Here is a 115343-nt window from a genome sequence, read left to right as displayed (position 1 = left end):
GTTCTTCGGTAAGTCCTCACCAAAAATCGCCGTCAGCGCCAGCAGTGCCGCGACTCGGCTTTCACCTTCTGGGCTGCGTTGCACCGTTTCAGCGATCAGATCTTTCAGCGGATCGCTAATTTCAATCGGTTTTCCTTGCTCATCCACGCCGCCCACATAGCGCATCCATCCCGCCACGCCGAGCGCCAGCGCATCAAAACGGCTGCCGCGTGCCAGATGCCAGCGGATCGAGTCCAGCATCCGCTGTGGCAGTTTTTGCGAACCGTCCATCGCAATCTGCCAGGTGCGGTGCTTTAACGCACGGTTACGATAGCGATCGAGCAGCGCATCCGCATAGGCGGCGAGATCGACACCCTGTGTACGCAGCGTCGGAGCCTGTTCACGCAGCATCAGATGATGTGCCACCGCGACCAGGTCGCTATCCTGCATGCACTCGCTGATATGCTGGTAGCCAGCCAGGTAGCCCAGATACGCCAGAAACGAGTGGCTGCCGTTCAGCATACGCAGCTTCATTTCCTCAAACGGCAGGACATCCTGTACCAGCTCCGCGCCGGCTTTTTCCCATGCAGGACGGCCGTTGACGAAGTTATCTTCAACCACCCATTGGAAGAATGGTTCACAGGCGATCCCCGCGGGATCGCCTACGCCCAGCAGTCCCTGAATTGTCTCCAACGTTTCCTCGGTGATAGCCGGAACAATCCTGTCCACCATCGTGGACGGAAAGGTGACGTGCTGTTCAATCCAGCGCGCCAGTTCGATATCCTGCAGCTCGGCCAGTTGCACGATCACGTTGCGCGTGACGTGCCCGTTTTCCGGCATATTGTCGCAGGACATCACGCTGAATGCCGGTAGCTGGCGTTCCCGTCTGCGTTTGATCGCAGCCAGAATCACACCGGGCAGGGAGCGTGGTTCTGCGGGTAACCCCAGATCGTGGCAAATCAGCGGATGTTCACTATTTAACTGCCCCGTCGCCGGATGGTGGCAATAGCCTTTCTCCGTGACGGTAATCGATACGATGGCGATATCCGGCGCGCTTAGCGCTTCCAGCACCGCCTCGATGCCTTCGACTTCCGCATGCAGCGCGCTGGTCGCTACGCCGATGACCCGGCTATTCCAGCCGCTGTCCGCCATTTCGGAAACCGACCACAGTAAATCCTGCTGGCGAATGGCTTCAATCTGCTGCTCGCCGCCAATCAGGTTGATTTCGCAATAGCCCCAGTCGCTACCGTGATCCGCCGCCAGCTTATCGGCACAGACCGCCTGATGCGCCCGGTGAAATGCGCCAAAGCCAATATGCGCAATACGTGTTTTTAGCTGGCTGCGGTTGTAACGCGGCACCACAACCTGCGATTTAAGAGTGGAAAATTCACTGATACTCATCGTTATCCCTGATAGGTGATTCAAAAAATACGTCAACTGCTGGAAACCTGAGAGGAACGGGGATAATGGGTAGATCGTAAAGACGCTGTGAATACATCCCTGTACGCTCGGATTGCGCCATCCATGGCGCAAACGCTTTACTCTTCTATCCCATTACCCCCGTTTTCGCTCCGCAAACAGGAGCGCTGTGGTGTTCTGTTATACCGCGTCGTCTAATGCATCCAAGTCACGGTCTTTCACTTCCGGCATACAGATAGCCGCGAATAAACCAATCACTGAGTAAGCAATCATCATCACGACAATCGGCCACCAGGAACCGGTCATGTTGCAGAAAATACCTGCTAACACCGGACCAAAACCAACGGCAACCAGACCACCCGTTTCTTTGGCAATCGCCATTTGCGTAAAGCGGCTGCGTCCACCGAATATTTCCGCCATCGTGATATTTTCCAGCGCAAATAATCCCAGTACCGCGAAGTTATGAATAATGATAATGCTGACGACAATTACGTTAACGCTATTCTCTTTATCAACGATAAGAGAGAGCATTGGGTAGGCTAACAATATCGCCGAGATATTCAGAATAATATACGGTACGCGGCGACCAATTTTATCCGAGAGCCATCCTAATAATGGAATGGTGATAAAACCAATAATGGAGCTGATCATCAATGCATCGGTCGGAATAGATTTATTGAACAACAGCGTTTGAACTAAATATCCCGCGAGGAAAGTCTGAATTAATCCTGAATTTCCTGCCTGTCCGAAACGTAATCCTGTCGCCAGCCAAAACGCCTTGCTTTTGAACATGGACAGTACTGATTTTTGCTCGCTTTGCTCAACCACCAGAGCAGGTGACGGCTCTTCAGTATCAGAGACATCATTACTCACTTTTTCAAAAACCGGGCTTTCTTTCAGGTTCATACGCAGCCAGATCGCGAAGATCATCACGACTACGCTGGCCAGGAACGGTACACGCCAGCCCCACGCTAGTAACTCTTCTCTCGAGAGGGCAAAAAACATGACGGCCCAGATAGCCGTGGCGCTGAGCGTGCCGCAGTTGGTGCCCATTGCAACCAGTGAGGAAATAATCCCGCGTTTTCCTTTCGGCGCGTATTCAGCCAGCATGGTACCGGCACCGGAAATCTCGGCACCCGCCCCTAACCCCTGCACGATACGCAAGGTCACCAGCAAGATGGGCGCGAAAATACCAATCTGTGCGTAGGTTGGTAGCACGCCAATTAACGTGGTACAGATCCCCATCATGGTAATGGTGATAAAGAGCACTTTCTTTCTACCGATGGAGTCCCCCATCCGGCCGAAAATAAAGGCACCGACGATACGTGCGACATAACCTGCGCCGTAGGTTCCCATTGCCAGAATCAGCGCCATCGCCGCCGATTGTTCAGGGAAGAATATTTCATGGAAGACCAATGCCGCACCGAGCGAATACAGTTGGAAATCCATAAATTCTAATGCGGTGCCCAGCCAGCCGGACACCGCCGCCTTGACTAAATCAGAGGTACTTCTTACAGGCTTATCTTGTCCAGATGCGATCTGCGTATTCATATATATACTCTCGACGATTTGTAATTATGGTAGAGCACAGTAAGTAAAATTACCGTTCATCATGGTGTCGCAATCCACTCCAGCCCGTTATTGATGGTCTGGAGTGATTAAGAGAGAAATAATTACTTCAAAGGAATCATTATATTATTCTGTAGTCGATATAGTTTTTCCTTTTATATATCCCTTGTTGTTAATAACGTGTCATTCATCATTAAACGTCAGCAGGACTTTACAGCAGCGTTTTTGATCTTTTTCAAAGACCTCAATCGCCTGTACCACCTGCTGATAATCAAACCGATGGGTAATCAGTTTGGCCGGATCGATACGTTTCGCTTTCAGCCACTCAATTACGATAGGGAATTTGTTGGCATTCAAGCGCGATGAGAAAATGGAGATCTCTTTGCTGGTGATTCCCTGTTGGCTGACCTGACAAGGTTCGCTGGAAAAGCCCATGATGGCGATACGTGCCGCAGGAGAAGCAATCGTAATCGCTTCCTGCAAAATAGACGGATGGCAGGCAGCATCAACAATCAGCGTAGGCTTGATATTCAGCGCGTCCAGCTCATCTTTTAATGACAGCGAGGCGTTGTTGATAACCCTGTCCGCTCCGCTACGTAATGCCATATCCAGACGTTCAGGAATGCGATCGACGACGATGACTTCCTTCACGTTGAACACGCCTTTCAGTACCTGAACCGAGGTCAACCCCATCGGTCCCGCACCATAAATCAGGGCGACATCCTGCTCTGTCGGCTTCACCTGTGCGGTCACGTTGGCGGAAATCGTGAAGGGCTCGACCATCACGGCGAACTCATCAGGGATCTCATCCGGGATGATGTGCGCGTTCTTCGCCGGTACGGCAGCGTACTCGCTGAACCCGCCGTCGCGATGCACACCCAGCACCACCAGCGAAGTACAGACGTTCGGCTTGCCGATTGAGCAAGGGTAGCAGTGGCCGCAGCTCACTACCGGGTCGACCGAGACGCGTTCGCCCAGACGGGATGCCTCCACGCCCTCACCGACCGCCTCAATCACGCCGAAGAATTCATGCCCGATCACGCGCGGATATTTAGCAAAAGGGTTATGCCCGCGATAGATGTGGCTGTCCGAGCCACAGATGCCTGCCAGCTTTACCTTCACCCGAACTTCACCTGCCGCTGGCTGCGGAATAGGACGTTCTTCAATCACCAGCGAATTCGGCTGCTGTATCACAATGCTTTTCATATTTTGGCCTCTGATTACCTATTCCACTCTTACCAGTTCCACAACGTGCCGTCTTCCAGACGGGCAACCGGCAGATAAGCGGGGTCATAGGGGTATTTGGCCGCCAGCTTTTCATCAAACTCAATGCCTAACCCCGGTTTTTCGCCTGGGTGCATGTAGCCGTTATCGAACGTCCAGTTATGTGGGAACACTTCCAGCATTTGCTCCGAATAACCCATGTATTCCTGTACGCCGAAGTTTGGTACCCAGAGGTCAAAGTGCAGCGCCGCCGCCATGCAGATAGGCGACAGATCCGACGGCCCGTGTGAACCGGTGCGCACCTGATAGAGCGAGGCAAAGTCGGCGATGCGACGCATGCCAGTGATCCCGCCCGCATGGGTAATCGTGGTACGGATGTAGTCGATGAGCTGTTCTTCGATCAGCTGTTTGCAATCCCAGATGCTGTTAAAGACTTCACCCACCGCAATCGGCGTAACCGTGTGCTGGCGGATTAAACGGAAGCACTCCTGGTTTTCCGCAGGCGTTGGATCTTCCATCCAGAACAGACGATAGTCTTCAATGCTTTTACCAAAGCGCGCCGCTTCAATCGGCGTCAGGCGGTGGTGCATGTCGTGCAGCATGTGCTCGTTGAAGCCAAACTTGTCGCGCACCGCTTCAAACAGCTTCGGCGTGAAATCGAGGTATTTTTCCGTCGACCACAGTTGCTCTTCTGGCAAGTTGCCTTTCGTCGCCGGCTCATACGCCAGCCCTTTGCCTTTCGCCATACCGTAGGTGGTTTTCATACCCGGCACGCCGCACTGTACGCGAATCGCCTTGAAACCCTCATCGCGATGCTTGGCGTAATCGTCCAGCACTTCATCAATCGAGTGGCCCGTGGTGTGGCAATACACCATCACGCCCGTGCGTGATGCGCCGCCCAGCAGTTGGTAGAGCGGCATGTTGGCAGCTTTGGCCTTGATGTCCCACAGCGCGGTGTCGACTGCCGAAATCGCGGACATCGTCACCGGGCCACGACGCCAGTACGCGCCTTTATAGAAATACTGCCAAATATCTTCGATCTGGTGCGCATCGCGGCCAATCAGCTGCGGACACACATGATCTTTGAGGTAAGAGGCGACCGGCAACTCACGCCCGTTGAGCGTCGCATCGCCGAGGCCGGTTAATCCGCTATCTGTCGTAATTTTCAGGGTGACAAAGTTTCGCCCCGGGCAGGTGACAAACACTTCAGCGCTGACAATCTTCACGTTACTTATCCTTCTGTGCATGTAGCCATTCGTTTATGCTGACTACCATACAAGTATATTAATCGAGATAATTTGAATCACCTCACATTTATTCACATTTGCAACATTTATCTAAAAGCCATGAAGATCGGGAAGAGAAACCGAGGTGCATCGAGGGGATAAAACGTAAGGAAATAAGAGGCAGGCGGCGGCTTACGCGGTCAATGCATCAGGAATTGGACGCACGCGGAACATGTTCTCCGTTGCGGTACATGCGCTGGCTATCTGCACCTCCCAAACAAGGGAAAGCCCCTACCGGACGGACTCGCTGTTGTAGTCTTGCAGGAAATCCAGAAACAGCCGCACCATGGGAATGTTCGTGCTGCGCTTTAGATAGCTAATGGCGAAAGTCCTTTTCAGTTGCTCTTCCAGCGGAATAACCGCGACGTCGTAAGCGGTCAGGCTTTTCGCGACAGACGAACAGAGAAAGACCACGCCGGACAGGTTAATCACCAGATCCATAATGATGTCCATGTTGCTGCATTCGCGAAAATAGCTTGGGTTGATGCCCTGTTGAGTGAAGGATTTGGAAACCGCGGCATGCTCCCCCGTCCCTTTCTGCGGCACGATCAGCTTTTCTTTGACCATCTGCGGCAAGCTGAGCGTCTTGCTGTCGGCAAGCGGGTGCGATCTTGCCATCACCGCAACAATGTCATCGATCTGACAAATGGTGTGATGAAACAGCGGATCGTTCAGGTACTCATCAAAAGGTGTCGAGAAAGACAGGTGGATTTCACCATTGCGCACCCTTTCCAGTAAATCGGTGCTGACGCCGTCAATAAAAGAGATATCGATATTGGGATAGGCTTTCTGAAACAGGTTAAACATATTGTAGTGAGCCAGACGATTAAAAATCGGGATCACGCCAACCAGCAGCGCGCCATCCGTGCTTTCCTCATAGCTGCTGACGAACTGCTCCAGCTCATAATGTTCTTTAATCATCCCCTGAATTTTGTCAGCAAAGATCTTCCCGAAGGGCGTCAGAGAAAACTGCCGGGTGGTTCGGTTAATCAGTTTTCTTTCCGTTTCAAGTTCCAGCCGCGCGATCTCCTGCGACAAGAAAGCCTGAGAGATATTCAGCGCCTTCGCCGCTTTAGTGAAACTCCCGACCCGGATGAGTTCCTGATAATAAATCACACGCTTTATACTGAACATTGTTTTATATTACGCATCAACTGTCTCGTTTATAACCACCCATAATAACAATTATAGGGGCCTGTAAATAATCAAATGTGATTAGATGCACATTTAATTCATGAGAAATAGCGTTAATGGTAGATATAGTCAACTTATTATCAAGGAGGAAATAATTCATTAACTTAAGACAGCCCACTCCATATTATTAAAGATTTTTTAATATTGTTTTTACAAACACAACATCGTTCTTCACAAACCTCTCTGATTTACATGCTTCTAACAAAGGACTGAAAGTATGCACTATCCGAAAACAGCCAAAATAGTATTAGCCTCACTGACGATGATGAGTTCCACCGCAATCAACGCGGCACAAAACCAACATGAAATCACCGTAAAGCAGGAAACCACCTCGGTGAAATTAATCTCTGACGTCGTTTATTCTCAGGTATCGATGCGCGGCTACCCTAACGTCGCATTAAAAATGGATATCCTTCAGCCTGAATCTAAAACCGCGCTTCCGGTCGTATTATTCATTACCGGCGGCGGCTTCATTAACGCCAATAAAGATAATTATCTGCAACAGCGCCTTAGCATTGCCGAAGCGGGCTATGTGGTTGCCAGCATGGAATACCGCGTCGCGCCTACCGTGCTTTTCCCCTCGCCGCTAGAGGATGTAAAGTCCGCCATTCGCTATCTGCGCGCTAATGCGAAAAAATTTGGTATCGACGGCCAACATGCCGCAGTTTTCGGTTCATCGGCAGGAGGCTATCTGGCGGCGTTTTCCGGAGTAACAAATGGCTCAAAAGCCTACGATAAAGGCGATCACCTCGACCAAAGCAGTGATGTCCAGGCTGTCATTGATTTCTATGGCTTATCCGACCTAACGCTCGTCGGTGAAGGCTTCCCAGACGATGTCGTTCAGAAACACGCATCACCTTCCGCAACAGAAGCTATCTGGGTTAACGGCACCGCAGTATTTAATGAAGGGGGCGCAATTACTCGCTATCCCGATAAAGCCGCAGCGGCCAACCCGATTAACTTTATCAGCGGCACCACACCTCCGTTCCTGATTATGCACGGCACAAACGATACCTCGGTTTCTCCACGCCAGACCGAGAGACTGCATCAGGCTCTGACGGCGAGAAATATCGAATCCACCTACTACAGCGTCAAAGGTGCCGAGCACGGCGGGCCGCATTGGCTGCAACCGGAAATCATGCAGATTACCGTCCGCTTTCTTGATAAGCACCTAAAACCTTAATACCCGTTTACGGTTTTTAGTATATCCCTCTATTATTTTGTTAAACAAACGTTAGTGCTAAATATGCACTAACGTTTTTTATTTGTTACGGAAAAAGTCATTATCCACTCCCCCCCATTTTATTACTCACATAAAAAATAGATAATCTGATACACATCAATTATTCGTTTTTATCACAGAAATAAAAACAGCAATTTGCATCCATATAATAGAAACACAATTTCTTAAACGAACGAGAAAAATAACAATGCATTTATAACAAATCGACATTTGTTATATACGGATATACAAAAAAATAAACGTGACCAACCGCACACTTACCCTTTAATTCCCATGTTCCAATAAAACCACAATAACAACGTGGCCTACTTATTATTTTCATCGTAATAATGAAGCATCATTCCCTATTAGCGCCACACTGCGAAATATTAACGCTATTGCTGGATTACTACTATCTGGCGTTCGCGCGGCTATCACCCCAATGTGAAGATTTATAATATGGAAGAATTATCTCGCCGTCGTTTTATTGCCTATATGGGAGGTACGATTGCTATTAGTGGGCATATCGGTCTCGCACAAGCGCAAAATGAACCCGAAAAAATGCAGGGTAAATTAGCGGTTAAATATGGCTTATTGCATAACGAAATGCGCTGTATCGGCTGCAAAGCCTGTATCAAGGCCTGTAAAGAGACTAATAACGTACCCGATGGCGTAACCCGACTGGATATACTGCAAACCGTCGATATTCCCGCCGTCGAGAAGACGCGCGCCATTAAGCAATTTTTCCGTAAATCCTGTCAGCACTGTGAGAATCCGCCCTGCGTTGCGGTCTGCCCAACGGGAGCTTCCTTCAAAGACGCGCTCACCGGTATCGTCGACGTCAACGATAAACGCTGCGTGGGCTGCCGCTACTGCATTGCCGCGTGTCCTTACCACGTACGTTTCATCAACCCAGTCACGAAGACGGCAGACAAATGTAACTTTTGTCGGGAAACCAATCTGGCCGCCGGGAAGCAGCCCGCCTGCGTCGAAATCTGCCCCACCAAAGCCTTGGTATTTGGCGATCTCAACGATCCTGAAAGCAACATTGCCAAGATGATCGCGAGCAACGCGACCTACCGCTCCAAGGTTTATTTGGGCACTGAACCCCAGCTCTACCGTATGCCGGGGAAACGAGGAGAAATCGACAATGCATAATGCCTTCACGTTCGACACGCTGGTATGGGATTGGCCCATCGCCATTTATCTTCTTCTGGTCGGCATTTCGGCGGGCATGGTGTCGCTCTCGATGCTCCTCAGACACTACGTTCCCAGTGAATATCGCGGCAGTAATCGCGTCATCAAAGCCACGGCCATCGTGGCACCGCTCGCCGTGATCCTCGGGCTGGTGATTCTGATTTTTCATCTGACTCGACCGCTAGCCTTCTGGTATTTGATGATTTTTTACAACCCGACCTCCATCATGTCCCTTGGCGTGATGCTCTTTCAGGTGTATTTCGTCGTGATGCTGTTATGGATCATCACGCTTTATCACGACGGATGGCTGACGCAGCTTGAGACCGTCTGGCACCGGCCCGCGCTGGCTGCGCGAGCGCGTAAGTTAACGGCGATGATCGTCAAAAAGTCCACGGTGATTGAAAACCTGCTGCTGGTGCTGGCGATCCTGCTCGGCTGCTATACCGGCTTCCTGCTGTCCGCGCTGAAATCGTTCCCGTTACTGAATAACCCCGTTCTGCCCGTCCTGTTTCTGGTATCCGGCACCACCTCCGGCATTGCTGTCATGCTGCTGGCCAGTGCATGGGGGCGCAATACGTCGGGGCATTCACACTCCCTGCATTTCATCCACCGTGTGGAAACGCCAGTGGTGTACGCCGAACTGTTCCTGCTGTTCGCGTTCTTTATCGGGCTGCTGCTTGGCGGCGGGCAAAAGGTTGTCGCTGCGCAGACCGCGCTGTCGGGTTTCTGGGGGGGTGTATTCTGGATTGGCATTATTGGCATCGGCATTGTGATCCCATTCATTGCCAATCAGGTGCGCAAGCCTTCCACGCATTCCGGCAAAGGCCAGCTGATTACATTAGCCACCATGAGCCTGTTCGGCGTGTTCCTGCTACGACTGTTCGTGCTTTATGCCGGACAAATGACGGTGGCCTGAATGAACACGTCATGGGTCTTATTCTGGATTGCATCGGCTACCTTTTTCATGCAATCCCTGGATACCACCATGGTGTATGTCGCCATTCCTGCCATCGCGCAGTCGCTACACCAGCCGGTGTTGCATATGGAAGCGATTGTGATCGCCTATATTGTCACGGTCGTCGCATTTACGCCGGCCAATAGCTGGCTGGCGGAACGACTAGGGGAACGGAAAACCTACCAGATCGCGATGGCCATTTTCACGCTCGGCTCGCTGCTGTGCATGACGGCAACCACACTCGGCAGCTTAAGCGTTTTCCGCTTTATTCAGGGCATCGGCGGTGCGCTCATGCTGCCCATCATCAGAACCGTGATATTGCGCACCACGCCGCAGAAGTTGAAATTACGCTTCCTGAATCGGGTGACCTTATTGGGATTACTCGGCACCCTGATCGGCCCCGTTTTCGGCAATATTCTGGTTAGTTTTCTCTCATGGCAGGCTATTTTCCTCGTGAATATCCCGCTGGCTTTACTCTGCTTTTTTCTGGCAACTAAATATATTCCTGTTGCTGCCATAAAAGAGACAACCCGCACGGGTGCCTATGAAGTCGTCTTTCCCATTTTGATGTTATTTCTCGTGGCCTTCATGTTAACCACCGCTACGAAAAATATATTGCCAACGTTCGTCATGCTATTTCTGTCTTGTAGCATGTTGGGCTTGGTATTTATTTATTATCGGCAGCATCTCATTGCAGAAACGGCATTATTCCCTCGCGCCCTGTTTGGCATCAGAACCTTTTCAGTCGGCGTTATTGGCGGCATCGCGACGCGAACATTACTGGCATCGACGCCCGTCGTGCTGTCGTTAATGCTGCAAACGACGCTGGCCTGTAAACCCGCGGAAACCAGCCTGGTTCTGCTGCTCTTTTCCAGCGGCGCACTGCTGTCAAAACTGCTGTTCGAACCATTGGTCAAGCGTATTGGCTACCGTCGGCTGTTGATGCTGACAACCAGCATCACGTCGCTGTGTATCCTCGCCCTGAGCGTCGCCGTACAAGAGAAATCGATGCTGCTCATCGGCATCATCGCCCTGCTGTTAGGCGTGCTGATTTCAACCTTATATTCAGCAGCAGGCACGCTGGCCTTTAGCAACCTGAATAACAGCACGTACCACAGCGGTAATAACCTGCTGACCATTAGCCAATTACTTTCCGTCATGCTCAGTATGACGCTGACGTTTCCGATATTACGCTTTCTTTCTCAGTTTGAAATTCTCTTCAACCTTAACCCTTTCAGCCTGTTGTTTTTATTACTCGGCATTGGCTTACCCATTTGCTGCCTGATATTCAAGCCCCTCAATAACGACGACGGCTATCACTTTATTCATGGGAGATAAATTTGTGACTCACCGTATTCATTCAAAAACTACTGGAACTATTGATATGAAAATCTGCTCAGGAATCCTTCCACTCTGCCTGTTATTCGCAATGGGAACCGCGGTTGCGCAAGAAGGGAATTTTAAAGCTGGCACCTATTCCGCCGCGAGACAGGGTATCGGCGGGGACGTCACCGTTACGCTCGATATCGATGCGCAGGGGAAAGTCCTTAAATCGACGATTGATGCCCCGGAAGAAACGCCGGAAGTCGGCGGGGAAGCAGCTATAGAACTCGCAAAAACCATGACCGAAAAACAGAGCATTCAGGTTGATGGCGTGTCCGGTGCCACGATGACCAGCGGTGCGGTGAAAGAAGCAGCAGAAGACGCGTACTCACAGGCTAAAGCGAATTAATCCCGTTGGTTCTCCACGCGCAGCACGACTGCATTGTAAGAATACGAATGACATTAAGGAAAACATCATGACACGCTTCAGAAAAAGTGTACTCGCGACGCTCTGTCTCTCGATGATGAGCTGGTCTACCGCGCAGGCGGCGGACGCGGCAAAGCCGGAAATCCCGAAAAGCGCGGATATCGTTATTATAGGCGCAGGCGCGGCGGGCACGTCGGCAACGATGGCTGCCGCAGAGAAAGGGGCAAAAATCGTCTTACTGGAAAAACAACCGATTGTCGGTGGCACCGGTAACTTTGCCGAAGGCATCTTCGCCGCCAACAGCAGCCTGCAGAAACGTCAGGGGATTGTGGTCACGCCGGATATGGCCTTTAAGACCATCATGGATTACAGCCATTGGATGGCTAATCCCTTCGTGGTGCGTGCTTTCGTCAACCGTTCTGCGGACACAATTGAATGGGTGAAATCAAAAGGCATCAAGTTTGAATATATCGGCCCCGGCGGTCCTGGCGGCATGCTGACCTGGCATGTGATCGACGGCCCCGGCCACGGACGCCACCTGATCAAGACATTCCACGAGCAGTTTAAAAGCATGGATGTCACCACGCTGGTGAAAACGGCGGGTAAAGATCTGGTCGTGAAAGACGGCAAGGTGACGGGCGTTATCGCGCAAGATAGCGAGGGCAACACCATCCAGATAGACGCCAAGGCCGTCATCATCGCGACCGGCGGCTATGCCAACAATAAAGAGATGCTGCAAAAATACGCCGCTTTCCCCGATACCATCATGGTCGGTAACGTCGGTAAAGACGGCGACGGGATTAATATGGCCTGGAAAGCCGGTGCCAAACCGGACGGTCTGGGTCTGCTGCAAGCCTATCGCCCCGGCCTGCCAGACTACGCTCCGAACTCTCACCTGCTGGCCGCCGCGCGTCAGCCCTATCTGTGGGTTGACCAACATGGCCGCCGCTTTACCGATGAATCCAACGTCATCATCTGGCCACACTCCGGCAATGCGCTGTCAAAAGCGGGCGGCATCATGTACTCCATTTTTGACGAGACATCCCGTAAGCATTACGTCGAAGACGGCATTGATGTGTCGATTGGCGAATGGGTGATCGCCAATACCAAGCTGACTAAATTTGATAGCGAATTTACGAAGGAAAGTCAGAAAAATCGCGGCTTCGTTTTCAAATCCGCCACCATCGACGGGCTGGCAAAAGAGATGGGCGTTGATGCGAGCGTGCTGAAGAATACGCTGGAAGAAAACAACAAATTTGCGACGCAAAAGCGGGATGAGGTGTTTAACAAAAACATGGATTACCTGCGTCCGGTCAAAACCGGTCCGTTCTATGCGGTGAGAATGCAACCGGCAGCGCTAGGCACATTAGGCGGCGTGAAGATCGACGAGAAAATGCAGGCGATAGATAAATCCGGTGAGGTCATTCCGGGTCTGTACGTCACGGGTAATGATGCTGCTGGCATGTATGGTGACACCTATGACCTGCTGTTAGGCGGCGGCACGTTTGGCTTTGCGCTCAACTCCGGTCGTATCGCGGCAGAAAGCGCCCTCGATTATATGAAGTTCAGCAAGAAATAAGCACCAGTACTTAAGCCAGCCTGTATGCCGATGCGGGCTGGCTTTTATTTGAGAGGAATAGATTCAAACGGGATTCACTGCGAGCGGAATAGCATTCCACTCATCCAGCTTTACGAAACGTCAGGTTAAAACGGCATTCGTCGGACATCCCTTCCGGCACGTTGCCGCTTTTCAACGGCAGAATGCCGTGGAAATAGAGCCGCGATTCACCACCCCAGACCACCACATCGCCGTGTGTCAGCGGAACACGTTGCGCTTTATCACTACGCGCCATGCCGCCAAACAGGAACATCGCGCTGAGCCCCAGCGAGACGGACACGATAGGCTGGTGAAAATCCCGTTCGTTTTTATCCTGATGCAGAGACATACGCGTACCGACATCATAGCGATTGATGAGGCAGGCATCCGGTTCAAAATCAGCAAAACCCGCTTCGCTCGCCGCCTGCTTCGCCAGTCGGGAAAAAACCTCTGGCATCGCGGGCCACGCCTCTCCGCTCAGCGGATCGTGTGCGGTGTAACGATAGCCGCGTTCATCCGTCACCCAACCGAGCGGCCCGCAGTTACTCATCGCCACCGACATCACAAAACCGCCCGGCGTGACCATATTCCGCAGCGGCGCTCGCGCAGTGACAGCTTTCAGCGCCGTAAGCAGCGCCGGAGCATCGTCATAGGCGCGACCACGCAGGATGACCGCCCCCGGTGCCAGCGTTTCCGTCCAACGACGCGGCGCTTCATCGGCAAATAAATCAAAATTCACGATGACGATTCCCCTTGCAGATGTACGGTCAGCTCTTTCTCCAGCAGTTCTTTGTCCAACTGCTCTTTATCCAACAGGGCACGCTTACGCACAATGCCCCAGCGATAGCCTGACAGCGCACCGTCATGTCGGACCACGCGATGACAGGGAATCGCAACCGCCAGCCGGTTTGCCGCACAGGCCCCCGCGACCGCGCGTACGGCGGCCGACGATCCAATGCGCTCAGCGACGTCACGATAGCTCAGCGTTTCTCCAGCCGGAATCGCCCGTAGCGCCTGCCAGACTCGCTGTTGGAATGCCGTACCGCGAATATCCAGCGGCAGCGTGAACCCGATAGTCGGATCGTCGACAAACCCGACAACCTGCGCCATGCGTTGTTCAAACGCCGCATCGCCACCGATCAGCTGTGCGTTAGCAAACATCTCCTGAAGCGCATTGAGCAGAGATTCAGGATCGTCTCCCAGCAGGATCGCACAGATCCCTTTCTCGCTTTCTGCCACCAGCACCTCACCGAGTGAGCAGCGGCCAACGCCAAAGTGGATCGTCATCCCTTTTCCTTTGTTCTGAAACGCCGTCGGCGTCATCCCTAAATGCGCACCCGCTTCGGCATAAAAGCGCCCGCTGGCCTCATAGCCCGCCGCCGTAATCGCGTCAGTCACCGTGCCGCTATCTGACAACTGTTCACGTAGCTGCCGATGGCGATGGGCGCTGGCATACTGCTTTGGCGTCAGACCGGTTATGGTTTTGAACACGCGATGAAAATGGAACGCGCTTATCCCCACGGCCTGAGCCAGCACCGCCAGCGTCGGTTGATGCTCAGACTGCTCAATCATCCGGCACGCGCGGGCAATCTGCTGCGCCTGCTGTTCCTGCCGCGAAAGTGTTCCCTGACGACAGCGTTTACACGGACGGAAACCCGCCGCCTGCGCCTCGTCGGCCGTCGCAAAGAACACCACATTTTCACGTCGGGGCTGACGTGATGCACAGGAGGGCGCACAGTAAACCCCCGTGGTTTTCACCGCATAGATAAAGCAGCCGTCAGCCGCTTGATTACGCGTCACCACCGCCTGCCAGCGCGAGTCGGCATCCTGAAACGGTGTATCGTTACGCATCATAGGCACCTCAACCTCATTCCAATCTCAGTCTGACTGCCAGTCTTGATATTACTGTCAGTCTTAATACTACTGCCCGTCTTGATACAACTAAAAGTCACGCCATGCGCTAACGCTAAACCAGAGCGACCTTACGCACACGTTCAACTCTTGCTTTTTCATTCGGATCGCCCCGATGTTGATATTTCCGCCGACATTACCGGTTACTTTTTGAACAAATCTGTGATGTGAATAAATGGTACACGGTGAGACTCAGCTTTTTCTCAGCAATCAGGGGGCAACATGAGCGGAAATAAAGTTCACTGGAATGGCGGTTTGCATGACGATGCGGTGCAGATTATGTCACGCGGTGGGGGAATCATCGTTTCGCCCACCAAGGTGGGTTACATCATCATGGCTTCAGATAAGGCCGGGCTGGAACGCAAATTTGATGCCAAACAGCGTAGCCGAAGCAAGCCGGGTGTCGTGCTGTGTGGATCCATCGCGCAGTTGAAAGCGCTGGCGCAGCTAAACCCAGAAATCGAACAGTTATATCAACGCCATTGGGATGCCGACGTGCTGCTGGGCTGCATTCTTCCCTGGCACGACAGCGCATTAGTGCGTATCCCCAAAGACGGCTCGAAAGCGCTGATGATGGACGATCGCAAAACCAGCTGTTTCGTGATTAAGTTCGGTAAACCGAGCGAAATCCTCACGCAGGAGCTGTGGGAAAAGTACGGTAAATTAACCTTTGCCAGCTCGGCTAACCCGTCTGGCAAAGGCAATCGGGGCGAGGTGGAGGGGATCGGTGAACGGATCAGTGCCTTTGCCGATCTGATTATCGAAGCCGACGATTACGTGAAATCTATCCAGCCGAATAAATCCCATGACACACGCTACGAGCAAGGCGTGATGGTGTCGATGGTGGATACAGACGGTCAACTGATACCGGAACAGAAAGGGAGACGGAGCGTATATCCGTGCCCGGCGCTGATACGCAAGGGGTTGGATGTGGACAAGGTGATGTCGCTACTGTCTGATACCTTCACCACCTGGGACTATCGCCACGGCGAGTATTATTAACGCGTAACAGCGGCATAACCTGCCGCTGAAATATCCCTTCCCACATGGCACGCTATGCGGCAATCTCCTATGCTCGTTTTCTGTCCTTGCGTTCTCATCACGGAAGCCGTTTATGCCATCCCACTCGCCGTCGGATTTCACGCAGCTCGCCAAAACCCATCTCAGCGCCATCAATACACGCTGGGCTAGCCTGATTGAACAGATTGGCGACTGTCGCCATCAGACCACGCCGCATAGGGAACCCTATGAGGCACTGATGCGTGCGGTTGCCTATCAGCAGCTAACGACGCGTGCTGGGGATGCGATGGTCGCGAAGCTCCTGCGGGTACATGGCGATGTCTTTCCCACCCCGGAACAAATACTGGCCTGCTCCACCGACACGCTGCGGCAGTGCGGTTTTTCCGCCCGCAAAGCGGATACACTGCATGGCATCGCCCAAGGTGCGCTGACTGGTCTGGTGCCCAGCCTCGAACAGGCCGCAGAGAGGGATGATGACACGCTCATTCAGCAGTTGACGTCGCTCAAGGGGATCGGGCGCTGGACGGTCGAAATGTTTTTGATTTATTCGCTGGAACGCACCGATATCATGCCGCTCGACGATCTCGGTATTCGGCAGGGGTTACGCTATGTTTATGATTTGCAGGACATGCCGAAACCGCGCGAGTTACAGGCACTCAGCCTGCACTGTCAGCCTTATCGCACGGTGGCATCCTGGTATTTATGGCGAGCGCTTGAGCTACCGGCATATCAGAGCTTTAAGCTGACACACCGGTAACGCGCAGCATTACCGCAGGTGGATTAGCGCAGACGAGAGCTGGTCGATACCTGCTGAACGTGACGACGGCGGTTCACTATGCGCTCCCGCAGCGTATCGTAGGCCCAGTTATACACCACGGTGTACGGCAGGAAGAACAGGAAGAAGCCAATTTCCAACATTAGCGCCTGCCACAGCGTGACGTTCAGCATCCACGCCGCCAGCGGCAAACCAATCAGGATAAAACCGCCTTCAAACCCCAGCGCGTGAGCGATACGAACCGGCAGACGACGCTTAACGCGATCCGCTGGCCACAGGCGATCGAATATCGTGTTGTAGATCATATTCCAGATCATCGCGACGCTGGCCAGCATGATAGTCAGCGCCCCCATATCGAAAACGGACTTATTCATCAACCAGGCTGCCGTTGGTGCACAGATCATCGTAGCAATCAGCTCAAAGCCCACCGCATGGTACACACGCTCACGTAAGGTTTTACTGGTTTTGTTCTGCATAGCACATTCACTTTTATTTATTGCGAGTTACTGGTCAATTTTCGCCATGACCATGGATGGCATCGTATTACGCCCTTATTTTCATCGCATAAGGTGGTAGAGTACAGTTAGATTCCATCGATAAAAACGATATACTCGTCATACTTCAAGTTGCATGTGCGTTGGCAATACTCGGCTCATCACTGAGCCTCGCCCTGAAGGGCCGCCGCAAGCGGCGTTCAAATCGGCTAAGACGATTTGTCCTCGCTCACCCCAGTCACTTACTGAAGTAAGCTCCTGGGGATTCACTGCGTCGCCGCCTTCCTGAAACTCGAATTATTTAGGGTATAGATAGAAATGCGATATTCACCGGAATCCCTGTTGGCTTTTGTGACCGCCGTTGATGCGGGCTCATTTTCCGCCGCCGCACGGCGCTTGCATAAAAGCCAGTCCACCATCAGCGCGGCCATCGCCAATCTGGAAGCCGATCTGGGGCTGACGCTGTTTGATCGATCCGGTCACCAGCCGGTGCTCACACTGGCGGGCAGAAAAGTGCTTTCCCACGTACAGGCGATTTTATCTGCCAGCGAAGATCTGGATGGGCTGGCGATCCGTCTGGCCGACCATATCGAACCCCGTCTGACGTTTGTGCTGTCCGATATCTGGCAAGCGCCTCACTACGAACTCGTGCTTCAGCGTTTCGCCCAGCATTTTCCTGATATTGAGTTTGAATGCCTGATTGCGGAAGGTGATGACGTGATCGATCTGCTGCAAATGAACCGCGCGCATGTCGGGCTATTGCGCGCCCAGACGGATTACCCGCCCGATATTGCCGCCGCGCGTTTGCAGATTAAGACCGACATGGCCATCTTCGTGTCGGCAGCGCACCCGCTCGCAACGGAAAAAACCGTGACGCGCAGCCAACTGGCGACCGTCCGCCAGCTCTATCTCAATACCTATAAACGCAGCGATCGACTACAACCGGAAGGGATCGTCTGGTCTGCGCCGTCCTACCTGATGCTACTGGAAATGGCGCAGCAGGGGCACGGCTGGAGCATTCTGCCACGCTGGCTGGTGGCGCAATACGACCAGCAGAAACTGGTGGAGCTGCCTGTCGCAGGCTGGCCGCAGTGGATTGACGTGGACGTTGTCTGGTCCAAGCCCCATCCGCCTGGCCCAGCAGGACTGTGGATGATCGACAATCTCCTTGCCCAACAAGAGACTACACAGCCATAACTCCGTCACGGCATTGGTAAAATCACATCCGTCATCACCTCTGCCACCGCACCGTGACTTTAGTGATCGGCCTGTTTTTTCATGAAACGATAAAAAGCCAATAACGGTTTATTTATATCGCCAACGAATAACATTAAGGATTAAATGGTTATTGTTTTTAATTTCACCATTTACTTTACTTAATTAAGACAATTAAAAGAGGAATATTTTCACGTTAAATCGCGTGCCCTTTCCCGTGGCGTCCGCACACAGGAAACCTATGCTGTGCCACCGTTCCACACGTCTGCTACGGGGAAAAAATAACGCGCACATCATTATTATTGTGATGTACCAAAGTAGTACTTCCCGACAAAAAACCATACTATTATGGTGATTACTACTTTTGTATTCGAGACATCCCTGTAGTGCTGCAGTAATACGCCTTAATAATAAGATGCTGAATCCTATAAGGTGAAAATTTACTAATTGATGCAATTGCAAGTGAGAAAAAAATGTCGAATAAACCCTTCTATTACCAAGATCCGTTTCCACTCAGTAAAGATGACACCGAATATCGCCTGTTGAGCAGCGACTTTGTCTCTGTCGCACAATTTGAAGGTCAGGACATCCTGAAGATCGAGCCAGCCGCGTTGACCCTTCTGGCTCAGCAAGCCTTCCACGATGCTTCTTTCATGCTCCGCCCCGCTCACCAGCAGCAAGTTGCCGATATTCTTAGCGACCCGGAAGCCAGCGAAAACGATAAATACGTTGCCCTGCAATTCCTGCGCAACTCAGAAATTTCCGCCAAGGGCATTCTGCCGACCTGTCAGGATACCGGTACGGCGATCATCGTCGGTAAAAAAGGCCAGAACGTCTGGACTGGTGGTAATGATGCCGAAGCGCTGTCTAAGGGCGTGTACAACACGTTTGTTGAAGACAACCTGCGTTACTCACAGAACGCCGCGCTGGATATGTATAAAGAGGTTAACACTGGCACCAACCTGCCCGCGCAGATTGACCTCTACAGTACCGAAGGCGAAGACTATAAATTCCTGTTCGTCACCAAAGGCGGCGGTTCTGCCAACAAGACTTATCTGTATCAGGAAACCAAAGCGCTGCTGACGCCGGGTAAACTGAAAAGTTTCCTGATTGAGAAAATGCGCTCGCTGGGCACCGCAGCCTGCCCGCCGTACCATATCGCGTTTGTCATTGGCGGCACCTCGGCAGAAACCACGCTGAAAACCGTTAAGCTGGCGTCAACCAAGTACTACGACGAACTGCCGACCGAAGGCAACGAGCACGGTCAGGCGTTTCGTGATGTCGCGCTGGAACAGGAAATTCTGGAAGCCGCGCGCGATCTGGGTCTGGGTGCACAGTTTGGCGGGAAATATTTTGCGCACGACGTGCGGATTATCCGCCTGCCGCGCCACGGTGCCTCTTGCCCAGTCGGTATGGGCGTGTCCTGTTCCGCTGACCGTAACATCAAAGGCAAGATCAACCGTAAAGGTGTCTGGCTGGAGCAGTTAGAGCAGAATCCGGGCAAATACATTCCTGAACATCTGCGTGAAACGGGCGAAGGCGATGCGGTTAAAATCGATCTGAACCGTCCGATGGCCGAGATCCTGAAAACGCTGTCGCAGTATCCGGTATCCACCCGTCTTTCCCTGACTGGCACCATCATCGTGGGTCGTGACATTGCTCACGCCAAGCTGAAAGAGCGTCTGGATAACGGCGAAGGCCTGCCGCAGTACATCAAAGATCACCCGATTTACTACGCGGGCCCGGCGAAAACGCCAGAAGGCTACCCGTCCGGTTCGTTAGGCCCAACCACCGCTGGCCGTATGGATTCCTACGTCGATTTACTGCAAGCCAACGGTGGCAGCATGATCATGCTGGCAAAAGGCAACCGCAGCCAGCAGGTGACCGACGCATGCCATAAACACGGCGGCTTCTACCTCGGCAGCATCGGCGGCCCGGCCGCGATTCTGGCGCAGAACAGCATCAAGAGCCTGACCTGCGTGGAATACCCGGAGCTGGGAATGGAAGCGATCTGGAAAATCGAAGTCGAAGATTTCCCAGCCTTTATTCTGGTCGATGATAAAGGCAACGACTTCTTCCAGGTGATTCAGAGCGCTAAATGCGTGAAATGCGGTTAACTCAGTTCTGTAGTCATTAGAGGTTAGGCAATATTTCGTGTGCCAACGCCCCTATTGTCGGGGCGCTTTCAGACCGTTGACAAACCTATTTGCCGAATGAAAACGGGAGTAACGGAATAGAAGAGTAAAGCGTTTGCGCCATGGACAAAAACGTCAGGAACGTTTTTGAACGTCGCTAGCGACGGCCCTGAAAGGGTGAATCTCAGGGATGAGATTCATATCTGCGCAAGCCGAGCTTACATGGACGTACTTGCAGCGTCTTTACGATCTATCCGTTACTCCCGCTCTACGGACTTTGTCAGCAACCTCAACGCCCCGATTTTCGGGGCGTTTTTTATTTGATGCCTAACCGCTTTGCCAGACGGTGCAGGTTGCCGCTGTCCATTTCCAGTTCTCTTGCGCAGGATGACCAGTTGCCCTCATGGCGCGCCAGCGTTTGTTGGATGATCCGCCGCTGATAGTCGTCCGTTGCCTCCCGCAGGCCGCCGCTGATGAAATACGCGGGTGCAGTGTCGATAGCGCTCGACGCCCCTGCGGCAGCATGAACGGACTGAGAGGGAAGTTCGAGATTGAAATGTTCAGGGCCTAACAGCACCTCGCCTGATTCCTGCCCTGCTCTCGCCAGCACGGTCGCGCGATAAATAGCGTGTTCCAGCTCGCGCACATTCCCCGGCCAGTCGTACTGTTCCAGTAGTGCGCCCGCGTCGGCCGTTAACGCCAGACGCGCCAGCCCCAATTGTACGCGGCTGCGCTCGCAGAAGAATCCCGCCAGCAGCGCCACATCCTGACTGCGCTCACGCAGCGGTGGTACAGACAGAGGGAACACGCTCAGACGGTGGAACAAGTCAGCACGGAAAGCGCCATCCAGCACCGCCTGCCGCAGATCGCGGTTGGTGGCCGCCAGCACGCGCACGTTCACTTTCAGGCTGCTGTCATCACCCACGCGCTGGAGATCGCCATACTGCAATACGCGCAGCAGCTTCGCCTGTAGCGTCAGCGACAGTTCGCCAATCTCATCCAGAAACAGCGTGCCGTTATCCGCCATTTCAAACTTGCCGGTTCGATGGTGGATTGCTCCGGTAAACGCGCCCTTCACATGACCAAACAGCTCGCTCTCCGCGACCGACTCCGGCAGCGCGGCACAGTTCAGGTACACCAGAGGATGACTTGCCCGGCTGGAACCGCGATGAATCGCCCGCGCCACCAGCTCTTTACCGACGCCGGTTTCCCCCATAATCAGCACGTTCAGGTCGGAACCTGCGACGATATCGACCTCTTTCTTCAGCCGCTGCATCGGTTCTGACAGTCCGACCATTTCCTCGACACTTTCCGCCGCCGGACTTTCAGCCCGCACTGGTGCGGGTAACTGCCGCTCAAGACGCTCCATCAGCAGCGCGTTACTCAGTGCCGCCGCCGCCATTGCCCCCACCAGCCGCAGTTCTTCATCGCTGAAATGGTCGAACTGACAGGGATCCATGCCGTCCACGGTCAGCGCCCCGATCAGGTTCTGATTGGCAAACAGCGGTAAGCCGACGCAGGCATGCACCTTAAGATCCTCCTGACTGGGAATCAGACCGTCATAGGGATCGGGAAGCTGACTGTCCGCCGGAAAGCGCACCACGTCACCCGCGCGGGCAATCGCCTCCAGACGCGGATGATCGGACAGACGAAAACGTCTCCCCAGCACGTCCGGCGCCAGACCGTCGATCGCCAACGGACGGAACAGCTGATTCTCGTAACGCAGCAGCGCCGAGGCATCACAGCGCAGCAGTTGGCGCAGGCTGTTGATTAAGCGCTGGAAGCGATCCTGATTCGATAGCCCCATTTGCAGCTCGATAGCAATGCGGGCAAGGGCGTTAATAGAGAGCGTCATAGTGTGTCCTAATGACAGAACCTGTGTCATTAAGACAATAGATAAAGCATGTCATTTTGACAACCACTATTTATTAAAACGTTATAAATCAATTAATTAAAAATTGGCACGCTTCCTGCAATCTCTACAGCATATTCCCGACTATGACTACTGAGGTTTCAGAACATGACAATTCACGTTAAGAACAATATCCACTGGGTTGGACAACGCGACTGGGAAGTCCGTGATTTTCACGGCACCGAATACAAAACGCTGCAAGGCAGTAGCTACAACAGCTACCTGATCCGCGAAGAGAAAACCGTGCTGATCGATACCGTCGATCACAAATTCAGTCGTGAGTTTGTGCAGAATCTGATGGCGGAAGTGGATCTGAACACGATTGACTACATAGTGATCAACCACGCCGAAGAGGATCACGCCGGGGCGCTGACAGAACTGATGGCGCGTATTCCCAACACGCCGATTTACTGTACCCACAACGCGATCGATTCCATTACCGGACACCACCATCACCCAGAGTGGAATTTCCACACAGTCAAAACTGGCGACACGCTGGATATCGGCAACGGCAAACAGCTGATCTTTATCGAAACGCCAATGCTGCACTGGCCGGACAGTATGATGACCTACATGACCGAAGATGCCGTGCTGTTTAGTAACGATGCGTTCGGCCAGCACTATTGCGATGAGCACCTGTTTAATGACGAAGTCGATCAGACCGAACTGTTCGAGCAGTGCCAACGCTATTTCGCCAATATTCTGACGCCGTTCAGCCGCTTAGTCACCGCAAAGATCCACGAAGTGCTGGGCTTCAACCTGCCGCTGTCGATGGTTGCGACCTCACATGGCGTGGTATGGCGTGACGATCCTGCCCAGATCATCCACCTGTATCTGAAGTGGGCGGACAGCTATCAGGAAGATCGCATCACGCTGTTTTACGACACCATGTCCAATAACACTCGCATGATGGCCGACGCCATTGCGCAAGGCATCAACGATGTCGATCCCGGCGTAGCGGTAAAAATTTATAACGTCGCCCGTCACGACAAGAACGAAATCCTGACGCAGGTGTTCCGCTCGAAAGGCGTGCTAGTCGGTTCATCCACCATGAATAACGTGATGATGCCGAAGGTCGCCGCCATGCTGGAAGAGATCACCGGCCTGCGTTTCCAAAACAAGAAAGCCTCGGCGTTCGGCAGCTACGGCTGGAACGGCGGTGCGGTAGACCGCGTTCAAACCCGCCTGATGGATGCCGGTTTTGAAACCACGCTAGCGCTGAAAACCAAATGGCGTCCCGATGGTTCCGCGCTGGAAATTTGTCGTGAACACGGTCGTGAAATCGCCCGTCAGTGGGCATTACATCCGCTGGATGACACGCCAGCCCGTCGCGTCATCTCGCCCGTAAAACAGACCGCCGCGGCACCGCAAGCCACCACCGCCCCGCAGAATGTGAGCGCCCCAGCCGAGAGCGCCTGCGGATGCAATGAAGTCGCAGCACCACAGTCAACCGCACAGCCAGCGGTACAGTCAGAAAACGGTTGTATGGTGTGCAGCGTCTGCCAGTGGATCTACGATCCTGCACTCGGCGAACCGATGCAGGATGTCACCCCTGGCACCATGTGGTCGGACGTACCAGACAGCTTCCTCTGCCCGGAATGTGGGCTGGGCAAAGACGTTTTCAATCCGATTCGCTAAGGAGAGGATGATGAAAGACATCGTGATTATTGGCGCGGGCTTTGCCGCCCGCCAGCTCATCCGACAGCTGCGCAAGCTGGATGCGCACTGCCCTATCCGCCTGATTACTGCCGACAGCGGCGATGAGTACAACAAGCCGGATCTAAGCCATGTGATGAGCCTGCAACAGCACGCCGACGATCTGACCAAGATGTCGGCAACCGCGTTTGCTGAAGAGAACCGCATTGCGCTGCTGGCCAATACGCGCGTCACCGCCATTGACCGCCAGGCGCAACAGGTCATCTGCGGCACGGATCGTTATGATTACCATAAGCTGGTGTTCGCAACGGGTGCCAGCGCAATGGTGCCGCCGCTTCCGGGACGCGAACATATGCTGACGCTCAATAGTCAGCAGGAATATCGCACCCACGAAAATCGGCTCTGGCAGGCTGAACGCGTACTGGTGCTCGGTGCTGGACTCATTGGTACTGAGCTGGCGATGGATTTGGGTCGCGCCGGAAAACGGGTCACGCTGGTTGACTGCGCCAGCAGCATTCTGCCCGCGCTGATGCCGCCCGAAGTCAGCGCGCGCCTACAATTTACGCTGACGCAGCAGGGTGTTTCACTGCTGTTGAACACGACCCTGCAACAGCTGGAGAAAACCGAAACCGGCATACAGGCCACATTTACCGATGGTCGTTCTGTCGAGGTGGACGAAGTCCTCTCCGCTATCGGTTTGCAGGCCAACACGCAGTTGGCGAAAACAGCGGGGTTAACGGTGCAGAAAGGTATTCAGACCAATGCGCAGTTGCAGACCACGGATCCACTGATTTATGCGTTGGGCGACTGCGCGGAGATTGGCGGTAAGCTCCTGCCCTTCCTGCAGCCGATTCAGCTCAGCGCGATTACACTGGCGAAAAACCTGCTGGGCACCAACGAGATGCTAACGCTGCCGCCGATGCTGGTAAAAATCAAGACGCCGCTGTTTCCCTTACAGATGGCAGGCGATACCACCGGCGGTGATTTACACTGGCAGCAGGAATGGAACGAACAGGGGATGGTAGCAAAAGCGCTGGATAGTCAACAGGTGCTACGCGCCTTTGTGGTCGGCGGGGAGCGGATGAAAGAGGCATTTCCGCTGCTGCGACAGCTTTCCACGGTGAGTTAAACCATGGCCTGAGACAGCAAAATAAATAATGTATTTAAAATACATATTTTCTGGTCAGCCTGCATGCGGATTAATAGAATACGGCTATCGCTTTTAGAATTTACAGACCGAGGTAAAGATGCAAGATCTCATTTGTTATAAGAAGATGCCACAGTGGAACAGCCAGACGCTGCCTGCCGCATTTCAGGAAAAGCACAACACGCAGGAAGGCACCTGGGCAAAATTGACCGTGTTGAAAGGGGAAATGACCTTCTCCATGCTGACCGAAGACGGCGATACGCTGGAGACATTCCAGTTCTCCGAACAGAACCAGCCGCCGTTTGTTGAGCCACAGGCGTGGCACCGCATCGTCTCGTTTTCTGACAATCTCGAATGTCAGCTCAGCTTTTTCTGCTCGGCAGAAGATTTCTACCATAAAAAATACGGTCTGACGCGTACCCATTCCGAAGTGATCAACGCGGTGCAGCACATCAAGCCGGGCAAAACGCTGGACTTAGGCTGCGGCGGCGGGCGCAACTCGCTGTATCTGAACCTGCGCGGGTTTGATGTCACGGCATGTGATAAGCATGAGCAAAGTATTGATTCGCTGAATAACATCATCAAGAGCGAAGCGCTGGACAACATCCGGGCGGGCGTTTACAACATCAATCTGGCGGAAATCAAAGAGCAGTACGACTTTATCCTGTCGACCGTCGTGCTGATGTTCCTCGAACGCGATCGCATTCCGCACATCATCAGCAATATGCAGGACAGCACCGTTAACGGCGGCTATAACCTGATTATCGCCGCGATGTCGACGGAAGATTGCCCGTGCCCAATGCCTTTCTCGTTCACCTTTAAAGAAAACGAGCTAAAGGACTATTACGCCGATTGGGAGATCCTCAAATACAACGAGGATATGGGTGAGCTACACAAAACCGATGCGCAGGGTAACCGCATCAAGCTGCGCTTCGCCACGCTGCTGGCAAGAAAGCCGTAAGCACCGATTAGCCGTAACCCCATAAAATACAAAAGGGCCGATTACTCGGCCCTTTTTACTTCTCTATACGCTGCGTGAATCAGCTGGCTTTGCGCGCTGCCGTGATGCGATAAGCCACCAGATCTTCAATCGTCAGTACCGGCATATCGTGCTGTTTGGCAAACGTGATCACTTCCGGCGCGTGCGCCATTGAACCATCATCGTTCGTCAGTTCACACAGAACACCAGACGGCTTCAGACCCGCCAGCGTCATCAGGTCAACCGTCGCTTCAGTGTGACCACCGCGCGTTAACACGCCACCCGGTTGGGCGCGCAGCGGGAATACGTGACCAGGGCGATTCAGATCGCTCGGCTTGGCGTTATCCGCAATCGCGGCACGAATAGTGGTCAGGCGGTCAGCAGCAGAAACGCCCGTCGTCACACCCTCGGCGGCTTCGATCGTCACCGTGAATGCCGTTTGGTAATGGCTGGAGTTCTTCTCCACCATCATCGGCAATTCCAGCTGCTGGCGACGCTCTTCCGTCAGGCACAGGCACACGATGCCACTGCCGTGACGAATCGTCAGCGCCATTTGTTCAACGGTCATATTTTCAGCGGAAAAGATCATGTCACCTTCGTTTTCACGATCTTCATCATCCAACACCAGCACGCCGCGGCCATGACGCAATGCATCAAGTGCGCGTTCTACGCGTTCGGTAGGATTGCCAAATTCAGAAAGTAATGTCTGATTCATGGTAAAAAACCTCAATGTTATTATGGATTACCAGAATCAGGGCGAGCTTGAGGAGTAACCACTACTACTGGTTGCATAGTAATAGTTAACAAAAATAACGCGAGCGGGCATATAGCCCGACAGATACCGTTACTCTCTCCCATCCGGACTTTAACCGTCGGCCCCGGAATTACACCGGATCTGCTGACCCCACGCTGCGAAACCGATAATTAATATCGAAGAAAACAGCGAGAGCGCTCGCGGGCTTCCAGTATGTGTACTGGTTTACCGCCGGTGGGGAATTACACCCCGCCCTGAGAATAAGCAGGTTTACTATAACGCTAATACCTCGATAGGGCAATTGATCCGCCACAGGAAATAGGGCAAAACGTATGCTGGATTACAGTAAAATTATTCTGAATTACAGTAAAACCATGCTGAATATGTGCAAAGCCGATGTCAGATTTTATTTATACCCATTACACTTGCTATAGTAACAACTTACATAACCTAATCAGGAAAGCGACATGATTGACCCAAAGAAGATTGAGCAAATCGCCCGTCAAGTGCATGAATCTATGCCAAAAGGTATCCGGGAATTGGGTGATGATGTGGAGAAAAAGATTCGTCAGGTCTTGCAGGCACAGCTGACCCGATTGGATTTGGTGAACCGTGAAGAGTTCGATATTCAGACGCAGGTTCTGCTCCGCACGCGCGAGAAGATTGCCCGTCTGGAACAGCGTATGACCGAGCTGGAAGCGAAACTGTCTACGGAAGAAAAGCCTGCCGCAGCGCCGGAAAACGACCAGTCATCACAATAACTCGTCTCATCACAACAACGCGTCATCATCGCGATGCAGCGCCCTAATCAGGGCGTTGCTCAATTCCCTACCCCGCCTATCCGAAGTGCAGATTTTACACCACTGAATTCAGAATCAACGACTCAGTGGGAAATCAGTTCAACCTGCTTACGCGGCAGGAACAGCCACAGCACGGCCAGCATGATTAACGCATACAGCGATTTCCAGCCGATCATCAGCAACAGCGCACAGCAGAGCAGGCCACCGATTGCCGCCATCACGCGCGCGCGCCCTTTTAGCAGACGCCACCCTGCCAGCATACACAGCAGATAAATCAGCACAAAGATGCCGTTCGCGTACACAATCAGCATATCCAGCGGCAGCCTGAGCCAGTAAATCAACAGGCAACACACCAGACAGCAGGCCACCACAACCGACAGCGCATTCACCGGTGCCTGCCCTGCAGACAGCTTCGCTAATGCGCTTCCTTTCGATGCCTGCGACCAGACTAAACGGGCGAAGCCCTGCGTGTAGATATTCACGCTGGCAAAGCAGGCCAGATACCCGACAAAGCAGGCAATCCACAGCGCGTGTTCGCCAAACAGCTGCACGACGATACCCGGTAGTGAGGCGGTTGCGGCAATCCCTTCACCGTAGGCCTTAAAATGCAGCACGGCCACCGTACATCCCCAATACACCGCACCAGCGACCAACATGCCGATCAGTAAAGCGCGTGGGAAATCGCGCTCCGGTGCCCGAAATTCTGTCGCCATATGGGCAAAAGCCTCAAGACCCACAAAGCACCAGAACATCACAGCCAGCGCGCCGAAGGTGTTAGGCCATGACAGTTCACTCACCGACGGCCAGGGAATATGCGCAGGCGTGATATCGCCCTGCCACCAGATTGCAGCAACCAACCCCACCACCAGCATTGCAATGACGATCTGAATGTTGGCGCTGGATCCTGCACTGCGCAGGCCAAGCAGCCAGATACCGCCCAGCGTCAGCAACTGTACGCAGAGCAGCCCCAGATCGCTCCAGCCAAACGCCGCCTGCCAGAATCCGGCGGCAATCTGCAAGGCAGCAGGCAGACCTAGCGGAATAACGGACAGGAATAGCCAGCCGGTCACCCGAGCCATACGCGGCCCAAAAGCAAGGTTAACAAAGTGCGCGGCCCCGCCCGCATTAGGAAAATGTTGCCCCAGCGCGGCAAAACCAATGGCGATAGGAAAAACAAGCAGAATCAAGATCGGCCACGCCCATAGGCTGTCTTGCTGTGCCAGCTGTGCGACCAGCGCGGGAACCGCAAACACCCCAGTCCCCAGCAGAGAAGTAGAAAGCAGCCCTACGCCCTGAATCAGCCCAAGCTCTTGTTTTAATCCTTTTGCTTCACTCACTACGTTTCACCTTTTGTTACTTTTTACACCACGCCGCTGTCGGATCGAAGCATAAAAAAAGCCTCCACTAACGGAGGCTTCTCTCACCCACTGCATTCGCAAACGTTATATCAGGCGTTGGCTTTCAGCACATCGCGAATGCGGGCTTTGTAGGATTCAACTTTCTGCGGCGTCATCATACGACGTTCGTCATCCTGCACCACACCGCCAACATCGTCAGCAATGCGCTGTGCAGACTGTAACATCAGTTTAAAGTTTTGGCTGGCATCGCCATAAGACGGCACCATCATGAAAATGGACACGCCGGGCGTCGAGAACTCGGACATGGCATCGACATTAAACGAACCGGGTTTAACCATATTGGCCAGACTGAACAACACCGGGCCTGCGCCAGCGGGGTTCACATGGCGATGGAAAATGTTCATTTCACCAAACTGGAAGCCGGCCTGAAGCAGGCTTTGCAGCAGCAGTTCACCGCCAATGACACCGCCCTGATGCGCCACAACGTGTAACACCAGAACCGCTTCTTTTGCCGCAGCGGGTTCAACTGGCTCAACCGGTTGCTGAGGCTGTGCAGGCGCGGGCTGAACTTTTTCATGCAGCGAATGTGCAACAGGCTGCTGTGGAGCCGATGCTGGTGCATCATACGCAAACGACTCACGCGGAGCGTTAATGCTCGGTTCAGAAGTCGGGATTTCTCTAGGGACGACAACCTGCGGGTTAGTCTCGCCACGTACCTGCGCACGCGGAGAATCTACCGGCGTAGCTTCATCCAGCAGAGGATCGTAAGAAGACACGGGAGACAGATGCTCAAACGGCGATTTCGCCTCTGAACGAACATCTTCGCGTGCACTGTTGTTATTAAGTGAAGGATTATTAAATGGAGGATTATCAAATGACGCGTTATCAAATGACGCGTTATCAAATGATGAGTTATCAAGTGAAGCGCTGCCAAATGAAGGCTCGCTCTGCTGCGGGCGGGCACCCTTCACGCGGACTTCGCCCACGCCTTCATCCAGATCGTCAAGCGGCGTTTCATCACGCGCTTTCTTTACACGTTTAGCTGGGCGGTCACGAAAAAGGGACGAGCGCTCTTTACGGCTAGTCCACAAGCCGTGCAGTAAAAGCGCTATTATAGCGATCGCGCCAACAACGATTAATATCAGACGCAAGTCCTGCATCATTGCTATCCCAATTGTTCCAACAAAACATTGCCACCACGGCAAATACCTATACTACTAACTCTATTTGCCTGAGTACACAAGTGCAAGCCTGCACGGTACTTTATGACAATAAAGATAGATACAACGCACTTTTTTGCTGTTTTTTCATCCAAATGCGGGCTAGTCAGCATAAGACCATCCCGATATGATGCCTCAACAAACAAATGACTGAGTCTATCGGCACTATGTCTTCAGAAAAACCATCATCTTCCGAAAAATCGCCTTACGGCAACACCACTGGCCAGGTTCGCAGCGGCATACACTATTTTCTTGCCGGATGGCGTCTGATCTCACTGCCGGGCATCCGACGTTTCGTTATTCTGCCCTTGCTGATGAACATCGTACTGATGGGCGGGGCTTTCTGGTGGCTTTTCACCCAGTTGAATGACTGGATTCCGCAGATCATGAGCCATATTCCGAGCTGGCTGCAATGGCTCAGCTACCTCATTTGGCCACTTGCTGTGCTCTCCATTTTGCTGGTATTCAGCTACCTATTTAGCACGATCGCCAATTTTATCGCCGCACCATTTAACGGCTTGTTGGCAGAGCAGTTGGAAGCAAAACTCACCGGCCAAACGCTGCCGGACAGCGGCATACTCGGCATCGCCAAAGACGTCCCACGCATCATGAAGCGTGAAGTCCAAAAGCTGGCGTATTACCTGCCACGCGCCATTGTGCTATTGCTGCTCTATTTCATCCCCGGCATTGGACAAACTGTCGCTCCGGTACTGTGGTTCCTGTTCAGCGCGTGGATGCTGGCGATTCAATACTGCGATTATCCTTTTGATAACCACAAAGTGGGCTTTGCCACGATGCGTCAGGCATTACGTCGCCATAAAGTCGCCAATATGCAGTTTGGTGCCTTGGTCAGCCTGTTTACGCTGGTGCCTTTTTTGAATCTGGTCATCATGCCCGTTGCGGTATGCGGTGCAACGCAGCTGTGGGTGGATCGTTATCGCGACCTATCAGCCACCCTGCCGAAAAAAGCGCCATAAAAAGACCGCAAGCACTGGCTGATAACGGCCAGTGCTTTCTATTGTAATGAAAAGATATTTCTTAAGAACATAACGATATAGCAATTCTTTACTTCACTGAAAAGTGTGAACGAGTATTCTCTCTACGTTCGCAAAAATTTCATACAGTTATAAGGACAGGCTATGAGCAAGATCTACGAAGACAATTCTTTCACAATCGGCCATACGCCGCTGGTTCGCCTGAACCGTATCGGCAACGGACGCATTCTGGCTAAAGTGGAATCCCGCAACCCCAGCTTCAGCGTAAAATGCCGTATCGGCTCCAACCTGATTTGGGATGCAGAAAAACGCGGCGTTCTCAAACCAGGTGTTGAGCTGGTTGAACCTACCAGCGGAAACACAGGGATTGCCCTGGCCTATGTCGCCGCAGCTCGCGGTTACAAACTCACGCTCACTATGCCGGAAACTATGAGCATCGAGCGCCGCAAGCTGCTGAAAGCGCTGGGTGCTAATCTGGTGCTAACCGAAGGCGCGAAAGGCATGAAAGGTGCTATCGCCAAGGCAGAAGAAATCGTTGCCAGCGATCCACAGCGTTATCTGCTGCTACAGCAGTTCAGCAACCCTGCTAACCCAGAAATTCACGAGAAAACCACCGGCCCTGAAATCTGGGAAGATACCGATGGTCAGGTTGATGTCTTTATCTCTGGCGTCGGTACTGGCGGTACGCTGACCGGTGTCAGCCGCTATATCAAGAACACCAAAGGCAAAGCCATCATCAGCGTGGCAGTCGAACCTACCGATTCACCGGTGATCACTCAGGCGCTGGCAGGCGAAGAGCTGAAGCCAGGTCCGCACAAGATTCAGGGCATCGGCGCAGGTTTCATTCCGGGTAACCTGGATCTGAAACTAATTGACCGCGTAGAGAAAGTGACGAACGAAGAAGCGATCAGCACCGCGCGCCGTTTGATGGAGGAAGAAGGCATTCTGGCTGGTATTTCTTCCGGTGCAGCCGTTGCCGCAGCGCTGAACTTGCTCAAAGAAAAAGAATTTGAAGATAAAACTATCGTCGTTATTCTGCCTTCTTCTGGCGAACGCTACCTCAGCACAGCACTCTTTGCCGACCTGTTCACCGAACAGGAACTGCAACAATAACCCCCCGGTCACACTCGAACAACAAGTGACCAATGTGTTAAAAAAGCACCTATTTAGGTGCTTTTTTGTGGCACAGTTCAAACTTTCCACCACATGTGGATTGCTTTTCTACATCAGGTTTAGTATTTAACCGAACAATTATTTTGATGCGTGAAATTAATATCCGACAAATACCACGCCCCGTCACATGCTTTTCCCCTGCGCACGATAGCCCACATCGCCGTTTTGCGACTGAGGTTAAGATAATGGGTAGCGGAAGCTGCGGTGTTTGATGGTATTTTATTCAGGAAATACGTTTGACGGTTTTCTTGTCGCATCGTGGCCCGCCCCTGTAACATAAATCAGGAGCTAACCAAACAGGCTAAAGTTCAGTGAATCAACTAGACTTTAGTTCCACAACATTAATCTAATCCATAAGTTGGGGAAAAAAGCATGTTCCAGCAAGAAGTGACTATCACCGCACCGAATGGCCTGCACACTCGTCCTGCTGCTCAGTTCGTCAAAGAAGCCAAAGGCTTCACCTCAGAAATCACCGTGACGTCCAACGGCAAGAGCGCTAGCGCCAAGAGCCTGTTCAAATTACAAACACTCGGCTTAACACAAGGAACTGTGGTTACTATCGCTGCGGAAGGCGAAGACGAACAAAAAGCGGTTGAACACCTGGTCAAGCTGATGGCTGAGCTCGAGTAAACAACGAGTTTTTTAGTGAACACCAGAATCGAGTAAGGTAGGGTTATGATTTCAGGCATATTAGTATCACCGGGTATTGCTTTTGGTAAGGCACTGTTACTGAAAGAAGATGAAATTCTCATCAACCGGAAAAAAATCTCTGCGGATCAGGTAGAGCAGGAAATTGAACGTTTTCTGACTGGCCGTTCCAAAGCATCCGTACAATTGGAAGCGATCAAGAAGAAAGCGGGCGAGACGCTGGGCGCAGAGAAAGAAGCCATCTTCGAAGGCCACATCATGTTGCTGGAAGATGAAGAGTTCGAGCAGGAAATCATAGCCCTGATTAAAGATGAGCATGCTTCCGCCGACGCTGCTGCATTTTCCGTCATCGAAAACCAGGCTAAAGCACTGGAAGAGCTTGATGATGAATATCTGAAAGAACGCGCTGCGGACATGCGTGATATCGGGAAGCGTTTGTTACGCAACATTCTCAATATGACCATCGTCGATCTAGGCGATATTCAGGATGAAGTCATTCTGGTTGCTACGGACCTGACACCGTCAGAAACCGCGCAGTTGAATCTGGACAAAGTGCTGGGCTTCATCACTGACCTCGGTGGCCGCACGTCTCACACGTCCATTATGGCCCGTTCGCTGGAGCTGCCTGCGATCGTCGGCACGACCAATGTGACCCAGCAGGTTAAAAACGGCGACTATCTGATTCTGGATGCCGTAAACAACCAGATCTATCAGAATCCGACCGCGGATAAAATTGAAGAATTAAAAGCCGTTCAGCAGCAATACCACGCTGAAAAGTATGAGCTGGCCAAGCTGAAAGATCTGCCAGCCATCACGCTGGACGGTCATCAGGTTGAAGTCTGTGCCAACATCGGTACCGTGCGTGATGTCGCGGGTGCTGAGCGTAATGGCGCAGAAGGTGTCGGCCTGTATCGTACCGAATTCCTGTTCATGGATCGTGACTCGCTGCCTACCGAAGAAGAGCAGTTCCAGGCGTATAAGGCAGTTGCCGAAGCCGTTGGCGCTCAGGCCGTTATCGTCCGTACCATGGATATCGGTGGCGACAAAGATCTGCCCTACATGAACCTGCCGAAGGAAGAGAACCCGTTCCTTGGCTGGCGTGCTATCCGTATCTGTCTGGATCGTAAAGAAATCCTGCACGCTCAGCTGCGTGCCATTCTGCGCGCATCAAAATTTGGCAAGCTGCGTATCATGTTCCCGATGATTATTTCCGTGGAAGAAGTGCGTGAGCTGAAAGCCGAGCTGGAGATGCTGAAAGCACAGCTGAGAGAAGAAGGTAAAGCCTTCGACGAAAGCATTGAAGTCGGCGTGATGGTGGAAACACCTGCCGCCGCTGCTATCGCGCCACATTTAGCCAAAGAAGTCGACTTCTTTAGTATTGGGACAAATGACTTAACCCAGTATACTCTGGCAGTTGATCGCGGTAATGAGCTGATTTCTCATCTCTATAACCCGATGTCCCCTGCCGTCCTGACCCTGATCAAACAGGTCATCGACGCATCCCATGCCGAAGGCAAGTGGACAGGGATGTGTGGTGAGCTCGCCGGTGACGAACGTGCTACACTACTGTTATTGGGAATGGGTCTGGACGAATTCAGCATGAGTGCGATCTCTATCCCGAGCATCAAGAAAATCATCCGTAATGCGAATTACGAAGATGCGAAGGCGCTGGCGGAGCAAGCACTCGCTCAACCGACAGCACAAGAGTTAAGCAATCTGGTGAGCCGCTTTATTAAAGAAAAAACGCTCTGCTGATTCTGCTTTACCTAATAGGTTTCAAGGTGGCAATCAGCACCCCGACAAGCGATAGATTCGCAGTCGGGGTAGCGAAGAAAACCAATGCCACACCAACTTGAAAGATTAGGGTATACGCTGGCCCAATATTAATGCTTAGGAGAGAATCATGGGTTTGTTCGATAAATTGAAGTCTCTGGTTTCTGACGACAAAAAAGACACTGGCAGCATCGAAATCATTGCCCCGCTGTCCGGTGAAATCGTCAATATTGAAGACGTTCCTGATGTCGTATTTGCAGAGAAAATCGTCGGTGACGGTATTGCCATCAAGCCAACTGGCAACAAGATTGTCGCACCGGTAGACGGCACCATCGGTAAGATTTTTGAAACCAACCATGCGTTTTCCATCGAGTCTGACAGCGGCATTGAGCTGTTTGTGCACTTTGGTATTGATACCGTTGAATTGAAAGGCGAAGGCTTCAAGCGCATCGCCGAAGAAGGCCAGCGCGTGAAGAAAGGCGATCTCGTTATCGAGTTTGACCTGGCTCTGCTGGAAGAAAAAGCGAAGTCTACTCTGACACCAGTGGTTATTTCCAACATGGATGAAATCAAGGAATTGACCAAACTGAGTGGTACGGTTGTTGTCGGCGAAACGCCGGTTATCCGTATCAAAAAGTAAGCCGTCTTCTACGGATGGTTTACTACGTTTGCACGAGACGGCACCCGGATGGTGCCGTTTTCGTTTCAGGCTTTCCAGCGCGGCATGCACAGGCGAATCACTAACCCGCACTGCTCACCATTCTCCGCCTCAATATGCCCGCCGTGCGCCAGCACGACTTTACGAGTAATCGCCAGCCCCAGCCCATAGCCTTTGCCAGACAGCGGTGAATCAACACGAATGAAAGGATCGAAGATGCTGGAGAGCTTACTTTTCTCCACACCAGGCCCCTGATCGACGACCAGAATCGTCCACTCATGTTCAGTGCCAATGAGCGACACGGAAACCTGCTGCGTGGGAGCAGAAAAACGTAGCGCGTTGCGCATCACATTATCGACGGCCCTGCGCATTAGCTCCGCGTTGCCTTTAATCGTGTAGTCTTCGTCCTCATCCGCCGCCAGCAGGATTTCAACGCCGGTGACCTGCGCTTCGTAGCGCGCATCGTTGACCACAGCCGTCACCAGCCCCAGCAAATCGAAATAGGCTTCCTCAATGCCGGAATGCTCCGTGCGCGATAGCGTCAACAGTTCGCCAATCATCTTATCCATCAGCAAAGCTTCACGCTCAATACGCTGCAAGGAACTCTCTATATTGTCGGGGTTCTGTCTTATCAACCCGATAGCGAGCTGCAAACGCGCCAGCGGGGAGCGTAGTTCATGCGAGACATCATGGAGCAGTTGTTCACGCGCGCTGGCCAGACTGTCCAGTCGTTCGACCATCGAATCGAAATCCCGCGCGACATCGCTGATTTCATCATGACGTTTATGCATCACTGGCAGCAGACGCACGTTCAGATCGCCCTGCGCAACCTGATCAAAGCCCGCACGAATCTGACTTAGCGGACGTGCCAGGCTCCATGCCAGTACCGAGCTGAACAACAGGCCACCCAACCCCGCAATGATGACAAACGGCACGGGCACGTTGAGAAATTCGACTGGCCTAGGGGGACGAAATTCGCTGCGCAGCAGCTCAGCATCATAACGAATCTGATACCACTTTCCGGCTGGGCCGCTGACCTGCTTGATAATATGCGTGGCACGCGGCATGCCACGTTTATCCGGCGCAAAAGCCTCATCGAGCAACGCGTTCTGCGAGCCGGAAACCAACTCCTGATCGGACAGCGGCAGCGGCGATTCCGTGACGGAAATGTATTGCTGCTCTTGCTGCGGCAGCAGCGACATCACATCGTTCAGTTCACCCAAGCCACCATGTTGCAGCGCCGCAGCCACCATCTCCGTTTGCAGTGTCGCAATGCGCGACACCACGATTTCTTCCAGCGGCTTATGTCGCTCGCCGTAAAAAGAAAAAGCCAGCCACAGCAGCTGAGACATGACGAGGAACGTCAGCCAGAACCCGAGCAGTATCTTCCAGAAAAGTCGTCCACGAATCATCATCAGCGAATCCGGTATCCCACGCTGCGCACGGTTTCAATCGTCATGGCGTTGCCCGGCAAGGCGCCGAGCTTCTGACGAATATTGCTGATGTGCACGTCCACGCTGCGGTCATAGGCTTCACGGCGACGCCCCAGGCATTTTTCGGACAGCTCATCTTTTGACACCACCCGTTCAGGGGAACGTAACAGCAGCTCCAGCAAATTAAACTCAGACGCCGTCAGATCAAACGGCTTCCCCCGCCATTCGCTAATGCGCGTGGCGGGGTTCAACACCAGATCGCCGCTGGCAGCCAGGCTCTCGTCGCGCTTTGTGCTCGGCTGATCGTCATAGCGGCGCAGTACCGCCCGCAGTCTTGCCACCAGCTCACGCGGATAACACGGTTTAGGCATATAGTCATCCGCGCCCATTTCCAGACCGATAACTCTGTCGATGTTGTCGCCTCTCGCGGTCAGCATAATAACGGGCAACTGCTGGGTTTTTCTGATCTGGCGCAGCACGTCAATCCCGCTCATATCCGGCAGCATCACATCCAGAATCATCGCGGTGTAATCCCCCGATATCGCGCCATCGACGCCCTCTTTGCCCGTCAGCACCCGCGAGGTTGAAAACCCTTCCGCATTCAGATACTCACAGAGCATGTCGCCCAGCTCTACGTCGTCATCGACCAGTAAAATATTCATATCCTGTCCTCATTAATCGGGTATACCCTACGTATTCGAGTTGCGGGAAGGAAACGCACATGCAGCTTGAAGTATGATGGGTATAGATGATGTATTCTCAGGCCTGGCGTGAATATTCGCAGCCAGATTTACTTAATCCTTACCATTTCTTTCAGCAAAGATTACCGCTACCTTTACGGACTCGGGGTAAATTACTCACCTACGTTATTTATTTCCGTTCAGATGCATGAATTAAGGACGACTCCCCCTGATGCAATCACGATTTTTTACACGACGCCGTACGACGATCGCGCTTGGCCTTATCGCTGCTGCTGTCGTTCTTCATCTGTTTTTCAACAAGCCATCACACGAGCCCAATGCGCTTACTGCCACCGCCGAAATTGCGGATCTCGAACAGACGGTACTCGCTGACGGCAAAATTGAGGCACAAAAGCAGGTCAGCGTCGGTGCACAGGCCTCGGGGCAAATCAAAGCGCTGCACGTCGAACTTGGCGATAAGGTGAAAAAGGGGCAATTGATCGCCGAGATTGATGACCTCACCCAGCAGGACACGCTAAAAAACGGTGAGGCCGCGTTAAAAAACATTCAGGCACAGCGAGCAGCCAAACTGGCGGAATTGCGTAATAACGAATTAAGCTGGCAGCGTCAGCAAATGCTGATGAAACGCGGCGTTGGCGCACAGGCTGATTACGATAGTGCGAAAGCGACGTTGGATGCCACCCGAGCCAATATTGACGCGCTGGACGCCCAAATCATTCAGGCACAGATTACCGTCAACACCGCCAAGGTTAATCTGGGATACACCCAAATTCGTTCACCGATGGACGGTACCGTGGTGGCCATTCCGGTTGAAGCTGGGCAAACGGTCAACGCGATTCAGACGACGCCGACCATCGCCAAAGTCGCCAATCTGGACACCATGACCATCAAGGTGAAAATCTCAGAAGCCGACGTCGTCAAGGTGAAAACCGGCATGCCCGTGTGGTTCAGTATTCTGGGCGAACCGAATAACCGTTACGAAGCCACGCTGAGCTCGATTGAGCCAGCGCCAGACTCCATCAACACGGACTCGACCACAACCTCATCCAGTTCAAGTAGCAGTTCCAGTTCATCATCCAGCACCGCGATCTATTACAACGGTCTGTTCGATGTGAAAAACCCTGACGGCGTCTTGCGCATTTCCATGACGGCACAGGTATATATTCTGCTGTCTTCAGTGAAAAACGCCATTGTCGTTCCAGCAACGGCGTTAACCTCGCGCGATGGCATGTGGTACGTGCAGGTGGTGAATGCGAACAAGAAGGTTGAATCGCGTCTGGTGACGCTTGGCCTCAATGATAACGTGCGCACCCAGATTCGTTCGGGGCTCAGCGTGGGGGAACAGGTCGTTGTCAGCCCATCGTCCAGCGATGTCGCGTCTACGCATCCTGGCCCACCGATGGGGATGTAACGTATGTCCACATCCTTACTGAAGCTGACCGGTATTACCCGCCGCTTTTCCAACGGCGAACAGGAGGTCACCGTCCTCAAGGACATCAATCTAACCATCAATCAGGGAGAAATGGTGGCGATTGTCGGGGCGTCCGGATCGGGAAAATCCACGCTGATGAATATTCTCGGCTGTCTGGATAAACCGTCCGCTGGTGATTATCAGGTGGCAGGACGCGCTGTTGGCGAACTGGATAACGACCAGCTAGCAGAGCTGCGCCGCGAGCATTTCGGCTTTATTTTCCAGCGCTATCATTTACTCGGCGATCTAACAGCGCTGGGGAATGTTGAAGTTCCGGCCATTTATGCCGGAAAAAGTCGGCTGGCACGCCGTCAACGGGCGGCAGAGCTGCTCACTCGGCTAGGGCTGGAAAATCGTCTCCACTATCGGCCCAGCCAGCTTTCCGGTGGCCAGCAGCAGCGTGTGAGTATCGCGCGGGCGCTGATGAACGGCGGCGGTATTATTCTGGCGGATGAACCCACCGGTGCGCTCGACACCCACAGCGGCAACGAGGTTCTGAGCATACTTCGCGATCTGCACAGGCAGGGTAATACCGTTGTGATCGTCACCCACGATATGACGATTGCCGAACACGCTCATCGCATTATCGAACTGCGCGATGGCGAAGTGATTGCCGACCGGCAAACGCGTCCCGAAGAGGCCACAGTACCGTCACAGGAAGCCGCCAGCTCTCCGGCGACGTCCGCCCTGAATCAATTCAAAGATCGCTTTATTGACGCGTTTAAAATGGCGCTGCTGGCGATGAACGCCCAACGGATGCGTACCTTTCTGACCATGCTCGGCATCATCATCGGCATTGCCTCCGTCGTCTCAGTCGTCGCACTGGGAAAAGGCTCACAGGAACAGGTACTGGCCGACATCAACTCGATGGGCACCAGCACGCTGGAAATTTTCCCCGGCAAAGACTTCGGCGACATGGATGCCAGCGCCATCCAGACCTTACGTGCCAGTGATATCCAGCCGCTGACGCAGCAGCCCTACGTGCACAGCGTCACGCCGTCTATCTCCACCAGCGTAACGATGCGCTACGGCAACATTGCCGTTTCCGCCAGCATTTCCGGGGTTGGCGAGCAGTTCTTCACCGTGCGTGGCTATACCCTGCAACGCGGCGTGCTTTTCCCTCGTAGCAGCGTCGATGAACTGAAGCAGGACGCCGTGATTGATAAAAACACGCGCGATAAGCTTTTTCCTCACGGCGAAGATCCCATTGGACAAGTGATTCTGCTGGGCTCGCTGCCCGTACGGATTATTGGCGTCGTCAGTAAGAATCAGGGCGGCTTCGGCAGCGATGAAAATCTGAACGTCTGGGTACCGTACACCACAGTGATGAAGCGTATGGTCGGACAGTCCTACCTGAAAAGCATCACGGTGCGGGTGAAAGACAATATCGATATGAACGTCGCCGAGAAAAGCATCACCGCACTGCTGACGCAGCGGCACGGCACGAAAGACTTCTTCATCATGAACACCGACAGCATCCGTCAGATGATCGAGAAAACCACCACCACGCTCACGCTGCTGGTGTCGATGATCGCGCTGATCTCGCTACTGGTGGGCGGTATCGGCGTGATGAACATCATGCTGGTTTCCGTCACAGAGCGAACCCGAGAGATCGGCGTTCGTATGGCGGTTGGCGCACGCACCAGCGATATCATGCAGCAGTTTCTGATCGAAGCCGTGCTGGTTTGCCTGTTCGGCGGCATCATCGGCGTGGGGCTGTCGCTGGCTATCGGCGTACTGTTCGCCCAGTTCAGTAGCAATTTCGCGATGATCTATTCCAGTTCCTCGATTATTGCCGCGTTCCTGTGCTCCAGCCTAATCGGCATTATCTTCGGCTTCTTCCCCGCCCGTCGTGCCGCGCGGATGGAACCGATCCACGCGCTGGAGCGGGAATAGTCGTCAGTCAAATACCCCGGTGGACAGATACCGATCGCCGCGATCGCAGGCGATTGCCACAATCACGCTGCCGGGGTTTTCCGCTGCGATCCGCAGTGCACCTGCCACCGCGCCACCGGAACTGACGCCACAGAAGATACCTTCCTGACGTGCCAGTTGGCGTAACGTATTCTCAGCGTCCACCTGCGTCATATCCAGAATGCGATCGACCAGATCGGCACGGAAAATCCCTGGCATATAGTCCGGCGTCCAGCGGCGAATTCCGGGAATGTGGCTGCCTTCCGCAGGCTGTAATCCCACCGTGCAAATCGCTGGGTTCTGCTGCTTCAGATAGCGGCTGACGCCAGAAATCGTGCCAGTCGTTCCCATGCTGGAGATAAAGTGAGTCACCTTACCCGCCGTCTGCTGCCAGATCTCTGGGCCAGTCGTAAGAAAGTGCGCCAGCGAATTGTCCGGGTTATTGAACTGATCGAGCGTTTTCCCTTCTCCCGCCAGCACCATCTGTTTTGCGCGATCCCGCGCCCCTTCCATTCCCAGCTTGCGACTAACCAACACCAGCTCTGCGCCATACGCGCGCATCGCGGTCTGACGTTCATAGCTCATGTTGTCCGGCATCAGCAGGCGCAGACGATAGCCTTTTACCGCCGCAATCATCGCCAACGCAATGCCGGTATTCCCGCTGGTCGCCTCAATGAGCCGGTCACCGGGGGCGATGTCACCGCGATTCTCCGCCTGCTGAATCATAGATAGCGCCGCCCGATCTTTTACCGATCCAGCGGGGTTATTTCCTTCCAGCTTCAGCCAGATTTCACTATTCAACCCCTGTGTCAGGCGCTGCAATTTCACCAGCGGGGTATTGCCAATACAATGCTCAAGCGTTGTCACAAGTTGAGTCCTAAAAACCTCACGCGTGCAGCGCGAGTGATAGAAAAGAGTAGAGTTAGTGTTTATTCATTTGCCGCTTCATCCGCCACTGCAAGGCGCTTTTGATGAACAGCGTCAGTATCGCCATCACGGTTAACAGCGCCGCCGCGGTAAACGCCCCCACGCTGTTATAATCCTGATGCAGCAATTCGACCTGTAGCGGCAGCGTGTAGGTTTCACCGCGAATCGAGCCTGACACCACAGACACGGCGCCAAACTCGCCAATCGCTCGGGCATTCGTCAGCACAACGCCATACAGCAGCGCCCAGCGAATATTCGGTAGCGTCACCCGATAGAACACCTGCCAGCCTGACGCACCGAGCAGCACCGCCGCTTCTTCTTCCTGACTGCCCTGACTCATCATCACCGGAACCAGCTCCCTGACCATAAACGGGCAGGTCACGAATATCGTTACCAGCACAATGCCCGGCCAGGCAAACATCAGCTGTATCCCCTGCTCATCCAGCCAGCCGCCAACCGGGCCGTTAGTGCTGTAAAAGAGCAGATACAGCAAACCCGCAACCACCGGTGAGACGGCAAAAGGAATGTCGATCAGCGTGAGCAACAGTTGCCGCCCCGGAAACTGAAAGCGCGTAACCAGCCACGCCAGCAGCGTGCCAAACACCAGATTCACCGGTACGACGATCGCAACCACCAGCAGCGTGAGGCCAATGGCATGCAGCATGTCAGGGTCGCTCAGGTTACGCCAGACGCCCCCCAGCCCGTGCGACAGCGCAGCGGCAAAAATTGACACCAGGGGGATGACCAGCATGATGAGCGATAATATCACGCCCAGCGCAATCAACGCCGCTCTCGCCCCGTTGCGTTCCTGCCGAACCGGATGAGGTTGACGCCGTGGCGTTACAGTCGGTATCTCTGCCATTACACGCTCCGGGTCCGTTGACCAAAACGGCTTTGCAGCACGTTGACGGCAAACAGGATTAATAAAGACGCGGCTAATACGACGGAGGCAATCGCACTGGCGGCAGGGAAATCGAACTCCTGCAGGCGGATAAAAATCATCAGCGAAACGACTTCCGTCTGCCAGGCAATGTTCCCTGCAATAAAGATAACTGCGCCAAACTCGCCCAGACTGCGGGCAAACGACAGCGCAGTGCCCGTTAAGAGCGCCGGAGTTAACTCCGGTAAAATGACGTAGCGAAAACACTGCCAGCGATTCGCCCCCAGCGTTTGCGCCGCTTCTTCGTATTCTGGCCCCAGATCTTCCAACACGGGCTGAACGGTGCGCACCACAAAAGGAATGCTGGTGAACGCCATCGCGACCGTAATCCCCAGCCAGGTATAGGACACCTTGATGCCGTACTCTGCCAGCCATGCGCCGTACCAGCCGGTCGTTGAAAACAGACGCGGCCAGCGTCAGCCCCGCTACGGCAGTGGGGAGCGCAAAGGGTAAATCCATCAGCCCATCCAGCAGAGCCCTGCCGGGAAAGCGATAACGCGTCAGAATCCACGCCATTAACAGGCCGAATCCTGCATTAAATACCGTTGCCAGCCCCGCCGCCAACAGCGTTACTTTGTAGGCAGCCACCACCTGCGGATTAGCGATCACCGCCCAGTACTGCGCCAGACTCATTTCTGAGAGCTGCATGACCAGCGCGCTTAAGGGCAGCAGCAGAATCAGACAGACGAACAGCAGGCTGCTGCCCAGACTCAGCGCGAATCCCGGCAGCACCCGTTTACCTGAACCAGAAAAAAAATTACCCGCCCCCAAAGACATTACTGACGACCAGCCGCCAGCAATTTATCCAGTTCACCACCGGTGTCGAAATGAGTTTTCATCACCTGCGGCCACGTCCCAAACTGATCTTCCACCCGAAATAAGGTGGTTTCCGGGAAGCGGGATTTCAGCGTTTGCGTCAATTCAGGATTATTCACACGGTAGTAAAAATCAGTGATGATTTTCTGCGCTTCCGGGCTATACAGATAATTCAGATAGGCTTTTGCCGCCTGTTCAGTGCCGTTCTTCTCGACATTCTTATCGATCCACGCCACAGGGAATTCCGCCAGCACATTGACCTTCGGGACGATCACCTCGTAGTTCTCGGCGCCATACTGGTTACGGATATTATTCACCTCGGATTCAAAGCTGATCAGCACATCGCCCAACTGGCGTTCCGCAAACGTGGTGGTTGCGCCACGGCCGCCGGTATCAAAGACTTCGACGTTCGCCAGAAAACGCGTGATCCACGCGCGCGTTTTGGCCTCGTCGCCACCGTTGGCTTTACTGGTCGCACCCCAGGCCGCAAGGTAGGTGTAACGGGCATTGCCGGAGGTTTTCGGATTCGGGAAAATCAGCTTAACGTCATCACGCACCAGATCGTTCCAGTCGTGAATCCCTTTAGGATTGCCTTTGCGAACCAAGAAGGCCATGGTGGAGTAAAATGGGGAGCTGTTATTCGGTAAACGCGCCTGCCAATCAGCCGGAATCAGCTGACCGCGATCGTGCAGGATCTGGACGTCCGTCACCTGATTATAGGTCACGACATCGGCCTTTAGGCCTTGCAGAATAGCCAACGCCTGCTTAGATGAACCAGCATGCGATTGTTTGATCGTCAGCGGATCGTTAGGATGCTGCGACAGCCACTGTTTTTCAAAGCCGGGATTGAGCGCAACAAAGAGCTCACGCGACACATCATAGGAGCTGTTCAGCAGCTCGGTAGCGGAGACAGCACTCTGCCCGCCCAGCAGCAATGACAGCGCCAGAGAACCTTTCACCAGCCAGCCTTTCACCTGTACTTGATTCATCTTATGTCCTGCCAGAGTTAGAGCCTATTCGGTAGGCCTTGTTATAGGGGCCGTTTCATAGCCGTTTTTGTATATACCCTAAATAATTCGAGTTGCGTGACAAAACGTTAGCGTTTTGAACAACGCTCTGCGTTGACCCTTTATGGCAAGGCCCATTTATGGCCTTGTAACGCGGCAACCGAGCGAATCCCCAGGAGCTTACTCAGGTAAGTGACTGGGGTGAGTAAGGGCAGCCAACGCACAAGCAGCTTGAAGTATGACGGGTACAGCGTAAATCAGTGTAAGGGGAAGTGGCGGCTAACATATAACCTTTATATATAACATTTCGGGCTTTTTAAGCGCTAAAGGACATAACCCCGAAACGAGCGAGACGAGAAGAAAAAGCATGCTGAAAAACCAAAGGCGCGGTCAGATTCCAAGGCAGGGAAGTGGAAAAATTGAAAGCGGAGAGGGAGAGAATGAATGCCTGCACAGGTGCAGGCATCAGGAAAATGCGTCAGATCTTACAGCGACAAAAGCTGATCCAGAGAAGGCGCAAAGAAGTAGCTGCCGCTGACGGCACGCGTAAAGCGCAGCATATCGTCACGTTTACCGTCACGATCGCCGAACATGCTCAGCAACTGCTGCTCAATGTTATGCAAACGTGCGCAGTAAGCGACAAAGTAGAGCCCGTTTTTCCCGCTCGCGGTGCCGTAAGGCAGGCTCTGACGCAGAATTTTCAGCCCCTTGCCGTCTTCCTTTAAATCTACGCGGCTAAGATGCGACGTTACAGGGCGTTCATCGGAAGACAGCTCTTCGTTGTCCTGCTTGGTACGCCCGATCATCTGTTCCTGCTGTTCCACGCTAAAACGCTGCAGCTGCTTCAGATTGTGTTCCCAACGCTGGGTAAATACATAGCTGCCGCCTGCATCCGGCTGGCCTTCAGGGATAATCGCCACGGCATGACGGGCATCGCCCTGCGGGTTTTCCGTGCCGTCGACAAAGCCGCTTAAATCGCGATCTTCCACCCAACGGAAGCCGTGCGTTTCTTCTTCGATACGAATCGCGCCACCAAATGCGGTCAGCGCCGCCTGTGCCAGCGTAAAGTTGACATCATGGCGCAGCGATTGAATGTGGATCAACACATCACGCTGTGTAGCAGGAGCAAGCCCGTTGCCCAACGGCGTAAACGGCTTCAGCTCCGCCGCGCCGTGGTTGCAGTCCAGATCGCGCCAGACATCGCTGCCAAACGCCAGCACCGCGCCCAATCCCGCATCGGGATACTGCTGTTGTAACTCTTGTAACGTCTGACAGAATTTTTTGCATCCCTGCCGGATAGCATCAAACTCTCCCTGAATCATCGCTTCCATAAAAATGGCAAAACGGCGGTGTTCCAATAAAATACCGCTTTGAATTGGTGTCATTTCTGCTTCCTCAAGCGTCAGTTTTTTCTTTGTTGTTATGGCTTTTACTACTGTGGTTATGGCTTATTACTGCGGTCATAAAAGATTGCGGCTGCCACAGCACATGCCAGACAGAGCAGCTATCATACCGGAAGCCGCCTGGCTTTTACCTTGCGTAAAGACAAATTAGTCCTTTACGAGACACTCCTTCATAAAGTAGATGTGTTACGCCCCTGCGCGTGCCACACAATTTTGCTCACTTTCCAGGTTTTCAGGATATCGTCGGGCGGCATCAAGCCTTCCGGGCCGCTCCACTCGCCGGAATAGACGTAGCTGATATGCGTACTCTGCGGTGCGGCACATTCCACGCTCTGCGCATCATCACCTTGCCCCAACTGGCAGGATTCAAACGCTTTGCTGTAGGTATTGCTAAAAACATCACCAATTTTCACGCCGCCTGCGCTACCAATCGCTGGATCCATGACCTCAACTTTGCGTACGCTGCCCTTCGGCTGGCCGCTGATGATCATCTTCACGTCTTTGCCATCCAGCGCCTGATAAAATGCGACCAATTGACCATTGGACGTGCCCATTCCGCTACGCAGTTGATAACTGCCATCCAGCGCGCTCTGTAGCGCCCCTTCGGACAATGGCGTACCGGCATTGATTCCACCGACACCCGCATCGGTCACTTCCAGCGAGCTACCGAACCAGTTAAACGGCGACAGGCTGGACCAGGAGAAATTGGAAAGCGTGCTGCATCCGGTCAGCAACAGCGGTAAACCCAGCACCAGCGATAAACCCAGCGGGCGAAAATTCATGGCATGTACTCCTCAAGATTGAACGGCTTTCGTCATCAGCCACCCTAGTAAGATGGGGATTGGAGTCTGCAAGCGACGAAAAGTGCCGTAAAGACGGGATAATCCTGCGGAAGATTATAGGGGGCATGGGACGAGAAACCTACCAGAACCGCAGACCTCCCGAGAGCCGGAAGGCCTGCGAACAACATCAACTACGCTGTGAGGCAAAATCCGTTAAGTCATAACGGTGCGTGAACAGATCGTCCAGCTCCGTCTGGTGCGTAATCGCCACCACGGTACACGCTGGCAATGCCAGCTTGACCAGTGCCAGAAGCTGTCTGGCTGCATCGTGATCCAGATTGCTCGTCGCTTCATCCAGATAGAGCGTGTCGGGTTTAGCAATCAGCGCACGGGCAAAGGCAACACGCTGCCGCTCCCCGCCGGAGAATACGCGATCCCAGTTTAGCTGCTCATCCAGACGATCGCGCCACGCGCCCAGCCCAACGCTATCAAGCGTCTGACGCAGCATCTCGCTGTCAGCCAGTGCGGGGTGCGGATAGCAGAGGATCTCTGCCAGCGTACCCTGCCCCAGATAGCTTTGCTGCGGTAACAGCAGGCTGCGACCTTCCAGCGACTGCCAGCGGCCATCGTAATACGGCCACAGGCCGCTTAACGTACGCAGCAGCGTGGATTTCCCCAGCCCGCTGCGGCCAGAAAACTTACTCCAGCTACCCACTTCACAGCTCAGATCCACCTTTTGCAGCAGCGGAGAACCCTGCGGCGTGGTGAAAGAAAGCTGATCCAGTTGCAGACGTTCACCGACCGGAACCACTTCATCTTCAGACTGATGGCGTTTGATTTCCTGTTTGAACTGGCTCAGACGTTCCATGCTCGCGGAAAGCTCCATGAATTCCCGATACATACGAATAAACCAGCTCAACGCACCATGCACCTGAGCAAACGCTCCGCGGATTTGCATCAACCCGCCTAGCGTTACCGTTTTACTGAGAAAGGCCGGTAATGCAGCAAAAATAGGGACGATCAAGCTAACACGCATGTAACCCGTGGTGAAAAGACCCAGATTACGTTCCGCATTCATTGAACGCCACCAGTTAGAGACAATCGCAGAAAATTGACGCTTAAGATGGCTTTTTTCCTGCTGTTCGCCACCATATAGCGCAATTTGCTCCGCGTTATCATGCTTACGCAGCAAAGACGCACGGAAATTCGCTTCAGCACGTTGCTTCTCATAGTTAATACCGTGCAGCCGTTTACCGATCAGATGCGTAATCAAGGTGCCGAACACGGTATAGATAATGACGGCCCAGACCAGGTAACCTTTGATTACCCACTCCTCACCGAACAGCGTAAAGCGCTGTACTCCCGACAGTTCCCAGAGAATGATGACGAAAGATGACAACTGGGCCGTCACAACCAAAAATGACGCCACCAGACTCACCGTCTTATCAACAAATAAGCTGATATCCTCAGCGATACGTTGATCGGGGTTATCGATTTTTCCCACTATCGACATCCGATAAAACGCCCGCTTTGCCAACCAGCTATTCACTAACTCTTCCGTCATGGCACTGCGCCAACGAATGATCAGCCAGCGAGTGAACCAGTCCTGATGCACAAATACCACGATATAAATCAGGATATAGATGCCGTACTCTTTCATGAGAGAGAGCAGCAAGCTGCTATCAAACGTCCCTAGCGCATCGTAAAACGTTTTACTCCAATCATTGAGCAATACGTTGAGATAGACGATGGTCCATCCCATACTGATGGCAGCAACAAGAAGTAACAGAGCTAATAAGCCTTGTTTTCCCCGCCAAAAAGGGCGGCAGAGATCGACAAACTGTGCCGCTATCTTTTTCACTCTTTCACCTCTTGCGGCAAGGTGATGTAAAGCACGCGGTTATCCGGGTTATACAGCTTCGCCGACATCGCCCGTACCTCTTCCAGCGTGATGCTGTCAGCCAGTTTGGATACGTTGCTCAGATAACGTGGATCGTTATAGTGGCGGTAGCTCAGAAGCAGACGACGCTCTATCGTCATGAGATCGCTCTGACGCCCTTTTTCTGCACGGATGAACTGTGCTTTCTGCTCATCGACATCCTGCTGAGTGATCTTCGTCGGCAGTTCAGCAAAGGCTTTCTCAGCCAGCGTCCACAATTCCTGCGCGCGTTCAGGCGCGCTGGAGAAGCTCACTTCCGTTTCAATACGCTGTCTTTTATCTTCCAGTTCGCTATCGAGACGCATGCGGTAAATACCTAACGCATCATCACGCAGGCTGGTTTTGAGATACTTATTCGCCAGATTACGGGCAACGCTCACCTGCACGGCAGCCTGTGGCGTCCATGCATGCGGCGTAAAGCTCCAGGTGCGGATATCAGCACGTGGTTCGATACTGATGGCCGATGTCGCTTCACGTTTACCCGGCAGAGCCAGATGTGATTTCACCTCACCAGCAGACTGACGCGGGATCGTCGCTAAATAGCGTTCAACCTGCGGCAAAATCTGTGCAGCTGGCATATCTGCCACCAGATAGTAGGTGACCGGAGCAAACACCGCTTTATGCCACTGTGACAGCAGCGCGGGCGCTGAAATTTGCTTCAGCTCTGCAATTTCAGGCTGCTGCCAGGCTGGCGCACCGAAACGCAGTTTGGCAATGTCACTGGCCCGTGTTCCTGAAACCGATTGATCGTCATTGGCTTTTTGACGCGCCAGACCCATCATGCTCTCTTTCATCACTTCAGGATCGATACCTGGAGCCACATTCAGCTCACGGTATAACGCTAACAGGTTTGCTAACTCACCCGTTGGCGCATTCCCGCTTACCGTCAGTTGATCCGCTTCCTGATTGATACCCAGCGACAGCGTTTTTTCCTTTTTCCAGTTACTGAGCGCTTCACCGCTCCATGTTGCTGGTCCGCTTTGGTTTACTAATTGGCTTGCCAGCTGTACCTGCCACGGATTGGTCGACGTCGACAAATATCCCGCGTCGCTCACTGCCGTCAGGTAGACTTTTTTACCCGCTTCTGGCGCACGCAGCCAGACCACGCGGTCACCATTGCTCAACTGCCACTGCTCTACCTTCTGAGCGGCAAAGGTCTTCACCGCCGTGCGTTTCCCCGTTTGCGTTACCGCAGGCAATTCAGGGATGACTTTCTCTTTTTCTATCTGTAACGGTGCCAGCGTCGCTGCCGCCCACTGTGCCTGTAACTTACGAATCGCATCCGGCTTCGGCAACGTGAAAGGCGTCGCACCCGGCACGCTAAACTGTGCCAACGTATCCGGTGAGGCTAACCAGCGTTGCCATTGGCGGTTCACGTCCTCTGCCGTGATCGTGTTCAAGATGTCCAGTGCATCTTTACCGCGCTGCTGGCTACCAACATAAGGGCGATCCTGCTGCCATGAGATAGTCAACAGTTGAACCCAGTCTGCAAATTCACGTTTTTCAGGCGCATCGCTCATACGCTGTGCCGCTTCACGAATGTTGGATTTGATCTCCGTGATGTCCTGCTCGTTTAACGGATAGCGTTTAAACCGCTCAATTTCTTTCAGCACAGCAGACATCGCTGCGTCATGACCACCCGGCATCACATTCGCGAAGAAGCCCAGCGCTGCCGTTGTTTTACCGATATCCGATTTACGCACCACCAGACTACTGGCGTCTTGCGGCAGCTCCGCTTGCTGACGACGAACCTGACGTCCTACCGCAGACATCGTGATTTGCGTCAGCACGCGGTGATAGTAGTCAGACTGACCGAATGTGTCCTTGTCATTAAAACGGTAGACAAATGACACCTGGCTGCTGCCACTTTGGCTATCCTGCAAACGGGCAACATTGAGTCTCGGTTTCAGTAACGGCTCGTAGTAATCACGGGCTGGCACAGCGACATTTGGCAGCGGTGCAAAATAGCGTTGAATTTCGCGTTCTGCATCCGCAGGCGTGATATCACCAATAATCATCAAACGCATATTCGACGGGTGATACCAGCGTTGATAGAAATCTTGCAGTACGCTGGCTGGCGTGTCGTTAATCGACGCTTCCGTGCCAATCGTCGGGCGGGAAGGATAACGAGAGTCATGGCGAATTGCCTGTACGCGCTGCTGGTTCATGCGTTCCGCTACGCCCAGCTTGCCACGCCACTCTTCCAGAATAATTTTGCGCTCATCATCGAGATCGCTTTGCAGTAGTTTCGCATGGCTCGTCATCTGGCTCAGCGCCTGCAACGTCGTGCCCAGATCGCGATTCCCTTTCGGCGGGCTCATCATGTACATGGTGCGCTCGTAGTTGGTCACGGCGTTATAACTCTGACCGCGTACCCAACCTTGTTTGTGCAGCTCGGTACTTACGCCTTGAGGAAATGCCTCGCTGGCGCGGAACACCATATGTTCCACGATATGCGCCACACCGGATTCGTTGTCCTTCTCATCAATCGAACCGACATCAACAATCAGGCGAACATCTATCCGCGACTTCTGCCCTTCCAGCGGCACGAGGGTGTAGCGAAATCCATTCGCCAGCGTCCCTTCTTTAATGACCGGCAATGGGCTTTTCACTTCTTCAGCCTGGCTCACAACACTTCCAGCTAACAGGCAAATAGCACCCGCCAGCCAGTACATTATTTTATTTTTCATCACTGACCTTTATTATTTTTCTCACTTACCATGAATACGTCACATCCAGCCAAAACTGACGACCTAATCCATAGTTAGATTCGTTCTTATTGGCTTTATTCAGGACATTGAGTACATCTACGCCCACTTTTAGATTCTGCTTACCTAATGGCTGGGTATAAGTCACACGCCAATCCAACAGCATATTGTTGCCATACTGCTCTTCTTCATAAACATCGGTAGCACCAACATATCCGGAACAACGGTCATCATCTGGACAGTTAATAGTTTCAGTTCGCGTCATCGCCTTATAGCCACCCACATAGCTTAAGCGTTGCGTCCAATCTAAACGCCAGTTAGGAATTTCAGTATTCAATTCAATAAATGCTGTCCAAGGACGGTTGAAATTATCTGCCGGTTTATCAATCGCACGGATCATTTTCCCGTTGTAGAGAATATAGCTATCGAGATCCGCTTCGGTGTCATAGTCTTTATTTGAGGAAGTACTTTTCTGAATATTCCCTCCCGCCGTCCAGCTAAATACCGCGGAATTCCATTCAATTGGAGCAACGGGTTTTACCACCAGGCTAAACGTATCGGATTCTGATTTACCGTTATTAGTGAGCTCATAGGCTTTTGTGGTTTCATTTCGCTCAGCAGAAAATTGATCTTTTGCTTCACGATGAACCCACTTCAGTGCCCAAACGGTGTCATAAATACGCTGCTGCACACCGAGATTCAATTCATCACTGTAAGGGGTATTTAATGAAGTGTATCTGTAACTAGTACTGGAAAGATTACGAGAGTAAACCCAATCACCAGGCGTATTACTGGAACCCGTTGATGCTGCACCACATGCTCCAGATGAATTCAAATGCTCAACACGGCATTCGGTATAGCCCAGCTTACGCGCTTCTCTTAACTTATAGGCCAACACATTCCCTGCATAGTAACGGTTAACTCCACCGAAAATTTCTGTGGAACGGTCCCCCCAAACATCATAGCTCGAACTAAAGCGCGGTGAGACGTTCACATTTTTCATGTAATCATCATAATCAACACGAACACCGGGAACCATCGTCACACGGGAATAGGTCAATGTATCCTGTAGATAAGCTGCATAAGTGCTTGCCGCCACTTTTACATCAGACGCTTCATATACTGTTCGTTGGCGGAAATACTGCTCGCCGTCAATACATGCAGTATCACCATTACATACCACAGTATTTTTTCTGTTCGCATTAGCATAAGCATAGGAATTGTTTTTACGCTGATAGCGAGCTTCTGAGAAATCGGTATCAACGCCGAAATCAAACTGATGTTGTACACCCCATACAGAAAAAGGATTTAGCTGCCAATCCTGTTTAAAGTTAATGCCGGATTGCTCGGTTCTTACCGTGCCATATCCTCCCTCTTGAGCTGTGGTTCCAGAGAAACTCGATACCCAGTCAATACTGTCTGTTTTAAGCCAATTATAATAATCATTGCCTCTATTCTTAATAGTATTTTCGTTCTGTTTCCATATTAACTGTGTGGCAATTTTTCCCAATTTATTCTGGTTATCCCACTTCAGGTTGGCATTATATCCCCCTCCTTCAGCAGTAAAGTCACCATATTTTGTATTGGTGCGTACATAACTTGCACTATGAGGTGAATGCATGAGTGATAAACTAAATTGATTTCGTTCATTAGCATCCCACGCGCCCCGTAACATATAGGTTTCAGATTCGCGCGACTGATCTTCCCATCTTTGAAAAATCGTATGCCAGAACGGAATGTCAGATTCCTTACGGCTGTACACAAACATCAGCGCAGCATTATCACTTAGTGGCTGACTCACATTCAGGTTATAAAAATTTTTGGTAAACTTAGGCTGCCTCTTAGCCGTAGTAGCGGCACTGAACGAGGCTTCATCTTTTTTCTCCAGATGATATTTCGTCCATGACGAACGCGTTGTACGGTAAGAGACAGAACCAGACGGCTCGGTAAACGAGGGTTTCTTAAGTTTGGCATCAATGACACCGCCAGTGAATTGGCCATACTTAGCAGACACGTTACTGTCATAAACCGACAGGCTTTCAATCAGGCTACTGTCTATCCAGAAGGATTCAGGATGACCAGATGGGAAATCATTAGCCGCATTCCCATTGGCTGTAGCCCCCACCTCACCGACATTCACACCGGGGTTCAGGCGATCGTTATTCGACATCCCATCGATCATGAAGTTGTTGTTATAGAATTTCTCACCGTGAAACGAGACAACATCCGGGGCCAGTTCTCCCGGAGTCTCACTATTGCGTGAGGTTTCAGAGAATTGCACGTTTGGATTGGTGCGCAGCAATTCAGTAATATTTCCATTAGCTGTCGGCTTTTTTGCGATTTCCTCAGCCACCAATTGTTGGCTACCGATCTCCATCGGCCCCGGCGTAATCTGCGCTTTTACCATGATCACATCGCCGCGCCCTTCATTTCCTGCGCGGCTATTCTCTGCACCCGTAGGTATGCTCTGTACATCATCCGCCGCAGGCACGCTAGCCATTGGGCGAATGATAAAAGCTTTACCGGTTTCTGTAGGCTCTGCATAAAGGTTATTACGGTTCAATAACCTGTCCAAAGCCTGTTCCACCGTGTAGTTTCCTTCCAACGCAGGAGCTTGCTTCCCTGCCACCAGTTGACTATCAACACCAAAGTTGACGCCCGTCTGCCGTGCCAACTGTGTTAATGATTTTTCCAATGACTGTGCAGGAAGGTGTATTGATTGTGCTGGCGCCGTTGCGCCAAACGCCGAGCCGCCTCCGCTTAACGCCAGCGTTAGCATCGCAGTCGGCCAAATTGTGTTACGCATCCCCAAAAAATTACGCATGAATTTACCCTGAATTATTTTATGTTTTCAGGAGAGAAGACGTTGTTCAGCAAAAATCGGGCAGAAGAAAATAAAAATAATTATCATTTATATTTAAATTAATTCTTTACCATTGATTATTAACGTTTTTTATTTTCACTAATCCAGACAATGTAGCCGAGAGACTGCCGGACGGAGATGGGAAGGGAATGTTTCAGTAGCTCGAGCGCCTGCTGACTGTCATTCAATGGCAGAACGCCGGTAAAGTGCAGACTGTCTAATTCCTGACGCTGACGCGGATCCAGATAAATGAGCCCCGGGTAATGACGGGAAAGTTCATCAACAACCTGAATAAACGGGGCATTTTCAAAAATCAATTGGTTGTGAATCCAACCCGCTTCCGTTGATGCCCTCACTGGCCGGGTAATATGGAGCCGATCGAGTCCAACCTGCTGACCAGCACCAAGGTCGAGGCGGATATCCGAGTTCTCATTTGCAGTAACACGTACTCGAGATTCGTCAACGCTCACCAGCGTATCCTCTCCTGTATCACGTACGCTATAGCGAGTACCCAGTGCCTGAGCCGCTGCCTGTGCACTGTCAATCACAAACGGTCTGCTACGCGGATCTTTGGCAACATGCGCGTAAACTTCACCACGTAGCAACGTGATTGTTCGTTTTTGTGATGTGAAGGAAATATTCACAGCCGAATTGCTGTTCAGCATCAATTCGCTGCCGTCATCCAGAACAATGCGCCGAACTTCACCAGCAACAGTGCGCTGATCGGCCAACCAATAAGCATAAGGCAGTTGGCTTAGTAACCAACCACCTGCGATGAAAATCGCCAGGGCAGCATAACGGGATGAGCGTGATTTTCGGGATGTCGCCGCTGGCGTGATGGCTGCACTTGCCCATAATTGCTGCATCTGATGATAAACCACAGAATGGCGAGCATCGATCTGGCACCACTGCTGCCACTCTTTGTGCAGTAATATCGCGTCGTCGCTATCCTGCTCGACCTCCGAGAAGCGTAGTACCCATTCAGCTGCTTGTTGCTGAATCTGCTCAAAGTCAGCGTTATGCTTCATCATGTTCCTGGAAAAAGATCCGGCTATGGAAATGCACCATCGCTTTCGCCAGATATTGCTTTACGCTACTTTCACTCACGTGCAGCGCCTCAGCAATCGCCCGATAATCGTGTCCTTCCACACGCGCCATAATAAACGCACGCTGTACCTTTTCATCTAACTCATGGGTCAGAATATGTAGCGCTGTCGCCACAAGTTGACTTATCGCAACACGATATTCCGCAGAGTGCTCTTCTTCCCCATCAACTAATACCGCTAATGCAGATAACGCATCTTGTTCCAGCTTACGCTTACGGAACTGATCGATCATGACGTGATTCGCCGTCACCATCAGATACGCCTTCGGCTGTCGGATAGCTGTGGGGTCGGCAAGCGTCAGGAGTTTTAGGAAGGTGTCATGAGTAAGATCATCTGCCTGATGAATGCAGCCCATTTTTTTACAAAGCCATCCCCGCAGCCATCCTTGGTGGGTCTGGTAAAAATCACTCCAGAAAGAAGTTAGCTGCGTCATAGTGGTTTCAACAGGCAAAAAGCAGATGAGATTAGTTTAATTGATACTCATTATCATCTAAGCCAGTGACACGATGCAACACTTTTTAGACAATTCGACTACAAGCACTTTATGGTATCTCTTCGTTCATCATCTGCCAGCTTCCATAGCAGAAGTGAACTACCCAAAGTCAGCCAATGTGCAATTTAAATTACGGTCTCTAAACATTCTATTGATTCAATAAATATCAACTCTTTAATAAAAAAACTGGAACTGTTTAGATAAACAGTTCCAGTTTCATACCGATGTTAATAAATCGCCTCTGTCCTATCGGCACGCTCAGCGATACTGATTGTTATTTAAAAAAACCATTCAATTACCGCCACAACCAAAAATCATTTTCAAAGAAACGCATCACCTCCCGCATATGTTCTTCGTATAAATAAGCCTGCATCGCAAGATCATGCTGAACTAATGCCGCTTCCCTCTGTCTTCTTGTTTTATAATCATCACCAAAATCATTAAGCTCCTTTAAGAATAAATCCCATTCATTACGAGTAATATACCCCCAGGACTTTGGCGTTTTTACTTTTAGATTCCCATATTGAAATTCCAAATCTACTATTGCCGTCCTTGTGTTTGTCGGTAACTCATTAAACTTCAAACCGACTGATTCAGCGTCAAAACGCTTTCCTACATCTCTTATTGCTTTTTGTGTGTAAATAGAGGTTAAGAAGTCAGCATCATTTTCACTCAAAGTTAATGGTGAGTTCCTTAATTTTTCAGCAGCAACATTCCCTTTAATTCTGGTATAAGGTGATAATATATCCACAAGATCTTGCGGTACACCATCACGTAGCAATTCATTTTTATCTCTTTGTCCTAAATCCACACCTCCACCGATAGTAACCCCTGAGTTTTCATCTGTTTTCCCCTTGTCATTTTTAGGAACATATCCTTTTGTTTTAAACCCTTCAGACTCTAATAAAAAATCAATATTAATACGTAACCGGTCTGAAAGAATCTGTCGGCGCGCTTTTACTCTATCACCATACATTTCTTCAACACCCGTTCTAATAACACAGTTTTTAAGAGGGTAAGCTACGCAGGTTAATAAAAAAACCCCCTTATCTTCTTCCTCTAAATAAGAACCATCACTTTGATCTACCTTTCCGTCAATCAATAATGCCACACATGAAGAACATGAACCTGCACGGCATGAATATGGCAAATCCGCTCCTGCCTTTTCTAACACATCCAATATATATTCATCATCAGGACAATCAACTGTAGTTCCAGTAGTTACATCACTTACCTTGTATATCGCCATTTTCACTCCCCTTTTTCAGAATAAATTTCATCGTGCGCAAAAACATTTTTCCCGTTTACATCCAGGTCGCCGTTTTTTTATCTCTTCAGGTTTTACTTTTTCTTCTGTTTCGTTTCCTCCATAAAAATTAACTTCCAATTTACTTTCACTTTGAAAATTTTCATCTTTTTTCATTTATTGGCCTCATTTATAAAACAAATAGCTTCACCTGCCATCATGGCTATATCAATTCACGATTCACACCGTAAATTAGAGGGTATAATGCAAGATCCTAATCATTTTTTATTTTAAAGGAGTTTAATAACCAGAATTGTCCTGTGGAATAAATAGAACCATTGAAATAATTACGATCAGTAACTCTACCATTGCGATAGGGTTCGTAAATTCCTCACCAAATGGTGAATTAATAAATTTAATCAGAATGAACCAAACATTAAACGGCACCTACACTGGCAAACACAGTCACGACAATGGGTTAGTGCATAAATAAGAAAAGGTGCACCATTAACGGCGCACCTTTTCTCAGCATTAGGAATATTCTAGAGAAGAAAAAATATTAACGGGTATCGCTTGAAGATCGGAATAAATCAATATTCCCGATCTTCAATCAACCGTTTTCCCAACGTGATGCAGTCAACGATCTCATAGTCGAGTTTTTCATACATGCCGATGACAGCATCGTTGTCTTCGCGCACCATCAGGTGAATCTTCGGACAGCCACGAGCAATGAGTTTTTTCTCCAGACGGCTAATCAACGCATTCGCAATGCCGCGCCCACGAAAATCAGGATGCACGCCCAGATAGTATGCCGATCCACGGTGACCGTCGTAACCGCCCATCACCGATCCCACGAGTTCGCCGTTCACCTCTGCGACCAGAAACAGATCGGGATCGTGATTGAGCTTACGTTCGATGTCCATTTCAGGATCGTTCCACGGGCGCAGCAAATCACAGCGTTCCCAGAGGGTGATCACGGCTTCAAAGTCATCCTGCCTGAATATGCGGATTTCCATCACAGTCGCCATTTTGCAATAAGGTAAATCGTGATTATCGCGTGATTTTTATCAGACGCAATCTCAAATTGCGCGCCGCCGTCAGGAATCACACAACAGGTGACCGGGGATCGATTTTATTGATGGTATACTGCCCGCCTTTATTATTGCGCTCCATTGCCAAAGAAACGAGATGCCCACTATGTCTGACGTCAATGCGGTAAAACATTTTTTGCTTAGCTTACAGGAAGATATCTGCCAGCAGCTTGCAGCGATCGATGGCGGAGCCGATTTCGCCAAAGATGAGTGGCAGCGTGCCGAAGGCGGCGGCGGGTGCAGTCGCGTGTTGTCTGGCGGACGCATCTTTGAACGCGCTGGCGTAAATTTTTCTCATATCATCGGTAAGTCGTTGCCGCCTTCAGCCAGCACACATCGTTCGGATCTGGCTGGCCGCAGCTTTCAGGCAATGGGCGTTTCGCTGGTGATTCATCCGCTGAGCCCTTACCTCCCCACCAGCCATGCCAATGTGCGTTTGTTCATCGCCGAGAAACCGGGAGAAGAGCCGGTTTGGTGGTTTGGCGGCGGGTTCGATCTTACGCCCTATTATGGTTTCAAAGAGGACGCGGTGCACTGGCATCAGACCGCTCACGACCTGTGCCAGCCGTTCGGTGACGATGTGTACCCGCGCTATAAAAAGTGGTGCGACGATTACTTCTTCCTGAAGCACCGTAACGAAGCGCGCGGTATCGGCGGACTCTTCTTCGACGATCTCAACGAGCCAGATTTTGCTACCAGCTTTGCCTTCATCCGTGCCGTCGGTAACGGTTTCCTCGATGGCTATCTGCCCATTGTTGAACGGCGTAAAGATCTGCCGTGGGGAGAACGCGAGCGCGAATTCCAGCTCTATCGTCGCGGCCGCTATGTGGAATTTAACCTGATTTGGGATCGCGGTACGCTGTTTGGTCTGCAAAGCGGTGGACGCACTGAGTCAATTTTGATGTCTATGCCACCGCTGGCGCGCTGGGAATACCAGCATCAGACTGAACCGGGTAGCCCGGAAGCCCTGCTGTATCAAGATTTTTTACCGGCCAAAGACTGGCTGGCAGAAAGTCACACGCAAAACAAGGAAGCATAAGTCATGCAGATTTGGGTCGATGCCGACGCCTGTCCTAACGTCATCAAAGAAGTGCTATTTCGCGCGGCGGATCGCACACAAACACAGGTCACGCTGGTTGCCAACCAGACCATCAAAGTACCGCCGTCGCGCTTTATTCGCACGCTGCGCGTCTCAGCGGGTTTTGACGTCGCCGACAATGAGATTGTGCAACGCGTTGAAGCCGGCGATCTGGTGATCACAGCGGATATTCCGCTGGCATCGGAAGTGATAGAAAAAGGCGGCATCGCGTTGAATCCGCGCGGGGAGCGCTATACGCCGGATACCATTCGGGAAAGGCTAAATATGCGGGACTTCATGGATACCATGCGCGCCAGCGGGATACAAACCGGTGGCCCCAGCGCATTAAACCAGCGGGACCGCCAGCAGTTCGCTAACGAGCTGGACAAGTGGTTGCAGCAGTCAAAAAAGCCATAATGACCTGAAAGACTCGCCATCCCGTGTTTGCTGCTTTTAGCAGGCAAAACAGGATGGCGATACTGACTTAGCGCTACTTACTTAGCGATACACTGGCAGCAGATCGAGGCTGGCAAGAATATGTATCAGCGCGGTGCTGATACCAAATAGCAGCACCAGCGCAATCATCGTATTGCCGCCCCGCACGCGGAACAGCGGACTACCGAAACGACGACGCGATGCGTAAGCCAGCAGTGCAGGCGTAATCACCGCCCATACAGCAGCGGCCAGCCCGGCAAAACCAATCGCATAAATAAAGCCGTTCGGATACAGCAGACCGCCGATGACCGGCGGCAGAAACGTCACCACTGCCGTTTTGGATCTTCCCATTCGGCTATCGTCAAACTTCAGCAAATCTGCGAGATAATCAAACAACCCCAGCGTCACGCCGAGAAACGAGCAGGCTACGGCAAAGTTGGAAAAGACGGTGAGCAGCACGTCCAGATAAGGGCTATTCAACACCCCACCCAACGCCTGAACCAACACATCGATATTACCGCCCCGCTCCGCAATCCCGATAAAGTCAGGACGGGCAATGTTTCCCATCGTGCCAATCAGCCAGATGGCATACATAACCAGCGCTAGCACGCTGCCAATAAACAAACAGCGCTTGATGATCTGCGGTTCACGGCCGTAGTGCTTCACCAGGCTGGGAACGTTGCCATGAAAGCCGAAAGACGCCAGGCAGAATGGCAGTGTCATCAGCACATACGGAAGATAGCTGGGTGCCTCTTCCACCACATTGAGTAAAACAACGGGCTTTACGTTCCACAGCAGGCTGCCAAACGTCATGAAAAAGGTCAGTACCTTTGCCGCCAGAAAAAAAGCGGTCATGCAACTCACTGCCGCGGTACTCCACCACACGGTCAACGCGACAAACAGCGCAAACAAAAAACCGCCTATGCGTGCAGAGAAATCGATCGACATCTCAGCAAGCGTGTGATGGATAATTGAACCACTCGCCGAAATGTAGGCGTACGTCAGGATATAGAGGACAAAGGCAATCGATATGCCGTTAATGACATTCCAGCGCTTACCCAGCAGATCTTTGGTCAGCGTATCGAAGCTGGAGCCGGTCGGATAATTGAGGTTCGCCTCCAGTATCATCAACCCCGAGTGATACATGCAAAACCAGGTAAACACCAGCACGGCAAATGACCAGAAAAACCAGGCACCTGACATCACCACCGGCAGGGAAAACATCCCGGCGCCAATAATCGTTCCTGCAATAATCATCGACCCGCCAAACAGCGAAGGAAGACGCTTTCCTGTACCGCTTTTTTCTACTGTATTTTCGTTCACTGCGCGTGTTGCCATAACCGATATTCGCTCGTTGGTTTTTTTATCGAGTCTGGGGAAGCCCCCTAAAGACGAGGTGGGATCATGGCATAAAACCAGAATTATTCCATTGATTCATCTTAGCCAGGCGACTATTTGGTCGATAAATTGCGATAAATAAAAAACCCAGCCAGAAATCGGCTGGGTTTGTCTGTATGACAGGAAATGGCTTACAGAGGCTGAGTTTGTGCTTCTACCACCGCCAGCGCCACCATATTCACGATCCGGCGAACCGAGGCAATCGGGGTCAGGATATGCGCTGGTTTCGAGATCCCCATCAGCACTGGGCCGACCGTCACACCTTCTGAAGACGACACACGCAGCAGGTTATAGCTGATACGCGCAGACTCCATATTCGGCATGATCAGGATGTTAGCCGAGCCTTTCAGCGGGCTGTCCGGCATTTGCTCGCGGCGGATGGCTTCTACCAGCGCGGCATCACCGTGCATCTCACCGTCGATCTCCAGTTCCGGTGCCAGCTTGTTGACCAGCGCCAGCGTTGCGCGCATCTTCTGCGCCGTCGGGGAGTCCGAGGTGCCGAAGCTGGAGTGCGACAGCAGCGCGACTTTCGGCTCGATACCGAAACGGCGTACGCTCTCTGCCGCCATCAGCGTGATTTCCGCCAGCTGTTCCGGCGTCGGATCGGCGTTGACATAAGTGTCGGCGATAAAGGTGTTGCCGCTCGGCAGCATCAGCGCGTTCATCGCGCCCGCAGCCTGCACGCCGTCGCGGTAGCCGAACACTTTCTCAACTACATCGAAATGCTCTTCATAGGTACCAATCGTGCCGCAAATCAGCGCATCCGCTTCGCCACGGTGAACCATGATGGCACCGATCAGCGTTGGGTTGCCGATCACCGCGCGCTGCGCTTTTTCCTGCGATACGCCGCGACGCTTCATCAGTTCGAAATACTCGCTCCAGTATGCTTTGAAGCGAGGATCCGATTCGTTGTTGACCACTTCGAAATCTTTACCGATGGTCAGTTGCAGTCCCAGCTTTTGCAAACGCATTTCGATGACGCTCGGACGACCAATCAGAATCGGGAACGCCAGACCCAGCGTCACCAATTCCTGCGTAGCATGCAGCACACGCGCATCTTCACCTTCCGCGAATACCACGCGCTTCGGCTGCTGACGCGCCTGTGCGAAGATCGGCTTCATAAACAGGTTGGTTTTGTAGACAAACTGGGTCAGTTTTTCGATGTAGGCATCGAAATCTTCGATCGGACGCGTCGCCACGCCGGAATCCATTGCCGCCTTCGCTACCGCTGGTGCGATCTTGATGATCAGACGCGGATCGAACGGTTTCGGAATCAGGTAATCCGGGCCAAATGACAGCTCCTGATCGCCGTAAGCAGATGCCACCACTTCACTCTGCTCCGCCAGCGCCAAATCGGCAATCGCGTGCACGCAAGCCAGTTTCATCTCTTCGTTAATCGTAGTCGCCCCCACATCCAGCGCACCACGGAAGATGAACGGGAAGCACAGTACGTTGTTCACCTGATTCGGGTAGTCAGAACGGCCGGTACAGATAATCGCATCCGGGCGCACTTCCTTCGCCAGCGGCGGCAGAATTTCTGGTTCCGGGTTTGCCAACGCCATGATCAGCGGGCGCGGTGCCATGGTTTTCACCATATCCGGCGTCAGTACGCCAGGACCGGAGCAGCCGAGGAAGATATCAGCATCAGGGATCACGTCCGCCAGCTTGCGGGCACCGTTATCCTCTACCGCATACGCCGCTTTGGTCTCTTCCATATTTTCGTCACGACCATGGAAAATCACGCCGCGCGAATCACACACCACGATGTTGTGCTTCTGGAGACCCAGCGCCACCAGCAGATTCAGACAGGCGATAGACGCTGCACCCGCACCGGACACCACCAAACGCACATCAGAGATATTTTTTTCTACTACGCGCAGGCCGTTCAGAACCGCAGCAGTACAGATAATCGCCGTGCCGTGCTGATCGTCATGGAACACAGGAATCTTCATGCGCTCACGCAGTTTCTTCTCGATGTAGAAGCACTCCGGTGCCTTGATGTCTTCCAGATTGATACCGCCGAACGTCGGCTCCAGCGCCGCGATCACGTCGATCAGCTTGTCTGGATCCAGCTCGTCGACTTCGATATCGAAAACATCAATGCCGGAGAATTTTTTGAACAGAACGCCTTTGCCTTCCATTACTGGTTTACCGGCCAGTGCGCCGATATTGCCGAGGCCCAGAACGGCCGTTCCGTTAGAGATCACGGCGACCAGATTGCCACGCGCGGTATATTTGTAGGCAGCCAGCGGATCTGCCGCAATTTCCAGACAGGGTGCGGCGACACCGGGAGAATACGCCAGCGCCAGATCGCGCTGCGTCGCCAGCGGTTTAGTCGGGGAAACCTGAATTTTTCCGGGGATCGGATACTGGTGAAAATCAAGAGCACTTTGCTTTAGCTGTTCATCCATTTTACGCACCTTTTCGGTTTTGTTGTGTCTGTAGGGTCAAGAGTACCCAGTATAGTGTTTGCCAATGGCTAAACTACCGAGAATGGCAAAAACTGAGGGGGAATGCTGGTTAATATAGTTATTTTATTTGACGGTTTTTCGTTCAAAAAATGGCATCAGGTACGCCGAATAGGCCGTTCGGAAGCCATTCAGGGGGGAATGAGGCGGAGCTAATAGGCACAGACGTCACGTGATGTAAAACACCACGCAACGGAGAAAAGTGGGTTACTGCGTCATATTCAGAATAGTACGAATATTGCCCGCACTGGTGGCGATAATATCGATGGCTCCCGTGCGTAGCGCACCGAGAATGGCTAACGCTTTGGTGTTTTCAGAGGCAATGGCAATCACGCAGGGAATTTTATGTAACTCCTCAATACTCACGCCGATGACCCGTTCGTTCATCACCGTATCGACATGCTGGCCCTGAGCATTAAAGAAATCATACCCGGCAATATCACCAATAACGCCCTGATTCAGGCTGGCATCAATAATTTCATGCGGGGTGAACCAGCCAAGTTTAACCATGTAGCTGTTCTCATTCATATCCCCAATGCCCACCAGCGCGATATCAGCCTTGCGCGCCCGATCCAGCGTTTCCTTAATCGTGCCGTTCTGCATGAACGCTTCTTTCAGCGCCCGGTTTTCGACATAAGCAGGTGAGTACAGCGTTTCACTGCTGCCCCCGAATTTCTTTGCCAGACGGCGGCTGATATGGTCGGCGTTAATGGCATCGCCGGGACGGTGTGTTCCGCCGATACCGCAGATAAAGCGACAATTGCGTTCCGTCACATTGCTCACATGGTCTGCAACCGCCGCCACATTACGACCCTGCCCCACCGCCACCACCGTATCGTCCTTCAACGACACAGCCAGATAGTTGGAAACCAACGCCGCAACCTGCCGCCGCTGTTCTTCCTCATCCTGATGATCTAACGCAATCAGGGCGCGCTTTATCGAAAAGCGCTCCAGCATCTGCTGTTCGAGACGCGTGCTGAATACCGGATGATAGCGCACGGTAATTTCAACAATGCCCTCTTCCTTCGCCCGCTTCAGCAAACGCCCGACTTTAATGCGCGAAATACCAAATTTCTTGGCGATCTCTTCCTGAGTAATTTCGTCCTGATAATAAGCGACGGCGATTTCAGTCAGAAGTTCGCTTTCCTGAGATCCTGATTGTTTTTCCATCTGGTCACATTTTCCTTACGCAAGGGGATCGGTTTATACAGACGCTGTGTCTACAGATGAAAACAGTCGCGATGAATAATTGTTGCACGCCGGGAAGAGAGGCTCAAGCCCGGCGCGATTATCCCTGACGGTGGCGCAAATGGACAAAGATAGCCGTGCCGTAAGCCAGCCGAAAAAACTGGCTCCGGCAACGGGAGGGGATTACCGTTGAATGGCATCGATCTTCAGCATTTTGGCAATCACCAGATCGAGCTCTTTCTCATCGAAAATCTTTTTCCAATCCGGTTTGATGATGTTTTCTTTACCGTATTCAATGGCGATCATACACGCATCCGAAAACGGATTAGTACTGCGGAAAGCCACCGCCAACGCGATCTGAATATGGCCATAAAGCATGGCTTTTGCAGCGGCTTCTGGCACACCAATCGTGTTAATGGTTTCATCCAGCGCTTCTTTCATCAAGGTGCCTACCATACAGGCTACGGTTTCAACCAGCGTCGGTTCCAGATAGGCTAGCTGTTTTACCGTCACCCAATGCACGTCAAGCACCGGGCCATACATCACTTTAACCACACCAGCCAATGCCGCTTTCTGCTCGTCACTGCCTGTTTCATAAGATGCTGCAACGTGTTGCGGCGCCGCCACGCCACCAAATGCATCAGCATGCTCTTCTGGCGTGAAGCGATCCAGGAATACGGAAGGATGGCACGGATGTGCAACGGCGTAATCGATATCATCACGTTTGGCGATAAGATTGGCATAGGCCGCAGCCGGGTCCAGCGTCAGCAGCACCGCATTACTTTTCATCTGTGGAACGACAAGCCCGGAGACCACCTTCAACGCAATATCCGGCACAGCCAAAATCACCACATCACTTTCAGGAATAACCTGTTCGGCAACGGACAATTCCCTGCCTGCGGCAACGACCTGCTCCTGCGCGCGTGGAGAGTTCTCGCAGTAAAACACCTGATAGTCACTTTTCTGGAAATTGGCAGAGATACGCATGCCCATTTTGCCGCCAGCGCCCAGTACGGTAATGGTTTTCAATTCAGCAGCCATGATTGTTACTCCTCGGATTTGCAATAATAAAAAGTGATTAAATAGAATGTGTTATGGGTAATGAACGGCCAGCATACGGATTTCGGGTATACAAATAGTTCAGGCTATGACGCGTCCAGGCGTCTTCCAGACGGCAGGTTTCTTCCGCATTGGCTTGCCACGGCAGCCAATGCTCAACGATCTGGTTAATGTTGCGTTCGTTCGGGCGTACGATCTGGTGAAGTACGTCGTAATCCAGCAGGCCAGTTCCCAGCAGGCAGCCGGAATAGGTAAAGCCCACCCACCCTTCCTGACGGGCAAAAGCAAAATCTTTGATATGCAGGTTAACCACGCGTGGAGCCGTCAGTTCAACCACCTCGCGCGGATACTCCAGCGCGGCCACACAGTTGCCGGGATCGAGACAAATTCCCAGTGCTGGGCTGTCGATTGCGTCAACTACGGCGAGCACGTCGCACGTTTTTACCTGTTCGTAGGTTTCCAGCCCCAATTGAATATGATGCCGTTCAAACTCAGGCAGCACCTGGCGCAGTAACGTAAGTGCCTCGTCTTGCGTCGGTTTATGTGTTGCCGTATTGAACATCGTGCGGATAAAACGAACATCCAGTGCACGGGCTATCGTGAGATAGCGCGTCAGGTGCGCCGTATCTAATCCTCGTGTCCCCAGCTCCAGTTGAATGCCGAAATCGGCAGCGTGCTGTCGTAGCGTTTCCAACTCGGTGGACGTGAGTGTTTCAACAGCAGCGTAATCACAAATCTGAAAAACGCCTGCACCAGACTCTGCCGTTTGCTCCAGCATGGCGTCCAATCCCAGTGGGTGTGGTACGCGAGAAGAGGCCCGCCAGAAGAACGCATAAGTACTTAATCCGATTGCCATGTGTATTTCCTCTCTCTTACGCCTGCGAGCCGAGCGCGAAAGCTTCATCCATAATCGCGTTAAAGGCTGCCGGATCGTGGGCAAAGCGCCCCAGAAACAGACCATCAACCGAATCGCCAAGCTGACTAAGCAACCCCGGCCCCGCACTACCGCCGTAAATGACTCGCCCCTCGCGCACGCCGGCCTGTATTGGAAAATGCTGTTTTAACGTCTGACAGACCTCGCTGATGTATGCCGTCGGGGCGGGCTCCGCACTACCAATCGCCCACTGTGGTTCGTAGGCCAGTACCAGCTCACCCGTCAACTGCTGCTTCTGCGCCAGATCCAGCGCCGCCGCCAACTGAGCCTGACAGGTGTCGATCGCCTGCTGCGTCGAACCGCGTTTCTCTTCGCCGACGCATAGCACTGGCGTTAGCCCATTACGCCAGGCCGCCGCCGTTTTCAGCGCGAAATGTTCATCCGTTTCACCAAAATAGCGGCGGCGTTCGGCATGCCCGATTTCAACATAGCGACACCCCATTTCGTGCAGCATGGTGCCGCTCACTTCCCCAGTGAAAGCTCCGTTATCCGCCCAGTGCAGATCTTGCGCACCAACATGAATGGGAGACTGGGCAAACCGTTGCACAACGGGCGCTAACGTCGGGAAAGCAGGCAGAACAAACAGCCTAACTGAGGGCAGTGACGACAACGGATGCTGTGCCACCATCGCCTGAATGTGTTGGCACCAATCGAGCGTCTGCTGGTAGCCGAAATACATTTTCAGGCTGACGCCCAGCGTCAATTTACGAGAGCTCATCATTCACTCTCCGTTTGCGTCGTCGCCTGGCGTGAAGGAGTCGACGTTGCATCGCTGTTCAACACCGTCGATATAGCAGTAAGAATCATCGCTAGCGATATCGCCCCCGCATCGGGTGTTCCCAGACTTTTTTCTGCCAGCGGGCGGGCACGACCAATTTTGGGTAACAGCTGCGCGGTATCATCAGCCGCCTGCTGGGCGCACTGCGCGGCCTGCTGCCAGGCTTCTGGCAAGCTCATTCCGGCTTCCACTCGTTGTGTGAGTGCCAGACTAAAGGGGATCAACGCATCTACCAGCGTTTTATCTCCCGGTTTCGCCTTGCCGAAATGCATCACGCTTTCTTTAGCCTGACGCACACCATCTGCCACACGGCGACCGTCAGGACGTTGTTCATCACCTAATACGGTTCCCAACGCATTCAACGCGACGCCCCAGATTGCCCCAGACGTTCCCCCAGCCCGATCGGCCCAGGCATCTGCCGCACGTTGCAATAACGTACCGGCACCCGCCTGCCGTTCCAGCATCTCTGCCGCCTTTTCCGCCGCGGCAATCACCCCGCGCTCCATGCCAATGCCGTGATCGCCATCACCGGCAATCGCATCGATACGGCCCAATTCGGTGACGTTAGCCAGCACAATGTCACGCGCTGCATTCAACGCCGCCGCAACACAATGTGCCGCCGCCTTCGATGCCGCCGTAGCGGTTGGGATCACATCGAGTTCTGCTGTGAATGTCTGCTCAGCCAGCGGTTCGGCGGGAGACACACTGCCTTTACGAAAGGCCGGTGCATCAGCAGGTGCACGCCAAAAACGCTCCAGTTCCTCATCCAGCCAGAACAGCGTGAGCGACAGACCGGCCATATCGAAGCTGGTCACGAGTTCTCCCACTTCCGGCTCGACCACCGTCAGCCCCTGCTCAACCAGCAGTTGCGAAACTCGGCGATAAACCACAAACAGCTCTTCGTATTTCACGCCGCCGAGGCCGTTGAGCACCACGCTAATCCGCTGCCCAGAGAGCGTCGCAATATCTTGTGGCACCTCTTTCAACAGTGAACTGACCAATAGCTCAGCCAGTTCATCGGCGGTTGAAATAGGAACATCGCGGATACCTGGCTCACCGTGAATCCCCATGCCTACCGCCATCATGCCTTCAGGAACGGTGAACAGCGGGTGCTCCGCCCCCGGCAACGTACAACCAGAGAAGGCCACGCCGAGTGAACGAGTACGCTGGTTGGCACGCTCGGCAACCTCAAGCACGGCGGCCAGATCGTAGCCCGCTTCCGCCGCCGCAGAGGCCGCCTTGAAGACCATCAGATCGCCCGCAACCCCACGGCGTTTGTGCGATTCGTTCAGTGGCGCACTGGAAATGTCATCGGTCACTGCCAGCAGCTCACACGGAATCCCCTCCGCATTCAGACGCGCCTTGGCCTGTCCGAAATGGAGCACATCGCCCGCATAGTTACCAAATGTCAGCAGTACGCCACCACCATTGTGTGCAGCACGAGCAACGGAGCAGATCTGCTGGGCAGATGGCGAAGCAAACAGGTTGCCCATCGCTGCGCCGTGCGCCAGCCCCTGCCCGACCAGACCAGCAAACGCCGGGTAGTGGCCGGAGCCACCCCCGACCACAATGGCGACCCCACCTTCACGACTGCGAGTGCTCCTGACCACGCCGCCAGGCACCTGACGCACTTTGTCAGCATGCGCAGCCGCAAAGCCTTCGGTCAGTTCCCGGGCAAAGGCGGAAGGTTGGTTGAACAGATACGTCATATTAATGCTCCTGTGTTACTGAGGCGGCTTTCGATACCCGATCCGAACGACTGAGCAGAACCATTAACACTGCGGAAAGCAGCATAAACCCGCCAACAATCATCATAGGCATCACGTAGGTTCCGGTTACGCCCCGCACGGCACCCGTGATGTATCCCGCTGAGAATCCAGCGACATTACCAATAGTGTTGATGAGTGCGATGGCCGCAGCCGCTGATGCTCCGGTAAGAAACTGAGTCGGTAACGTCCAAAAGTTAGGTAGCGCAGCAAAGATGGAACAGGCAGTCACGGTGATCACCGCAATTGTCGCCGTAGGGGATTCCATGAACAGCGCCAGCGGAATGCTGATCGCACCAGTTAGCGCTGGGATAGCAATGTGCCATGAACGGCAGCCACGACGCGTTGCATCACGCGACCAGAAGTACATCGCGATGGCCGCTGGCAAATAAGGAATGGCCGTAATCAATCCTTTATCCATGACATTGAACGTCGTGCCGAACTGCTGCTGGAAACCCGCGATAATCGTTGGCAGGAAGAATGCCAGCGCATAGAGACCGTAAATAAAACCAAAGTAAATCAGGCACAGTACCCACACGCGTTTGTTAAACATCACGGTCATGACGCCAGGGTGTTTGCTGTGATTTTTGGTGGCGTGTTCGCTTTCCAGCTCACTAACCAGCCAACGTTTCTCATCAGCATTAAGCCACTTGGCATCAGACGGACGATCAACCAGATAAAACCAGGTAATGAGGCCAACAATGATGGCTGGAACAGAGACACCGAGGAACATCACCCGCCAACCGGACAACCCAAACAGGCCATGTTGCTCAATCAGCCAGGCAGCCAACGGCGCGCCTAACACTACCGTCAGCGGTTGTGCCAGATAGAACAGTGACAGGATTCTGCTGCGATAGCGGGCTGGTACCCACATACTGAGGAACAAGATCGCACCGGGGAAGAACCCCGCCTCTGCTATCCCCAGCAGGAAACGTAGGATATACAACCCTTCAATACTGCTTACCCAGGTAAACAGCAACGACACGATGCCCCACGACACCATAATGCGCGACAGCCATTTGCGCGCCCCGAAGCGGTGCAGCGCCAGATTGCTGGGGACTTCCAGCAGAATATAACCAATAAAGAAAATGCCTGAAGCCAGCCCGAACTGCGCCACGGTCAGCGCAAGGTCGGCATTCATACCATTCGGCCCAGCGAACGAAATGGCCGTACGATCGAGGAAGTTAATAAAGAACATCAGGCCGACGAAAGGCACGAGACGCCAGGAGATCTTGCGAATGGCCGACTGTTCTACAGCAGATGGTGTTGTCGTGGACGGTTTTGTGGCAGATTGCCCCGCCGTTGCTGCAACCGATACTTTACTCATACAGCCCCCTTACTACCGATAGTCAATCCCTTCCATGACATCGCCTCTACGCCAGGCTGTTCCTGCATTTCATCCTCTTTCGTCATTCGATACCCGGTGTGACCTTTGTTATTTGTTGTCTTTTTTATCGTTTGCATACAGGTCTGACACATTGTTATGCCCTCTAAAGATACAGATCATTAATACACATAATGAACATATGAACGATATAATTGCTCCAATCTTTTGCCTATCTCTCTGTTTGAAAATTGTGAGCATGATCTAAATATGTATCAAAAAGGTAAAATAACGCCTTAAAAGGCGTAAAAGCGACCAAGATCACGCTTTCAATCCTCTTTTCTTCTCTGACAAAACAAAAAACAAATAATCATACATTGAACATTTGAAAGAAGCGGTATATGTTTAGCCATGAAAAGGCCGGAAATGTACGGAATCATGCGGAGAGATTCTCGTTAGTTACTGTTTATTAATGTTTTTATAAACAAACTAACGAAAGCGACATATCAGGCTCACTTTGACCCTTAGCCAGGCAGGAGATAGATATGCTCTCGATTGCAATTGGTGCAGACAGCGCCGCGATTGATTTGAAAAACACGATTACTGATTATTTACAGCAGAAGGGGCTGACGGTGACCGACTACAGCTACGATCCTACCGGGGAAAATCCAATCTACCCCGATGTTGCCTACACGCTGGCCCACGCGATTAAAGACGGTAAGCACCAGCGTGGGATCCTACTGTGCGGCACGGGGATCGGCATGTGTATCGTGGCTAACAAGGTCAATGGCATTCGTGCCGCTCAGTGCCATGACACCTATTCCGCCCAGCGGGCTAGAAAAAGTAACGATGCTCAGGTGATCGCACTGGGCGCGCGGGTTATCGGCCCCGAACTGGCAAAAGAGATTGTCGGCGCTTGGCTGGATGCCGAGTTTGAAGGCGGCGGATCAGCGCCAAAAGTTGAGAAAATCAGCTACTACGAACATCAGGAAAATCACCGGTAATCCTGTCTGACGGCCCGCAGCGCTCCCCAGACTGACTGGCCGTCAGTCTTACGTTTCGTTCAACCCATTTATACGTTCCACCGAAAGAGCCCAACCGCAGCAATCGGAAAAAGCGCATGTTATTTCACGACCTCATGGTGCAGTGTGTTGGCTCTGTTTTGCGCATGCCATTTCTCTTTTACATCAAGGAGCTCACTCATGAACCAACTCGAAGCCCTTAAACAATTTACCGCGGTGGTCGCCGATAGCGGCGATATCGACTCCATTCGCCAATTTTCACCACAAGATGCCACTACGAACCCCTCACTGATTTTGAAGGCCGCGACGCTGCCGCAGTATCAGCCGCTGTTTGATGACGCGATTGCCTATGCGCATCAGCAAGGCGGTAGCAAAGAGACTCAGCTCATCAACGCCAGCGACCGACTGGCGGTAAACATCGGTGCGGAAGTACTGAAAAGCATTCCGGGGCGCATCTCCACCGAAGTGGATGCCCGCCTCTCGTTCGATCGCGGTATGTGCGTGGCGAAAGCACGCAAGCTCATTGGGATGTATCAGGAAAAAGAGATTCCGCGCTCACGCATTCTGATTAAGCTCGCCGCCACCTGGGAAGGGATTCGCGCGGCTGAAGAGCTGGAAAAAGAAGGGATCAACTGTAACCTGACGCTGCTGTTCTCATTCGCACAGGCGCGCGCCTGTGCCGAAGCGGGCGTCTTTCTGATCTCCCCGTTTGTGGGCCGAATTTATGACTGGTATCAGGAAAGGCAGCCCACCAGCGACTATCAGGCAGAAAACGATCCCGGCGTCATCTCCGTGCGTAATATCTATGACTACTACAAACGCCACCGCTACCAAACCGTGATCATGGGTGCCAGCTTCCGCAAAGTGGAGCAGATTCTGGCGCTGGCTGGATGCGATCGCCTGACGATCTCCCCTGCGCTGCTGGAACAGTTGAAAAACAGCGATGCGCCTGTTGAACGCCAACTGACACCGTCAACCGAAGGGTTCCATCATCCCTCTCCGCTTTCTGAATCTGAATTCCGCTGGGAGCACCATCAGGATCCGATGGCCGTCGATAAACTGGCGGAAGGCATTCGTCTGTTCGCCGCCGATCAACAAAAGCTGGAAGCGCTGCTGGCAGCCAAGCTGTAATTTCAGGAGTCAAGCATGTCCTCTCGTAAAGAACTTGCCAATGCTATCCGTGCGCTGAGCATGGATGGGGTGCAGAAAGCCAAATCCGGTCACCCGGGCGCACCGATGGGCATGGCCGATATCGCCGAAGTGCTGTGGCGCGATTATCTTAACCATAATCCGGCCAACCCCAACTGGGCCAACCGTGACCGCTTCGTGCTGTCCAACGGCCACGCGTCCATGCTGATTTACAGCCTGCTGCATCTCTCCGGCTACGACCTGCCGATTGAAGAACTGAAAAACTTCCGTCAGCTGCATTCCAAAACTCCAGGCCACCCTGAATACGGCTACACCGCCGGCGTTGAAACCACCACTGGTCCGCTGGGTCAGGGTATTGCCAACGCGGTCGGGATGGCGATTGCCGAGCGCACGCTGGCCGCGCAGTTCAACCGTCCGGGCCACGAGATTGTCGACCATCACACCTACGCCTTCCTGGGCGACGGCTGCATGATGGAAGGGATTTCTCACGAAGTCTGCTCGCTGGCAGGCACCATGAAGCTCGGCAAACTGACCGCGTTTTATGATGACAACGGCATCTCCATCGACGGTCACGTTGAAGGCTGGTTTACCGACGATACCGCGGCTCGCTTTGAAGCCTACGGCTGGCACGTTGTGCGCGGCGTAGACGGTCACGACGCTGACGCTATCAAGCGCGCTATCGGTGAAGCACAACTGGTGACCGACAAGCCGTCGCTGCTGATGTGCAAAACCGTGATTGGCTTCGGCTCACCGAACAAGGCCGGTACGCATGATTCCCACGGTGCACCGCTGGGTGATGCAGAAGTGGCGGCTTCCCGCGAACAGCTGGGCTGGGCGCACGCGCCGTTTGATATCCCGGCTGATATTTATGCTGCATGGGATGCCAAACCGGCCGGTCAGCGTAAGGAAGCGGCCTGGGATGAGGCGTTTGCCGCCTACTCCAGCGCGTACCCTGAACTGGCTGCCGAGTTCAAACGCCGCACCGGCGGTGAACTACCGGCCAACTGGCAGGCTGACGCACAGAAATTTATCGACGATTTGCAGGCGAATCCGGCGAAAATCGCCAGCCGTAAAGCGTCACAGAACGCGCTGGAAGCCTACGGCAAACTGCTGCCGGAATTCCTGGGCGGCTCCGCTGACCTGGCGCCGAGCAACCTGACCATCTGGTCCGGCTCGGTATCGCTGGATAAAGACCACGCAGGCAACTACATCCACTACGGCGTGCGCGAATTCGGTATGACAGCGATTGCCAACGGGATTGCGCTGCACGGTGGTTTCGTACCGTACACGGCGACCTTCCTGATGTTTGTGGAATACGCGCGTAATGCCGTGCGTATGGCCGCGCTGATGAAAATCCGCAGCATCTACGTTTACACCCACGACTCTATCGGTCTGGGTGAAGACGGCCCGACGCACCAGCCGGTTGAACAGCTGGCCAGCCTGCGCGTCACGCCGAACATGAGCAACTGGCGTCCGGCAGATCAGGTGGAAACGGCGGTGGCGTGGAAATACGCCATTGAGCGTCAGGACGGCCCAACGTCGCTGATCCTGTCCCGTCAGAACCTGGCGCAGCAGTCACGTACGGCTGAACAGCTGGCGAACGTGGCGAAAGGCGGCTACGTGCTGAAAGACAGCGAGGGTCAACCTGAGCTGATCCTGATTGCCACTGGTTCGGAAGTTGAACTGGCTGTCGGCGCGTATGACAAACTGACTGCCGCAGGCCGCAAGGTACGCGTCGTGTCGATGCCGTCTACGGATGCGTTCGACAAGCAGGATGCAGCCTACCGTGAAGCAGTCCTGCCGAAAGCCGTATCGGCACGCGTAGCGATTGAAGCGGGTATTGCGGACTACTGGTTCAAGTACGTCGGCCTGAACGGCGCGATTGTCGGCATGACGAGCTTCGGCGAATCGGCTCCGGCTGAGCTGCTGTTCGAAGAATTCGGCTTCACCGTCGATAATGTCGTTGAAAAAGCGCAGGCGCTGCTGAAGTAAAGCGGCGATGCGGTAAAATTGATGCGATAAAACTGCAATACCGTGCGCAAAAGGATCGCAAGCAGCCACATTGTTTGTGATCAAGATCTATTAATTCATCTGACCACATTGCATCACTCCAGCGCCGCATGCTGATATTGCGGCGCAACACCATAAGTTGCACCAGCCTATTTTTATCGCGGCGTGCTACTGCTTCGGCAGGCAAGACCAAAGTAAAAATGCATTTCCTCTTTTTTAGAGGTGCATTTTTATTTTGGTCTTTTTTTTTGGCCTAATTGGCGTCAACACAGGGTAAAACTATGAATTATCAAAAAATGGATTATCAAAAACTTGGAGTCGACATCCTCGCGTTAAGCGGCGGCAAGCAGAACGTCAGCAAGCTGACCCACTGCGCCACCCGCTTACGCTTTGAGTTCAACGACAGCGATGCCGTACAGGCAGAGGCGATTGCCAAACTCCCCGGCGTCATCAGCGTGGTGGATCGAGGCGGTCAGTTTCAGGTGGTCATCGGCAACGATGTCCAGACCACCTATCGCGCGATTTTGAACGAGATTGGCGAGATGAACGGCCAGCGCACTGCCAGCAGTAAAGAACCGCAGAAAAAAGGCGGCATTTTCTCGCAAATCATCAGCGTGATTTCCACCACCTTCACGCCCGTTATCCCGGCGATTACCGGCGCAGGGATGATTAAAGCGCTGCTGGCGATCCTCAAACTGACGGGGTTAATTTCCGCCGACAGCACGACCTATCGCCTGCTGGACACCATCTCCGATGCGGCCTTCTTCTTCCTGCCCGTCCTGCTGGCTTACGGTGCCTCCATCAAGTTCGCCTGTAACCCGATTCTGGCAATGACGATTGCTGGCGCACTGTTGCATCCGAATCTGGCTCAGCTACTGGCATCAGGCGGCCCCATCAGCTTTATCGGTATTCCGGTGCGGCTGGCGGACTATGCTGGATCGGTATTGCCGATCATCCTCACCGTGTGGATCATGTCCTACATTGAGCGATTCGCTGAAAAAGTCTCACCGTCGATGATCACCTTCTTCACCAAGCCGATGATCGTGCTGCTGTTTACCGCACCGCTCGCGCTGGTAGTGATTGGGCCTTTCGGGATTTTCCTCAACGATCTGGTCGCCAGCGGTGCCGCCATCATCGACGGAAAAGCGAGCTGGCTCATTCCGATGCTGATGGGCGGTCTGCAACCGTTTTTGGTGATCACCGGCACCGCCTGGGCGATGACGCCAATTGCTACCTCGCAGCTGACTCGCAACGGTTTCGAGATGATCAACGGGCCCGGCATGCTGGCCTCCAACATTGCGCAGGGTGCTGCCACGCTGTGCGTCGCGTTTAAAACCAAGAACAAGAATCTGAAACAGCTGGCTTCTTCCGCAGGCTTCACTGCCCTGCTGGGTATCACCGAGCCTTCCCTGTACGGGGTAACGCTGAAGCTGAAGAAACCGCTGATTGCCGCTATGATCGGCGGGGGCTGTGCAGGGATCTATGCTGGGCTGGCTGGGCTGGTTCGCTACGCCTTCGTCTCACCGGGTCTGGCGGCGCTGCCCGCTTTCATTGGTGAAAACCCGATGAACATCGTCCATGCGCTGATCACCTGCGCCATTGCGATTGTCGTCACGTTTGCGCTCACCTGGATCATGGGATTCGACGATCCGGTAGATGAAACCGACACCGCACCAGCCAACAATAGCCAGCCGACACCAGTCGCAGAAACCACCAAAAAGCCGCAGGCGGCGGAAGGGCATGCTGAACCGCAAGCGATTATGAGCCCTATGTCCGGCAAGCTGGTCGCACTGAATGACATCAACGATGACGTATTCTCACAGGGATTACTGGGACAAGGCGTGGCGATTATTCCTGACAAGGGCGAAGTGGTCGCACCGGTTAGTGGCGAAATCATCACGTTCCTTGAGTCTAAACACGCTGTCGGTATCCGGACAGATAACGGTCTAGAGTTACTGATTCATGTCGGCCTTGATACGGTGAACCTCAACGGCAAGCACTTTACCGGCCATATCAAACCGGGCGACCGGGTTAGCGCGGGCGACAGGCTAATTAGCTTCGATCTGCATGAAATCACGCGTCTGGGCTACGACCCGATTACGCCCGTGGTGATCATCAACAGCGATGACTACGCCAGCGTCGTCTGTACCGCCCCACAGCCGATCGCACCACTGGATACGATCATTAAAGTGAACGCCTAATCCCCATAAAGGCATTGGGTGCCCTGCCCGATGCCTTTTCCGTCTTCCCGGATGTGAGAGAAAATATGCATTACCAACAACAAAAACACTTCCCTGCGGGCTTTCTGTGGGGAGCCTCGACTTCGGCTTACCAGGTTGAAGGGGGCTGGCAGGCCGATGGAAAAAGCCCGTCGATCATTGATAAGTGTCTGCACCCAGAAAACACCGCCGACTTCACCGTCGCCAGCGATCACTACCACCGCTTTAAAGAAGACGTGCAGCTGTTTGCTGAACTGGGATTAAAGGCCTACCGCTTCTCTATCGCCTGGACGCGTATTCTTCCCGACGGCACCGGTGCCATCAATCCGCTGGGCATCGCGTTTTACAACAGCCTGATTGATGAACTGAACGCGCACAATATTGAACCGGTCGTCACGCTCTACCATTTCGATTTGCCTTATTGTCTGGAAGCACAGGGCGGCTGGCAGAACCGCGCCACGATTGATGCCTTTGTTCACTACGCCCGCACGCTGTTTACCCATTTCGGCGACAAGGTGAAATACTGGCTGACAATTAACGAGCAGAACACCATGATTCTGCACCCCGGCGCAATTGGCCTGCCGGAAGGTGGCGTTTTGCCATCCAAAAAGGCGCTGTACCAGCAGAACCATCACATGATGCTGGCGCAGGCGCAGGTCATGGCGTTGTGCCACGAACTCGCCCCCAACGGCCTGATTGGCCCGGCGATCAATACCACCTCTATGTATCAGGCCACCAGCAAGCCGGAAGATGCCATCGCCGCGCACAACTGGGAAACGCTGCGCTGCTGGAGCTTTCTGGATGTCGCGGTGCACGGCCGCTACAACGCGCTGGCCTGGCGTTATCTGGAAGATCGCGGTCTCGCGCCAGAGACATTGCCCGGCGATGACGACATCCTACTGTCAGGCAAGCCCGACTACGTCGCGATTAACTACTACTCCACCGCCACCATTGCCGCCAGTAAAGGCGATGCATCGGATGTCAGCGCGCGTGCAGGCGATCAGCAAATCATGCTGGGCGAACCCGGCGTCTATCGCGCAGCGGAAAACCCGCACGTGGATAAAACGCCTTATGGCTGGGTGATCGATCCCATTGGCCTTCGACTCACATTGCGTAAAACCTACGAGCGCTATCATCTGCCAATCCTGATTACGGAAAACGGCATGGGTGCGCCGGATAAACTTGAGGCCGACGGTACGATCGACGATCAATATCGCATCGATTTTATTGCCCGCCACATTGAACAGATGCAGCTCGCTATCAGCGATGGCGTTGATCTTATTGGCTATTGTCCGTGGTCGGCGATCGATGTGGTCAGCACCCATCAGGGCTACGGTAAACGCTACGGGTTTATTTATGTGAACCGCGATGAATTCGATCTGAAAGATCTGCGACGCATCAAAAAGAAAAGTTTTTACTGGTATCAAGGTGTCATAGAATCAAATGGAGCGCGCTTATTTCCTCGCGTCCCGTGATACCGCCGATACCCGGAACACCGTGTTAAAACGGGGATAAGCACGACGCCGGATATTTCACGTTGCAGGAAGCCGATTTCCCGCAACGTGACAAATCAGAGGCAATCTTATCTCACTGACTTTCCTACCGAATCACTCAAGAAACGCATGATGGCTGAACCGATAAAAGCAATAAAAATACTGAACAATAGCCTGGTGTTATCTTCTGATGCAGATAACAACGAAATCATTGTTATGGGGAAAGGGATCGGTTTTAACAGCAAAACCGGCGATATTCTCGATCCGGCCAAAATTGAGAAGACCTTTATTCTCAAGGATGGCACATCGCCACGCGAATTTGCTCGTCTGATTGAGCACGTCGGGGAGGAATATGTTCACATCGTGAATAAGATTATTGATGATGCGAACCGACAGCTTCATGGTCGCCTGAGCGAACAGGTCTTTTTTACGCTGATCGATCACATCAGCTTTGCGATTGAGCGCTATCGCAAAGGCATCAGCATACAAAATCGTCTGCTTTATGAAGTAAAACGGTTTTATCCGCAGGAATTTGCGATTGCCTCGCGGGCGCTCAACGACATTAACCAGCAAATGAATCTGGAATTACCCGAAGAGGAAGCTGGCAATATCGCGTTCCATTTGGTCAACGCCCAAACCGACGTCCAGAATATGGAAAACACGCTCCAGTCGGTCAAGATGCTGAAAGATATCTTTAATATTATTCAGTACAACTTCCATATCGTGATTGATAAAGAGTCTATTAACTACTCACGCTTCCTGACGCATATGCAATTCTTTATTCAGCGTCTGTTGGAAAATAGCCTGATTCATTCAAACGATGACTTTATTTTTGAGCAGGTTACCAAAGAATATCCTGATGCCTATAAATGCAGCCGACTGATCAAAGATTATATTCATAACCTGCTCAACATCGACATTTCTAACGATGAAATGCTGTACCTGATTATTCATATCGTCCGCATCACCCCAGAGCAGGAAAGCGCGCCCAATAAGCGATAAATTGATAAGCGGTTTTCCTGCCGCTGCTGCATCCCCTCGTTCGGATGATCCCACAAGTACAACACGCATAAGCCTCCATCCCTGATAGCCCCGTCTGGACAGGATACCGCCCATGCGGGTGACACGGCGATAGCTGAAAGTTTCATCGCATTTTTAGTTACTGGGCATGTTCAATCAGTAAGGCATTGGCTACTATCATCCTCATAGGCAAATTATGGAAAATTTTTGTGGCAACGATTACAGATATCGCTCAAAAAGCCGGGGTAGCAGCCTCAACGGTTTCTCGCGTACTTAATAACGATCCCAGCCTGTCCATAACCAAAGAAAAGCGCCAACTCATCAAGAAAATCGCCCATGAGCTGGCCTATTTATCGCCGACACAACGTAAGCAGCAGAAAAAAAAGTTAGAGAACTCGCTTGTTGTCCGCTCTCATTTCAAAATGGATAATGACAATTTATTAAATCTCGCTGTCGTCCACTTTCTTACGCCCTCAGAAGAACTCAACGACCCTTATTTCACCGCAATGCGCATTGGCATTGAAAACCGCTGCCATCATTTTAATATTTCGTTACGCAATCTATTCACCACAAATTTATCCTCCAATAGCCATACGTTATCTCAGGCGCAGGCGATCATTTGCGTAGGTCACTTTAGCGATAACGATATCGCCTTAATTTATTCATTAAATAAAAACCTGATTTTTATCGACTCTGCCCCCCTCGATAAACAATGTGACGCCGTGCTTTTTGACCGAGAGGCAGCTGCACGCGAAGTATTACATTACATTGTGAATAGCGGCGCTCAGCGCCCCGCATTTATAGGGAACAATGAGAGCCGATTGCATGTCTTTCAGGAGATAACGCAAAAACACGGTATCTACGACGAGTCGCGATGCAAGGTCAGTCAGTTATTCTGTATTGAGTCCGGCTATCAGGCGATGAATGAGTTGCTGCAACAAAAAGAGTGGCCTGATGTGGTGTTTGCGGCAACAGACATTATCGCTATTGGCGTGTACCGGGCGATTCAAGAGAAAGGTATTTCCATCCCTAAGCAAATAAAAGTGATTGGGATGAATGACATCCCCACAGCACAACATCTCAATCCCAGTTTGACCACAATGCGACTCTACCCCACTGAAATGGGCGAAGCCGCCGTCGATCTGTTTTTAGAGCTGGTGGCCGGACGCTATTATAAGAAACACGTACAGATTGGTTATGAGATGGTATGGCGCGAAAGCTTCACGCTCAACGATGCCCTTTTATAATACGCCCTCTTATCTTTCCTACCCTTACAAATAAAGTGGCCACGTAAGCAAGCTACGTGGCCAGAGAACATCAATTAGCGGTTATTTTCCACAGCTGATTCCATCCCCCATTATCATGCCATTGAATACCGGATGCCCCGTTCTCTGTTGAACGGCTGTTAACATCCAAGAGCTTCCCACTGTTCCTATTCATGATTTTATAATAGCCATCGCCCGCATCCAAAATCAGCCATTGCTGGCTAAAATGGCCGGTGTTATACATTTGGAGAATTTGCGCACCATCCTCATTGGCACTGAAATTAACATCAATGTATTTTCCGCTATTCACATTCACCAGATTGAAGTAACCATTGCCAATCGCGTTAAAATAAAAACGCTGGCTGTCCCAGTTGCCGTCAGTGTATTGTTCAACCCATGCGCCGTCTTCACGCGAACCGCTCACGACATTAAGCGATTTGCCACTCTGTCTATTAGCGATCTTATAGCGGGTTCCGTTGATAAAATTGATTTGTGATTCGGCAAACGCGTCCAGCGCTCGGGTAAATTGCAATACATTGGTTGAAACTTGCGTCGTCGCGCCTAACGCGTAGCCATCCGGTAACACTTTTGCATTACCCGCAGGTTCCCAATAAAAAACCCCGATCCCTTTATTTCCCGGCACCGCTTTAACAAGATTAATCGTATCCCTAATCGTCCAGTAACTGTCTGTCGGGTTAGTTTCCAAGCCGCCGACTTCAACGACCATGACTTCCTTACCATACCGGCTCGCCATATCATTGAGGTTGCTCGCCAGTGCGCCGGTGAGCTCCCAATAGTTTTTCCCTTCCCAGTAGGGATAGAACGAAAAGCCAATCACATCGGTTTTCCCACCATGCGTGGTGAGGAAATTGTCAAAAAACCAGCGAGCGTTTGAATTATTATTCCCATGCGCCAGATGGCTGATCACCTTAGAAGAAGGGCTGACGGCTTTAACCGCATCATAGCCCGCATTCAGTAGCTGCGTTAAATTGGCAAACCGGCTTGTACTGCCTTCCGGGAGTAAAATTCCCGGGTTCATTTCGTTACCAACCTGCACCCATTCCGGCGTCACGCCTGCGGATATCAGCGCAGTCATCACCTCATGTGTATGGTTATAAACGGCCGTCGTTAATTGGCTCAGATTGTAGTTCGCCCACGCTGCTGGCTTTATTTGATGACCCGGATCCGCGAAAACATCACTGTAGTGGAAATCCACCATGACGCGCATTCCCATCGCTTTGGCGCGCTGTGCGGCATCCACCACGCGGGTTTTATCCGTATAGCCAAGCATCGTCCAGGTCGTATTATCTTTATGCCATAGCGCACTGGGGTCGGGATTAACGAAAATGCGTAACCGTACAGCGTTTATGCCGTGATCGCGCAATATCTGTAATACATCGCGCGGCGTTCCTGCATCATCGCGCCAGCTTACCCCTCGATCTTCTAATTGCTTTACCCAGCCAATATCCGCGCCATAAGCAAACGGCTGCGCCGCTTTCGCCAGATTGGCTGACATGAACCCTATAAACAGCATTAACAATACAGAGATGATTCCTGAATAATTATTCTTTTTCATTCATTTCTCCTTGAGGCGATGCTCTTAAATGGTATTTATCACGTAACGTTCGGGGACAGAATAACAACACAAGGCTATATATTTATAAAAAAAGACTATATTTATCAAAGTGAATGTCGCTTAATAGAATAAGCAGCCAACATGAATATGACAGGCTGCTCAATTAACTATCTGACTTTTGCTATTTATTCGTTGTTAATTAATCCGCTTTCCATTCTCATCAAAAAAATGCAGATGTTCACTACGGCACGTCAGCGGAATCGTTGAGTAAGGCACAATATTATTGTCACCCGACAAATGAACCTTGAAATTATTAACGCCAGAATACGCACCAAAAATATAGGTCGCATTACCCAACCTTTCAGTGACCTCACTATTGATCGACAAGCTGACGTCCCCGCCGTTCGGGTCAATACTCAGGTGTTCAGGGCGAATACCCACGGTAATTTTCTGATCGGCGTGCAATCCGTGGCTAGCAAGATTAACGGAAAGTGTATTGAGCTTATTGATCAAGATACTCACGTTACTCCCTTCAACCTGTAGCACTTCGCCGGGTAAAAAGTTCATATTCGGCGAACCGATAAAACCAGCGACAAAAAGATTCTCTGGCTTATGGTAGAGCGCCATCGGTGTCCCAACCTGTTCAATATATCCCTTGTTTAACACCACAATTTTATCCGCCAGCGTCATCGCTTCCACTTGATCGTGCGTCACATAAACCATGGTGTTACGCATTTCCTGATGAAGCCGGGCGATCTGTAAACGCATTTCCACGCGTAATTCGGCGTCGAGGTTCGATAAGGGCTCATCGAATAAGAACACTTTAGGATCGCGCACAATTGCCCGCCCAATCGCAACGCGCTGACGCTGCCCACCAGACAACTGTTTCGGTGTACGATCTAACAAGGCTTCTAGCTGGAGCGTCATCGCCGCCTTGCGCACCATTTTTTCGACTTCAGCTTTGGGGTGCCCGTTCATTCTCAACCCAAATCCCATATTTTCAGCCACCGTCATATGCGGGTACAGCGCGTAAGACTGGAACACCATCGCAATCCCCCGCTCTGCGGGATCAAAATGGTTAACTAAACGGTTATCAATATGAATTTCGCCATCCGTGATCTCTTCCAGTCCTGCGATCATTCTCAGCAACGTCGATTTACCACAGCCCGACGGGCCGACAAAGACTACAAATTCGCCTGAATTAATCTCAAGATTAATACGATGGATTGTTTCAGTCTTATCGTAACGCTTCACTATATTTTTTAATAAAATATCAGCCATGTTGAACCTCAAACTTAATTTGCCATTGCGCGCGCATTACTTCACTGCGCCCGTCATACTTGCGATAAATTGCTTTTGCATGGCGAAGAAGATAAGTAAGCTAGGAAGAGTAGAGATGACTGTTCCCACCATAATAAGCCCGAAGTCTGGAGAATAGGCAGAAGCAAAGCTGGATAACACCAGATTAATCGTCTTTAATTCATTAGACTGGAGGACAATAAGCGGCCAGAGAAAAGCATTCCATGACGTCATAAAAACAATGATAAACGCAGCAGAATAACTGGCTCGCATAATCGGTACGTAGACATAAAGAAAAATTTTCCACTCCGCGACGCTTTCCACGCGTGCAGCGTCGATCAACTCTCTCGGAAACGTTTTCGTACATTGCCTAAAGTAGAAAATAATAAATGCGCCTGCCACCGTCGGCATGACAACGGCAAAATGCGTATCCAGTAAGCCTGCCTTACCAAACATGGTGAAAAGCGGGATCATTAATGCCGCAAACGGAATCATCATCGTCGTTAATAGCGCGACATAGACACGCTCACGATTCTTACTGGAATAAATCTCAAAGGCATAGCCCGCGATAGAGCACACCACCAGCGTCGATACCGTGCTAATCAACGCAATCTTTGAGGTATTCCAAAACACTAATGCCAGATCCACCTGGCTCGTCAGATTGGTAAAGTTGACCAATAGCTGATCGCCAAACGTGAATTTACCCATGTTGATTTGGCTGGTGCTATTCGTGCTCGAGACCACCATCCAATAGAATGGGAAAAGCGAGAAAATGCTCATCAGCACAAGAAAAATATGCATCAGCATGCTGTTAATTTTACTTTTTCTCATATCATCCCTTCCGTGCTGCTTTAAACTGAATCAGCGCAAGTATTGCTGAAAAAACAACAATCACGTATGAAACCGTTGCCGCATAGCCAAAGTTCGGTACAAATTTGAATGACAGATTATAAATATAAAGCGATAACGTCAGCGTCGCATTTGCCGGACCGCCATTCGTGATATTCATGACTTCATCAAACAGCTGTAATGTGCCAATGGTTGATGTCACACTGGTAAAAAGAATAACCGGTTTCAATAAGGGTATGGTGATGAAGAAAAACTGCTTAATTGGGCTGACGCCATCAACTCGGGCGGCCTCATAAATGGATTTATCAATATTCTGCATAGCGGAAAGATAAAATATCATGTTATATCCCGTCCAACGCCATGTAATCGCAATAATGATGGTCACCTTCGCCCAGAAAGGATCGGATAACCACGGGATCGGATCGTCAATAACATGAATAAACAGCAAGAATGAGTTAATCACGCCATCCAATTCAAACATACTCTTGAAAAGAATTGAGTAGGCCACCAGAGAGGTCACACAAGGCAAAAAGATGGCAATTCTAAACCATTGGCGATATTTAAGTTGAGACGAATTCAAACAAGAAGAAATAGCCAGTGATAAGAGAATCATAATAGGAACTTGGATTACCAGAAACGTTAGCGTATTCCAAAGTGCCGTTTTGAACATAGGATCACTGAATAAACGAATGATATTTCCCAGGCCAACAAATTGTGTCACCACACCACGGCCAGACTGAAAAGAGAGCCAAAGTGATTTGAAAATAGGGTATATCGTCATTAAGGCAATTAACCCAACAGCCGTAGCGACAAAAGCCCAGCCGTTGATGTTATAAAGCCTATTCATTTTAGGTTTATACATCATTATCACACCATCGATTTCTGGAGAGAAATACTTGAGGGCTTTACGCCCTCAAGCTCACACTCGCTACTGCATAATCTGATTTTTTAATGTAGCTTCGGCGCGTTTTAAAACGTCATCAACAGAATCGCCTTTCAGTAATGCAGGTATTTCAGCAGCAATGGCGTTATCAACTTCCTGGGTATACATACCGTAGGAAACCTGTGGAATTTCAGTCACCCATTTAGAGAAATCAGCAAACACGGGCTGACCACCAAAGAACGGATCCTTTACCGCATAAGCAGGGCCGGACGTGGCGGGAAGGAAGGTCGCGAGCGCACCGCGATCAACCAAAAGGGTTTGATACATGTTGCTATCTGCCGCAAAGGTTTTCTGCAAAAATTCAATGGCCTGTTTAGTATTTTTGCCACCTTTTAAGACATACCAGCTCGATCCCCCCTGATTGGAAGCATGTACCGCTTTATCGAGGTTCAGCCGTGGGATCGGCGCGACACGCCATTTTCCTTTCTGATCTTCAGCACTTTTAATGGAGCCAATCACCCATACACCAGAAACCACACTCGCCGATTTTCCGGCATTAAAACTCCCCACGAAACTCGACCAACCAGAGATAGGACGTGCAATTTTCGCGTCATTAATCGCTTTAATCGTTTTTAATGTTTCTTTCAGTGCATTGTTTTTGGTGAGATTGAGTTGCCCTTGATTATCGAAGAACCATTCGCCACCGGACTGCATCATAATATGAGGGAGAACCACATCATTCATATCGTAGGTCAGCATATCAACACCGGTTTTCGCTTTTACCTGCTTACCGATTTCAATATATTTATCCCAGGTAATATTCACCATATCACTCTCTTTATATCCGGCAGCCTCCAGATAATCGAGTCGATAGAACATTCCTGCCACGCCGGAATCAAAAGGAACACCGTATACCTTATCCCCTACCGTCATCACTTTCGTTTTATAAGGTGCAAACTGGCTATAATCGATAGCGTCCTGTAATGGGATAAACGAATCAGGATAAGCCTGAAGATATTTCTGAGCATTATAATCTTCAATCAGCACAATATCAGGAAGCGAGTTTTTAACCCCTGAAGCCAACATGGTATTTAATTTCTGCTCAATATCTTCTTTACCTGAGTCGATCACTTTCAGACTAAAACTTGGATCGGCTTTTTTATATATCGACGATGCCTCATGCATTGCCGCGACATTGAAATTAGGATCCCAGGCCCACACGGTGACTTCAGCAGCCAGGCTCTGACTCGATAAGCCCAGCGTGAGGAATGAAACTGCAAATAGGGTAGATACTTTATTCTTGATCTTCATCAGAGCAGTCCTTCTTTACTTTTTGTAAAGAGAGAATATGAGTTACTGCATAATGAAGCAACGAGTTACACCGCTTACATTCTTTCATCCGGTGATACGGGTCACACAACAGGGAGAAAAATGACGAAATATTCGATCTAAATACAAAAAATTTAGGAAAAATTTCCCCCCATAAAGTCCATTCCAGCCCATAAAAATGATAAAAACAAAAACAAAAACCACCATAAACAATTGAAAATAAAACAAAAAATGACAGTATAAAAAGGTTAATCAGCTCATATTAACCATAATCACACCTTCACCGTGGAATTACGCAAAAATGAAAGCGTTACCACACAAAATCAAGCGGCACATGGGATATCCGTGTGCCGTAAAACATGTCTATGCCTTGGCAAACCAGCCGCGGATGATTGCGTGCTGTAGCAGCATAATGGTCTTACCGTCTTTAATCCGGCCATCGTTCATCATCGCAACGGCTTCGCTGAACGGTAGCTCCAGCACCTCGATATCTTCATCGTCCACACCGCCGCCCTCATTATCCCGCAGCGACTCATCGTATTCAGCAGCGAAGAAGTGCACGCGTTCCGTCACGCTGCCCGGCGACATGTAGGCATAGAACAGCTTTTCCACATCGCCGATCGCATAACCGGTTTCTTCGATTGCTTCGTTACGGATACATTCTTCGGGCGAATGGTCGTCCAGCAAACCCGCGCAGGTTTCCAGCAGCATGCCGCTTTCGTTGCCGTTGACGTAGGTGGGAATACGGAATTGTCGTGTCAGAATCACCGTGCCTTTCGCCCGGTTGTACAGCAGAATCGTCGCGCCATCACCACGGTCATAAACTTCACGAACCTGGCGAACCACACCGCCATTATTCCTTTTTAAATCAAAAGTATACTTGTTCAGAATATACCAGTTATCGGATAGCAGCTTCTTTTCGACGATATCAATGGGAGACGACATGCAAACACCTCGATGCTCGATGACTGAAGGGATTTTTCGGTGACAACGCTTCGTTACAATTGTTTTCATTATAACGGTGCAGATTCATCATATCCCCTTTTAGCCCCTGCATAAACGGGCAGTGCAACGTAAGCCAAACGGAAACATCTCGTTCAATAAACGCTAACCACATGATTTATATAACGTGAAATCCTCGGCAATCCGACCGCCCCTTTCATCCGGCATGCGTGCATCGTCTATACTGAATCTTCAGTAACTCACGTTCCGGGAAGTCGCTGCGTTTTCGTCGCCCTATAACCACCGTCAATTCGTCATAACGCGCTTATCGCAACCGCCTTCCATGATTCACGCGGATTCAATACCGCATCATTTCTTCAACAACATCATCGAGGTAGATAACATGAGTCATTTCATTTTCTCTTCACCTAGAAAATATGTTCAGGGTCGTGGCGTGCTGGATGAGCTAGGCGAACAGCTAAAACCGCTGGGGACGAAAGCCTTTCTGATGGCGGACAGCACGGTGTGGGACATCATCGGCCAGCGCGTCGATGCCTCACTCAAACAGGCGAGCATCGGCCATCATTACGAGCGCTTCAACGGTGAGGCTTCCAGCAACGAAATCACGCGCCTTGCCAGACTGGCGCGTGATGCGGGCACAAACATCGTCGTCGGATTAGGGGGAGGTAAAACGCTGGATACGGCAAAAGCCGTCGCCGATGAGCTAAAACACAACGTCGCTATCGTCCCGACCGTGGCCTCAACGGATGCACCGTGCAGCGCGCTGTCCGTCATCTATACCGATGACGGCGTGTTTGAATCCTACCGTTTTTACAATAAGAACCCCGATCTGGTACTAGTCGATACCGCCGTGTGTGCGCAGGCACCCGCACGTCTGTTCGCCTCCGGCATTGCCGATGGACTGGCCACGTTTGTCGAAGCACAGGCCGTTCAGCGCTCTCACGCCCTCTCCATGGTGGGCGGTAAACCTACGCTGGCGGGCATGGCCATTGCCGAAACCTGCGAAACAACGCTGCTAACCTACGGCTACAGCGCCTATAAAGCTGTGGAAAAAGGCGTGGTCACACCGGCGGTGGAATCCGTGGTTGAAGCCAACACGCTGCTTTCCGGTCTGGGCTTTGAGAACGGCGGGCTGGCGGGCGCTCACGCCATCCACAACGGCTTTACCGCGATCAAAGGCGATATCCACCACCTCACGCACGGGGAAAAAGTTGCCTACGGCACGTTAACGCATATGGTGCTGGAGCAGCGGCCTGATGAGGAAATCGCCCACTACATCCGCTTCTACCGCGCCATCAACATGCCGACCCTGCTAAAAGATCTGCATCTGGAAAATGAGCCGTTCGAGAATCTGATCAAAGTGGGTGAGCTGGCGTGCAGCGACGCCGATACGTTGAAAAATCTGGACAGCAAGTTAACGGCCGAAGATGTCGCCCACGCGATCGTTGCCGTCGACGCGTTCAGTAAAACCATCGCTTAACCGCAGCCACGTTAAAAGAGCCCGACTCCCGCAAGAGCAATCCCAATGGAGCCGGGTTCGATATATCCGATGCGCACTTCTCCCCGTCGTTGTCCTGCCAAAAGCGTTCTCTCTGCGTCACCAACCTACTCATTACTATTCACTTTCATTTGACGAGAAAATGGGCAGGATAACGACATATTCTCTCAACTCTGAGCCATCGAATGACGGAACGCCCTCGCCTCATCGCCCTATCAGATACGCTGATTCTTGCTCTTTTCGGGACGATCGTGCTGGCGTTAGGAATGGGGCTTGGGCGCTTTTTGTATACGCCGATGCTGCCTGTGATGCTGGAGGAAGGTCGCTTCACCTTCGGCCAACTGTCCTATATTGCCAGCGCGAACTACGCCGGTTATCTGTTCGGTAGCCTGTTTTTCTCTTTCAGCCGCCGCGCCTCAACCGCTCAACCGGTGTTCCTGTTGTTTAGCGCTGCCGCCGCAACCGGCGTTTTACTCTTCGCGATGGCTCTGACCACCAATACGACGCTGGTCATGATCGTTCGCTTCCTCGCCGGGATCGCCAGCGCGGCGATGATGATCTTCGGCTCTTTGACTATTTTGCACCACACAAAGCATGTGCACGTTATCGCCTCGCTCTATGCTGGGGTTGGCGTGGGGATCGTATTGGGCAATGAATACATCATCATCGGGCGGCATTACGCCCTCACTGCCGAACTATTGTGGTGGGGAGCGGCGCTGATCGCCGTACTACTTCTGCTCGCCTTAATCATTCTTTCACCGCATAAATCCACCGTCGCACAGCAGCCGACGGTCAATGCTGATGAACCGCCTCAGCTTGGCTGGCGACGGCTTGCGCTGCTGTACGGACTCGCTGGCTTCGGGTACATCATCATCGCCACTTATCTGCCGTTGATGGTGATCGCACTGGACATACCGCGTTTATCCCTGCATTTATGGTCGCTGGTTGGGCTGGCGGTGATTCCTGGCTGTTTTTTCTGGCTATGGGCAGCCAGCCGCTGGGGAACGCTACCCTGCCTGACGGCGAACCTGCTCATTCAGGGAAGCTGCGTCCTGTTGACGCTGTTCAGCCACTCTCCCGTGGCATTGATATTCAGCTGTATCGGCTTTGGTGCTACTTTTATGGGAACGACCTCGCTAGTGATGCCCTTAGCCAAGCGGCTACACGTGCCACATGGCATCAACCTGCTTGGGCTCGTGACGCTCACTTACGGCATCGGCCAGATTCTTGGCCCGTTGCTCACCAGCGCCCTAACGAATACCAACGCTGTCGCGCCAGCGATCCTGTGCAGCGCAGCAGCACTTTTCATCGCGGCAGGGCTCTGTTTTCCCTACCGTCGGCCACAATCCTAATCCCGGAGAACCCATGCCATACGTCAACATCAAAATCACCAATGAAGGCGTCACCGCTGAACAAAAACGTCAGTTGATTGAGGGCGTGACCCAGCTGCTGGTCGATGTGCTAAACAAAAACCCCAAAACCACCGTAGTGGTGATTGATGAGGTCGAAACGGACAACTGGGGAATCGGCGGCGTGCCGGTGACGGAATTGAGGAAGGCCAGCAAGTAAGAAAGCGAGTGATAAAGAATGGAAAGGTGCCACGCTATTCCGACGTAATAATCGGTGGCACCCGTTTTATATCCCCAACATCGTATCAATCAGCAGATACATATTCAGGGAAACCACCAGCACGACAATAAGCTGCCCGATGCGCTGAACCCATTTGCCGTTGACCATCGTCCCCATCAGTTCACGGTTGCCAGTGAAGGACAGCAGCGGAACCAGCGCCAGCGCAATCCCGAAGCTCAGCACCACCTGACTCAGCACCAGCACTCGCGTCGGGTCCATACCGGACAGGATTACGATAAACGACGGCAGCATCGTCACAGTGCGGCGCACCCAAAGTGGGATATGGAAGCGTACGAATCCTTGCATCACCACCTGGCCCGCCAGCGTGCCAACGACGGTAGAAGACAGGCCCGCAGCCACCAAACTCAGCCCGAAAATGACCGCGGCGGCTTTACCCAACAGCGGCTCCAGCGTGAGGTAGGCTTTATCCAGATCGGCAATATCTTGATTGCCGCTGAAATGGAACGCCGCCGCTGCCGTCGCCATCATGGCCAGATTGACGAATCCGGCGATGGTCATCGCAATCGCCACATCGACTTTCGTTGCCGAATAACGCTCGGCACGGGTATGGCTACCTTCATGCTGTGTCAGGGAGGAGTGAAGGTAAATCACATGCGGCATAATGGTCGCCCCCAACACGCCAGCGGCCAGCAGCACGGCATCGGAGGTTGGCAGGCTAGGAATCGCCATGCCTTTGGCTAACGCAGACAGCTCAGGCTGAGAGAAGACCAGTTCGACAATATACGCCGCGGCAACAAACAGCAGCAGGCCGCCGATGACCATCTCCAGCGGCTTCTGCCCGCGCTGTTGCAGCATTAAAATCAGGAAGGTTGCAATGGCGGTGAGGATCGCGCCTTCCAGCAGCGACACGCCCAAGAGCAGTTTGAAACCAATCGCCGCACCGATAAACTCGGCCAGATCGGTCGCCATCGCAATAATTTCGGCTTGCACCCAATACGCCCAAACGGCCGGACGCGGAAAGCGATCGCGGATATGTTCCGCCAGGTTCTTACCCGTTGCGATCCCCAATTTGGCAGACAGCAGTTGGATCAGCATCGCCATCAGGTTCGCCCACACCACCACCCACAGCAGCGTATAGCCATAGGCCGCGCCAGACTGGATATTAGTGGCAAAGTTACCCGGATCGATATAACCAATCGCCGCGATAAACGCCGGCCCCATCAGAGAAAGTTTGACCTTCCTTGATGTGCGGCTTGTTGACTCAATAACACGGCTACCCGGCATAGTATGACCCTTCTAACACTGGTGTTATATTACTCTCACAAAAACGATAATGATTATCAAGTGCATTTAGAGTGGTAATACCAATTCTTTTGATAGCTAATGATGATGAGTCATTCAAAACCTAAAAAACATCTTTTTTATCAAACAAACCTTAACAAAATATAAACAAAAAACCCCATGCGGAAGCACGGGGTTTGGAATGAAGATACGTTGCACATGATGGTGCGTAGAAAGCAAATAGTGCGTAAAAGCAGAAAGAATCAGTCTTGTGCTTTTGATACCGCGACCATCGCCGGACGCAGTAAGCGACCGTTCAGCGTATAGCCTTTTTGCATGACCATCATGACATGGTTCGGCTGGTGATCGGCCGAAGGTAGCATCGTCATTGCCTGATGTACTTCTGGGTTAAACGGTACGCCCACATCACCTACAACCTCGATGCCAAACTTGCGTACAGCATCCAGCAACGATTTCAGCGTCAGTTCAACACCTTCAATCATCGCGGCCAGTGATTCGTTGGATTTGTCCGCCGTATCCAGCGCACGTTCCAGGTTATCGATCACTGGCAGCATTTCGCTGGCAAATTTCTCTACCGCAAATTTGTGCGCTTTCTCAACATCCATTTCCGCACGGCGGCGAATGTTATCGGCTTCAGCACGGACGCGAAGCATATTGTCACGTTCACGCTGTTGCAGTTCGCTCAACTGGGTTTCCAGCTCGGCGATGCGCGCATCACGCGGGTCAGCTACGTCTGCCGTCTCTGGCGCGGCATCCGCTTGCTGCCCTTTTGCTGCTTCCTTTTGATCCAGGACTTGCTCGTCAGGCGTTTTCTGTTCTTTACTACTCATGAAATTCTCCGCGGTTTAGCATTAATCTCGCTAGTTGCTTATTATGGGGATCAAAATCGGGGATTCAAGGGAACCAGTCATATATTGGTTCCAGCCGCTGCCGATACACCACGCTGAGGACAAAAACAGCAATGAACACACCGCTTACAATGAACAGGCCGTTTAATTGTATTGGCATTGTCGGCCATCCGCGCCACCCAACGGCGCTAGCAACGCATGAGATGCTTTATCACTGGCTCACCGACAAAGGTTACTCGGTTCTGATCGAGCAGCAGATCGCCCGTGAGTTGAATCTAAAAGACGCACCGACCGCGAGCCTTGCCGATATCGGCCAGCAGGCGGATTTAGCGGTTGTCGTTGGCGGTGATGGCAACATGCTCGGCGCCGCGCGCGTGCTGTCGCGCTATGACATCAAGGTGATCGGTGTGAACCGTGGCAACCTCGGTTTTCTAACCGATCTCGACCCTGATCAGGCGCAGCAGCAGCTTTCTGACGTTCTCGACGGCCATTATTTGAGCGAACAGCGTTTCATGTTAGAAGCGCACGTTTGCCGCGCAAACCAGCAGGACAGCATCAGTACCGCCATTAACGAAGTGGTGCTGCACCCCGGAAAAGTCGCACACATGATTGAATTTGAAGTCTATATTGACGACAAGTTCGCCTTCTCCCAACGCTCAGACGGCCTGATTATCGCCACGCCTACCGGCTCCACCGCCTATTCCCTTTCCGCTGGCGGCCCGATTCTGACGCCGTCACTGGATGCGATTGCGCTGGTACCCATGTTCCCGCATACGCTGTCTGCACGACCGCTGGTCATCAACAGCAGCAGCACGATTCGGCTGAAATTTTCCTGCATTACCAATGACCTGGAAATCAGCTGCGACAGCCAGATTGCGCTACCAGTACAGGAAGGCGAAGAAGTCCTCATCCGCCGCAGCGAACATTACCTGAACCTGATTCACCCAAAAAATTACAGCTATTTCAATACGCTAAGCTCAAAACTCGGCTGGTCAAAAAAATTATTCTAAAATTTTACCCAGCTACTTTACTGTATATAAAACCAGTTTATACTGTATGCAATCACATGTGATTATATACAGGAGTTTATCATGCTGGCGCAACTCACTATCAGTAACTTCGCCATCGTGCGCGAATTAGAAATCGATTTTCAGTCAGGAATGAGCGTAATCACCGGGGAAACCGGTGCGGGGAAATCAATTGCGATTGATGCCCTCGGTTTATGTCTGGGAAATCGTTCTGACGCCAGCATGGTCAGACCGGGCGCTGCCCGCGCCGACATTTGCGCCCGCTTTGCGCTGGCGGATACCCCGACGGCGCGTCAGTGGCTGGAAGAAAACCAGTTAGATGACAGCAACGAATGCCTGCTACGCCGCGTTATTAGCGCTGATGGCCGCTCGCGCGGCTTTATTAACGGCACCGCCGTACCGCTGTCTCAGTTGCGTGAGCTCGGCCAGCATCTGATTCAAGTGCACGGTCAGCATGCTCATCAGTTACTGCTACGCACCGATCATCAAAAACACCTGCTGGATGCCTATGCCGATGAACCGAAGCTGCTGATTGCGATGCAGCAGGTTTGGCATCAGTGGCACCAAAGCTGCCGCGCACTGGCGCAACTGCAACAGGCGGCCATTGAGCGCGAGGCCCGCCGGGAACTGCTGCAATACCAATTAAAAGAGCTAAACGAATTCGCCCCACAGCCCGGCGAATACGAGCAAATTGACGTTGAATATAAGCGTCTGGCGAATAGCGGTCAGCTACTGACAATGAGTCAACAGGCCATGCAACTGCTGAGCGAAGACGAAGAGCAGAACATCATCAGTATGCTGCACAGCGTAAAACATCAGCTTGGCGAACTCATCAGCATGGATGACAAACTGTCTGGCGTGCTGTCCATGCTCGAAGAAGCAGGCATTCAGCTTAGCGAAGCCAGCGATGAACTGCGCCACTACAGCGAACAAATGGATCTCGACCCGATTCGCCTGTATGAACTGGAACAACGTCTATCGCGTCAGCTCGCGCTGGCACGCAAGCATCATGTTGCTCCAGAGGCGCTCCCTGCATTCCATCAGCAGCTATTGGAAGAACAGCAACAGTTGGAACAGCAGGAAAGCGACCATGACGCGCTTAGCGCTTCCGTCGGCGAATATCATCAGCAGGCGTTGCACCTTGCAGAACAGCTGCACGTGCGCCGCCAGCACCACGCCAGCGAACTGGCACAGCTCATCACCACCAATATGCGTGAGCTGGCAATGCCACACGGCCACTTCACCATTGATGTGAAATTTACGCCAGACAACCTGACAGCCACCGGTGCCGACAGTATTGAATTCCGCGTGACCACGAACCCCGGACAGCCGCATCAGACGCTGGCAAAAGTGGCCTCGGGCGGTGAGCTATCTCGTATCGCGCTGATTATTCAGGTGATCACCGCGCAGAAAATGGACACACCAGCAATGATATTCGATGAGGTCGATGTGGGTATTAGCGGGCCAACCGCCGCCATCGTCGGCAGAATGCTGCGCCAGCTTGGCGAATCTACGCAAGTGATGTGCGTGACGCACCTGCCACAGGTCGCGGGCTGCGGTCATCAGCACTTCTTCGTGAGTAAACAAACTGACGGCGCAGAAACGGAAACCCTGATGCAACCGTTGGATAAACGTGCTCGGCTACAAGAACTGGCACGTCTCTTGGGCGGCAGCGCCGTCACCAAAAATACGTTGGCAAATGCCAAAGAACTGCTGGCAGCCTAAAATCCACAACCGACAAGGGCGAGAAAGGTGCATCACGGGTAAAAAAGCTCAACTTTTTTACCTTCCTGAGGTCATACAATCGCCTTGCAGGTTTCCAAGTCCTGCAAGGTCTATTATCATCGGCAACCTATGCCCTTAAGGAATGTAATCACTATGCGCTGTAAAACGCTGACTGTCGTCGCCGCGGTGGTTGTTATGCTGACTGCCGGTTGTTCCACACTGGAAAAGGTGGTCTATCGGCCGGACATCAATCAGGGAAACTATCTGGCACCGGCTGACGTTGCGAAAATTCACACCGGCATGACCAAACAACAGGTCGCTTATACGCTGGGTACTCCTATGATGCAGGATCCGTTTGGCAGCGATACCTGGTTTTACGTCTTCCGCCAGCAACCTGGTCATGAATCGATAAAACAGCAGACATTGACGCTGACCTTCAGCGGCAGTGGCGTGTTAACCAACATCAACAACAAACCCGCGCTGGATTAATGCTTTCAATGCCGTTCGGCTGAATCAGGATGAACGATTCTGACAGCCAGAGGCGGCGCGCTAAGACGAAGCCCACAATGGGTGGAGTACTTGAAGGCAGCCAACGCATACGCGGCTTGATGTATGACGGGTATAACAGCAGGCAAATCTGAACACTTCAGGTTTGCCTGTGTTTTTTTGTAAGGGCATTTCGATAGGGACGCTCAGTAAAACGTCATGTGCCGTTTAGCGTTACCGATCAGGATTTGCTCTTAGCACGCTCTGCACGCTGACGACGTAGTTCTTTCGGATCGGCAATCAGCGGACGATAAATTTCCACACGGTCCCCCTCCTGCACCACATCGGCCAGCTTCGCCGCGCGGCTGTAAATACCGACTTTATTCACCTGTAAATCGATGTCATGGCGCAGTTCCAGCAGGCCCGATGCCACAATAGCCTGCTCAACCGTACTGCCTTCTTCCAGCTTCACCGTACGTAGATACTGGCGTTCCGGCAACGCGTAGACCACATCAACCTGCATTGCGGACACTGTAGACCTCTTTTGCTCGCTGCGTGAAAGCCTGCACCATATTTCCTGCCAGCTCCTTGAATACTTTGCCAAAAGCGAGTTCAATCAAGGCATTGGTGAATTCAAATTCCAGATGCAGTTCGACTTTACAGGCATCGGCGCTCAGCGGCGTAAAATGCCAGTCGCCACCCAACTGACGGAACGGGCCATCGACCAGCTGCATATTGATGTTCTGGTTGTGTGTCAGCGTATTACGTGTGGTAAAGGTCTTGCTGATACCGGCTTTGGAAACGTCCACTGCGGCGGTCATCTCCCCTTCTGAGGAGGAGAGCACGCGGCTCCCCGTACAGCCCGGTAAAAACGCGGAGTAGGAAGCGACATCATTCACCAGCTTGTACATCTGTTCAGCGCTGAACGGCACCAGTGCGGAACGACTTATCTTTGGCATACTATTTTCCGTGATTCATAAAACGCGCAAAATAATAGCACTGATAGCCCGACAGACAAAAATTCTGCGAAGCTTATCGCACGATATCATTAACCACGACACGGACGCACGGCGGGGATTTCATTCCCAATGACATCCAGTATAATGACGGCACTATGACAAAGAAAAAAGCATACAAACCCGGTTCCGCCACCATTGCGCAGAACAAACGCGCCCGTCACGAATACTTCATTGAGGAAGAATTTGAGGCCGGCCTTGCGCTGCAAGGATGGGAAGTCAAATCACTGCGCGCAGGCAAAGCAAACCTCAGCGACAGCTATGTCACCTTCATGAACGGTGAGGCTTACCTGTTTGGCGCAACGATCACGCCACTGAATGTGGCTTCATCACACGTTGTGTGCGATCCCATACGCACGCGCAAACTCCTGCTCAACAAGCGCGAGCTGGATTCACTGTTTGGCCGCGTCAGTCGCGATGGCTACACGGTCGTCGCACTATCCATGTATTGGAAAAATGCCTGGAGCAAAGTCAAAATCGGCGTGGCGAAAGGTAAAAAAGATCACGACAAGCGTGATGACATCAAAGAACGTGAATGGAAGTTAGACAAAGCCCGTATCATGAAGAACGCCAATCGCTAAGCCACTGGCTTAACAACGGTAAGTTCTGATATACTGGCGACAGTTTCTTGGGGGCTGATTCTGGATTCGACGGGATTTGCAAAGCCCAAGGTGCATGCCGAGGGGCGGTTTGCCTCGTAAAAAGCCGCAAAAAAATAGTCGCAAACGACGAAAACTACGCTTTAGCAGCTTAATAACCTGCTTTGAGCCCTCTCTCCCTAGCCTCCGCTCTTAGGACGGGGATCAAGAGAGGTCAAACCCAAAAGAGATCGTGTGGATGCCTTGCCTGGGGTTGAAGCACTAAATCTAATCAGGCTAGTTTGTTAGTGGCGTGTCTATTCGCAGCTGGCAAGCGAATGTAAAGATAGACTAAGCATGTAGTACCGACGGTAGAGTGGTTCCGGACGGGGGTTCAAATCCCCCCAGCTCCACCAATTTAGATTCCGGTTATTACCAGATAAGGCCGGAAACGTGAAAAAGCCGCTAACCGCAAGGTTCAGCGGCTTTTTTATGTCTGTAACAGTCCGACGATATTCGCCTGAATCCGGTGACTATTGGTATACGTTTAGGCCTACGAAAGCAGGACATACAGGCTAATCTTGAGCTGAAAGATGAATCAGACGCTGACTGGCTGCCCAAATGTGAGTCGGCGAGGTAGACACCAGAAACGACAAAAACGGCTCCAGCCAGTTTTTTACGTCACACAAACACATCAATAATTAGATGCCTCTAATCGTATAACCATTTCCCTGCTTTAGCTGACTCAATAATCATCCCGACAGTGAGCGGTTTTAACGCTTGCGATAGTGGTTTCTTTTGCCAGATAGGATACTCATATTCAAAATAATTTCTTCCCTCGAAGTTTGAATAATCAATATTAAAATGTCCAAATACATCGAGAAGAAAATCGTGAGCATCTTCCGGTAGAAACTGATAATCATCCTGTAACGTCCAGTCTTTAGTGACTTGCCTAATACCGGATTTAAACCAATGTTCCCTAATAGGGTAACGCTCCATGAGGTATTGAATAACCTCATTTTCGATATCTCTTTTGCTCATCAGAAATACGTCCATTCAATGCGGTCTTCTGGCCTAGCGATCAGGTTATACTGTCTACGAGTGTCCCTTGCTACCCATTGCATTATAGCTATCAATTGGACGTAGCCTATCCATGGAATATAACGACCAACAAAAGAGGCGATTTTATTCGTAGGAACCATCTTCAATGTCGCAAGGTTTTTTCCCATAGGCGTGAGCGGTCTTAACCCATAAGGGAAGCGTAAATCTCTTAGCAAAGCTCGTGATACTCTGGAAGCAACACTCGTTCCGGGCGTCGCTGTAGCTGCGGATAGTTTTCCTGATACCGGGAGATAAGGTTGCCCAGAGAGGATGAGCGCCGCCGCTGTAATCTCTAAACCGGTTACTGCTTGATAGTAATACGTTTGATTAAGAGCTAAATTCACATTTATACCGTGATGTTGCTGCTTTTCTGATTAAGTGCTAAATTCAGTATCAAATATCATACTTAAAAGAGGCTGATTATGTCCGTGCAACCTATCCTTGCAAATGCAGCCGTGAGTATCAGCGACTTTAAAAAGTCGCCCAATGCCGCGCTTAAAAAAGCTAACGGCAAACCTGTAGCCGTGCTAACCAATGGCCGTATCTCTGGCTATTATGTTTCCCCGGAAACATGGGAAGCGCTGGCCGATTATCAGGAAGATATCGAACTTGCCAAAATCGCCCGTTCCCGGATGAAGGGGAAACGTGTGAAGGTCGATCTGGATGAGTTATAAGCTGGAGTTTGAAGAGCACGCGCTGAAAGAATTTAAGAAGCTGGGTGCGCCCGTGCGGGAGCAGTTCACCATAAAGTTGAAAGAGGTTTTACAAAATCCCCACGTTCCCGCCAACCGACTTCATGGAATGGCTGACTGCTACAAAATCGAACTTCGTTCCGCTGGCTATCGGTTAGTGTATCAAGTACTTGAGCATGAGATCGTGGTGCTGGTTTTAGCTGTGGGCAAACGGGAACGCTCAGACGTTTATAAAACAGCGAAAGACCGACTATAAACGCGGATGTCTTAAACTCGCGGCTTCCTTGCTATGCAGCATACCTACCATCAAGGTGATGAGTAACTCGTCACCTGCTGACCAACTCATCACACATTGATCTATTGATTATTAAAAATAAAAACCTTTGGTGAAGAGGGTGAACAGCTTTGTGCAAAATCTTTTTATTTGGCGCGTAAAGAATTGAGTGAAAATTGATCTCATTTTACCTCACATACTCATCGTAACTTTTCGTAGGCTCACGTTTAGGCCTATTAATAATAGCCTTAACCCACACTTAAAGTTTAAATATCAAAATGTTATATTGAATTTTCAGATTCCCCAGCGATTCCGGTTATTACCAGATAAGGCCGGAAACGTGAAAAAGCCGCTAACCGCAAGGTTCAGCGGCTTTTTTATGTCTGTAATTTGTCCTGAGAAGTCTGAAGTGAACTAATTAAATCCGAACCTTTTAGGCACCTCAATAAGCTTTATTGTTTTTGAGGTGCCTAAAACTATGGAAACCCAGCAATGGCAAGACAAACCAAACCTCTATCCGTTAAAGAAATCGAAGCCGCCAAACCTAAGGAAACGGATTACGTTCTCTATGATGGCGATGGCCTTGAGTTACTTATAAATCCAGCGGCAGTAAAATCTGGCAGTTTCGCTACATTCGCCCTGTCGCCAAGAAATGCGCAAAGAAGAGCATTGGCCCCTACCCGTTAGTTATCCTTGCCGATTATATCTATATCGCAGAATCTGTATGAAGAACTATCAAAGAACTGAGGGAAGTTATTCACACCATCATATAGAAAAGCCTTTGAGCGTCCAATGAAGCGAGCTGATATTGATTTGCCAGATGGCCAATGTACCTATGTGCCACGACGCACATTCGCCAGCTACTTCATGATGAACGGCGGAAACATACTTGTACTTAAAGAAATTTTAGGTCATGCCGATATAAAGATGACTATGATTTATGCCCATTGTTCACCAAACTATCATGAAGATACTGTAACTAAAGATCCGCTTACTATATTAGGTATATAAAATGGCCACTCAAAAAACAAACAATGACACAGTAACTGAATTACTAGAAAATCTTTTCTCTGATGATTATTTAAATCCGCCATTTGAATTAAAAAAAGATATTGTTTATGATTTCAATGAGCGCTGTAACAAATACATTGAGATGATAAAAAAATACGCAACAAGCAACAACACAAAATTCCGCATTGATATAGCTCTGGAGCGAATAGAGGCGCTAAAAAACGATATTGAAAAATGTCTAAAACACTTTTTATCTGGTGATATAAAATCAGCTTATGAGAAATTTGAAGAATGTTTAGGGCAAGAGAAAATAAAACAACACATTCAATACATATCAATACCACTAAAATCCATATGTAATGAAAAACAGCCATTATACCGCGTAAGAAAATCAGACTCACCATTAGAAAAAAGAAACGAGATTTTTCATATTCCTTTTTCAAAACGACATCTTGTTAGCGCACAACGGTACTCCATTGCTGGTCTTCCTTGTTTATACCTTGGGACATCACTATATGTATGTTGGCAAGAAATGAATAAACCAGATTTTGACAAACTTTACATATCTTCATTTGTAACAGAAGATGAAAAATCAAGAGTTCTAAATTTCGCGCCAAGTTTACTAAATGAAATATATGAATATGACGATTCACCTACCACACTAACACAAAAGAAAGGATCGTACCTTTTACTTTGGCCATTAATTATCGCATGTAGTTTTATAAAGAAAAACGCCACATCTCACTTCACACAGGAATATATAATACCAAATTTATTAATGCAATGGATTAGCCAACGGATTCAATCTTCAATTGTTGGAATATCTTATTTTTCAACTAGAATGAAAAAAACAAAAGATTCACGACTATCTATAAATGTAGTATTTCCGCCTAAGTCGACATATAAACAAACATCAGAAAACAATTATAGTCCAAAACTATCTTCATTATTTAATTTTACTCCCCCTGTTTCTTGGCAGGTGCTGAAGACTTTAGATTATCAGATTGATGGTAGCAAAACTCAGGCACAGCTTGATGCAATGGAACATCTCAAATTCAGAGAGAAACGGTTTGGAATTATTGATATTGACGAAGATCTTGTGAAACTTTATCCCCTCACTGATTTTTACAAGTTAGAGGTTTGTCTAGACAAAATATTCGACTATGACAGAATTGATGCAACCGAATGATGATACGTAGTGACACTTTGGCGGCAGAGCATTAAAAATGCATAAAATGGACAAACACCGATAACACTAACATACTGTTTTAAATCTAAAAATTTCTTTCATTGTGGTAAAAATAGTATGCAGGGATTTCGGATGCGGGTTCAACTCCCGCCAGCCCAAATCCCCGAACCATAACAAGTAATCCTATTGATCCTTTACGCCATCAAGTCATGTAAAATACCAACAAAACACGCTGTTGATACAGGTCATGGATAGATGCACCGTCTTTATAAAAAAACGATAACTTATTTATTGTCGAAGGATTTTCTTGTTACCCTCCTCGTCTTATCCATCATGCTATCTATTTTCTGGTACATGCTTTGGGCCTCGCAGCTGTCACGTCGTACGATACTGATCGATACACTCCCTGACTTCACCATCTACCTCACCTTTGGGATCGTTCTGGGGCTTATCTTTGCTGGCCGTGCGCTCTATTCTCGAGCGGTAAAGAAGAAACTAAAGCATATGCTCGAAATGTTCCTGTATGGCTTTGTGTTGGGATTTCTTTCTATCGCGAATATTTTTGATGTGTACGTTTATCTGTTCCCCGATGACGTGATTAATTACACATCCGATTATGAGATTGTTTTTCCTGGGCCATCCACAGGGAAAAGTAGTCGTTGTGAAGCGGGTTTATGGATTAGAGATGTCCATACTGGTCAGTTGAAACAGCTATGTACCAATAGAGAAACGTTATTTAAAAAAAGAAGGCAAGGAATGGATGCGTTATGGATCACCGCGCGAGTCAATGAACTCGGCACGTATATTGTCGATTATCGGTTTACCTACAAGTAGCGCTCACCTTCAAGGTCGCCAATTCCACCGTATTATTGGCACATTTAGTAAGGTTAATAGATTAAAATGCCGGAAACTCGCTCAGGTCGGTTTTCGGTATGCAATGAACATCAGCTCCCCGCCGAAATGAAATCATCCACTGGGATGTATTTCCTGTTTACACGTTTGGACATCACCGATAGCGCAATTTTACATCACGAAAGCAAATAATAACAATTTGTTATAATTTCAAGTGTAAATTAACGTCAGTTTTTCAAACGTGAACTGGATGACAATGTGCGTTCCAATTTACGTCCAATCACTGGTGATAATACGAATACCGGAATGTTGATATTCATTTTATACGACTAAAAAGAGGTGTTACTGCTATGTTCAGAAAATTATCTCTCCTGAAGATCGTTGTCATTTTTGCTATTTCTCCCTTTGCATTTGCCAAATCAGACATACTGCGTATCGGCGTCGATTTAACGTATCCCCCTTTTCAGAGCATGGATAAAAATGGTAATCCATCGGGATTTGAAATCGAGGTAACGGATGCTATCTGTAAATCGGTAAATGCAAAGTGTGACTATATCGTGAACACGTTCGATTCCCAGATTCCCGCCCTTCTCGCCAAAAAAATAGACGTCATTGCGCCACTTGGCGTGACACGTAAGCGAAAGGAATCGATAGATTTCAGTGACTATGTTTTCCACGTTCCCACCAAGCTGGTCGCAAGGAAAAACTCCAATCTTCTTCCCCAAGCTGAACTGCTGCGCGGGAAAAATATCGCAGTACAGCAAGGCACCATTCAGGAAGCCTACGCCAATAAATATTGGCTACCCGCCGGGGTGATTGTTAAAAACTATCCCGATCAGGAAGCTATTTATGAGGATTTACAGTCAGGAAGAGTGGAAGGCGCACTGTGCCCATCGGTTGCCGTCGCGTTTGGATTTTTAAAAACCCCACAGGGTAAAGATTTTGAGCTAAAAGGCCCGGAAGTAACCGATGCGGATTTATTTAGCCTCGGTTCTGCATACGGTATACGCAAAGACGATACGGAAACAAAACAGCTCATCAATCAGGGGCTGAAAGATATCGTTCAAAAAGGCATCTATGCGAAAATACAGAAACGCTATTTTGGCGATATCGATTTAAGCGTGAAGGAATAATATCAGGCGCGGTTAGCAGATTATTTTCATGCTCAACTGTTCTCCCTGACCTATCAGAAGGCGGGGAGACTTCATAGAAATGCCCGTTTATTGCTGAACTCCGTACCAGCGTCAGCAACAGAATGTTGATAAAGAGGGCGAGCGCTATTGACCCCTTTTCTGTTATTATCGCGCGTTGGAAAATAGCGATAGGTATGTGAATATATATCGCTTCACATCACCGCTCTCAATGTCGCTTTTACAGTGAATTACACGCAGGAGAAACCATGAGCCTTCACCTCTGGCTGGCTTATACAGGCATCATCATCGCCCTGATTGCCATTCCGGGCCCATCCGCCTTGATCAGCATGTCGCACGGTTTACGCTACGGCGCTTCACGCGCGACCGCAACCGTACTCGGCGGCGTCAGCGCGGCAATGATTCTGATGTCCTGTTCAGCATTGGGGCTAGGTGCCATCCTCGCTGCGTCAACCACCGCTTTCATGGTATTAAAAATTATTGGTGCGGTTTATCTCATCTGGTTGGGCATCGCGTCATGGCGTTCTAAGGATATGAGCACTGCGGAGCAGGACGTGCAGGAAGCCTCGGCTCCGGGCTGGTTTCCACTATTCCGCAAAGGCTTTCTGGTCGGGATCAGTAATCCGAAAGATCTGCTGTTTTTCGCCGCGCTCTTCCCCAATTTTATCGATACCAGCGCCCCGCACGCCTTGCAGCTCATCATTCTCGCTGTGACCTGGGCGGTCTTCGATTTCAGCATCATGTTCATCTATGCCTGCACCGGCCGTCGTTTATCGGGCCTTTTCTCCAACCCGCGCCGCATCAAGCTGTTTAACCGCTCGACGGGCGGGATCTTTATTCTGGCAGGCACCACGTTGGCGGCGTCAACGCGTTAATTGACTGGCTCCTGCTGCCTTCAGGCTGGCAGGAGCGACACCGTTACGATGCCGTGACAAAATCAGCGATGCCCTTCTCGTCCATCCGATAGCGAACCCACTCATCCTGCGGCTTCGCGCCAATGCTCTTATAGAAATCGATCGCGGGTTGGTTCCAGTCCAGCACGCTCCATTCCAGTCGTCCGCACTGTCTTTCCTGTGCAAGACGTGCAACCTGTTTCAGCAGCGCTTTGCCCGCTCCCGCATTACGATACGCCTGCGCAATGTAGAGGTCTTCCAGATAGATGCCATATTTCCCCAGCCAGGTTGAGTAGCTCATGAAGAAAATTGCATAGCCAACAGGCTTGCCATCAATCTCGCAAATCAGCGTTTCAGCCGTCGCTCCTTCGCCAAATAACGAGCGCTCAATATCCTCAAGCGAGGCCAGCACTTCGTGGCGCGCTTTCTCGTACACGGCAAGCTCGATAATTAAATCCAGAATCACGCTCGCATCTGATTTCTGCGCGGGGCGGATGACTATATCCATAACGGCTGGGTTCATAAGGGCTGGGTTCATAACGTCTCTCTTCTCCGGTGCTAATTTTTCCAATGCTAACCATGACCAAGACTTGCCATGCTACCGGATTAAAAATACTGTATGAACTGCATTCTCTACAGCGACTGATGAACATCATGCATCTGGATTTACGACGTATCGATTTAAATTTACTGGTGGTATTTAACAGCGTGTACCAGCATCGATCCGTCGCCGCAGCGGCAAAAGAGCTAGCGATGAGCGCATCAGCGGTCAGCCACGCGCTGACGCGTTTGCGCAATACGTTTTCCGACGAACTATTTTTTCGGGTTGGCAACACCATGCATCCGACCGTAGTGGCGGACGATATTGCAGAGCCGATCGCGGAAAGTCTGGCGCTGCTGATGCAAGGTCTGACGCCGCGTCCACGCTTTAATCCCGCCCGCAGCACGGAAAGTTTCACCTTTTCCATCACCGATTACACCGCATTCTCGGTGTTTCCAACCCTGATGGCGCACATGGAAAAGCTGGCACCCCATATCAAATTCAATCTGGTTTATTCGCCGCAGAAGGTCGCGATTACGGATTTGCTGGCAGGGAAAATCGACTTTGCTCTAGGGTTCACCGATATGACGCAATCGGAGAACAGGGAAATTGAGGAGATAGACTGGATTGAAGACAGTTATGTCATCATCACCGCCGCTGATTATCCGTCAGGCGAGGCGCTGACGCTGGATGATTACCTCGCCGCCCGACATCTTGTCGTGACGCCCTGGAATGAGTCACGTGGGGTAATTGACTACGCGCTGGATAAGCTCAACAAGAAGCGCCATATCGCACTAAAAACGCCATCCATGATGAGTGCGCCGTTTATCATCGCCGATTCAAAGCTGATCATGGCATTACCACGCAACGTCGCGACAATCTTTGCGCAACTCCTGCCGTTACGGATTCACGCCTTGCCTTTCACCGTGCCACCCTATCGCGTGAAGATATACAGCCATCGCCGCAATAGCCGTTCGGAAGCCAGCCAGTGGATTAAAAACCTGTTACACAGGCTGGTGACACATCCCATAACGAACGGATAGCGGCGATAGAAAAATCACAAGCCTGGCTGTCTGATTATCGGTGCTGTTCCGGTAGCAATCCGGTAGCAAAGTATTCTGGTATTAAATGCCGAGAGCGTCAGCAACCTGCTCGCTTTCCACTTTGGAAAAAGTGGCGTAGGTCAGCGCATCAAGCAATGCGGCACGATCGATCGTCGGATAAATCTCCGGGCTCTGCAAAAGCTGGCCGATTTCATGGGCGGTGAGTTGGGGATAAATGACGTGTAATGCAGTGGCAATGTCACGGGCGGCGTAACACAGTTTGCGTAGAATAACCGCAATCTGCTGGTGTGTTATCTCATCCTGATACACGGTATACAGCACATCGGCGATTAATGTCGACGTCAAAATCGAAATACGGGACACCTCATTAGCCCGTCCACCCAATGCCTGGAGGATGTGTTCGACGGCCTGTTCTGGCGTTTTTCCCTGCGCCTGTTGTGAAGCCAGTACGGAAACCAATTTATTTTTTATTTCATCATTTGCCATCGTTCGGTTCCTTCATACATTGATTACAGATGTTATTTTAGTATAAGCACGCTACCTGTCATGGCACTAATGAGCAAACAAAATCATGCGGCGATACCCTTCAATAGGTACAAAAAGACATCAATACGCGCTGAGGTGTATGATATGCCCAACTTTAGGAAACGCGGACCTCCTAAAGCCGGTGCCGCGTGTAGATGTAGATAGAATAGAAAGCCAACTCGCATGCGGCTTGAAGTGTGACGGGGATAAAACACAGTTTGATACAACTCCGCATACATCGTTCCACCCTCTTTTTTCCTGAAATGCGATAATCACCCGATAAAAATCGTATTTTCGTTTATGCCCAATCATTTTCATCGCCCAAAAAGACCATGTAAAATGAAAGGCTTAGTGAGCAAGAAGGCTATAAGTCATGATCACCACCGACGGTAATAACGCAGTCGCCTCCGTGGCCTGGCGCACCAATGAAGTCATCGCCATTTATCCCATCACCCCCAGTTCCAGCATGGCTGAACACGCGGCCGCCTGGTCGAGCGACGGCGGGCTGAATATATGGGGAGATACGCCCCGCGTTGTTGAAATGCAATCGGAAGGCGGCGCGATCGCTACCGTCCACGGCGCATTGCAGACGGGCACACTCGCCACCACGTTCACCTCATCGCAGGGTCTGCTGTTGATGATCCCCACGCTGTATAAGCTGGCCGGTGAGCTAACCCCGTTTGTCCTGCACGTCGCTGCCCGTACGGTTGCGACGCATGCGCTTTCTATCTTTTGCGATCACTCGGACGTCATGGCCGTGCGCCAGACCGGTTGTGCCATGCTGTGCGCCAGCAATGTGCAGGAAGCACAGGACTTTGCGCTGATTTCGCAAATCGCCAGCCTGAACAGCCGTTTGCCGTTTATCCATTTCTTCGACGGTTTCCGTACTTCACACGAAATTAATAAGATTGAGCCGCTGAGCGATGACGTGATCCGCCAGCTTCTGCCACAGGCATCCATTGACGCACACCGTGAGCGAGCGCTCACACCGGAACGTCCGGTGATTCGTGGTACCGCCTCTAACCCGGATACTTTCTTCCAGGCGCGCGAAGCAACCAACCGCTGGTATGACGCGGCTTATGAACACGTTGAGCAGGCGATGAACGATTTCGCCGCTGCGACAGGACGCCAGTACCAGCCGTTTGAATACTACGGCCACCCGGAAGCGACCAAAATCGTCGTCCTGATGGGTTCTGGCGTCGGCACATGCGAAGAAGTGATCGATACGCTGCTGACGCGCGGCGAGAAAGTCGGCGTGGTGAAAATCCGCCTGTATCGTCCATTCTCCGCCAAACATCTACTGGCCGTTATTCCGCAAACGGCGAAGAGCATCGCAGTGCTGGACCGCACGAAAGAGCCAGGCGCGCTGGCAGAACCGCTGTATCTCGATGTGATGACCGCGCTGGCCGAGGCGTTCTCCGCAGGTGAGCGTTCACTTATGCCACGCGTGATTGGTGGCCGTTATGGGTTGTCTTCCAAAGAATTTACCCCGCAGTGCATACAGGCGATCTTTAATGAGTTAGCGCTTGCTAACCCACGACCGCGCTTCACTGTCGGGATTTATGACGACGTCACCAATCTGTCTCTGCCGCTGCCGGAACAGCATTTTCCCAGCGGCGCATCGCTCGAAGCCCTGTTCTACGGTCTGGGCAGTGACGGCACCGTTTCTGCGACCAAGAATGCGATCAAAATCGTCGGTGAAACTACGCCGATGTTTGTGCAGGGCTACTTTGTCTATGACTCGAAGAAAGCCGGTAGCCTGACCGTTTCCCACATGCGTGTGGGCCCGCACCCGATCAATTCAGCCTACCTGATCGATCAAGCCGATTTCGTCGCTTGTCATCAGTGGCAGTTTATCGACAAGTACAGCATGGTCGAACGGCTTAAGCCCGGCGGCGTTTTCCTGATCAACTCGCCGTATAGCAGCGACGATCTGTGGCACCGTTTGCCGCAGGAAGTGCAGGCAGGACTGAATCAGCGCAATGCCCGCGTGTACTGCATCAATGCCGCCAAGATTGCCCGCGAGTGTCATCTGGGCGCGCGCATCAACACCGTCATGCAAATGGCGTTCTTCCACCTGTCACAGATTCTGCCAGCCGATGTCGCGGTGGAAAAACTGCGTACCGCCATCGCCAAGAGCTACGGCAGTAAAGGTCAGGAGCTGGTTGAGCGTAACTGGCAGGCGCTGAGCGCCACATTGGAAGCGCTGGCAGAAGTGCCGCGGGAAGCAGTCAACCCAGACAGCCCGCAGCGCCCGCCGGTGGTTTCCGACGCCGCACCCGATTTCGTCAAGACCGTCACGGCCGCGATGCTGGCTGGCTTGGGTGATACGCTGCCCGTCTCCGCCCTGCCGCCCGATGGCACCTGGCCAACCGGCACCACCAAGTGGGAAAAACGTAATATCGCGGAAGAGATTCCGCTGTGGCAGCCGCAGCTTTGTACACAGTGTAACCACTGCGTCGCCGCCTGCCCGCACTCGGCTATTCGCGCCAAAGTCGTCCAGCCTGATGCGATGGAAAATGCACCCGCTTCACTGCAATCGCTGGATGTGAAAGCACGCGACATGCGCGGTCAGAAATACGTGCTGCAGGTCGCCCCGGAAGACTGCACCGGCTGTAACCTGTGCGTGGAAGTTTGTCCGGCCAAAGACCGTCAGAACCCAGAAATCAAAGCCATCAATATGGAATCCCGTCTGGATAATCTGACGGCGGAGAAAGAGAACTACGATTTCTTCCTGCAATTGCCGGAAATCGACAAATCCACGCTGGAGCGTATCGATATCCGTACTTCTCAGCTGATTTCGCCGCTGTTCGAGTACTCTGGTGCCTGTTCCGGCTGTGGCGAAACGCCGTATATCAAGCTGCTGACCCAGCTCTATGGCGATCGTCTGCTGGTCGCGAATGCGACGGGCTGTTCATCTATTTATGGCGGTAATCTGCCCACCACGCCGTGGACGACTGATGCCAACGGCCGCGGTCCGGCCTGGGCTAACTCGCTGTTCGAGGATAACGCCGAATTCGGTCTGGGCTTCCGCCTGAGCGTCGATCAGCACCGCCAGCGTGCCGTTCGCCTGCTCAACAAACTGGCACCGCAACTGCCGCCGGATCTGGTTAACGCGTTGCAAGAAGAGTCCATTGTGCCCGATCTGCGCCGTCAGCAGATTGAACAGCTACGTGGGTTGCTGGCAGCTATCAATGATAACGACGCCAAGGTGCTGGCGAGCGAAGCCGACCACTTTGTCGATAAATCTATCTGGCTTATCGGCGGTGACGGCTGGGCGTACGATATCGGCTACGGCGGGCTGGATCACGTCATGAGCCTGAGCGAAAACGTCAACGTGCTGGTGCTGGATACGCAGTGCTACTCCAACACCGGCGGACAGCAGTCTAAGGCGACGCCGCTGGGCGCGGTCACTAAGTTTGGCGAGAAAGGCAAACGCAAAGCGCGTAAAGATCTCGGCATCAACGTCATGATGTACGGTCACGTGTATGTCGCGCAGATTTCACTGGGCGCGCAGCTGAACCAGACGGTGAAAGCGATTCAGGAAGCCGAAGCCTGGCCGGGCCCATCGCTGATTATCGCGTACAGCCCATGCGAAGAGCACGGCTACGATCTGGCATTCAGCCACGATCAGATGCGTCAATTGACGGCAACGGGCTTCTGGCCGCTCTACCGCTTCGACCCACGTCGTGCCGAAGAAGGGAAAGCTGCGCTGGTAACTGATTCTCGTCCGCCATCAAGCAGCCTGAGTGAAACGTTGATGAAAGAGCAACGCTTCCGCCGCCTGAATAGCATGATGCCGGAAGAAACCGCGCAGCTCTATGAAGAAGCGGAACTGGATCTGCGTCGCCGTTTTGACTTCCTGACGATGATGGCAGGCAAGGCAGAGAAAAACCCGCAGGAATAATCGTTCCGCCCAAACCGGCTTCGGCCGGTTTTTTTATGGCGTGCCATCCTTGGCCGCCACCCTTACGGGCCGTTGCTGATGCAACGTTAAAAATTTCTCCCGGAAACTTTTTATGGCTTGCCATCCCTGACCGTCACCCTTACGGGCCGTTGCGTTTTCCCTTACCCAAACGAGGTTGAATACCGAAGAATCCAGCGCGGATAGTCCAGTTTGTCAGGCATGGTAAAGAGGGGCTGACAAGACGCAAGTTACCTTATACTTTATGAGATTATTCGCTCGTTACGGTGTCAAACCGCTCTCAACGTCGCAGAGGACGAAACATGAAAGGAAAGTTCGCACCATCGCAGATTGCATTGCACTGGCTGGTTTTTCTGTTGCTCGTTGTGACTTATGCCACCATCGAGCTACGCGGGTTTGCTGAACGCGGTTCGCTGCTGCGTACCGTGATGATTGTGACGCACTTTAGCTGCGGCGTAGCCATACTGGTTCTTATGCTGGCTCGCCTGTTCTTGCGCCATCGGCATACCTCGCCCGCCATTACGCCACAGCCCCCTCGCTGGCAAAGTGCACTGGGTTCGCTCACCCACGCCGTTATTTACCTACTGTTTATCACGCTGCCGATACTGGGCGTTGCCTCGCGCTATTACAGCGGTCGGGACTGGATGCTTTTTGGTATCGGCATGCCAACAGCCGCGACGCCGAATTTCGACCTGGCTGAAATGCTGATTGGCTGGCATGAAACGCTGGCACCATTAGGCTACTGGCTCATTGCCGCGCATACCGCCGCCGCCCTTTTCCATCACTATGTTATGAAAGACAACACGCTGCTGCGCATGATGCCAGCCAAGCGCGATTAATCGGGCCACGAAGGAGCAAGCATGAAAGTCGCACTGGGACAATTCGCCGTTGACCGCGAGTGGCAGCAAAACGCCACGACCATCACTGAGTTTATGTCGTCAGCACAGCAAAACGGTGCCGACCTGCTGGTGCTGCCCGAAGGCGTACTGGCTCGCGATATCACCAATCCCAACATGGTGCTCACTGCGGCCCAACCGCTTGATGGCCCGTTTATCTCGCATTTGCTGGAAGCCAGTAAAGGCAGCAATCTGACGACCATGCTGTGTGTGCATATCCCGAATGGCGAAGGGAAAGTCTGGAACACGCTGCTGGCACTGCGCGACGGCGAGATCGTTGCTCAATACCGGAAGCTGCATCTGTACGATGCGTTTTCCGTACAGGAATCGGAAAACGTACTGGCAGGCGAAGAGGTTCCACCGCTGTTGAGCATCGCCGGGCTGAACGTCGGGCTGATGACCTGCTATGACATTCGCTTCCCCGAGCTTGCACGCCGCTTGGTGCTGGACGGCGCAGACGTACTCGTTCTCCCTTCTGCCTGGATTAAGGGGCCGCTGAAAGAAGCGCATTGGGAATTATTGGTGCGCGCCAGAGCACTGGAAAACACGACCTATCTCGTCGCCGTTGGCGAGTGCGGCGTCAAGAATATCGGCAACAGTATGGTGGTCGATCCTTTAGGCGTTGTCGTGGTTCAGGCACCGGAAACACCGGCTCTCATCTATGCCGACATTGACCCAGAACGGCTGGCGTATGCCCGTCAGATTCTCCCGGTACTGGCTAATCGCCGCTTTCAAAAACCCACGTTAGACGGGGAAAATTGAGTCGCGGTTCACTCTAAACTGCTTACTTTCTCATTCATGCGCCAAAAAGTGTGATTAGTTACACATGTTGTTTCCCTCGGAGGCCATTCTGCACATATAATGCGCATCCGGTCGTCATGGCGACCCTAGCAGACCAGCCTCCTGATTCGGGGGGTGCATTTACCACTCAAATAAAGAAACGAAAATGAGTATTCGCGCGATCTTTACTTTAGTTCTTGCAGCCGCCGCATTCAGCCAGGCCGCTTTTGCCGTTGTTTATCCTCTGCCTGCGGCTAACAGCCGACTGGTAGGCGAGAATATCGAAATCACCGTACCGGAAGACAGCACACAGCCGTTGGAACATTTCGCAGCACAGTTCCAAATGGGCCTGAGCAACATGATGGAAGCCAACCCAGATGCGGACGTTTACCTGCCGATTCCCGGCAGCAAAATGGTCATTCCTCATCAGTTGATTCTGCCAGATGCACCGCGTGAAGGCATTGTCATCAACAGCGCAGAAATGCGTCTGTACTACTATCCGAAAGGCTCCAAGACTGTGGTCGTGCTGCCAATCGGCATTGGTGAGTTAGGTAAAGATACGCCGATTAACTGGACAACGTCTGTTCAGCGCAAGAAAGCGGGCCCAACCTGGACGCCAACCGCGAAGATGCACGCAGAATATGCGGCACGCGGTGAAACCCTGCAAAAAGTTTTCCCAGCTGGCCCAGATAACCCAATGGGGCTGTATGCGCTGTACATCGGTAACCTGTACGCGATCCACGGTACCAACGCCAACTTCGGTATTGGTCTGCGCGTAAGCCACGGCTGCGTTCGTCTGCGCGACGATGATATCAAGTATCTGTTCAACAACGTTCCGGTCGGTACGCGCGTTCAGTTCATCAATGAGCCAGTGAAAGCCACCGTTGAGCCAGATGGTTCACGCTATGTTGAAGTTCACAATCCGCTGTCTCGCACGGTAGAAGAATTCCATTCTGATTCTCCGGCACCAATCAGCATGACGCCAAAAGTGAGCAAAGTTCTGGCCGACGCCAGCGTGAACACCAGCGAAGTTGATCAGGCAATCCAGAGACGTTCTGGTATGCCGACCAAAATCAATGGTCTGATCGAACAAGCCACGCCAGCCATTCCGGTTGAATCTGTTGCGGCACCTGTTGCACCAGAAGCACAGCCGCAAGATAGCCTCAATGCCGTGCAAAATGCCGCACCGGTTGAAGCACAGACGACGACCGCAGCTGACGCTAACCGTTCGTAATCACCGATGACGCGTTGGAAACCCATTCAGGTTTCCAACGCGTTTCTCTAATATCCCTACCGTTTACTTTTTCTGTGAGGCTTCCAGCGCCTGCGCCACATCAGCGATGATGTCGTCAATGTGCTCAATGCCGACCGAAATTCTGACCAGATCCTCACTCACGCCCGCTTTTGCCAGCTCTTCCGCATTTAACTGCCGATGCGTGGTACTTGCCGGATGGCACGCAAGCGATTTGGCATCGCCAATATTGACCAGCCGTAAAATCATCTTCAGCGCATCAATAAAATGCCCCCCTGATGCTTTCCCGCCTTTAATGCCAAAGCTGATAATCCCAGACGCCTTACCCGAAGTAATTTTGTCGCAGTTTGCTTTATAAGGGCTATCCGGCAACGCACCATAGTTCACCCAAGTCACCAGCGGATGCTGATTCAGGTAGCCAGCCAGCGCTTCGGCATTGCTGCAATGGCGTTCGATGCGCAGGCTGAGAGTTTCCAGGCCCTGCAACAGTAAGAACGTGCTATGAGGAGGAAGCGCCGCGCCAGTATTGCGCAGCGGCACCACGCGGCAGCGCCCAATATAGGCCGCCGGACCGAAAGCGTCGGTATACACCACGCCGTGGTAAGAAGGATCGGGCTCATTCAGTAACGGGAAACGCGCTTTGTTCGCGACCCAGTCAAACTTGCCGGAATCGATAATCGCGCCGCCAATTGTGGTGCCATGACCGCCGATGTATTTGGTCAGTGAATGGACGACGATATCAGCACCGTGCTCAAAAGGTCGGCAT

At 51.7% G+C, this 115343-nt stretch carries 98 protein-coding genes, 1 other RNA gene, 4 pseudogenes and 1 riboswitch (2 of these 104 cut by a window edge); of the genes and pseudogenes, 51 read left to right on the top strand and 52 right to left on the bottom strand.

Features of this window, described 5'->3' with window-relative positions:
• From HP572_RS01795 to HP572_RS01775, 5 genes are all read right to left on the bottom strand, one after another.
• A protein-coding gene (locus HP572_RS01795; protein ID WP_240584620.1) for a mannitol dehydrogenase family protein crosses the window boundary here: on the bottom strand, window positions 1-1380 show its 5' portion. Its footprint begins 87 nt before the window's first position; only the first 1380 of its 1467 coding nucleotides appear in the window; it begins with the start codon at window positions 1378-1380; its stop codon lies beyond the left edge, outside the window.
• 198 nt (window positions 1381-1578) lie between these two features.
• A complete protein-coding gene (locus tag HP572_RS01790; protein ID WP_240584619.1) occupies window positions 1579-2949 on the bottom strand; it encodes an MFS transporter in 1371 nt (456 codons plus the stop codon).
• Window positions 2950-3150: 201 nt separating this feature from the next.
• Window positions 3151-4173, bottom strand: a complete 1023-nt coding sequence (locus HP572_RS01785) for a Zn-dependent oxidoreductase (RefSeq protein WP_127157558.1) — start codon at window positions 4171-4173, stop codon at window positions 3151-3153.
• Window positions 4174-4202: 29 nt separating this feature from the next.
• Window positions 4203-5417 carry a D-mannonate dehydratase ManD gene (manD, locus tag HP572_RS01780; protein WP_039283781.1) on the bottom strand — a complete coding sequence of 405 codons (1215 nt, stop codon included), beginning with the start codon at window positions 5415-5417 and terminating at the stop codon, window positions 4203-4205.
• A gap of 291 nt (window positions 5418-5708) precedes the next feature.
• A complete protein-coding gene (locus tag HP572_RS01775; protein ID WP_039312577.1) occupies window positions 5709-6611 on the bottom strand; it encodes a LysR family transcriptional regulator in 903 nt (300 codons plus the stop codon).
• A gap of 277 nt (window positions 6612-6888) precedes the next feature.
• Between HP572_RS01775 and HP572_RS01770 the strand changes: the two genes are divergently transcribed.
• The 6 genes from HP572_RS01770 to HP572_RS01745 all read left to right on the top strand — a co-directional run bounded on the left by HP572_RS01770 (window position 6889) and on the right by HP572_RS01745 (window position 13374).
• The gene (locus tag HP572_RS01770; protein WP_240584618.1) at window positions 6889-7854 is read left to right on the top strand and encodes an alpha/beta hydrolase; all 966 of its coding nucleotides are present in this window, start codon (window positions 6889-6891) and stop codon (window positions 7852-7854) included.
• A 498-nt stretch (window positions 7855-8352) separates the two neighbouring features.
• Window positions 8353-9051: a 4Fe-4S dicluster domain-containing protein gene (locus HP572_RS01765; protein ID WP_205553106.1), complete on the top strand. Its 699-nt coding sequence runs from the start codon at window positions 8353-8355 to the stop codon at window positions 9049-9051.
• Complete coding sequence (gene nrfD, locus HP572_RS01760) at window positions 9044-10006, top strand: cytochrome c nitrite reductase subunit NrfD (protein ID WP_240584617.1); 963 nt, start codon at window positions 9044-9046, stop codon at window positions 10004-10006. The genes HP572_RS01765 and nrfD overlap by 8 nt, the downstream gene beginning before the upstream one ends.
• Window positions 10007-11383 (top strand): MFS transporter, encoded by a 1377-nt coding sequence (locus HP572_RS01755; protein WP_240584616.1) that lies wholly within the window; start codon window positions 10007-10009, stop codon window positions 11381-11383.
• A gap of 46 nt (window positions 11384-11429) precedes the next feature.
• Window positions 11430-11777, top strand: a complete 348-nt coding sequence (locus tag HP572_RS01750; RefSeq protein WP_102118242.1) for an FMN-binding protein — start codon at window positions 11430-11432, stop codon at window positions 11775-11777.
• A gap of 67 nt (window positions 11778-11844) precedes the next feature.
• Window positions 11845-13374, top strand: a complete 1530-nt coding sequence (locus tag HP572_RS01745) for an FAD-dependent oxidoreductase (protein ID WP_240584615.1) — start codon at window positions 11845-11847, stop codon at window positions 13372-13374.
• Between the two features lie 100 nt (window positions 13375-13474).
• Here the strand turns inward: HP572_RS01745 and alkB are convergent, their stop codons facing one another.
• On the bottom strand, window positions 13475-14131 hold the full coding sequence (alkB, locus tag HP572_RS01740) for a DNA oxidative demethylase AlkB (RefSeq protein WP_240584614.1): 657 nt from the start codon (window positions 14129-14131) through the stop codon (window positions 13475-13477).
• On the bottom strand, window positions 14128-15246 hold the full coding sequence (gene ada, locus HP572_RS01735) for a bifunctional DNA-binding transcriptional regulator/O6-methylguanine-DNA methyltransferase Ada (RefSeq protein ID WP_371745295.1): 1119 nt from the start codon (window positions 15244-15246) through the stop codon (window positions 14128-14130). The genes alkB and ada overlap by 4 nt, the downstream gene beginning before the upstream one ends.
• A gap of 279 nt (window positions 15247-15525) precedes the next feature.
• On the opposite strand from ada, the gene HP572_RS01730 reads away from it, so the two are divergent.
• Together HP572_RS01730 and HP572_RS01725 are read left to right on the top strand one after the other, a co-directional pair.
• A complete protein-coding gene (locus HP572_RS01730; RefSeq protein WP_240584613.1) occupies window positions 15526-16305 on the top strand; it encodes an L-threonylcarbamoyladenylate synthase in 780 nt (259 codons plus the stop codon).
• Between the two features lie 112 nt (window positions 16306-16417).
• Window positions 16418-17080, top strand: coding sequence for a DNA-3-methyladenine glycosylase (locus tag HP572_RS01725; protein ID WP_240584612.1), 663 nt, complete (start codon window positions 16418-16420; stop codon window positions 17078-17080).
• A gap of 23 nt (window positions 17081-17103) precedes the next feature.
• On the opposite strand, the gene HP572_RS01720 is transcribed toward HP572_RS01725, so the two are convergent.
• The gene (locus HP572_RS01720; protein ID WP_240584611.1) at window positions 17104-17574 is read right to left on the bottom strand and encodes a multidrug/biocide efflux PACE transporter; all 471 of its coding nucleotides are present in this window, start codon (window positions 17572-17574) and stop codon (window positions 17104-17106) included.
• 336 nt (window positions 17575-17910) lie between these two features.
• Here HP572_RS01720 and HP572_RS01715 point away from each other — a divergent pair, with 336 nt between their 5' ends.
• Together HP572_RS01715 and fumA are read left to right on the top strand one after the other, a co-directional pair.
• On the top strand, window positions 17911-18789 hold the full coding sequence (locus HP572_RS01715; RefSeq protein ID WP_240584610.1) for a LysR family transcriptional regulator: 879 nt from the start codon (window positions 17911-17913) through the stop codon (window positions 18787-18789).
• Window positions 18790-19280: 491 nt separating this feature from the next.
• Complete coding sequence (fumA, locus tag HP572_RS01710) at window positions 19281-20924, top strand: class I fumarate hydratase FumA (RefSeq protein ID WP_039497095.1); 1644 nt, start codon at window positions 19281-19283, stop codon at window positions 20922-20924.
• A 334-nt stretch (window positions 20925-21258) separates the two neighbouring features.
• On the opposite strand, the gene norR is transcribed toward fumA, so the two are convergent.
• The gene (norR, locus tag HP572_RS01705) at window positions 21259-22797 is read right to left on the bottom strand and encodes a nitric oxide reductase transcriptional regulator NorR (RefSeq protein ID WP_240584609.1); all 1539 of its coding nucleotides are present in this window, start codon (window positions 22795-22797) and stop codon (window positions 21259-21261) included.
• A gap of 165 nt (window positions 22798-22962) precedes the next feature.
• Here norR and norV point away from each other — a divergent pair, with 165 nt between their 5' ends.
• The 3 genes from norV (at window position 22963) to tehB (ending at window position 26618) form a co-directional block, all read left to right on the top strand.
• On the top strand, window positions 22963-24492 hold the full coding sequence (gene norV / locus HP572_RS01700) for an anaerobic nitric oxide reductase flavorubredoxin (protein ID WP_240584608.1): 1530 nt from the start codon (window positions 22963-22965) through the stop codon (window positions 24490-24492).
• 10 nt (window positions 24493-24502) lie between these two features.
• Entirely contained in the window at window positions 24503-25639 is a 1137-nt protein-coding gene (norW, locus tag HP572_RS01695) for an NADH:flavorubredoxin reductase NorW (protein WP_240585671.1), read from the top strand.
• Between the two features lie 118 nt (window positions 25640-25757).
• Window positions 25758-26618 (top strand): SAM-dependent methyltransferase TehB, encoded by an 861-nt coding sequence (tehB, locus tag HP572_RS01690; protein ID WP_240584607.1) that lies wholly within the window; start codon window positions 25758-25760, stop codon window positions 26616-26618.
• Window positions 26619-26697: 79 nt separating this feature from the next.
• Here tehB and ribB read toward each other — a convergent pair whose 3' ends face one another.
• A complete protein-coding gene (gene ribB / locus HP572_RS01685) occupies window positions 26698-27351 on the bottom strand; it encodes a 3,4-dihydroxy-2-butanone-4-phosphate synthase (RefSeq protein ID WP_240584606.1) in 654 nt (217 codons plus the stop codon).
• A 127-nt stretch (window positions 27352-27478) separates the two neighbouring features.
• Window positions 27479-27656: riboswitch (FMN riboswitch) on the bottom strand.
• Between the two features lie 201 nt (window positions 27657-27857).
• Between ribB and ubiK the strand changes: the two genes are divergently transcribed.
• On the top strand, window positions 27858-28151 hold the full coding sequence (gene ubiK / locus HP572_RS01680; protein WP_039484983.1) for a ubiquinone biosynthesis accessory factor UbiK: 294 nt from the start codon (window positions 27858-27860) through the stop codon (window positions 28149-28151).
• Between the two features lie 122 nt (window positions 28152-28273).
• Here ubiK and yjeH read toward each other — a convergent pair whose 3' ends face one another.
• Window positions 28274-29527: an L-methionine/branched-chain amino acid transporter gene (gene yjeH / locus HP572_RS01675; protein WP_240584605.1), complete on the bottom strand. Its 1254-nt coding sequence runs from the start codon at window positions 29525-29527 to the stop codon at window positions 28274-28276.
• Window positions 29528-29637: 110 nt separating this feature from the next.
• A complete protein-coding gene (gene zipA, locus HP572_RS01670; RefSeq protein WP_240584604.1) occupies window positions 29638-30711 on the bottom strand; it encodes a cell division protein ZipA in 1074 nt (357 codons plus the stop codon).
• 203 nt (window positions 30712-30914) lie between these two features.
• On the opposite strand from zipA, the gene cysZ reads away from it, so the two are divergent.
• The 5 genes from cysZ (at window position 30915) to crr (ending at window position 35997) form a co-directional block, all read left to right on the top strand.
• Entirely contained in the window at window positions 30915-31745 is an 831-nt protein-coding gene (cysZ, locus tag HP572_RS01665) for a sulfate transporter CysZ (RefSeq protein WP_240584603.1), read from the top strand.
• 162 nt (window positions 31746-31907) lie between these two features.
• Window positions 31908-32876, top strand: coding sequence for a cysteine synthase A (gene cysK, locus HP572_RS01660; protein ID WP_014914284.1), 969 nt, complete (start codon window positions 31908-31910; stop codon window positions 32874-32876).
• Window positions 32877-33308: 432 nt separating this feature from the next.
• Window positions 33309-33566: a phosphocarrier protein Hpr gene (gene ptsH, locus HP572_RS01655; RefSeq protein WP_005971891.1), complete on the top strand. Its 258-nt coding sequence runs from the start codon at window positions 33309-33311 to the stop codon at window positions 33564-33566.
• Window positions 33567-33611: 45 nt separating this feature from the next.
• Window positions 33612-35339: a phosphoenolpyruvate-protein phosphotransferase PtsI gene (gene ptsI, locus HP572_RS01650; RefSeq protein ID WP_240584602.1), complete on the top strand. Its 1728-nt coding sequence runs from the start codon at window positions 33612-33614 to the stop codon at window positions 35337-35339.
• A gap of 148 nt (window positions 35340-35487) precedes the next feature.
• Complete coding sequence (gene crr / locus HP572_RS01645) at window positions 35488-35997, top strand: PTS glucose transporter subunit IIA (protein ID WP_010284368.1); 510 nt, start codon at window positions 35488-35490, stop codon at window positions 35995-35997.
• 65 nt (window positions 35998-36062) lie between these two features.
• Here the strand turns inward: crr and HP572_RS01640 are convergent, their stop codons facing one another.
• The gene (locus HP572_RS01640) at window positions 36063-37430 is read right to left on the bottom strand and encodes an ATP-binding protein (RefSeq protein ID WP_240584601.1); all 1368 of its coding nucleotides are present in this window, start codon (window positions 37428-37430) and stop codon (window positions 36063-36065) included.
• Window positions 37430-38110 (bottom strand): response regulator transcription factor, encoded by a 681-nt coding sequence (locus tag HP572_RS01635; protein ID WP_039502616.1) that lies wholly within the window; start codon window positions 38108-38110, stop codon window positions 37430-37432. The genes HP572_RS01640 and HP572_RS01635 overlap by 1 nt, the downstream gene beginning before the upstream one ends.
• A 250-nt stretch (window positions 38111-38360) precedes the next feature.
• Between HP572_RS01635 and HP572_RS01630 the strand changes: the two genes are divergently transcribed.
• Both HP572_RS01630 and HP572_RS01625 read left to right on the top strand, forming a co-directional pair.
• Window positions 38361-39560 carry an efflux RND transporter periplasmic adaptor subunit gene (locus HP572_RS01630; RefSeq protein WP_240584600.1) on the top strand — a complete coding sequence of 400 codons (1200 nt, stop codon included), beginning with the start codon at window positions 38361-38363 and terminating at the stop codon, window positions 39558-39560.
• 3 nt (window positions 39561-39563) lie between these two features.
• A complete protein-coding gene (locus HP572_RS01625) occupies window positions 39564-41516 on the top strand; it encodes a MacB family efflux pump subunit (protein ID WP_240584599.1) in 1953 nt (650 codons plus the stop codon).
• Window positions 41517-41519: 3 nt separating this feature from the next.
• Here the strand turns inward: HP572_RS01625 and cysM are convergent, their stop codons facing one another.
• From cysM to HP572_RS01550, 15 genes and pseudogenes are all read right to left on the bottom strand, one after another.
• A complete protein-coding gene (gene cysM, locus HP572_RS01620; protein ID WP_240584598.1) occupies window positions 41520-42401 on the bottom strand; it encodes a cysteine synthase CysM in 882 nt (293 codons plus the stop codon).
• 55 nt (window positions 42402-42456) lie between these two features.
• The gene (gene cysW / locus HP572_RS01615; protein WP_240584597.1) at window positions 42457-43323 is read right to left on the bottom strand and encodes a sulfate/thiosulfate ABC transporter permease CysW; all 867 of its coding nucleotides are present in this window, start codon (window positions 43321-43323) and stop codon (window positions 42457-42459) included.
• Window positions 43323-44178: pseudogene (gene cysT / locus HP572_RS01610) on the bottom strand (sulfate/thiosulfate ABC transporter permease CysT). Before cysT ends, cysW begins: the two are co-directional and overlap by 1 nt.
• On the bottom strand, window positions 44178-45206 hold the full coding sequence (locus HP572_RS01605; protein WP_240584596.1) for a sulfate ABC transporter substrate-binding protein: 1029 nt from the start codon (window positions 45204-45206) through the stop codon (window positions 44178-44180). Before HP572_RS01605 ends, cysT begins: the two are co-directional and overlap by 1 nt.
• A gap of 503 nt (window positions 45207-45709) precedes the next feature.
• The gene (locus tag HP572_RS01600; protein WP_240584595.1) at window positions 45710-46609 is read right to left on the bottom strand and encodes a Dyp-type peroxidase; all 900 of its coding nucleotides are present in this window, start codon (window positions 46607-46609) and stop codon (window positions 45710-45712) included.
• Window positions 46610-46797: 188 nt separating this feature from the next.
• On the bottom strand, window positions 46798-47409 hold the full coding sequence (locus HP572_RS01595; protein WP_240584594.1) for an RpoE-regulated lipoprotein: 612 nt from the start codon (window positions 47407-47409) through the stop codon (window positions 46798-46800).
• Between the two features lie 187 nt (window positions 47410-47596).
• Window positions 47597-49270, bottom strand: a complete 1674-nt coding sequence (locus HP572_RS01590) for an ABC transporter ATP-binding protein/permease (RefSeq protein WP_240584593.1) — start codon at window positions 49268-49270, stop codon at window positions 47597-47599.
• A complete protein-coding gene (locus HP572_RS01585) occupies window positions 49267-52038 on the bottom strand; it encodes a pitrilysin family protein (RefSeq protein WP_240584592.1) in 2772 nt (923 codons plus the stop codon). The genes HP572_RS01590 and HP572_RS01585 overlap by 4 nt, the downstream gene beginning before the upstream one ends.
• Before the next feature lie 25 nt (window positions 52039-52063).
• Window positions 52064-54880, bottom strand: coding sequence for a secretin and TonB N-terminal domain-containing protein (locus HP572_RS01580; protein WP_240584591.1), 2817 nt, complete (start codon window positions 54878-54880; stop codon window positions 52064-52066).
• A gap of 119 nt (window positions 54881-54999) precedes the next feature.
• Window positions 55000-55950, bottom strand: a complete 951-nt coding sequence (locus HP572_RS01575) for a FecR domain-containing protein (RefSeq protein ID WP_240346516.1) — start codon at window positions 55948-55950, stop codon at window positions 55000-55002.
• Window positions 55937-56458, bottom strand: coding sequence for a sigma-70 family RNA polymerase sigma factor (locus HP572_RS01570; protein WP_240584590.1), 522 nt, complete (start codon window positions 56456-56458; stop codon window positions 55937-55939). Before HP572_RS01570 ends, HP572_RS01575 begins: the two co-directional genes overlap by 14 nt.
• 355 nt (window positions 56459-56813) lie before the next feature.
• Window positions 56814-57494 (bottom strand): pesticin C-terminus-like muramidase, encoded by a 681-nt coding sequence (locus HP572_RS01565; protein WP_240585670.1) that lies wholly within the window; start codon window positions 57492-57494, stop codon window positions 56814-56816.
• Window positions 57495-57767, bottom strand: a pseudogene (locus HP572_RS22965) (2Fe-2S iron-sulfur cluster-binding protein); the annotation flags it as partial.
• A gap of 27 nt (window positions 57768-57794) precedes the next feature.
• Window positions 57795-57941: a hypothetical protein gene (locus HP572_RS01555; RefSeq protein WP_240584589.1), complete on the bottom strand. Its 147-nt coding sequence runs from the start codon at window positions 57939-57941 to the stop codon at window positions 57795-57797.
• A gap of 413 nt (window positions 57942-58354) precedes the next feature.
• Entirely contained in the window at window positions 58355-58780 is a 426-nt protein-coding gene (locus HP572_RS01550) for a GNAT family acetyltransferase (protein WP_039274944.1), read from the bottom strand.
• 181 nt (window positions 58781-58961) lie between these two features.
• Between HP572_RS01550 and hemF the strand changes: the two genes are divergently transcribed.
• Together hemF and HP572_RS01540 are read left to right on the top strand one after the other, a co-directional pair.
• Window positions 58962-59894 carry an oxygen-dependent coproporphyrinogen oxidase gene (gene hemF / locus HP572_RS01545; RefSeq protein WP_240584588.1) on the top strand — a complete coding sequence of 311 codons (933 nt, stop codon included), beginning with the start codon at window positions 58962-58964 and terminating at the stop codon, window positions 59892-59894.
• A gap of 3 nt (window positions 59895-59897) precedes the next feature.
• A complete protein-coding gene (locus HP572_RS01540) occupies window positions 59898-60350 on the top strand; it encodes a YaiI/YqxD family protein (RefSeq protein WP_010307164.1) in 453 nt (150 codons plus the stop codon).
• 81 nt (window positions 60351-60431) lie between these two features.
• On the opposite strand, the gene mtr is transcribed toward HP572_RS01540, so the two are convergent.
• The 8 genes from mtr to HP572_RS01500 form a co-directional block, all read right to left on the bottom strand.
• A complete protein-coding gene (gene mtr / locus HP572_RS01535; RefSeq protein ID WP_240584587.1) occupies window positions 60432-61706 on the bottom strand; it encodes a tryptophan permease in 1275 nt (424 codons plus the stop codon).
• Between the two features lie 191 nt (window positions 61707-61897).
• Window positions 61898-64177 carry an NADP-dependent oxaloacetate-decarboxylating malate dehydrogenase gene (maeB, locus tag HP572_RS01530; protein WP_240584586.1) on the bottom strand — a complete coding sequence of 760 codons (2280 nt, stop codon included), beginning with the start codon at window positions 64175-64177 and terminating at the stop codon, window positions 61898-61900.
• Between the two features lie 264 nt (window positions 64178-64441).
• Entirely contained in the window at window positions 64442-65404 is a 963-nt protein-coding gene (locus HP572_RS01525; RefSeq protein ID WP_205553219.1) for a sugar-binding transcriptional regulator, read from the bottom strand.
• A 201-nt stretch (window positions 65405-65605) separates the two neighbouring features.
• A complete protein-coding gene (locus HP572_RS01520; protein ID WP_205553221.1) occupies window positions 65606-66463 on the bottom strand; it encodes a phosphogluconate dehydrogenase C-terminal domain-containing protein in 858 nt (285 codons plus the stop codon).
• Between the two features lie 37 nt (window positions 66464-66500).
• Window positions 66501-67337, bottom strand: coding sequence for a sugar phosphate isomerase/epimerase (locus tag HP572_RS01515; protein ID WP_240584585.1), 837 nt, complete (start codon window positions 67335-67337; stop codon window positions 66501-66503).
• Between the two features lie 16 nt (window positions 67338-67353).
• On the bottom strand, window positions 67354-68133 hold the full coding sequence (locus HP572_RS01510) for a triose-phosphate isomerase family protein (RefSeq protein ID WP_240585669.1): 780 nt from the start codon (window positions 68131-68133) through the stop codon (window positions 67354-67356).
• A complete protein-coding gene (locus HP572_RS01505; protein ID WP_240584584.1) occupies window positions 68133-69902 on the bottom strand; it encodes a dihydroxyacetone kinase family protein in 1770 nt (589 codons plus the stop codon). Before HP572_RS01505 ends, HP572_RS01510 begins: the two co-directional genes overlap by 1 nt.
• A 1-nt stretch (window position 69903) precedes the next feature.
• Window positions 69904-71286: an MFS transporter gene (locus HP572_RS01500; protein WP_240584583.1), complete on the bottom strand. Its 1383-nt coding sequence runs from the start codon at window positions 71284-71286 to the stop codon at window positions 69904-69906.
• A gap of 542 nt (window positions 71287-71828) precedes the next feature.
• Between HP572_RS01500 and rpiB the strand changes: the two genes are divergently transcribed.
• From rpiB to HP572_RS01465, 7 genes are all read left to right on the top strand, one after another.
• Complete coding sequence (gene rpiB, locus HP572_RS01495) at window positions 71829-72287, top strand: ribose 5-phosphate isomerase B (protein ID WP_014914261.1); 459 nt, start codon at window positions 71829-71831, stop codon at window positions 72285-72287.
• Window positions 72288-72485: 198 nt separating this feature from the next.
• On the top strand, window positions 72486-73436 hold the full coding sequence (gene tal / locus HP572_RS01490) for a transaldolase (RefSeq protein WP_240584582.1): 951 nt from the start codon (window positions 72486-72488) through the stop codon (window positions 73434-73436).
• 15 nt (window positions 73437-73451) lie between these two features.
• Complete coding sequence (gene tkt / locus HP572_RS01485; RefSeq protein ID WP_240584581.1) at window positions 73452-75446, top strand: transketolase; 1995 nt, start codon at window positions 73452-73454, stop codon at window positions 75444-75446.
• A 314-nt stretch (window positions 75447-75760) separates the two neighbouring features.
• Window positions 75761-77665, top strand: coding sequence for a beta-glucoside-specific PTS transporter subunit IIABC (locus HP572_RS01480; RefSeq protein WP_240585668.1), 1905 nt, complete (start codon window positions 75761-75763; stop codon window positions 77663-77665).
• Window positions 77666-77730: 65 nt separating this feature from the next.
• Window positions 77731-79158: a glycoside hydrolase family 1 protein gene (locus tag HP572_RS01475; RefSeq protein WP_240584580.1), complete on the top strand. Its 1428-nt coding sequence runs from the start codon at window positions 77731-77733 to the stop codon at window positions 79156-79158.
• Between the two features lie 150 nt (window positions 79159-79308).
• The gene (licT, locus tag HP572_RS01470) at window positions 79309-80178 is read left to right on the top strand and encodes a BglG family transcription antiterminator LicT (RefSeq protein WP_240585667.1); all 870 of its coding nucleotides are present in this window, start codon (window positions 79309-79311) and stop codon (window positions 80176-80178) included.
• 227 nt (window positions 80179-80405) lie between these two features.
• On the top strand, window positions 80406-81443 hold the full coding sequence (locus tag HP572_RS01465) for a LacI family DNA-binding transcriptional regulator (RefSeq protein WP_240584579.1): 1038 nt from the start codon (window positions 80406-80408) through the stop codon (window positions 81441-81443).
• Between the two features lie 70 nt (window positions 81444-81513).
• Here HP572_RS01465 and HP572_RS01460 read toward each other — a convergent pair whose 3' ends face one another.
• From HP572_RS01460 to nudK, 6 genes are all read right to left on the bottom strand, one after another.
• Window positions 81514-83037, bottom strand: coding sequence for a glycosyl hydrolase 53 family protein (locus HP572_RS01460; RefSeq protein ID WP_240584578.1), 1524 nt, complete (start codon window positions 83035-83037; stop codon window positions 81514-81516).
• 195 nt (window positions 83038-83232) lie between these two features.
• Window positions 83233-84318: an ABC transporter ATP-binding protein gene (locus HP572_RS01455; protein ID WP_240584577.1), complete on the bottom strand. Its 1086-nt coding sequence runs from the start codon at window positions 84316-84318 to the stop codon at window positions 83233-83235.
• A 36-nt stretch (window positions 84319-84354) separates the two neighbouring features.
• On the bottom strand, window positions 84355-85167 hold the full coding sequence (locus HP572_RS01450; protein WP_039274968.1) for a carbohydrate ABC transporter permease: 813 nt from the start codon (window positions 85165-85167) through the stop codon (window positions 84355-84357).
• A 1-nt stretch (window position 85168) separates the two neighbouring features.
• On the bottom strand, window positions 85169-86050 hold the full coding sequence (locus HP572_RS01445) for a carbohydrate ABC transporter permease (RefSeq protein ID WP_039274971.1): 882 nt from the start codon (window positions 86048-86050) through the stop codon (window positions 85169-85171).
• Between the two features lie 63 nt (window positions 86051-86113).
• Window positions 86114-87379 carry an ABC transporter substrate-binding protein gene (locus HP572_RS01440; protein ID WP_240584576.1) on the bottom strand — a complete coding sequence of 422 codons (1266 nt, stop codon included), beginning with the start codon at window positions 87377-87379 and terminating at the stop codon, window positions 86114-86116.
• A 381-nt stretch (window positions 87380-87760) separates the two neighbouring features.
• Entirely contained in the window at window positions 87761-88342 is a 582-nt protein-coding gene (gene nudK, locus HP572_RS01435; RefSeq protein ID WP_095701687.1) for a GDP-mannose pyrophosphatase NudK, read from the bottom strand.
• A gap of 400 nt (window positions 88343-88742) precedes the next feature.
• On the opposite strand from nudK, the gene HP572_RS01430 reads away from it, so the two are divergent.
• From HP572_RS01430 to HP572_RS01420, 3 genes are all read left to right on the top strand, one after another.
• On the top strand, window positions 88743-89840 hold the full coding sequence (locus HP572_RS01430) for a glycerol dehydrogenase (RefSeq protein ID WP_240584575.1): 1098 nt from the start codon (window positions 88743-88745) through the stop codon (window positions 89838-89840).
• Window positions 89841-90043: 203 nt separating this feature from the next.
• Complete coding sequence (locus tag HP572_RS01425; RefSeq protein WP_240584574.1) at window positions 90044-91210, top strand: MFS transporter; 1167 nt, start codon at window positions 90044-90046, stop codon at window positions 91208-91210.
• Between the two features lie 13 nt (window positions 91211-91223).
• Window positions 91224-91427: a 2-hydroxymuconate tautomerase family protein gene (locus HP572_RS01420; RefSeq protein ID WP_010282462.1), complete on the top strand. Its 204-nt coding sequence runs from the start codon at window positions 91224-91226 to the stop codon at window positions 91425-91427.
• Window positions 91428-91493: 66 nt separating this feature from the next.
• Here the strand turns inward: HP572_RS01420 and HP572_RS01415 are convergent, their stop codons facing one another.
• Window positions 91494-92732, bottom strand: a complete 1239-nt coding sequence (locus HP572_RS01415; RefSeq protein ID WP_039281961.1) for an Nramp family divalent metal transporter — start codon at window positions 92730-92732, stop codon at window positions 91494-91496.
• Between the two features lie 260 nt (window positions 92733-92992).
• Window positions 92993-93580, bottom strand: coding sequence for a nucleotide exchange factor GrpE (gene grpE / locus HP572_RS01410; protein ID WP_039274982.1), 588 nt, complete (start codon window positions 93578-93580; stop codon window positions 92993-92995).
• Between the two features lie 149 nt (window positions 93581-93729).
• Here grpE and nadK point away from each other — a divergent pair, with 149 nt between their 5' ends.
• The 3 genes from nadK (at window position 93730) to bamE (ending at window position 96840) form a co-directional block, all read left to right on the top strand.
• Window positions 93730-94608, top strand: coding sequence for an NAD(+) kinase (nadK, locus tag HP572_RS01405; RefSeq protein WP_010282445.1), 879 nt, complete (start codon window positions 93730-93732; stop codon window positions 94606-94608).
• 81 nt (window positions 94609-94689) lie between these two features.
• Window positions 94690-96351: a DNA repair protein RecN gene (gene recN / locus HP572_RS01400; RefSeq protein WP_240584573.1), complete on the top strand. Its 1662-nt coding sequence runs from the start codon at window positions 94690-94692 to the stop codon at window positions 96349-96351.
• A 153-nt stretch (window positions 96352-96504) separates the two neighbouring features.
• A complete protein-coding gene (gene bamE, locus HP572_RS01395; protein ID WP_120358274.1) occupies window positions 96505-96840 on the top strand; it encodes an outer membrane protein assembly factor BamE in 336 nt (111 codons plus the stop codon).
• Between the two features lie 238 nt (window positions 96841-97078).
• Here bamE and HP572_RS01390 read toward each other — a convergent pair whose 3' ends face one another.
• Both HP572_RS01390 and HP572_RS01385 read right to left on the bottom strand, forming a co-directional pair.
• Window positions 97079-97360, bottom strand: a complete 282-nt coding sequence (locus HP572_RS01390) for an RnfH family protein (protein WP_010282431.1) — start codon at window positions 97358-97360, stop codon at window positions 97079-97081.
• The gene (locus HP572_RS01385; protein WP_010282427.1) at window positions 97350-97796 is read right to left on the bottom strand and encodes a type II toxin-antitoxin system RatA family toxin; all 447 of its coding nucleotides are present in this window, start codon (window positions 97794-97796) and stop codon (window positions 97350-97352) included. Before HP572_RS01385 ends, HP572_RS01390 begins: the two co-directional genes overlap by 11 nt.
• 155 nt (window positions 97797-97951) lie before the next feature.
• Between HP572_RS01385 and smpB the strand changes: the two genes are divergently transcribed.
• Together smpB and ssrA are read left to right on the top strand one after the other, a co-directional pair.
• Window positions 97952-98434 (top strand): SsrA-binding protein SmpB, encoded by a 483-nt coding sequence (gene smpB, locus HP572_RS01380; protein ID WP_010282425.1) that lies wholly within the window; start codon window positions 97952-97954, stop codon window positions 98432-98434.
• Window positions 98435-98484: 50 nt separating this feature from the next.
• Window positions 98485-98847: a transfer-messenger RNA gene (gene ssrA, locus HP572_RS01375) on the top strand.
• A gap of 295 nt (window positions 98848-99142) precedes the next feature.
• Here the strand turns inward: ssrA and HP572_RS01370 are convergent.
• Together HP572_RS01370 and HP572_RS22960 are read right to left on the bottom strand one after the other, a co-directional pair.
• The gene (locus HP572_RS01370; RefSeq protein WP_240584572.1) at window positions 99143-99472 is read right to left on the bottom strand and encodes a DUF1493 family protein; all 330 of its coding nucleotides are present in this window, start codon (window positions 99470-99472) and stop codon (window positions 99143-99145) included.
• Window positions 99472-99882 carry an STM2901 family protein gene (locus HP572_RS22960; protein ID WP_371745343.1) on the bottom strand — a complete coding sequence of 137 codons (411 nt, stop codon included), beginning with the start codon at window positions 99880-99882 and terminating at the stop codon, window positions 99472-99474. Before HP572_RS22960 ends, HP572_RS01370 begins: the two co-directional genes overlap by 1 nt.
• A gap of 72 nt (window positions 99883-99954) precedes the next feature.
• Between HP572_RS22960 and HP572_RS01365 the strand changes: the two genes are divergently transcribed.
• The 8 genes and pseudogenes from HP572_RS01365 (at window position 99955) to HP572_RS01330 (ending at window position 105576) form a co-directional block, all read left to right on the top strand.
• Complete coding sequence (locus tag HP572_RS01365; RefSeq protein WP_240584376.1) at window positions 99955-100206, top strand: type II toxin-antitoxin system Phd/YefM family antitoxin; 252 nt, start codon at window positions 99955-99957, stop codon at window positions 100204-100206.
• A complete protein-coding gene (locus tag HP572_RS01360) occupies window positions 100196-100480 on the top strand; it encodes a type II toxin-antitoxin system RelE/ParE family toxin (protein WP_240584377.1) in 285 nt (94 codons plus the stop codon). Before HP572_RS01365 ends, HP572_RS01360 begins: the two co-directional genes overlap by 11 nt.
• A gap of 510 nt (window positions 100481-100990) precedes the next feature.
• Window positions 100991-101199: pseudogene (locus tag HP572_RS01355) on the top strand (integrase arm-type DNA-binding domain-containing protein); the annotation flags it as partial.
• 1 nt (window position 101200) lies between these two features.
• Window positions 101201-101509 (top strand): annotated as a pseudogene (locus HP572_RS01350) (tyrosine-type recombinase/integrase); the annotation flags it as partial.
• A gap of 1 nt (window position 101510) precedes the next feature.
• Entirely contained in the window at window positions 101511-102698 is a 1188-nt protein-coding gene (locus tag HP572_RS01345) for a hypothetical protein (protein ID WP_240584571.1), read from the top strand.
• A gap of 255 nt (window positions 102699-102953) precedes the next feature.
• The gene (locus HP572_RS01340) at window positions 102954-103532 is read left to right on the top strand and encodes a hypothetical protein (protein WP_240584570.1); all 579 of its coding nucleotides are present in this window, start codon (window positions 102954-102956) and stop codon (window positions 103530-103532) included.
• 368 nt (window positions 103533-103900) lie between these two features.
• Window positions 103901-104683, top strand: coding sequence for a transporter substrate-binding domain-containing protein (locus tag HP572_RS01335; RefSeq protein ID WP_240584569.1), 783 nt, complete (start codon window positions 103901-103903; stop codon window positions 104681-104683).
• A gap of 266 nt (window positions 104684-104949) precedes the next feature.
• Window positions 104950-105576: a LysE family translocator gene (locus tag HP572_RS01330; RefSeq protein WP_240584568.1), complete on the top strand. Its 627-nt coding sequence runs from the start codon at window positions 104950-104952 to the stop codon at window positions 105574-105576.
• A 43-nt stretch (window positions 105577-105619) separates the two neighbouring features.
• Here HP572_RS01330 and HP572_RS01325 read toward each other — a convergent pair whose 3' ends face one another.
• Complete coding sequence (locus tag HP572_RS01325; protein WP_240585818.1) at window positions 105620-106102, bottom strand: GNAT family N-acetyltransferase; 483 nt, start codon at window positions 106100-106102, stop codon at window positions 105620-105622.
• Between the two features lie 137 nt (window positions 106103-106239).
• Between HP572_RS01325 and HP572_RS01320 the strand changes: the two genes are divergently transcribed.
• Entirely contained in the window at window positions 106240-107178 is a 939-nt protein-coding gene (locus tag HP572_RS01320; protein ID WP_240585817.1) for a LysR substrate-binding domain-containing protein, read from the top strand.
• 81 nt (window positions 107179-107259) lie between these two features.
• On the opposite strand, the gene HP572_RS01315 is transcribed toward HP572_RS01320, so the two are convergent.
• Entirely contained in the window at window positions 107260-107685 is a 426-nt protein-coding gene (locus HP572_RS01315; RefSeq protein WP_240584567.1) for a hypothetical protein, read from the bottom strand.
• Between the two features lie 412 nt (window positions 107686-108097).
• On the opposite strand from HP572_RS01315, the gene nifJ reads away from it, so the two are divergent.
• From nifJ to HP572_RS01295, 4 genes are all read left to right on the top strand, one after another.
• Window positions 108098-111631 (top strand): pyruvate:ferredoxin (flavodoxin) oxidoreductase, encoded by a 3534-nt coding sequence (nifJ, locus tag HP572_RS01310; protein WP_240584566.1) that lies wholly within the window; start codon window positions 108098-108100, stop codon window positions 111629-111631.
• Between the two features lie 320 nt (window positions 111632-111951).
• Entirely contained in the window at window positions 111952-112488 is a 537-nt protein-coding gene (gene cybB, locus HP572_RS01305) for a cytochrome b561 (protein ID WP_240584565.1), read from the top strand.
• 21 nt (window positions 112489-112509) lie between these two features.
• Entirely contained in the window at window positions 112510-113307 is a 798-nt protein-coding gene (locus HP572_RS01300) for a deaminated glutathione amidase (RefSeq protein WP_240584564.1), read from the top strand.
• A 184-nt stretch (window positions 113308-113491) separates the two neighbouring features.
• The gene (locus HP572_RS01295; protein ID WP_240584563.1) at window positions 113492-114559 is read left to right on the top strand and encodes a L,D-transpeptidase family protein; all 1068 of its coding nucleotides are present in this window, start codon (window positions 113492-113494) and stop codon (window positions 114557-114559) included.
• Between the two features lie 63 nt (window positions 114560-114622).
• Here HP572_RS01295 and HP572_RS01290 read toward each other — a convergent pair whose 3' ends face one another.
• A protein-coding gene (locus HP572_RS01290; RefSeq protein ID WP_014914227.1) for an O-acetylhomoserine aminocarboxypropyltransferase/cysteine synthase family protein crosses the window boundary here: on the bottom strand, window positions 114623-115343 show its 3' portion. 560 nt of this gene lie beyond the right edge of the window; 721 of the gene's 1281 nt are visible here — the last part of the coding sequence; its start codon lies beyond the right edge, outside the window; its stop codon occupies window positions 114623-114625.

This window comes from Pectobacterium sp. PL64 (assembly GCF_022477975.1).
In the GTDB taxonomy this organism is placed as follows: domain Bacteria; phylum Pseudomonadota; class Gammaproteobacteria; order Enterobacterales; family Enterobacteriaceae; genus Pectobacterium; species Pectobacterium jejuense.
This window is presented reverse-complemented; position numbering and strand designations above follow the sequence as displayed.

Bases quoted from the DNA above. Each gene is read 5' to 3' on its own strand.
- HP572_RS01790 (WP_240584619.1), bottom strand. From the start codon at position 2,949: ATGAATACGCAGATCGCATCTGGACAAGATAAGCCTGTAAGAAGTACC.
- HP572_RS01785 (WP_127157558.1), bottom strand. From the start codon at position 4,173: ATGAAAAGCATTGTGATACAGCAGCCGAATTCGCTGGTGATTGAAGAA.
- HP572_RS01775 (WP_039312577.1), bottom strand. From the start codon at position 6,611: ATGTTCAGTATAAAGCGTGTGATTTATTATCAGGAACTCATCCGGGTC.
- HP572_RS01770 (WP_240584618.1), top strand. From the start codon at position 6,889: ATGCACTATCCGAAAACAGCCAAAATAGTATTAGCCTCACTGACGATG.
- HP572_RS01765 (WP_205553106.1), top strand. From the start codon at position 8,353: ATGGAAGAATTATCTCGCCGTCGTTTTATTGCCTATATGGGAGGTACG.
- nrfD (WP_240584617.1), top strand. From the start codon at position 9,044: ATGCATAATGCCTTCACGTTCGACACGCTGGTATGGGATTGGCCCATC.
- HP572_RS01755 (WP_240584616.1), top strand. From the start codon at position 10,007: ATGAACACGTCATGGGTCTTATTCTGGATTGCATCGGCTACCTTTTTC.
- HP572_RS01750 (WP_102118242.1), top strand. From the start codon at position 11,430: ATGAAAATCTGCTCAGGAATCCTTCCACTCTGCCTGTTATTCGCAATG.
- HP572_RS01745 (WP_240584615.1), top strand. From the start codon at position 11,845: ATGACACGCTTCAGAAAAAGTGTACTCGCGACGCTCTGTCTCTCGATG.
- ada (WP_371745295.1), bottom strand. From the start codon at position 15,246: ATGATGCGTAACGATACACCGTTTCAGGATGCCGACTCGCGCTGGCAG.
- HP572_RS01730 (WP_240584613.1), top strand. From the start codon at position 15,526: ATGAGCGGAAATAAAGTTCACTGGAATGGCGGTTTGCATGACGATGCG.
- HP572_RS01725 (WP_240584612.1), top strand. From the start codon at position 16,418: ATGCCATCCCACTCGCCGTCGGATTTCACGCAGCTCGCCAAAACCCAT.
- HP572_RS01720 (WP_240584611.1), bottom strand. From the start codon at position 17,574: ATGCAGAACAAAACCAGTAAAACCTTACGTGAGCGTGTGTACCATGCG.
- HP572_RS01715 (WP_240584610.1), top strand. From the start codon at position 17,911: ATGCGATATTCACCGGAATCCCTGTTGGCTTTTGTGACCGCCGTTGAT.
- fumA (WP_039497095.1), top strand. From the start codon at position 19,281: ATGTCGAATAAACCCTTCTATTACCAAGATCCGTTTCCACTCAGTAAA.
- norR (WP_240584609.1), bottom strand. From the start codon at position 22,797: ATGACGCTCTCTATTAACGCCCTTGCCCGCATTGCTATCGAGCTGCAA.
- norV (WP_240584608.1), top strand. From the start codon at position 22,963: ATGACAATTCACGTTAAGAACAATATCCACTGGGTTGGACAACGCGAC.
- norW (WP_240585671.1), top strand. From the start codon at position 24,503: ATGAAAGACATCGTGATTATTGGCGCGGGCTTTGCCGCCCGCCAGCTC.
- tehB (WP_240584607.1), top strand. From the start codon at position 25,758: ATGCAAGATCTCATTTGTTATAAGAAGATGCCACAGTGGAACAGCCAG.
- ribB (WP_240584606.1), bottom strand. From the start codon at position 27,351: ATGAATCAGACATTACTTTCTGAATTTGGCAATCCTACCGAACGCGTA.
- ubiK (WP_039484983.1), top strand. From the start codon at position 27,858: ATGATTGACCCAAAGAAGATTGAGCAAATCGCCCGTCAAGTGCATGAA.
- zipA (WP_240584604.1), bottom strand. From the start codon at position 30,711: ATGATGCAGGACTTGCGTCTGATATTAATCGTTGTTGGCGCGATCGCT.
- cysZ (WP_240584603.1), top strand. From the start codon at position 30,915: ATGACTGAGTCTATCGGCACTATGTCTTCAGAAAAACCATCATCTTCC.
- cysK (WP_014914284.1), top strand. From the start codon at position 31,908: ATGAGCAAGATCTACGAAGACAATTCTTTCACAATCGGCCATACGCCG.
- ptsH (WP_005971891.1), top strand. From the start codon at position 33,309: ATGTTCCAGCAAGAAGTGACTATCACCGCACCGAATGGCCTGCACACT.
- ptsI (WP_240584602.1), top strand. From the start codon at position 33,612: ATGATTTCAGGCATATTAGTATCACCGGGTATTGCTTTTGGTAAGGCA.
- crr (WP_010284368.1), top strand. From the start codon at position 35,488: ATGGGTTTGTTCGATAAATTGAAGTCTCTGGTTTCTGACGACAAAAAA.
- HP572_RS01640 (WP_240584601.1), bottom strand. From the start codon at position 37,430: ATGATGATTCGTGGACGACTTTTCTGGAAGATACTGCTCGGGTTCTGG.
- HP572_RS01635 (WP_039502616.1), bottom strand. From the start codon at position 38,110: ATGAATATTTTACTGGTCGATGACGACGTAGAGCTGGGCGACATGCTC.
- HP572_RS01630 (WP_240584600.1), top strand. From the start codon at position 38,361: ATGCAATCACGATTTTTTACACGACGCCGTACGACGATCGCGCTTGGC.
- HP572_RS01625 (WP_240584599.1), top strand. From the start codon at position 39,564: ATGTCCACATCCTTACTGAAGCTGACCGGTATTACCCGCCGCTTTTCC.
- cysW (WP_240584597.1), bottom strand. From the start codon at position 43,323: ATGGCAGAGATACCGACTGTAACGCCACGGCGTCAACCTCATCCGGTT.
- HP572_RS01605 (WP_240584596.1), bottom strand. From the start codon at position 45,206: ATGAATCAAGTACAGGTGAAAGGCTGGCTGGTGAAAGGTTCTCTGGCG.
- HP572_RS01600 (WP_240584595.1), bottom strand. From the start codon at position 46,609: ATGACACCAATTCAAAGCGGTATTTTATTGGAACACCGCCGTTTTGCC.
- HP572_RS01595 (WP_240584594.1), bottom strand. From the start codon at position 47,409: ATGAATTTTCGCCCGCTGGGTTTATCGCTGGTGCTGGGTTTACCGCTG.
- HP572_RS01585 (WP_240584592.1), bottom strand. From the start codon at position 52,038: ATGAAAAATAAAATAATGTACTGGCTGGCGGGTGCTATTTGCCTGTTA.
- HP572_RS01580 (WP_240584591.1), bottom strand. From the start codon at position 54,880: ATGCGTAATTTTTTGGGGATGCGTAACACAATTTGGCCGACTGCGATG.
- HP572_RS01575 (WP_240346516.1), bottom strand. From the start codon at position 55,950: ATGATGAAGCATAACGCTGACTTTGAGCAGATTCAGCAACAAGCAGCT.
- HP572_RS01570 (WP_240584590.1), bottom strand. From the start codon at position 56,458: ATGACGCAGCTAACTTCTTTCTGGAGTGATTTTTACCAGACCCACCAA.
- HP572_RS01565 (WP_240585670.1), bottom strand. From the start codon at position 57,494: ATGTATGGTGATAGAGTAAAAGCGCGCCGACAGATTCTTTCAGACCGG.
- HP572_RS01555 (WP_240584589.1), bottom strand. From the start codon at position 57,941: ATGAAAAAAGATGAAAATTTTCAAAGTGAAAGTAAATTGGAAGTTAAT.
- HP572_RS01550 (WP_039274944.1), bottom strand. From the start codon at position 58,780: ATGGAAATCCGCATATTCAGGCAGGATGACTTTGAAGCCGTGATCACC.
- hemF (WP_240584588.1), top strand. From the start codon at position 58,962: ATGTCTGACGTCAATGCGGTAAAACATTTTTTGCTTAGCTTACAGGAA.
- HP572_RS01540 (WP_010307164.1), top strand. From the start codon at position 59,898: ATGCAGATTTGGGTCGATGCCGACGCCTGTCCTAACGTCATCAAAGAA.
- mtr (WP_240584587.1), bottom strand. From the start codon at position 61,706: ATGGCAACACGCGCAGTGAACGAAAATACAGTAGAAAAAAGCGGTACA.
- maeB (WP_240584586.1), bottom strand. From the start codon at position 64,177: ATGGATGAACAGCTAAAGCAAAGTGCTCTTGATTTTCACCAGTATCCG.
- HP572_RS01525 (WP_205553219.1), bottom strand. From the start codon at position 65,404: ATGGAAAAACAATCAGGATCTCAGGAAAGCGAACTTCTGACTGAAATC.
- HP572_RS01520 (WP_205553221.1), bottom strand. From the start codon at position 66,463: ATGGCTGCTGAATTGAAAACCATTACCGTACTGGGCGCTGGCGGCAAA.
- HP572_RS01515 (WP_240584585.1), bottom strand. From the start codon at position 67,337: ATGGCAATCGGATTAAGTACTTATGCGTTCTTCTGGCGGGCCTCTTCT.
- HP572_RS01510 (WP_240585669.1), bottom strand. From the start codon at position 68,133: ATGAGCTCTCGTAAATTGACGCTGGGCGTCAGCCTGAAAATGTATTTC.
- HP572_RS01505 (WP_240584584.1), bottom strand. From the start codon at position 69,902: ATGACGTATCTGTTCAACCAACCTTCCGCCTTTGCCCGGGAACTGACC.
- HP572_RS01500 (WP_240584583.1), bottom strand. From the start codon at position 71,286: ATGAGTAAAGTATCGGTTGCAGCAACGGCGGGGCAATCTGCCACAAAA.
- rpiB (WP_014914261.1), top strand. From the start codon at position 71,829: ATGCTCTCGATTGCAATTGGTGCAGACAGCGCCGCGATTGATTTGAAA.
- tal (WP_240584582.1), top strand. From the start codon at position 72,486: ATGAACCAACTCGAAGCCCTTAAACAATTTACCGCGGTGGTCGCCGAT.
- tkt (WP_240584581.1), top strand. From the start codon at position 73,452: ATGTCCTCTCGTAAAGAACTTGCCAATGCTATCCGTGCGCTGAGCATG.
- HP572_RS01480 (WP_240585668.1), top strand. From the start codon at position 75,761: ATGGATTATCAAAAACTTGGAGTCGACATCCTCGCGTTAAGCGGCGGC.
- HP572_RS01475 (WP_240584580.1), top strand. From the start codon at position 77,731: ATGCATTACCAACAACAAAAACACTTCCCTGCGGGCTTTCTGTGGGGA.
- licT (WP_240585667.1), top strand. From the start codon at position 79,309: ATGGCTGAACCGATAAAAGCAATAAAAATACTGAACAATAGCCTGGTG.
- HP572_RS01460 (WP_240584578.1), bottom strand. From the start codon at position 83,037: ATGAAAAAGAATAATTATTCAGGAATCATCTCTGTATTGTTAATGCTG.
- HP572_RS01455 (WP_240584577.1), bottom strand. From the start codon at position 84,318: ATGGCTGATATTTTATTAAAAAATATAGTGAAGCGTTACGATAAGACT.
- HP572_RS01450 (WP_039274968.1), bottom strand. From the start codon at position 85,167: ATGAGAAAAAGTAAAATTAACAGCATGCTGATGCATATTTTTCTTGTG.
- HP572_RS01445 (WP_039274971.1), bottom strand. From the start codon at position 86,050: ATGATGTATAAACCTAAAATGAATAGGCTTTATAACATCAACGGCTGG.
- HP572_RS01440 (WP_240584576.1), bottom strand. From the start codon at position 87,379: ATGAAGATCAAGAATAAAGTATCTACCCTATTTGCAGTTTCATTCCTC.
- nudK (WP_095701687.1), bottom strand. From the start codon at position 88,342: ATGTCGTCTCCCATTGATATCGTCGAAAAGAAGCTGCTATCCGATAAC.
- HP572_RS01430 (WP_240584575.1), top strand. From the start codon at position 88,743: ATGAGTCATTTCATTTTCTCTTCACCTAGAAAATATGTTCAGGGTCGT.
- HP572_RS01425 (WP_240584574.1), top strand. From the start codon at position 90,044: ATGACGGAACGCCCTCGCCTCATCGCCCTATCAGATACGCTGATTCTT.
- HP572_RS01420 (WP_010282462.1), top strand. From the start codon at position 91,224: ATGCCATACGTCAACATCAAAATCACCAATGAAGGCGTCACCGCTGAA.
- HP572_RS01415 (WP_039281961.1), bottom strand. From the start codon at position 92,732: ATGCCGGGTAGCCGTGTTATTGAGTCAACAAGCCGCACATCAAGGAAG.
- grpE (WP_039274982.1), bottom strand. From the start codon at position 93,580: ATGAGTAGTAAAGAACAGAAAACGCCTGACGAGCAAGTCCTGGATCAA.
- nadK (WP_010282445.1), top strand. From the start codon at position 93,730: ATGAACAGGCCGTTTAATTGTATTGGCATTGTCGGCCATCCGCGCCAC.
- recN (WP_240584573.1), top strand. From the start codon at position 94,690: ATGCTGGCGCAACTCACTATCAGTAACTTCGCCATCGTGCGCGAATTA.
- bamE (WP_120358274.1), top strand. From the start codon at position 96,505: ATGCGCTGTAAAACGCTGACTGTCGTCGCCGCGGTGGTTGTTATGCTG.
- HP572_RS01390 (WP_010282431.1), bottom strand. From the start codon at position 97,360: ATGCAGGTTGATGTGGTCTACGCGTTGCCGGAACGCCAGTATCTACGT.
- HP572_RS01385 (WP_010282427.1), bottom strand. From the start codon at position 97,796: ATGCCAAAGATAAGTCGTTCCGCACTGGTGCCGTTCAGCGCTGAACAG.
- smpB (WP_010282425.1), top strand. From the start codon at position 97,952: ATGACAAAGAAAAAAGCATACAAACCCGGTTCCGCCACCATTGCGCAG.
- HP572_RS01370 (WP_240584572.1), bottom strand. From the start codon at position 99,472: ATGAGCAAAAGAGATATCGAAAATGAGGTTATTCAATACCTCATGGAG.
- HP572_RS01365 (WP_240584376.1), top strand. From the start codon at position 99,955: ATGTCCGTGCAACCTATCCTTGCAAATGCAGCCGTGAGTATCAGCGAC.
- HP572_RS01360 (WP_240584377.1), top strand. From the start codon at position 100,196: ATGAGTTATAAGCTGGAGTTTGAAGAGCACGCGCTGAAAGAATTTAAG.
- HP572_RS01345 (WP_240584571.1), top strand. From the start codon at position 101,511: ATGGCCACTCAAAAAACAAACAATGACACAGTAACTGAATTACTAGAA.
- HP572_RS01340 (WP_240584570.1), top strand. From the start codon at position 102,954: ATGCACCGTCTTTATAAAAAAACGATAACTTATTTATTGTCGAAGGAT.
- HP572_RS01335 (WP_240584569.1), top strand. From the start codon at position 103,901: ATGTTCAGAAAATTATCTCTCCTGAAGATCGTTGTCATTTTTGCTATT.
- HP572_RS01330 (WP_240584568.1), top strand. From the start codon at position 104,950: ATGAGCCTTCACCTCTGGCTGGCTTATACAGGCATCATCATCGCCCTG.
- HP572_RS01325 (WP_240585818.1), bottom strand. From the start codon at position 106,102: ATGGATATAGTCATCCGCCCCGCGCAGAAATCAGATGCGAGCGTGATT.
- HP572_RS01320 (WP_240585817.1), top strand. From the start codon at position 106,240: ATGAACATCATGCATCTGGATTTACGACGTATCGATTTAAATTTACTG.
- HP572_RS01315 (WP_240584567.1), bottom strand. From the start codon at position 107,685: ATGGCAAATGATGAAATAAAAAATAAATTGGTTTCCGTACTGGCTTCA.
- nifJ (WP_240584566.1), top strand. From the start codon at position 108,098: ATGATCACCACCGACGGTAATAACGCAGTCGCCTCCGTGGCCTGGCGC.
- cybB (WP_240584565.1), top strand. From the start codon at position 111,952: ATGAAAGGAAAGTTCGCACCATCGCAGATTGCATTGCACTGGCTGGTT.
- HP572_RS01300 (WP_240584564.1), top strand. From the start codon at position 112,510: ATGAAAGTCGCACTGGGACAATTCGCCGTTGACCGCGAGTGGCAGCAA.
- HP572_RS01295 (WP_240584563.1), top strand. From the start codon at position 113,492: ATGAGTATTCGCGCGATCTTTACTTTAGTTCTTGCAGCCGCCGCATTC.